This window comes from Pseudomonas sp. NPDC088444, from assembly GCF_044900175.1.
Classification (GTDB): Bacteria; Pseudomonadota; Gammaproteobacteria; order Pseudomonadales; family Pseudomonadaceae; genus Aquipseudomonas.
The window spans coordinates 1-112102 of record NZ_JBJDNK010000017.1; the positions used below are offsets into that span (position 1 = coordinate 1).

A 112102-nucleotide genomic window follows, 5' to 3' on the forward strand; every position below is an offset into this window, starting at 1 on the left:
GTTTTGCCGGTCACTGCGCCGTTGGTGAACTTCTCGACGTACTCTTCAGAAACGCGGGATGCGCGCTCCAGCAGACGGGAGTGGAGATAGAACACGTCACCTGGGTACGCTTCACGTCCTGGTGGACGACGCAGCAGCAGGGAGATCTGACGATACGCTACAGCTTGCTTGGAAAGATCGTCATAGACGATCAGTGCGTCTTCACCGCGGTCACGGAAGAATTCGCCCATGGTGCAACCGGCATACGGAGCCAGGAATTGCAGCGCAGGGGATTCGGAAGCACTGGCAGCCACGATGATGGTGTTGGCCAGAGCGCCGTTTTCTTCCAGCTTGCGAACGACGTTGGCGATGGTCGATTGCTTCTGACCTACTGCAACGTATACGCAGAAAATGCCGCTGTCTTTCTGGTTGATGATCGCGTCGATCGCCAGAGCGGTCTTACCGATCTGGCGGTCACCGATGATCAGCTCGCGCTGGCCACGGCCGACAGGGATCATGGCGTCAACAGCCTTGTAGCCAGTCTGTACAGGCTGGTCTACCGACTTACGCCAGATAACGCCCGGAGCAACTTTCTCGACCGCGTCGGTCTCGGTGTTGTTCAGAGGGCCTTTACCGTCGACTGGATTACCCAGTGCGTCGACAACGCGACCCAGCAGTTCCTTACCAACCGGAACTTCCAGGATGCGGCCGGTGCACTTGGCACTCATGCCTTCAGCCAGCGTGGTGTAAGCGCCCAGTACCACCGCACCTACGGAGTCTTGCTCCAGGTTCAGTGCCATACCGTAGACGCCGCCCGGGAACTCGATCATTTCGCCGTACATAGCGTCGGCCAGACCGTGGATCCGCACGATACCATCAGACACGCTGACAACGGTGCCTTCGTTACGGGCTTGAGAGGCTACATCGAGTTTCTCGATGCGACCCTTGATGATTTCACTAATTTCGGAAGGATTGAGTTGCTGCATTGCTCTGCTGCCCCTTCAAACTCAAGATTTCAATGCTTCGGCTAGTTGCGCGAGTTTGCCGCGAACTGAGCCATCGATAACCAGGTCGCCGGCGCGGATGATGACACCACCTATCAGGGCAGCATCCTCCGCAGCGTGCAGGCGCACTTCCCGGCCGAGCCGTGCACTGAGAACCTTGGCGAGTTTGTCTTGCTGTTCTTGGTTCAATGCAAAAGCACTGGTGACATCCACATCTACCGACTTTTCCTGCTCGGCCTTGTACAGCTCGAACAGTTCGGAGATCTCCGGCAGAAGCTGGAGACGGTCGTTTTCAGCAACGACGTGGATGAAATTCTGTGCCTGGGCATCGAACTTGTCGCCGCACACTTCAATGAAAGTGGCGGCCTTGTTTGCGCTCGTCAGTCGCGGGGCCTTGAGCAGGCGCTGCATCGTGTCGTCCTGCGACACAGCAGCAGCCAGGCCGAGCATGGCTGACCAATTGGCCAGTTGCTGGTGGGCCTGGGCATGCTCGAAGGCTGCCTTAGCGTAAGGTCGGGCCAACGTGGTCAGTTCTGCCATGATCGCCCTCGCTTAAATTTCTGCAGCCAGTTTGTTAACCAGCTCCGCGTGCGCGTTTTGATCGATTGTGGCACCCAGGATCTTCTCGGCACCGTTGACGGCCAGGCTGCCCAGTTGGGCGCGCAGAGCGTCTTTGACACCGTTCAGTTCCTGCTCGATCTCGGCCTGAGCCTGAGCCTTGATGCGGTCAGCATCGACACGAGCCTGTTCACGGGCTTCGTCGACGATCTGAGTACCGCGCTTCTTGGCTTGCTCAATGATTTCGGCTGCCTGAGCTTTCGCATCGCGCAGTTGCTGGGCCGCTTTATCTTGGGCCAGCTCCAGGTCGCGAGCTGCTCGGGTGGCAGCGTCCAGTCCATCCGCGATCTTCTTCTGACGTTCGTGCAAAGCCGCGATGACCGGAGGCCACACGAACTTCATGCAGAACAGCACAAAAATGAAGAACGCAACGGACTGGCCAATCAGGGTTGCATTAATGTTCACGCCAACACCTCGCTCGTTCGTTGTCCATCACACCAATCAACTCGAAAAATCGAGCGATTAGCCAGCGAGTTGACCAACGAAGGGATTCGCAAAGGTGAAGAACAGAGCGATACCAACACCGATCATGGTTACGGCGTCGAGCAGACCAGCCACGATGAACATCTTAACTTGCAGCATTGGAACCATTTCTGGTTGACGCGCAGCGCCTTCCAGGAACTTACCGCCCAGCAGGCCGAAACCGATTGCAGTACCCAGTGCGCCCAGGCCGATCAGCAGTGCAACAGCGATAGCAGTTAGACCAACTACAGTTTCCATCTTTCCTCCCGACTTTTACGTCGTATTGGTTAGGTTTTTTTAGTTTAAAGCGGTAAAGCAAAATCGTTTGTACATCAGCCCTTGCGGGCGCCCCTCACCGCAATGAGGGGATCATCAGACTCGCCAGGCGGGTCTTAATGGTTATCTTCGTGAGCCATCGACAGGTAGACGATGGTCAGCATCATGAAGATGAACGCTTGCAGGGTGATGATCAGGATGTGGAACACTGCCCACGCCCATTGCAGAACCACGCCCAGACCGCTCAGCCAGAGCAGGCCGCTGCCGAACATGACCGCGATCAGGATGAACACCAGTTCACCTGCATACATGTTGCCGAAAAGACGCAGTGCCAGAGAGATTGGCTTGGCGACCAGAGTCACGAATTCAAGCAGGAAGTTCACAGGAATCAACAGCGCCTGAACGAGAACGTTCTTGCTGCTGAACGGATGCAGGGTCAGTTCACCAATGAAGCCGCCAATGCCTTTGATCTTGATGCTGTAGAAGATGATCAGTGCAAATACGGACAGCGCCATACCCAACGTGGCGTTCGGGTCGGTGGTCGACACGGCGCGGAACGGGATGTGGTGGTCACCGGAAATCATGACAGCCAATTGCGGAATCCAGTCGACCGGGATCAGGTCGATGGCGTTCATCAGGAATACCCAGGCGAAGATAGTCAGCGCCAGAGGTGCGATGACGGCACTACGACCGTGGAAGCTGTCCTTCACGCTGCCGTCGACGAATTCGACCAGCACTTCAACGAAGTTCTGCAGGGCGCCTGGCTGACCGGACGTTGCCTTTTTAGCAGCCATGCGGAAAAACAGGACGAAAATCAGACCCAGAGCAACCGACCAGCCGAGAGTATCGAGGTGGAAAGCCCAAAAGCCCATTTCTTTTGCTTCTGCTGCGGAATGCGCGAAGCCCCAAGTGCCGTCAGGCAAATGACCGAAGGTCAAGTTCTGCAAGTGGTGCTGGATATAGCCCGAAGCTGTTTGCTCTGCCATGGTTGCCTCAAACGCCCTAAGGTCTCAAAAGTCTTGTTCTCATTAGCAGGGGTGCGAACCAGCTGACCAACTGGGTCAGCATGAACACGCCGAAAACCGCCAGCGGGGCCAGCGGCTTCACACCTGCAAAGGTCAGTGCAAACAGCACTGCCGTAAAAATCAGTTTGCCCGCCTCGCCGGCATAGAACGACCGAACGATGGCTTGCGCTGCCCGGGCTCCGGAAAACCGGAACGCCTTATGGGCAAAGTACAAATTGGGCAGCCACGCTATCAGGCCTCCGCAAAGACCTGAATATCCAGCTACGACTCCATGCCACTGCCAAAGCGTCACCGCTCCCAGTAGCAGGACAATCAATTGAGCCAGCAAAACCGGGAAAACAGCCAGACGATGGAGCGGCAAGCGGTTTGGCGTGCGTGTCTCCATCACATGGGCTCCTCGTATGCCAGCCGCCAAAATCAATAACTTGGCATAATTTGTGCCGACAAAATGCGCGCAGAGTATAGGGGCGGTTCAGCCCCTATTCAACTGCCGGCTAGTGATTTCCGACTACACGCTACGCACGATGTGTTTCAGCGGATGTGGGCGAGGACGCCTTGCAGCTCGTCCAGCGAGTTGTAACGGATCACCAACTGACCTTTTCCCTTTTGGCCATGGCGAATCTGCACCGTAGAGCCCAGCCGCTCGGCCAGACGCTGTTCAAGGCGGGCAATATCCGGGTCGGCTTTGACAGGTGCCGCAGGCTCCTGTTTGCCACTCAGCCACTGACGAACCAGTGCTTCGGTCTGGCGCACGGTCAGACCCCGTGCGACAACATGTCGCGCCCCCTCAACCTGCCGCTCTTCCGGCAAGCCAAGCAATGCGCGAGCGTGACCCATTTCGAGGTCCCCGTGGGACAGCATGGTCTTGATAACGTCCGGCAACGCAATCAAGCGCAGCAGGTTAGCCACGCTGACACGGGATTTACCCACAGCTTCGGCAACCTGCTGTTGCGTCAGCTGGAACTCGTTCTGCAAACGCTGCAGCGCGATGGCCTCTTCGATCGGATTGAGGTCTTCGCGCTGGATGTTCTCGATCAGCGCCATGGCAATGGCCGCTTCATCCGGCACATCGCGCACCATCGCCGGGATGGTATCGACGCCCGCTTGCTGACTGGCGCGCCAGCGACGCTCACCTGCGATGATCTCGTAACGATTGTCAGCGATCGGGCGCACGACGATCGGCTGCATGACGCCCTGTGCCTTGATCGAGTTGGCCAGCTCTTCCAGCGCCTGTGGGTCCATGTCCCGACGTGGCTGGTATTTGCCGCGCTGAATCAGGTCCAGCGGAATGTTTTGCAGTTCGCGCTGGTCGGCCTGAACGGCCTGTTCTTCCAGTGCGCTGACGGTGGGACTGCTCAGAAGTGCGTCCAGCCCACGTCCGAGTCCTCGTTTCTTGACGGCCATGGAGTTTCCTTAAGTGGGCTGAGCGGCAGCGCGAGAAGTTCGGCGCTGACGGCGAACCATCTCGCCAGCCAGTGCCAGGTACGCCAGTGCGCCGCGAGAAGTCTTGTCGTAGGCCAGTGCGGGCATCCCGAAACTCGGCGCCTCGGCCAAACGAATGTTGCGCGGAATTACCGTGTCGTAGAGCTGGTCACCGAAGTGTTCCTTGAGCTGCGCCGATACGTCGTTGATCAGACTCAGGCGCGGGTCGTACATGGTCCGCAGCAACCCTTCGATCTTCAGCTCCGGATTCAGCAGTTCGCCAATGCGTTTTATGTTATCCACAAGGTCGCTCAGACCTTCGAGCGCATAGTATTCGCACTGCATGGGGATAATGACGCCATCGGCAGCAACCAGCGCGTTAAGGGTCAGCATCGACAGCGACGGGGGGCAATCAATGAGGATGTAATCGTAATTCTCGCGAATCGGCGCCAGCGCTGTGCGCAAGCGTGCCTCTTTCATCTGCATTTCCAGCAAAACGACTTCGGCGGCTGTCAGGTCGCGGTTGGCCGGCAGCAGTTGATAACCGCCATGTTCGGAGAAGTGCATGGCCTGATTCAGGTCGCATTCGCCAATCAGCAAATCGTAAACGGAATGCTCCAGGGCATGTTTATCCACACCGCTACCCATGGTGGCGTTGCCCTGTGGATCGAGATCGATCAACAACACCCGCCGCTTGGTGGCGACCAGCGACGCTGCGAGGTTGATACAGGTGGTGGTTTTACCCACACCACCTTTTTGGTTCGCTATCGCGAATACCTTAGCCATTCTTGCGTGTGTTCCCTGTCATGCCGTGCGGCGCAGTATCAGCAGATGCCGTTGACCTTGGCAACCGGGTACGGCCAAGGCTTGCGCGCTTTCCAGATGAAAATCTGCGGGCAATGCTACCAGTTCGTCCGCAGGATGCAGACCCTTCATTGCCAACCAGCGCGTTTTCACGTCACCCATATGGCGGGTCCACTGTGTAAAGTCTTCCAGGCTACTGAACGCGCGGGAAATGATCCCGGTAAATGGCAACTCTGGCTGAAAGGCCTCCGCACGGCTGTGGATAACTGTGAGGTTGTCCAGTTTGAGTTCTAGTTTGACCTGAGTCAGAAAGCGGGTTTTCTTGCCATTGCTGTCCAACAGCGTGACTTTCATGTCTGGAAACATGATGGCCAACGGAATGCCGGGCATCCCGCCACCACTGCCAACGTCCAGTTGGCGCTCGCCATCGATGAATGGCACCACGCTTAAACTGTCGAGCAAGTGCCGCGAGACCATTTCATCCGGATCACGCACGGCAGTCAGGTTGTAGGCCTTGTTCCATTTGATGAGCAATTCCAGATAACCCAGCAACCGGGTGTGCTGGATTTCAGTCAGCTCGACGCCCAGCTCTCTGGCGCCAAGGGTCAATTCTTCTGCGTGCTGCGGGGTAACCAACGAACTCAAGCGCTTTGCTCCAACTGACGGCCCGCGCCGCGTTTTTTCAAGTGAATCATCAACAGCGAAATGGCTGCCGGAGTAACGCCGGGGATGCGTGAAGCCTGCCCTAGGGTGTCCGGACGAGTTGTCCCCAGCTTGCTTTGAATCTCTTTGGACAGGCCCGAAATGGTGGCGTAATCGATATCCACAGGCAGCTTGATGTCCTCACTCGCTCGCAGACGTGCAATTTCATCTTGCTGTCGATCGATATAACCGGCGTATTTGGTCTTGATTTCGACCTGCTCGGCCACCTGGGGATCGACGATCTGCTGACCCGTCAACGAAACCAGGCTGGCGTAGTCCACTTCAGGGCGGCTCAGCAGGTTGAGCAGGTTGTATTCGTGCGTCAGCGGCGTGCCGAAATGAGCAGACACAGCATCGCCCTGTTCGGTTCCTGGACGAATCCAGGTGGACTTCAGACGCTGCTCTTCCCGCTCGATGCCTTCGCGCTTGGCGCAGAAAGCAGCCCAGCGGGCATCATCGACCAGGCCCAACTCGCGACCTTTTTCGGTCAAGCGCAGATCAGCGTTGTCTTCGCGCAAAATCAGGCGGTATTCAGCACGGGATGTGAACATCCGGTACGGCTCTTGGGTACCGAGGGTGATCAAGTCATCCACAAGCACACCGATGTACGCTTCATCGCGACGTGGGCACCAGCTTTCTTTGCCTTGCGCACGCAATGCCGCGTTGGCGCCGGCCAGCAAACCTTGTGCTCCGGCCTCTTCGTAACCCGTCGTACCGTTGATCTGCCCTGCGAAGAACAGGCCGCCGATGACTTTGGTTTCCAGGCTGTATCTCAGGTCGCGCGGGTCGAAGTAGTCATATTCGATCGCGTAACCAGGGCGCACGATATGGGCGTTTTCCATGCCGCGAATAGAACGCACGATTTGCAATTGCACGTCGAACGGCAGCGAGGTCGAAATCCCGTTCGGGTAGAGTTCGTGCGTAGTCAGCCCTTCGGGTTCGATGAAGACCTGATGGCTTTCCTTGTCGGCAAAGCGATGAATCTTGTCTTCGATCGATGGGCAATAACGCGGGCCAACGCCCTCTATTTCGCCTGCTGCGGAATACATCGGCGAACGGTCGAGGTTCGACGCAATGATTTCGTGTGTGCGAGCGTTCGTGTGGGTAATCCAGCAACTGACCTGACGTGGGTGCTGTTCTTTGGAGCCCAGGAACGACATCACGGGAATCGGAGTGTCACCCGGTTGCTCGCTCATCACAGAGAAATCCACAGAGCGACCGTCAATACGTGGCGGTGTACCGGTTTTCAAGCGCCCGACACGCAGGGGCAGTTCACGCAGACGCCGTGCCAGCGCGATGGAAGGTGGATCGCCTGCACGTCCGCCCGAGTAATTCTGCAAACCAATGTGGATAAGTCCACCGAGGAATGTGCCCGTGGTCAGAACGACGGAGTCGGCCATGAAACGCAGACCCATCTGAGTCACGACGCCACGCACTTGATCCTGTTCGACGATCAGGTCGTCGCAGGATTGCTGAAATATCCACAGATTGGGTTGATTCTCAAGAATCTCGCGGATCGCCGCCTTATACAGAATGCGATCAGCCTGGGCGCGTGTTGCGCGTACCGCTGGGCCTTTGCGGCTGTTCAGTACACGGAACTGGATGCCGCCCAGATCAGTTGCAGTCGCCATGGCGCCGCCGAGTGCGTCGATCTCTTTGACCAGATGGCTTTTACCGATGCCACCGATGGCCGGGTTGCAACTCATTTGCCCGAGGGTTTCCACGTTGTGCGTCAGCAGCAGGGTTTTTGCACCCATGCGAGCGGACGCCAGTGCTGCCTCGGTACCGGCATGACCGCCGCCGATGACGATCACTTCAAAACGGGAAGGGAAATCCACCACGCACCTCGTGCCTGTTAAATGGGGGGAATAGGAAATTGGCGGCAAGTATAGGGACTTCGCCCCCTTGAAAGGAACCTTTTGCGCAAAATTTAACCAGCTGTGGATGAGTGGCGGTTAAAAAAGTAAAAAGGAGAGAAATTTATAAAATCCTTGTTTTTATGTTTATGTTTAGAGGGCCTCCTATCTGTGGATAGATGTACACAGGCCTTATATTCCAACGTGTAGAGAGAAATTAAAGTCTGTGATCAGGTGCGAATGAGCCCCTTGGATAAGCGCCTTGAGCCTGTGGGTAAAAATGATGGTTATCCACATGGCAGGTTTTCCTCAACCAGCATGGCCACTTATCTACCGAGCTGAATACGAGTTATGCACAGGTCTTATTTGGGAAGAGATGGACCGTAGAAAGGCCATTCCGGGGCGAGCGAATACGCCCGCCACGCTTCACGGGACTGGAAAAAGGAGGGAACGGGTGAGAAAGGCGACAGGCGGTCGTGTTGACCGCCTGAGCCAAGGGGGGAGTTATTTGCCGATGCAGAAGCTGGAGAAAATGCGACCGAGCAGGTCATCTGAACTGAACGCGCCTGTAATCTCTCCGAGGAATTGCTGGGCCAGGCGCAAATCCTCTGCCAATAGCTCACCCGCTCCCGCCAAGGTCAACTGAGAACGACCGTGTTCCAGCGAGGCGTTTGCCTTATGCAGTGACTCAAGGTGACGCCGACGCGCGCTGAAGCTGCTTTCGGCAGTCTGCTGATAACCCATGCAGGCTTTCAGGTGCTCACGTAGCAACTCAAGGCCTTCTCCACCCGCTTTCGCGCTAAGGCTGATCGTGACATAGCCATCGGCGCTTCGATCAAGTGTAATCGCGTCGCCGCTCAGGTCGGCTTTGTTACGGATCAGCGTGACGTTTGCAGGGTCTGGTCGCTGCTCAAGGAATTCCGGCCAGAGTGCAAAAGGGTCTACGGCTTCAGGAGCCGTTGCGTCGACCACCAACAGAATACGATCAGCATCGTTGATCGCCTTCAACGCGCGCTCGACGCCGATGCGTTCCACCTGATCTTCTGTGTCACGAAGACCTGCTGTGTCGACGATGTGAAGCGGCATTCCGTCGATGTGGATATGTTCGCGGAGAATATCTCGCGTGGTACCCGCGATGTCGGTGACGATGGCAGCCTCTCGGCCTGCCAGAGCGTTAAGCAAACTCGATTTACCCGCATTTGGTCGCCCGGCGATCACCACAGTCATCCCATCGCGCAACAGGGCGCCTTGATTGGCTTCCCGCAATACTGTGGATAACTGATCTCGCACCTCGTCCAGCATGTTGAGTACATGGCCATCGGCAAGGAAGTCGATTTCTTCTTCAGGGAAGTCGATAGCGGCCTCAACGTAGATACGCAGGCTGATCAGTTTCTCAGTGAGGCTGTGAACGCGCTGAGAGAATGCGCCTTGCAGCGAGCGCAGGGCGTTCCGGGCCGCCTGTGCAGAACTCGCCTCGATCAAGTCGGCAATGGCCTCCGCTTGCGCCAGATCGAGTTTGTCGTTGAGGAACGCACGCTCGCTGAACTCACCTGGCCTTGCGAGACGACTGCCGAGTTGTACACACCGCTGCAAGAGCATGTCCAGTACGACAGGGCCGCCATGGCCTTGCAGTTCGAGCACGTCTTCACCCGTGAACGAACTAGGCCCTGGAAAATACAGTGCAATTCCTTCGTCGATAATCTGTGCGTCAGCGTCCTGAAAAGGACCGTAATGGGCGTGGCGGGGCTGCAAATGCTTACCGGTGATGGCTTCTGCCACCTTGCCTGCCAATGGGCCGGACACGCGTACGATACCCACTCCACCCCGACCTTGAGCTGTGGCGATAGCGGCGATGGTTTCACGAGGGACGTTCATGTCCGCCTCCTGAATAAACTGACGGATAGCAAAACGCCCCACGAGGGGGCGTTTCGGGATTACTTATTCACAGGGTAGATCACGCTGTTGCTTTCTTGGCTTTGGCCTCGATGCTACGTGTGATGTACCACTGTTGAGCGATGGACAGGGTGTTGTTCACAACCCAGTACAGCACCAGACCTGCCGGGAACCACAGGAAGAAGAAGGTGAAGATGATTGGCATCAGCTTCATGACCTTGGCCTGCATCGGATCTGGCGGAGCCGGGTTCAAACGCTGCTGGATGAACATGGTCGCGCCCATGATGATCGGCAGGATGAAGAACGGGTCCTTGATCGAAAGGTCGGTTATCCACAGCAGCCAAGGCGCCTGGCGCATTTCAACGCTTTCTAGCAGCACCCAGTAAAGCGAGAGGAATACCGGCATTTGCACGAGAATTGGCAAGCAGCCACCCAGCGGGTTGATCTTCTCTTTCTTGTACAGCTCCATCATGGACTGCGAGAGCTTCTGACGGTCATCGCCATGCTGCTCTTTCAGTGCGGCCAGGCGTGGAGCAACGGCGCGCATACGCGCCATCGACTTGTAGCTGGCAGCGGACAGAGGGAAGAAAAGCCCTTTGATCAGCATGGTCAGGAAGATGATCGACCAGCCCCAGTTACCCACGATGCTGTGGATATGTTGCAGCAGCCAGAAGATTGGCTGAGCGATGAACCACAGAATGCCGTAGTCGACAGTCAATTCCAGGCCTGGGGACAACTCTTTCAGAACGGCCTGGCTCTTCGGACCTGCGTACAGTGTCGCGGTCGTCTCGGCTTTGGCGCCTGGCGCAACGGTCAGCGCAGGACCGGTGAAGCCGATGATGTAGTTACCCACACTGTCTTTACGAGTGGTGACGGTATTGCTGTCAGCCTTGCTCGGGATCCATGCAGTCACAAAATAATGTTGCAGCCAGGCAACCCAGCCACCTTGAACGGTATCTTTGAGCGAGCCTTTGTCGATGTCCTTCATGGAAACCTTTTTGTAAGGCTCCGAAGGTGTCCACATGGCGGCACCCAGATAGGTCGCGGTGCCGGTAGCCGTGGTCGACGATGGATCAGCGCTGGCGTCCCGTTTCAACTGGGCGAACAGGTTGCCGTTCCAGGCTTGAGCGCTCTGGTTGTCGATCAGGTAGGTCACGGTCAGATCATACAGACCGCGCTTGAACGTGAAACGCTTGATGTAGTTAACGCCTGCATCGCTGTACCTCAGGTCTACGACCAGATCGTTCTGACCATCCGCCAGTTGATAACTTTTCTGCGCAGTTGCGTATACAGGGCGACCACCGGCACGGGCATCCGGACCGTTGATGCCGGTCAGGCCGCTTTGTGCGAGAAAAGTACGCTCGCCGCCGTTGTCGAACAGCTGAAATGGAATCTCTGGATGGTCCTGACGACGCGGATACAGAGGCAGGCGCAGTTGCACCACATCACCGCCCACCGGGTCGATTTCCAGGTTCAATACGTCAGTTTTGACCTGAATCAGATCTTTGCTGGCGGCTACCGGCGTTTCGGCAGGCGCAGTCACTTCGCCCGTTGCACTTGGTACGTCCGCATTGGCGGAAGTGCCCTGTGCCGTATCGGGAAGCGCGGCGGTATTGGTGCTGGAGGCAACATTCTGAGTCGGCAAGGCAGCCTGACCATAGTCCTGGTTCCATTTCAGGACACCGACATAGGTCACGATTGCCAGGGCGACGATCAGGATTGTGCGTTTGATATCCATGATTACTCGGCCATCGAAGAGGAACGGGAGTTGGGAGCTGTTGGAACCGGGTCGAAACCACCGGGGTTCCACGGATGACAGCGACCTAAGCGACGCAAGGTCAGCCAGCCGCCGCGTACCAGGCCATAGGTTTCAATGGCTTCGTACGCATAGCAGGAGCAACTGGGGTAGAAACGACAATGACTGGCCATCAAGGGACTAATGGCGTAGCGGTAAAACTGGATCGGAACGAGCGCCAGTTTACGCATCAGGACTGTCTACCCCCGCAGTTTCGGTTGTTGCTTCCGAGGTCGGTCGGCTGCGCGCCAGACGTTTCCAGAGCTTGCCGAAATGCTGAATCAATTCGGGGTTTTCAATATCACCCAAGCCTTTGCGTGCAACGACCACGATATCCACGCCTGCCAGTTTGTCCTGGTGGAGACGAAAGGATTCGCGCATCAGACGCTTCAGCCGATTGCGTTCAACGGAGAGCTTGACGCTCTTTTTCCCGATCACCAACCCCAGTCGGGCGTGATCGAGATCGTTGTCGCGTACAAGGAGCAGGAGATTTTTCCCCGGAACCTTGCCGGTTGGGGAGTCAAAGACTGCCTTGAAGTGCCGGGGTGTCAGCAGACGTTTTTCCCGACTGAAGTCTCGACTCACCACCTTTGCCGACTGATCAAACTGTCAGACGCTTACGGCCTTTGGCGCGACGACGCGACAGAACCTGACGGCCGTTTTTGGTAGCCATGCGAGCACGGAAACCGTGGGTGCGGGCGCGCTTGATGGTGCTCGGTTGGAAAGTACGTTTCATGGTGTGTTACCTGGTTCGTCCACAACGGGCCGGAATGACCCCGTTTTAAGAGAGCGGGGATTCTAGAGAAAGCAAGCTCGCAGGTCAATTTCCAACCAACGTTTCCTGTGTGTCTCTCTTATATGGGCGTTTTCGCATTTTTCCTTTCTGACCAATGTGGGGTGTGGATCAAAAATAGAAATAGAGAAGGAAAGTATTAAAAGCTGTTCTGTAAAGCTTATAAGAGCTAGTAAGGCATCGATCTGTGGATAACTTATGATAGGCCTTGTTTTTCAAGGTATACAGAGAATCATAACCCTGTCAGAAAACCGTGCCGGGGCTGTGCTGGAGCTGCGGAAAGGCTGTGAATGGAAACTCTTTTTATCCACAGGCTGGTTATCCACACATTTTCGACCTGAGTTATGCAGAGACGTCATTTGGGCTTATCCACAGAGCTTATGCACACACCACCGGTCGGCTTTTTTCTCTATAAGGTCTTGATTTTGAGAAGCCCGTTAGCGACCTACGTGTGGATAAGTCCAGCGTGGGTGGGTACAATGGCCGCTTGTTTTTTTGCCTCACCGGCTTTCGATACTTAGGGGATCTCCGTGTCAGTGGAACTTTGGCAGCAGTGCGTGGAGCTTTTGCGCGATGAGCTGCCTGCCCAGCAATTCAACACCTGGATCCGTCCGCTACAGGTCGAAGCTGAAGGCGACGAGTTGCGTGTATACGCGCCCAACCGATTCGTGCTCGACTGGGTAAACGAAAAGTATTTGGGTCGCCTGCTCGAACTGCTGGGCGAGCACAGCCAAGGTGCTACCCCTGCTCTTTCCTTATTAATAGGAAGCAAACGTAGCTCTGCACCTCGCGCAGCGCCCACGGCACCATTGGCTGCCGCTGCCGTGGCCGCCTCACAAGCTGCTCAGAACATCGCTCAAACCATTGGCGTAGCTGCGGCTTCGAGTGAACCTGCTCAAGCGCCTGCTCCTGTCGAACAGGTTTCTCTGGATGTAGATGGCGAACCTTCGCGGGCGAGTTTCGATTCGATGTCGGCGGCAAGCGTTCAATCGACACCTGCCAAAACCGAACAACGTAGCGTTCAGGTAGAAGGTGCGCTGAAACACACCAGCTATTTGAATCGCACGTTTACCTTTGAGAATTTCGTCGAAGGTAAGTCCAACCAATTGGCTCGCGCTGCGGCGTGGCAGGTAGCAGACAACCCCAAGCACGGTTACAACCCGCTCTTCCTTTACGGTGGCGTAGGTTTGGGTAAAACGCACTTGATGCACGCTGTGGGTAACCATCTGCTCAAGAAGAATCCGAATGCGAAGGTGGTGTACCTGCATTCGGAGCGTTTCGTGGCCGACATGGTCAAGGCGCTTCAGTTGAACGCGATCAATGAATTCAAGCGCTTCTACCGCTCGGTTGACGCGTTGCTTATCGATGACATCCAGTTTTTCGCCCGCAAGGAGCGCTCGCAGGAAGAGTTTTTCCACACCTTCAACGCCCTGCTCGAAGGCGGCCAACAGGTCATTCTGACCAGTGACCGCTATCCGAAAGAGATCGAGGGGCTTGAAGAGCGTCTGAAGTCTAGGTTTGGCTGGGGTCTTACGGTGGCTGTCGAGCCGCCGGAGCTGGAAACTCGCGTGGCCATTCTCATGAAGAAGGCCGACCAGGCAAAGGTCGAACTTCCTCACGATGCCGCGTTCTTTATTGCCCAGCGCATTCGTTCCAACGTGCGTGAGCTGGAGGGTGCGCTCAAGCGCGTCATCGCTCACTCGCACTTCATGGGGCGTGACATCACCATCGAGCTGATTCGCGAATCGCTAAAAGACCTGCTGGCGTTGCAGGACAAACTGGTGAGTGTGGATAACATTCAGCGCACGGTTGCTGAATATTACAAGATCAAGATCTCCGACCTTTTGTCTAAACGTCGCTCAAGATCGGTTGCCCGGCCGCGCCAGGTGGCCATGGCGTTGTCCAAAGAGTTGACCAACCACAGCTTGCCGGAAATCGGCGATGTGTTTGGTGGGCGCGACCATACCACCGTGCTGCACGCTTGCCGCAAGATCAATGAACTTAAAGAATCCGACGCGGATATCCGCGAGGACTACAAGAACCTGCTGCGGACTTTGACAACGTGATGCCGTCGCAGCTTATCAAGGCAAGGGACTAGACCATGCATTTCACCATTCAACGCGAAGCCCTGTTGAAACCCCTGCAACTGGTCGCCGGCGTTGTCGAACGCCGCCAGACCTTGCCGGTTCTGTCGAACGTGCTGTTGGTCGTCGAAGGCCAGCAATTGTCGTTGACCGGTACCGATCTGGAAGTCGAACTGGTTGGACGCGTGCAACTGGAAGAGTCTGCAGAGCCGGGCGAAATCACCGTTCCTGCGCGCAAACTGATGGACATCTGCAAGAGTCTGCCCAACGACGCGCTGATCGATATCAAGGTTGACGAGCAAAAACTGGTCGTGAAGGCGGGCCGTAGCCGCTTCACATTGTCGACGCTGCCTGCCAATGATTTCCCGACTGTCGAAGAAGGCCCGGGATCGCTGACGTTTAATCTGGTGCAGAGCAAGCTGCGTCGACTGATTGAGCGCACCAGCTTTGCAATGGCGCAGCAGGACGTTCGTTATTACCTCAACGGCATGCTGATCGAAGTGCAATCGGGTGTCCTGCGTGCTGTTGCGACTGACGGCCACCGTTTGGCGATGTGCTCGATGGCTGCTGAAATCGAACAAGCTGATCGGCATCAAGTCATTGTGCCGCGCAAGGGTATCCTCGAATTGGCGCGTTTGCTTACGGAGCAAGATGGTTTGGTGAGCATCGTACTCGGCCAGCATCATATCCGTGCGACCACAGGTGAGTTTACCTTCACCTCCAAACTGGTCGATGGCAAATTCCCCGATTACGAGCGCGTTCTTCCGAAGGGCGGCGACAAACTGGTGGTCGGCGATCGCCAGGCGTTGCGCGAAGCGTTCAGTCGTACCGCGATTCTGTCGAACGAAAAATACCGGGGTATTCGTCTTCAACTGGCCAGCGGTCAGTTGAAGATTCAAGCGAACAACCCTGAGCAGGAAGAAGCGGAAGAAGAGATCAGCGTCGACTACAGTGGCGGTTCGTTGGAGATCGGCTTCAACGTCAGCTACCTGCTTGATGTTTTGGGGGTGATGACCACTGAACAGGTCCGTCTGATCCTGTCCGATTCCAACAGCAGCGCGCTGGTTCAGGAGTCCGGTAACGACGATTCGGCTTATGTTGTCATGCCGATGCGTCTGTAACCAGCGGGCATTCGATGTCTCTCAGTCGCATCTCGGTCACCGGGGTGCGCAATCTGCACCCGGTGACCTTCTCCCCCTCTCCTCGCATCAATATCCTTTATGGCGCCAATGGCAGTGGCAAGACGAGTGTCCTTGAAGCCATCCATTTATTGGGCCTCGCCCGTTCATTTCGCAGCACTCGACTCCAACCTGTCATTCAGTATGAACAGCCCGCTTGCACGGTTTTCGGTCAGGTGGAGCTCACGGAAGGAGGGCACAGCAATCTCGGTATTTCGCGAGACCGCCAAGGCGAGTTTCAGATTCGCATCGACGGCCAGAATGCCAAGAGTGCTGCGCAACTTGCGGAAACTTTGCCCCTGCAACTGATCAATCCGGACAGTTTCAGGCTTTTAGAGGGCGCTCCCAAAATCAGGAGGCAGTTTCTGGATTGGGGAGTGTTCCACGTGGAACCTCGATTCATGGCCTCTTGGCAGCGCTTGCAGAAGGCCCTGCGGCAGCGGAACTCGTGGCTGCGGCATGGTACACTTGACGCCGCTTCGCAGGCTGCCTGGGACCGGGAATTGTGCTCGGCCAGTGATGAAATTGATGAATATCGCAGGGCCTATATTAAAGCGCTTAAGCCCGTATTCGAACATACGTTGAGCGAGCTTGTTCAGCTTGAAGGATTGACCTTGAGTTACTTCCGCGGGTGGGACAAGGAAAAAGATCTGAGCGCTGTGCTCGCCTCTTCTCTTAATCGCGATCAACAGATAGGCCATACCCAGGCCGGTCCTCAGCGTGCTGACTTGCGACTTCGGCTCGGCGGCCATAACGCTGCCGATATTCTGTCCAGAGGACAACAGAAATTGGTTGTCTGCGCGTTGCGCATTGCCCAAGGACATTTGGTCAACCAGGCCCGCCGCGGCCAATGTATTTACCTCGTCGACGATTTGCCATCAGAGCTAGACGAGCATCATCGCAGCGCATTGTGTCGCTTGCTTGAAGAATTACGCTGCCAGGTTTTTATCACCTGTGTAGATCATGAATTGTTGAGGGAAGGCTGGCAGACGGAAACGCCAGTCGCTTTGTTCCACGTGGAACACGGCGGTATCACCCAGACCCACGACCATCGGGAGTGAATGCATGAGCGAAAATCAAACGTACGACTCGTCCAGCATCAAGGTGCTGAAAGGACTTGATGCCGTACGCAAGCGTCCCGGTATGTACATCGGCGATACAGACGATGGCAGCGGCCTTCACCACATGGTGTTCGAGGTGGTGGACAACTCGATCGACGAAGCCCTCGCCGGCTATTGCGATGACATCACTGTGATCATCCATCCAAACGAATCCATCACCGTGCGCGACAACGGTCGTGGCATTCCGGTTGACGTGCATAAAGAGGAAGGTGTCTCGGCGGCAGAAGTTATCATGACCGTCCTGCACGCAGGCGGTAAATTCGATGATAACTCTTACAAAGTCTCTGGCGGTCTGCACGGCGTGGGTGTATCCGTCGTTAACGCCTTGTCTGAAGAGTTGAATCTGACTGTTCGCCGCAGCGGCAAGGTATGGGAACAGACCTACGTTCACGGTGTGCCTAAAGAGCCGATGAAGATCGTCGGTGAAAGCGACACAACGGGCACCGAGATCCACTTCAAGCCGTCTGCAGAAACCTTCAAGAACATCCATTTCAGCTGGGACATTCTCGCCAAGCGGATTCGTGAACTGTCGTTCCTCAACTCTGGCGTGGGCATTGTCCTCAAGGACGAGCGCAGCGGTAAGGAAGAGCTGTTCAAGTACGAAGGTGGTCTGCGTGCGTTCGTTGAATACCTGAACACCAACAAGACAGCGGTGAACCAGGTTTTCCACTTCAGCGTCCAGCGTGACGATGGTGTTGGTGTAGAAATCGCATTGCAGTGGAACGACAGCTTCAACGAAAACCTGCTGTGCTTCACCAACAACATTCCTCAGCGCGACGGCGGTACTCACCTCGTGGGCTTCCGTTCGGCGCTGACGCGTAACCTCAACAACTATATCGAGCAGGAAGGCCTGGCTAAAAAGCACAAGGTCGCCACCACCGGTGACGACGCTCGCGAAGGCCTGACCGCCATTATCTCGGTGAAAGTTCCCGATCCGAAGTTCAGCTCGCAGACCAAAGACAAGCTGGTTTCGTCCGAAGTGAAAACCGCGGTCGAGCAAGAGATGGGTAAATACTTCTCTGACTTCCTGCTGGAAAACCCGAACGAAGCCAAGGCGGTTGTCGGCAAGATGATCGATGCGGCACGTGCTCGTGAAGCTGCACGTAAAGCCCGTGAGATGACTCGCCGTAAAGGTGCTCTGGATATCGCGGGTCTGCCGGGCAAGCTCGCGGATTGCCAGGAAAAAGATCCGGCGCTGTCCGAACTGTATCTGGTCGAGGGTGACTCCGCAGGCGGTTCCGCCAAGCAAGGTCGCAATCGGAAGACTCAGGCCATTCTGCCGCTCAAGGGCAAAATCCTGAACGTCGAGAAAGCCCGCTTCGACAAGATGATTTCCTCGCAGGAAGTCGGCACCTTGATCACCGCACTCGGCTGCGGCATCGGCCGCGAAGAGTACAACATCGACAAGTTGCGCTATCACAACATCATCATCATGACCGATGCTGACGTCGACGGTTCGCACATCCGTACCCTGCTGCTGACCTTCTTCTTCCGTCAGTTGCCGGAGCTGGTCGAGCGTGGCTACATCTATATTGCTCAGCCGCCCCTCTACAAAGTGAAGAAAGGCAAGCAAGAGCAGTACATCAAAGACGACGACGCCATGGAAGAGTACATGACTCAGTCGGCTCTGGAAGATGCAAGCCTGCACCTTAACGAGTCGGCCCCAGGTATTTCCGGCCCTGCGCTGGAAAAACTGGTCAACGATTTCCGTACCGTGATGAAGACGCTTAAACGTCTGTCGCGTATCTATCCGGAAGATCTGACTGAACACCTGGTGTATCTGCCGGCTGTCGCGATGGAACAGTTGTCCAACCACACCGCTATGCAGGGGTGGTTGAGCAAGTTCGATGCGCGCCTGCGTGCAGCCGAGAAGTCCGGGATTGTCTACAAGACCAGCCTGCGCGAAGACAAGGAGCGCAATGTCTGGTTGCCAGAAGTCGAAATGATCTCCCACGGTCTGTCCAGTTACGTCACGTTTAACCGCGATTTCTTCGCCAGCAACGACTACAAGACTGTCACCGCCTTAGGCGTGCAGATCGGATCGCTGCTTGAAGAGGGCGCTTATGTTCAACGTGGCGAGCGCAAGAAGACCGTCACCGAGTTCAAGGAAGCGCTCAACTGGCTGATGACTGAAAGCACCAAGCGTCACACCATTCAGCGATACAAAGGTCTGGGCGAGATGAACCCGGATCAGCTGTGGGAAACCACCATGGACCCAACAGTCCGCCGTATGCTGAAAGTCACCGTGGAAGACGCAATCGCTGCCGATCAGATCTTCAACACGCTGATGGGCGATGCTGTTGAACCTCGCCGCGACTTCATTGAAGCCAACGCACTGGCGGTGTCGAACCTGGACTTCTAAGGTTCCTTCACTGCAAACCAAAACCCCGGTCGATTTGTATCGACCGGGGTTTTTTCATGTTTCAGCCAGGACTTTTGGCAGAGCCAAGCGGTGATGTCCCCTGCCCTCTCGCTGCCCAACGCTTGCCCCACTGAATCCCTTTCTGTTCGATGAAGCGGTGGCTCAATGATGAAAGCCCCACGATCACGATCAGCAAAAACACCAACAGCAGGTTGTTGAGTAGCGCGCTGTTGAAAGACAGCAGAGGTCCAGGTCCTGTCTCTGGATAGATCACGAACCCATGCCCAATGATCTTCCCGACGAACAACATCGTGAGCGTGAACGCGAACAGGATCATCGCGTGGGTCATGTAGATCGAGTAGGACAGTGTGCCCAGTCGCTCGAATGGGCGCGCCTTGAGCATGTCTGAAAGTCGGCCTGCTTCGAACGAGAAGATCATGATGACTATGCAGAACAGCAGCATCAGAAGGATCTGCTTATGCGCGATATCCATCACCATCACAACGCCTACCAACAGTAGGCCGATCGCTTCCAACAGTGTGAACAGTTCACAGCTGGCGCTCAGTCCTTGAATGCGCTGATAGAGCCTGTAAGTGAGCACACCGGCAAAAAAGCAGGAAAGTCCTTCCAGAGCGGGTTCCATCATCGGCGCGAGTTGCAGTAACAGCAACAACGTCGCGACGAGCGAAATGCCGAGGAACAGCTTCTGCGACAGTCTCGGAATAAACAGCAGGATGGCAGCGAAGATCATGTAGAGGTAGTACTCGACACTGATGCTCCACGCGGGGTAGTTGAATGACTGGGCGTTGAAACCCGGCCACCAGGATTGCAGCAGGAACAGGTTGGGAAGGATTTCCCGCGGTGCGCGTTGGCCGGTGAAGCTACCTTGGTTGAACGCTACGCCTGCGTGTTCTGCGCCCCATTTCATGACTTCCAGGCCGATAGCCAATAGCAGAACGAAGACATGCAAGGGGTAGAGCCGAAACGTGCGGGTGATGAAGAACTGCCGGAATTGTCCTGATGAGGTAAGACGCTGGCCGTAAGTGTGGAACATCACGAAACCGCTGAGCACGAAGAAAAAGCTCACCAGATAGTGCGCATTGCGGAAGAACGCCCACTCGCCGAAGCTCTGCAAAATATGGACGTGATAGATCGCAACGCTGAGGGCGCAAAGGCCTCGGAAGCTGTCCAGTACGAGGAATCGTTTCATCGGCACCTTCCCTGTTTGAGCCTGCATTACGCGGCGCCCTTCCCGGTGCCCGGCCAGTAAGCCTTCAAACCCTCCACTCGTGCCGCAAGCTGTGCCGCGAAGATGTGTCGTCTGGACATCGCAGGCTTTTCAATGAAGTGCCAAGAGAGCATCGCCGCGATCAACACGACGGGAAATGCGAGGAGCATCATCATGACCGGGCTGATTCCCGAGATCTGATGGGCGAGTATTTCCTGCACCGGGAACGCGTAGATATAGACCCCGTAGGAGTAGTCGCCGAGTTGGTTGTAGCGGTCGATCCAAGGGTGAGTGGCGAAGCCCAGATAGAAAATCAGGTAGGTCCAGGCAAGCACGAAGCACTCGAAGAAAAACGGCTTCTGATAGGACCAGGCTGCCAGTGCCGCCAATGGTAAGAACCAGACGAACCGGTGTTGGATGTGTTGGCGGTAGCGGTAAAACGACATGCCCAATACGAATGGCAGGCTCCAATTGAAGAAAAACTGCATCCGGTGGAAATCGGCTAGCAACGTGGTGTTCGCCATCAGCAGTTTGAAGACGATATAAATCGCGGCGTAGATCACCAGAAACCCGGCGAAGCGCAAACCACGCTCGTAGAACGCAAACGCCCCTAGCCCTCCGACCAGCACATACAGCGTGACCTCGTAAAACAATGTCCACAGCGAGCCATTGATCCCCGGCCATGGGTTATTTTCGAATACACCGGGTAGCTGGAATTTCATGCTGAACAGCATCAGGTTGTTGCTGAGGTAACTGTAAGTCGCGCCCGCGCGGAAATAATCCAGCATGCCGAGTGTCGTAAAGATCGGGCCGACTACAAATACGCTCAGCAGCAGAACGAGTGTCAGTCCGGGATAGATGCGCAGAAAACGTGCCGAGAAAAAATCGAGATTGCTGGGCGCCCGGTCGCGGCTCAAGGAGATGAAAAAGCCGGAGACACAAAAAAACGTGACCACGGCCAGTTCGCCGAGCGAGAGGCCGATCCAGTTGGACAGCGGTTCCACCGCACTGCTGCCCAATGCCAGGGGATAACTGTGGGAGATCAGCACGGCGGTGGCAGCGAGCATTCTGATCAGGTTGAAGTTATTGTTTCGTCTGGACGCCAGATCACCCAATGTAGTCATACCGCCTCCGCCCGCGCGCTGGGCAACCACGTTTCGATCCATTCACCGCTGTGATGCTTCGCGTCTTCGAGGGACGCGTAATACCGAGGGGGGAGCCGGAATTGTGTTTCGACGTTGAAACGATACACCGCCGACAATAGTCGTCTAATTGCCATCCCTAATGGGGCGGTGAATAAGTCCATTGCCAATAATTTGACCAAAGACGTCGAGCGATAGATTTAACGGAACGAACGTCGGTTTCAGCCATTCGAATCGTCATTAATGGAAGCGACCATGCCTGCCGAACCTGCCCATCCGACACTGCAGCACACCACCGAAGGATTGCGTCTGGAGGGACACGACGCGGCGAGCTGGCGTGAGTGGGGGCCGTACGTCAGTGATCGACAATGGGGAACTGTGCGCGAGGACTACAGCGCTGATGGCAATGCCTGGGATTATTTCCCACACGATCACGCCCGCAGTCGTACATATCGTTGGGGCGAGGACGGTTTGGCCGGGTTCTCCGACAAGGCCCAACATTGGTGTCTGGGGCTGGCGTTATGGAACGAGCGTGATCCGATCATCAAAGAGCGCTTGTTCGGGCTGAACAACGCCGAGGGCAACCATGGCGAAGACGTGAAAGAGTTGTACTTTCACGTGGACGGTGTGCCGAGTCATGCCTACATGCGCATGCTCTACAAATACCCTCATGCGGCTTTCCCCTACGATGATCTGGTCGAAGAAAACGCTCGTCGAGGGCTGGAAGATCCTGAATACGAAGTGCTCGACACAGGCGTGTTCAATGACAACCATTACTTCGATGTGAGCATCGAATACGCCAAGCACACCGCTGACGACATCTTGATGCGGGTCACGGTCGTCAATCGCTCTGACCGCTCGGCTCGTTTGCATGTACTGCCACAACTCTGGGCGCGGGATGTCTGGAGCTGGGTGCCAGGCGTCGAGCGCCCTTCCCTCACCCTTGTGGATAACCGCGTTGCCGCCGTCCACCCGTTGCAACCTGAAAAGGTAGCCACAGCATGGGGACTGGACGAGTGTGAATGGCTGTTCTGTGAAAACCGCACGAATGCGCCCAAGTTGTTTGGTCGGCCGGAGCCTGGGCCGTTCAAGGATGGGATCAATGAATGGCTGGTGGGTGGTGGGCAAGATGCAATCCGCCGTGATGCGGGCACCAAGGTCGCGGCGCATTTTTTGGTGGAACTGGACGGCGGGGCGTCAACATCGGTGTACCTGCGCTTTGCGCCTGCCAATTCCGGGCATGTGAATGCGCGCGCCCTGTTCGAACAACGCCGATGTGAAGCGGATGAATACTACGCGGTATTGCAGCAGAATCTGACGGACCCGGATGCGCGCAATGTTCAACGTCAGGCGCTGGCGGGCTTGCTGTGGTCCAAGCAGCTTTACGACTTCGACGTCAAAGCCTGGCTGGAAGGCGATCCAGGTCTCCCTCCCCTGCCTCCCGAGCGTGCCCACATCCGCAACGACCAGTGGCGACACTTGTGTAACTTCGACATCGTCTCAATGCCGGACAAATGGGAATACCCCTGGTACGCCTCCTGGGACCTCGCGTTTCAGGCCGTGGCCTTCGCACTGATCGATATCGACTTCGCGAAAGATCAGTTGCTGTTGCTGGTCAAAGATCGCTTCATGCATCCCAACGGTCAGCTTCCAGCCTACGAGTGGCGTTTTGATGATGCGAATCCGCCCGTTCATGCGTGGGCTTCATGGCGTGTGTATCAGATGGAAAAGGCGCAGAAAGGCCAGGGCGATGTGGTCTTTCTTGAAAGGGTTTTCCATAAGCTGCTGCTGAATTTTTCCTGGTGGGTGAATCGCAAGGACGCTGAAGGCCACAACATTTTCCAGGGAGGCTTTCTCGGACTGGACAACATTGGCTTATTCGACCGCTCGGCCGCCCTTGCCCCCGGTTATCAGCTCGATCAGGCCGACGGCACAGCATGGGTGGCGGGCTATGCACTGGATCTGATGCGTATCGCGTTGGAGTTGGCGCAGCACAACGAAGTCTACGTCGATATCGCCGTGAAGTTTTTCGAGCATTTTTTGTACATCGCAGGCGCCATCAACGAGGTCGATAAAGAAGAAGTCGAAGGCTTGTGGAATGACGAGGATGGTTTTTTCTACGACGTACTGCATCGTCCTGATGGTCAGCGTGAGTCGGTCAAGTTGCGCTCGTTCGTGGGGCTGATTCCCCTCTTCGCGGTGCGAGTGCTGGAACAGCGTGAACATGAAGGTCTCAAGGGATTGCGTGAAAGGCTGCTGGGGTTTTTGCACCATCGGCCGGATCTGGCCGCCCTGATCTCGCGCTGGACTGAACCGGGTAAAGGAAATCGCCTGTTGCTGGCGCTGTTGCGGGGGCAGCGGACCAAAGACTTGATCAAGCGCATGCTCGATGAAAGTGAATTTCTGTCCCCTCACGGGGTGCGTTCGCTGTCTCGGTTGTATGGCGAAAATCCCTTCAGCATGCAGATCAACGGCAATACGCTGTCGGCGGATTACGAACCGGCGGAATCCAGCTCTCGGCTGTTCGGTGGGAATTCAAACTGGCGAGGTCCGGTCTGGATGCCGCTGAACTACATGCTGATCGAATCGTTGCGTGAGTTTCATCGCTATTACGGCGAAAATTTTTCCGTCGAATACCCCGGTGGCTCAGGGTATCTGGCGTCGCTTGAAGAAGTGGCTGACGGAATAAGCCAACGCTTAAACAGACTTTTCCTGCGCGATGACGAGGGCAACCGTCCCTCCATGGCGGGTTATTCACAGCTTGAAATAGACCCTCAGAGCCGGGATCTGGTGTTGTTCCACGAATACTTCCACGGTGAAAACGGCCGTGGTTTGGGGGCTTCACATCAGACGGGGTGGAGTGCATTGGTGGCCCTGTTGCTTCAGCCAAAAGGATAAACTGCGCGGCTGACTCACACGACGGGCCAAGGAGTTGTATCCCGGATGTCGTTTCGCAAATACCAGAAAGTACTGTCGATACCCCGGGTGCTACCCGCCACGTTGTTCATGTTTGTGGCGGGCATTCCGCTGACTGTCATGACCCTCACTCTGAGCCTGCATGTGCTCAATGAGATGGGACGAAGTTATTTCGATGCCGGGTTGGTGGGAACTGCCACTGCGCTAGGCTTCGCTGTCGGATCCCCGCTGTTGGGCCGCATGATCGATCGCCATGGTCTTCGTCCAGTGGTCGCCGTCAGTGGCGTGTTATCCACCCTCGCCTGGCTACTGCTGCCGGTGTTGACCTATCCGTTCTTTGTCCTGTTTGCGTTTCTCGCGGGCGCTTCTACCGTTCCAACCGGATCGCTCGCGCGGCAATTCGTGGCGAGCCTCGTGCCGCTCGACCAACGGCGCCCGGCCTACACGCTCAACATGATGCTGACCGAGCTTTCGTTCGTGATCAGTCCGGCAGTGGCAATCCTGTTGATAACCACCTATTCGGCGTCGGCCATTTTGATTGGTATCGGCGTGTGGCGGGCGCTGTCCTACATTGCGCTCTACATCCTGAATTGGCCTACACGCAGTTCCGAAGAACTCACTAGAGATCCCGATCCTGTACGACCCGGCATCAGGTCATGGATGACGCCTCAACTGATGAGTGTGTTGCTGGTCGCGGCCGGCGCGTTGTTCATGGTGTTTGGAACAGAGCTGGCGCTGATTGCTGTGCTGCGTACCAACGGAGAAGTCGCGTTCACCGGCTACGTGATCGCTGCAATGGCGCTGGCGTCGATCTGCGGCGGCTTCATTCACGGTGCCGTTCACAGATCCTGGTCACAGCTACGGCTGGCGTTGACCATGAGCCTGCTGTTGATGCCGGTGGTCTTTTTCGACGGCGTTTGGTGGTGGTTGATGTTGGCGCTGTTGCCGAACAACTTGCTGTGTACGCCAACATTGGCATCAGGTTCAGAAGCAGTCGCCAAGCTCGCGCCCGCCAATGTGCGAGGCGAAGTAATGGGGTTGCATGACTCGGCCAATCGGCTGGGTCAGACGCTGTCTACGCCGCTTGTAGGGCTTGCGATAGACCACCTCTCCCCGGCAATGGGATTCGTGGCAGCAGCCACCGGTGGATTGGTACTGGTGGGCATGGCAGCACTTTGCAATCTGTGGATATCCTCCAAGAAACCCATGGCGTAGAAACAAAAATCGGCCTTGGCCGGGGAGGCTCAAGACCGATATTTTCAACCGTGAAAAAGCGCTGTCAGAAAAAACTTATGCACGTTTTTGGTTCGATAATCGCAGTCAGAAATAAGTAATTAAATTAATGACTTAGCGATGGTTATCAGAAATCTCACACATTTGGTGCACAGGTTATCCACAATTCACGCGGGTGATTTTTCAGGGGTTGGCGCTGGTACGACAGGCGAGCCTAACGCTTTCTGGGTTTCCTCGTTCCAGGCAGCGACCCGATCATTTAGCGCGGCGATGGCACGGGGGCCAGTGCCCTCGGCGTACATCGGCTCACCAATCACCACTTCGATCGTGCCAGGTTTCTTGCCCCAGCCTTCTTTCGGCCAGTATTTACCTGCGTTGTGAGCAACCGGCAACACGGGCAATTCAGCGTTCACCGCCATCGCTGCACCGCTGCGCGAGAATTTTCCGATCTGGCCGTAAGGCACACGCGTCCCTTCCGGGAAGATCAGCACCCAAACGCCATCCTTGAGTAACTCGTCACCTTTCTTGGCTACGACTTTCAGCGCCGCCTTCGGGTTGTTACGGTCGATGGCGATGGGGCGCAGCATCGCCATCGCCCAACCAAAGAACGGCACGTAAAGCAGCTCGCGTTTGAGCACCTGGCTCAGCGGCTGGAAGTGCGCCGACAGGAAGAAGGTTTCCCACGTGCTCTGGTGGTTGGAGACGATCACGCAGGGCGTCTTGGGGACGTTTTCCTGGCCCGTAACCTTGACCTGAATGTTCAGGAACACCTTGGTCAGCCAGACCGCGCAGCGACACCAATAGACGTTGATGAAGCGATAACGCACAGGGAATGGCAGGAAAGGCGCGACGAAGAAACTCAGTGAGCACCACAGCAAGGCGCTGGTGCCCAGCAGCAGGTAAAAGATGAAGATCCTGATGGCCTGCACTATCGACATAGCTGCTTTTACCATTACGGGCATTGCCCGGATTGAGCGTGCCGTCGAACGACCGGTCAGCCGTTCGACGAAGCGCTGTTGTGAATAAGTTTTGCGGCAACCGCCGCCAGATCGTCAAACACCAACGTTCCAGCGGGTATCGGATTGCTCCGCGTCTTGTGACCTTTGCCCGTCATGACCAGAACAGGTTGAGAGTCGACGGCCACCGCCGCCTCCAGGTCACCCTTGCTGTCGCCCACAAACCAGATTCCGCTCAAATCAACGGAATAATGGCTGGCAATGGTGCGCAACATGCCAGGTTTGGGTTTGCGGCAATCGCACCCCGCATCCGGGCCATGAGGACAGTAAACGATCAACCCGACCTCTCCGCCCTGTTCCGCTACCAATTCACGCAGACGAGCGTGCATGGCGTCGAGGGTGGCGAGGTCGTAATAACCGCGAGCGATACCGGACTGGTTGGTGGCCACTGCCACCGTCCAGCCCGCTTTGCTCAGTTGCGCGATGGCCTCGATCGAGCCGGGGATCGGAATCCATTCCTGCACCGACTTGATGTACGCGTCGGAGTCTTCGTTGATCACTCCATCCCGATCGAGAATCAGCAGCTTCAAATCATGCGCTCCAGCGTCAGCCCAACAGGGAAATGTCGGCAACGCCGAGGAACAGATTGCGCAGACGTGCCAGCAACGCATAACGGTTGGCGCGCACGCTGGCGTCTTCGGCGTTGACCATCACGGCCTCGAAGAAGGCGTCCACCGGTTCACGCAGTGCTGCCAGACGGGCCAGCGCTTCGGTGTACTGACGGTCTGCGGACATCGGTGCCACTGCGTGGTCAGCCTGCTGAATCGCCGAGTACAGCGAGAACTCGTTAGCGTTGTCGAAATACTTCGGCTCCACGGTCTGGGCAATGCTGCCCTCGGCCTTGCTCAGCAGGTTCGACACGCGCTTGTTCACGGCGGCCAGTGCAGCGGCCTCCGGCAATTTGCGGAAGGCCTGAACCGCTTGGACGCGTTGGTCGAAGTCCAGCGCCGAACCCGGTTGCAGCGCACGCACCGACAGGTAAACCGACACGTCGACGCCTTCGTCTTCATAACGTGCACGCAGGCGGTCGAAGATGAACTCCAGCACTTGATCGGCCAGACCGGCTGGCTTGACCTTGGCGCCGAACTGAGTGACCGCGAATTGCACGGTCTTGATCAGGTCCAGGTCCAGCTTCTTCTCGATCAGAATCCGTAGGATGCCCAGCGCCGCGCGACGCAGTGCGTAGGGGTCTTTGCTGCCGGTTGGCAGCATGCCGATGCCGAAGATCCCGACCAGGGTGTCGAGCTTGTCAGCGATGGCGACTGCCGCACCGGTCAGGGTGCTTGGCAGTTCGGCGCCCGCACCACGTGGCATGTACTGCTCGTTCAGTGCCAGTGCAACGTCTTCCGGCTCGCCATCGGCCAGCGCGTAGTAGTAACCCGCCACGCCCTGCATTTCAGGGAATTCGCCGACCATCTCGGTGGCCAGGTCGCACTTGGACAAAATGCCCGCACGGCCTGCGCGCTGAGCATCGCCGCCAATACGCGGCGCGATGAACGCGGCCAGCTTGGAAACGCGCTCGGCTTTGTCGAACACGGTGCCCAGCTGCGCCTGGAACACGACGTTCTGCAGGCGTTGGTTGAAGGTTTCCAGGCTTTGCTTCTTGTCTTGCTTGAAGAAGAACTCGGCGTCGGTCAGACGTGGGCGAACGACTTTCTCGTTACCGAGAACAATCTGCGACGGGTCCTTGCTCTCGACGTTGGCGACCGTGATAAAGCGCGGCAGCAGCTTGCCGTCAGCATCCAGCAGGCAGAAATACTTCTGGTTGTCCTGCATGGTGGTGATCAGGGCTTCCTGAGGCACTTCCAGAAAGCGCTCTTCGAACGAGCACACCAGTGGAACGGGCCATTCGACCAGCGCGGTCACTTCGTCGAGCAACGCAGGCGGTACGATGGCGGTGCCCTCGTGGCGGGTTGCCAGTTCGTCGACACGTTTGCTGATCAGTGCACGGCGCTCGTTGAAGTCGGCCAGTACCTTGGCCGCGCGCAGATCGCTGGCGTAGTTGGCTGGCGAGGTGATACGCACGTTTTCCGGGTGATGGAAGCGGTGGCCACGGGATTCACGGCCAGCGGTCTGGGCGAGGATGGTGCAGTCGATCACCTGATCGCCGAACAGCATCACCAGCCACTGGGTCGGACGCACGAACTCTTCCTTGCGAGCACCCCAGCGCATGCGCTTCGGGATAGGCAGGTCGTTGAGCGAATCCTCGATGATGGTCGGCAGCAGGCTGGCCGTCGGTTTACCGGCGATGTTCTGGCTGTAACGCAGCTTCGGGCCGCTCTGATCGATTTCGCTCAGGTCGACGCCACATTTCTTGGCGAAGCCCAGTGCGGCTTGCGTCGGGTTGCCGTCGGCGTCGAACGCGGCCTGACGTGGCGGACCGTCCAGATTGACGCTGCGGTCTGGCTGTTGAGTGGCCAATTGGGTAATCAGTACGGCCAGACGACGCGGTGCGGCGTAAACCTGCTTGGCGCTGTAGGTCAGACCAGCGGTCTGCAGGCCTTTTTCGATACCGGCCAGAAAGGCGTCAGCCAGGGTGTTCAGGGCCTTGGGTGGCAGTTCTTCGGTGCCCAGTTCAACCAGGAAATCTTGAGCACTCATTGTGCAGCCTCCAGCTTAGCCAACACTTCATCGCGAATATCAGGGGCGGCCATCGGGAAGCCGAGCTTGGCCCGGGCCATCAGGTACGCCTGGGCCACGGAGCGGGCCAGGGTGCGTACGCGCAGAATGTATTGCTGACGCGCAGTCACGGAAATCGCGCGACGGGCATCCAGCAGGTTGAAGGTGTGCGAAGCCTTGAGGACCATTTCGTAGCTCGGCAATGGCAGTTCGGCTTCGATCAGGCGCATCGCTTCACTTTCGTAGAAGTCGAACAGCTCGAACAGTTTGTCGACATTGGCGTGTTCGAAGTTGTAGGTCGATTGCTCCACTTCGTTCTGGTGGAACACATCGCCGTAGGTCACTTTACCGAACGGGCCGTCGGTCCAGACCAGGTCGTACACGGAATCGACGCCTTGCAGGTACATCGCCAGACGCTCAAGGCCATAGGTGATTTCGCCGGTCACCGGGTAGCACTCGATGCCGCCCACTTGCTGGAAGTAGGTGAACTGCGACACTTCCATGCCGTTCAGCCAGATTTCCCAGCCCAGGCCCCAGGCGCCCAGGGTTGGCGACTCCCAGTTGTCTTCGACGAAGCGCACGTCGTGAACCAGCGGGTCCAGACCAACGTGTTTCAGCGAACCCAGGTACAGTTCCTGGAAGTTGTCCGGGTTCGGCTTCAGTACCACCTGGAACTGATAGTAGTGCTGCAGGCGGTTAGGGTTCTCGCCGTAACGGCCATCGGTAGGACGACGGCTCGGTTGTACGTAGGCTGCGTTCCAGGTCTCCGGGCCGACGGCGCGCAGAAACGTGGCGGTGTGGAAAGTACCGGCGCCCACTTCCATATCGTAGGGCTGAAGTACCACACAACCTTGCTCGGCCCAGTATTGCTGGAGGGCGAGGATCAAGTCTTGGAAGGTACGCACGGCTGGCGTAGGCTGGCTCACGAAATTCACCTGTACTGGGGGGCTGCGATTTAAAGAGCGGGAGTATACCCGATTCGGCAGCGCCTCCACCCTTGGGGGGGCCTATGCCACGCTGCTTTTGGTGCAACGAAGATCCACTTTATATGGACTACCACGATCAAGAGTGGGGTGTGCCGCTGCGCGACGCGCAGATGCTCTTCGAGTTTCTGTTGCTTGAAGGGTTCCAGGCGGGCCTGTCGTGGATCACGATTTTGAAGAAACGCGCTCGCTACCGTGAAGTGATGTTCAATTTTGACGTCCGACGCTTGGCCGCCATGACCGATGCCGAGATCGAAGAACTGATGCAGGAGCCGGGCATCGTTCGCAATCGCCTGAAGCTCAACGCCGCCCGTAAGAACGCTCAGGCGTGGTTGCGGCTGGAGGACCCAGTGGCATTCGTCTGGTCTTTCGTGGGCGGCAAGCCCAAGGTCAATCATTTCAAGGACCGCAGCGAAGTTCCGGCCATCACCCCCGAAGCCGAGGCGATGAGCAAGGCCCTGAAGAAAGCCGGTTTCACCTTTGTCGGCCCGACCATTTGTTATGCCTACATGCAGGCGACCGGGATGGTGATGGACCACACCACCGATTGTGATCGGTATGCGCAGTTGGTGAGTGCGTGAGATGAACCCCTGTGGGAGCCGGCTTGCTGGCGAAAGTGGTGTGTCAGTCGCCTTATGTGTAGCTGATGCATTGCATTCGCCAGCAAGCCGGTTCCCACAGGTCCGCGTTGACGGTCAGGAGTGGTTACAATGCCCGCCTCATCGATTCAGGAGTGATCTGTGGATAAGTTCAAAGGCGCCATGATGGTCGGGGCGTTGCGGTTGTTTGCTCTGCTTCCCTGGCGCGCCGTGCAGTGGGTCGGCACCGGCATTGGCTGGCTGATGTGGAAACTGCCTAACCGTTCCCGTGAGGTGGCGCGCATCAACCTTTCCAAATGCTTTCCCGAGCTGAACCCCGCAGAGCTTGAAGCCTTGGTGGGTCGCAGTTTGATGGACATCGGCAAGACGCTGACCGAGAGCGCCTGCGCCTGGATCTGGCCTGCGCAAAAATCGATCAATCTGGTACGCGAAGTCGAAGGCTTACACATCCTCAAGGACGCGCTGGCTTCCGGTAAAGGCGTGGTGGGTATCACCAGCCATCTGGGCAATTGGGAGGTGTTGAACCACTTTTATTGCAGCCAGTGCAAACCGATCATTTTCTACCGGCCGCCCAAGCTCAAGGCTGTGGATGAGTTGCTGCGCAAGCAGCGCGTTCAACTGGGTAATCGCGTGGCGGCATCGACCAAGGAAGGCATTCTCAGCGTCATCAAGGAAGTGCGCAAAGGCGGTTCGGTAGGCATTCCGGCGGACCCGGAGCCAGCTGAGTCTGCCGGTATTTTTGTTCCGTTCTGCGGCACCATGGCCCTGACCAGTAAATTCGTGCCGAACATGCTGGCCGGTGGCAAAGCCGTGGGCGTGTTCCTGCACGCGATGCGTCTGGAGGACGGCTCGGGCTACAAAGTAGTGCTGGAAGCGGCACCGGAAGAAATGTACAGCACCGACACCGAAGTCTCGGCGGCGGCGATGAGTAAAGTGGTGGAGAAGTATGTGCGGGCGTATCCGAGCCAGTACATGTGGACCATGAAGCGCTTCAAGAAGCGGCCTGAGGGCGAGAAGCGCTGGTATTGATTTTGAAGGCGTCGCCGGTTTTTGTGGGAGCCGCCTTGGTGGCGAAAGCGGTGCATACTGATTGTTCCCATGCTCCGCGTGGGAACACCTCCTGTGACGCTCCGCGTCACATGGGCGCCGAGCGCCCGAACCGCGTGCCCACGCGGAGCGTGGGTACGATCAATTTTTCAATGTCGGAATTGGCGGTGCTAGGCCCTTCGATCCAGCTTCTTGAGAAACACCGTCATTTCTTTCTCGGCCTGTTTGTCGCCATGAACGACTGCCGACTGAATGCCCTGTTCCCACGCCTGGCGTGCTTGTGCGGTATCTCCCGCCGCCAGCCACGCTTTACCTAACAACTTCCACGCCGCCGAATACTTGGGATCGAACTCAACGCAGCGCTGCAAATGCTCGACCGCCTTACCGTGATCCCCGGCATCCAGATAGCCCTTTCCCAAACCAAAGCGCAGCAAGGCGTTGTCCATGCCCTTGGCAAGCATCTTTTCCAGTGATTCCAGCACGCAACGCCTCCTTTAGAAAAAGCTCAAGCCCACCTGAAACAGCCGCTCCACGTCGCGAATGTGCTTTTTATCCACAAGGAACATGATCACGTGGTCGCCGGATTCGATGACCGTGCTGTCGTGGGCGATCAGCACCTGTTCATCCCGCGTGATTGCGCCGATGGTAGTGCCGGGCGGCAGGTTGATGTGCATGATCGCCTTGCCAATCACCTTGCTCGATTTGGCATCGCCGTGCGCCACGATCTCGATGGCTTCCGCCGCGCCCCGACGTAATGAGTGCACGCTGACGATATCGCCCCGCCGCACGTGAGCCAGCAGGGTGCCGATAGTCGCCAGTTGCGGGCTGACCGCGATGTCGATCTCGCCACCTTGTACCAGGTCCACATACGCCGGGTTGTTGATGATGGCCATGACCTTCTTGGCACCCAGCCGCTTGGCCAGCAGCGACGACATGATGTTGGCTTCGTCGTCGTTGGTCAGGGCCAGGAACAGATCGGCGTTGTCGATGTTCTCTTCCATCAACAGGTCGCGATCCGAGGCGCTGCCTTGCAGTATCACGGTGCTATCGAGGTTGTCGGACAGATACCGGCAACGCGCAGGATTCATCTCAACGATCTTTACCTGATAGCGACTTTCGATGGCCTCGGCCAACCGCTCACCAATTTGCCCGCCCCCGGCGATGACGATGCGTTTGTAGCTTTCGTCGAGACGGCGCATCTCGCCCATCACCGCGCGAATGTCCGCCTTGGCGGCAATGAAGAAGACTTCGTCGTCCGCTTCGATGACCGTATCGCCTTGCGGAATGATCGGACGATCACGCCGGAAAATGGCTGCAACCCGTGTGTCGACGTTCGGCATGTGCGCGCGTAACTGGCGAAGTTGCTGACCGACCAGCGGACCGCCGTAATAGGCCTTCACGGCGACCAGTTGCACCTTGCCCTCGGCAAAGTCGATCACCTGCAAGGCGCTCGGATACTCGATCAGGCGCTTGATGTAATTGGTGACAACTTGCTCGGGGCTGATCAGCACGTCGACTGGAATGGCCTCGTTGTCGAACAGACCGGCGCGGGTCAGGTACGCCGACTCGCGTACCCGGGCGATTTTGGTTGGGGTGTGGAACAAGGTGTACGCGACCTGGCAGGCGACCATGTTGGTTTCGTCGCTGCTGGTGACTGCGACCAGCATGTCGGCGTCGTCCGCGCCTGCCTGGCGCAACACGGTCGGGAACGAGCCACGGCCCTGAATCGTGCGGATGTCGAGGCGATCCCCGAGCGCACGCAAGCGATCGGCATCGGTGTCGACTACGGTGATGTCATTGGCTTCGCTGGCGAGGTGCTCCGCGAGCGTGCCGCCGACCTGCCCTGCACCGAGAATGATGATCTTCAATCAGTCTCTCCCTGAAATGATGTTCGTCGCCTCACGAAGCACTTTGTGGGAGCCGGCTTGCTGGCGAATGCGTCGGATCAGACAACACAACATTGAATGACACGCCGTATTCGCCAGCAAGCCGGCTCCCACAAGGGCAGATGTGATCATGCACCCGCAGAAATCTTGATGAGCTTGGCGTAATAGAACCCGTCATGCCCGCCTTCCTGTGCCAGCAACTGGCGGCCATGCGGCTGTTTGAGGCCCGGTGGCGGGTTGCCCTGTTGCCCGGCAATATCCAGTTCGCGAGCACCCGGCGTGCGGGCCAGGAATGCGTCGATCACCTCGGTGTTCTCGGTCGGCAACGTCGAGCAGGTGGCATACAGCAGCATGCCGCCCACTTGCAGCGTCGGCCATAGCGCATCGAGCAATTCGCCTTGTAGGGTCGCGAGGGCCGGAATGTCGTCGGCCTGGCGAGTCAGCTTGATGTCAGGGTGACGACGAATCACCCCGGTGGCCGAACACGGCGCGTCGAGCAGGATGCGTTGGAACGGCTTGCCGTCCCACCACTGATCAGTCGCGCGGGCGTCGGCGGCGATCAGTTCGGCGCTCAGGCCCAGGCGGTCGAGGTTTTCCTTCACCCGCACCATGCGCTTGGCTTCCAGGTCCACGGCCACGACGCCGGACAAGCCCGGTTGCACTTCCAGCAAATGACAGGTCTTGCCACCCGGCGCGCAGCAAGCATCGAGCACGCGCTGCCCCGGTGCCAGTTCCAGCAGGTCTGCGGCCAGTTGTGCCGCTTCGTCCTGAACGCTGATCCAGCCTTCGGCAAATCCCGGCAGCGAACGAACGTCGCCCGGCTCATTCAGGACAATGCCGTCCTGACTGAACGTGCTCGCCATGGCTGCGATACCGGCTTCTTGCAGTATCTGAAGGTATTGATCGCGGGTTTTGTGACGACGATTGACCCGCAGAATCATCGGCGGATGAGCGTTGTTTGCCGCGCAGATCGCTTCCCAGTGCTCGGGCCACGCGCCTTTCAGCGCTTTTTGCAGCCAGCGAGGGTGAGCTGTGCGCACCACCGGATCATGTTCCAACTCACTCAGCAGCGCTTCGCCTTCGCGCTGGGCACGGCGCAATACGGCGTTGAGTAGCGCCTTGGCCCAAGGTTTTTTCAGTTTGTCTGCGCAACCGACTGTCTCGCCGATGGCGGCGTGAGCGGGGATGCGCGAGTAGAACAACTGATAGAGGCCGACCAGCAGCAACGCTTGTACGTCGGTGTCGGCAGCCTTGAACGGCTTTTGCAGCAATTTGGCCGCCAGCGCTGACAAGCGAGGCTCCCAGCGCGCGGTGCCGAATGCCAGATCCTGAGTCAAACCGCGATCACGGTCATCGACCTTGTCCAGTTGAGCAGGCAGCGAGCTGTTCAGCGAAGCCTTGCCGCTGAGTACAGCAGCCAACGCCTTGGCGGCGGCGAGACGTGGATTCATTGGCCGTCTACCGGTTGGCCGAGCACGGCGCCGGTCGAGAACTTCTCACGGCGGCTGTTGAACAAGTCAGAAAAGCCCAACGGCTTGCCACCTGGCAATTGCAGGCGGGTGAGGCGCAGTGCGTTTTGTCCACTGGCCACGATCAGACCGTCTTTGCTGGCGCTGAGAATCGTACCCGGCTCGCCCTTGCCTTGAGTGACGTGTGCGGACAGCACTTTCAGCGCTTCGCCATTGAGTGTGCTGTGGCAGATCGGCCATGGGTTGAAGGCGCGCACCAGACGCTCCAGCTCATCGGCAGGACGGGTCCAGTCGATACGTGCTTCATCTTTGTTCAATTTGTGTGCGTAGGTTGCGAGGCTGTCGTCCTGCACCTCGCCGATCAGCGTGCCGTCTGCCAGACCGGCGATGGCCTGCACCACAGCAGGCGGGCCCAGTTCTGCCAGACGATCATGCAGCGTGCCGCCCGTGTCTTCGCCCGAAATTGGCGTGGTGACCTTGAGCAGCATCGGGCCGGTATCCAGACCCGCCTCCATGCGCATCACGGTCACACCGCTCTCTGCATCACCCGCCTCGACGGCGCGCTGAATCGGCGCCGCTCCACGCCAGCGCGGCAGCAGCGAGGCGTGACTGTTGATGCAACCCAGACGCGGGATGTCGAGCACCACTTGCGGCAGGATCAGGCCGTAAGCGACTACCACCATCAAGTCAGGCTTGAGCGCCGCGAGTTCAGCCTGAGCTTCCGAGGCGCGCAGGGTTGGCGGTTGCAGTACGGGAATGTCGTGTTGCAGGGCGAGTTGTTTGACCGGGCTGGGCATCAGCTTCTGGCCACGGCCCGCCGGACGATCCGGCTGGGTGTAGACCGCGATTACCTCATAAGGGCTGTCGAGCAGGGCTTTGAGGTGTTCAGCGGCAAATTCCGGGGTCCCGGCGAAGACGATGCGCAGTGGCTCAGTCATGGGCTTCTCTTGAGAGTTTGACTGTAGGAGCGCGCTTGCCCGCGAGGCGGTGGGTATGACGCATCAATTTGGCAGACTCACCGCAATTAGCGGTCAAGCGCACTCCTACGAATGAGGGAGGATCAAGCGTTCTGCTTGTGTTGCTTTTCCAGCTTTTTCTTGATCCGGTCACGCTTGAGCGTAGACAGGTAGTCGACGAACAGCTTGCCGTTGAGGTGATCGCACTCGTGCTGAATGCACACGGCGAGCAGGCCTTCGGCGATCAGTTCGTAAGGTTTGCCGTCGCGGTCCAGCGCCTTGACCTTGACCCGCTGCGGGCGGTCGACGTTCTCGTAGAAGCCAGGCACCGACAGGCAGCCTTCCTGGTACTGATCCATTTCGTCAGTCAGCGGCTCCAGCTCAGGGTTGATGAACACCCGTGGCTCGCTGCGATCTTCCGAGAGATCCATTACAACGACGCGCTTGTGTACGTTAACCTGCGTCGCAGCCAGACCGATGCCAGGTGCTTCGTACATGGTTTCAAACATGTCGTCGACCAACTGGCGAATGCCGTCGTCCACCTCAGCCACTGGCTTGGCGATGGTGCGCAGGCGCGAATCGGGAAATTCGAGAATGTTTAAAATGGCCATATACGTAAGAGCTGCACTAGTAGGGTAAAGTCAAAATCGGCTGCTAGGCTTGGGACGTTTCAAGCGAAGGCAGCCATAGAAGTCTCGCAGGACTCCATGTTTCACGCGAAGCCAACATGATAAAGGGATTCACCGCATGAGGAAATCACTACTCGCCCTGCTGCTGTTGGCCGCGACAGGCTTTGTTCAGGCGCAAGTACAACTCAGGGAAGGCCATCCAGAGACGTACACCGTCGTCGCCGGTGACACACTTTGGGACATTTCCGGGAAGTTTCTCGCTCAGCCCTGGAAGTGGCCACAGATCTGGCGGGCCAACCCTCAGGTGCACGACCCGGACCTGATCTACCCCGGCGACACCCTGAACCTCATCTATGTCGACGGCCAGCCGAGAATCGTGGTCAACCGGGGTGAGTCTCGCGGCACCATCAAATTGTCGCCCCGTGTGCGCAGCACGCCGATTGCCGAGGCTATTCCGACCATTCCGCTAGGCGCGATCAATGCGTTTCTGCTGAACAACCGCATCATGGACACGGCCAAGCAGTTCGATGATGCGCCTTACGTGGTGGCCGGCAATGGCGAGCGGGTGCTCAGTGGTGCTGGCGACCGTATTTACGCGCGGGGCCAATTCAGTCCGGAGCACGTGTCCTACGGCATCTTCCGCAAAGGCAAGACGTACTACGACCCTGACACCAATGCCGTGTTGGGCATCAACGCGGATGACATTGGCAGTGGTGAAATCGTCGCCAGTGAGGGCGACATCGGGACTGTCCAGATGCAGCGCTCCACGGAAGAAGTGCGTCTGGGGGACCGCTTGTTCGTCAGCGAAGAACGGGCGATCAATTCGACCTTTACCCCCAGTGAGCCAAAGCAAGACATCAACGGCGTGATTATTGATGTGCCCCGTGGCGTGACCCAGATTGGCGAGTTCGACGTGGTGACACTGGACCGGGGCAAGCTTGACGGTCTTGCGGAAGGCAACGTGCTGGCGATCTACAAGACGGGCGAGAAAGTGCGTGACCGGGTGACGGGCGAACAGATCAAGATTCCGGACGAGCGCTCCGGCTTGCTGATGGTGTTCCGCACGTATGATCGGTTGAGTTACGCCATGGTCTTGCACGCCACCCGATCTTTGGCGGTGAATGACAAGGTTCGCAATCCGTAATCCTATGTATCAGCTTTAAAACACATTTTCCCACCGGCATGCTTCACTTATCTAAACGTTGTTAACAGAGTTATCCACAGGTTTGCCCGCCCTTTGAGGCGGGCTCTGTTTTCAAGGAAGAACTCATGCCGTTGTTCGAAAATGCCGGGCAGTCGCCTGCCGAACTGGAGGCGCGTTTGCGTCTTCATCGACTGCCCGAGATCGGTCCCAAGCGTTTCAAAACTCTCATCGATGCCTTTGGCAGTGCGTCCGCTGCGCTCAGTGCTCCGGCCACAGCGTGGCGTTCACTACGCCTTCCCGCCGCCAGTGCGGATGCCCGTCGCGACCCAGCCGTGCGTGATGGTGCAAGCGCTGCATTGCGCTGGCTAGAGCACTCGGACCAGCATTTGCTGATGTGGGACGATCTTGATTACCCTGCTTTGCTGGCGGAAATTCCCGACCCGCCACCGCTGCTTTTCGTTGCGGGTGATCGCACGTTGCTGGAGCGACCGCAGCTTGGAATGGTCGGCAGTCGTCGCGCTTCGAAGCCTGGGCTGGATACGGCGGCAGCGTTTGCACGGAGTCTGGCCGGGGCCGGTTTTGTCATCACCAGCGGCCTGGCATTGGGCATTGACGGTGCTGCTCATCAGGGCGCACTGGATGCAAAAGGTGCCACGATCGGGGTGCTCGGCACGGGAATCGAAAAACTTTATCCACAGCGTCATCGTCAGTTGGCGACCACCATGGTGGCACAGGGTGGCGCGGTCGTTTCCGAGCTACCGCTGGATACCGTGCCCCAGGCGAGCAACTTTCCCAAACGCAATCGCATCATCAGCGGGTTATCACTTGGCGTGTTGGTGGTCGAGGCCAGCGTGCGCAGTGGTTCGCTGATCACGGCGCGTCTTGCGGCGGAACAGGGTCGGGAGGTGTATGCGATTCCGGGATCGATTCATCACCCCGCTGCGCGAGGTTGTCACCAACTGATCCGGGACGGGGCAACGTTGGTGGAAACCGTCGACCATATTCTGGAAGGTTTGCAAGGCTGGAAAAACCTGGCGCCTGCCAGCGGGCCTGTGGAAAATGTTGCGGCACCCGCTCATCCCCTTCTCAATCTGTTGCACGCGGCACCGCAGACCAGCGAAACTCTGGCGGCCAGCAGCGGATGGCCCTTGCCCAAAGTGCTGGCGGCGTTGACTGACCTTGAACTGGAAGGTGGCGTGGTGTGTGACGCCGGACGATGGTTTGCCCGGCCGCGCTGAGGTTAAACTGCCGGCCAGCGATAAATCGGAGAGCGAACGATGGTCAGCAGTTGGCGTGTGCAACAAGCCGCACAAGAGGTCCGGGCCGGGGCGGTGATTGCCTATCCAACGGAAGCGGTGTGGGGATTGGGGTGCGACCCGTGGAATGCCGAAGCGGTGTATCGCTTGCTGGCGATCAAGGAGCGGCCTGTGGAAAAAGGGCTGATCCTGATTGCCGACAATATTCGCCAGTTCGATTTTTTGTTCGAGGATTTCCCCGAATTGTGGATCGACCGCATGGCCAGCACCTGGCCGGGGCCGAACACATGGCTGGTGCCCCATCAAGGCATGCTGCCTGACTGGGTCACCGGTGGGCGTGACACGGTTGCGCTGCGCGTCAGCGATCATCCCCAAGTGCGTGAATTATGTGCGCTGACCGGCCCGCTGATCTCCACTTCAGCCAACCCGACAGGCCGCCCTGCGGCGCGTTCGCGCTTACGGATCGAGCAGTATTTCCATGGGCAACTGGATATGGTGCTGAATGGCGAGTTGGGCGGACGGCGTAACCCAAGCGTGATTCGCGATCTGGTGACCGCCGAGGTCGTGCGCGCGGGTTGAGGTGGTGCTTTGATCGTTCCCACGCGGAGCGTGAGAACGATCAGGCAAGGGAGGGGTACGCCGTTACGGCACCAGAATGATCGACCCCGTGGTGCGACGGCCCGACAGGTCCGTGTGCGCTTGGGCTGCGTCTTTCAGGGCGTATTTCTTTATGTCGTCGACCTTCACTTTGCCACTGCTGACCATCGCAAACACCTCGTCAGCCATGGCTTGCAAGGCTTCAGGGCTGTTGGCGTAGGAGCCTAATGTCGGGCGGGTGACGTAGAGCGAGCCTTTCGACGCCAGAACGCCCAGATTCACACCGGTGACCGCACCCGATGCGTTACCAAAGCTGACGAGCAGGCCGCGTAATTCCAGGCAATCCAGCGAGGTTTCCCACGTGTCTTTACCCACGCCGTCGTAAACCACCGGCACTTTCTTCCCATCGGTCAGCTCGAGCACGCGCTTGGCCACATCTTCCTTGCTGTAATCGATTACTTCCCAGGCGCCGTTGGCCTTGGCGTGAGCGGCTTTTTCCGCAGAGCTGACAGTGCCGATCAATTTCACGCCGACAGCTTTGGCCCACTGACAGGCAATCGAACCCACGCCACCGGCAGCGGCATGGAACAGGATGGTTTCTTCAGGACGAATTTCGTAGGTCTGGCGGAACAGGTACTGCACGGTCAGGCCCTTGAGCATGATCGCGGCGGCTTGTTCGAAGCTGATGTTATCCGGCAGCTTCACGATATTGGCAGCCGGTGTCAGGTGCAGTTCGGCATAGCTGCCCAGAGGACCTGTGCCGTAACCCACGCGATCACCGACCTTGACGTGAGTGACTTCGCTGCCAACGGCCTCGACTACGCCCGCGCCTTCGTTACCGAGGCCCGACGGCATCGCGGCAACAGGATACAGGCCGGTGCGGAAATAGGTTTCGATGAAGTTGACGCCAATCGCTTTGTTGCGCACGAGGACTTCTTTCGGGCCTGGTTTGGCCGGCTCGAAGTCGACGTATTCGAGCACTTCAGGGCCGCCGTGGGCGCGGAACTGGATACGCTTTGCCATTTGCTTTCTCCGTCATGGATCGAAACTGCTGGAACAAAACAGGAGCACTATAGAGCGTCGTAAAAGATCCTATCGGACTCCTTCGTTTGGCCGTCGTCAACTGCGAGGCCGGTCTGGCAGGTGTATGCTACGCGCCAATTTCGAAGCACCGTCATTTCAAGGTACTGCCATGTCCTTTCGCACCGACGCCGTCAAAGCCTATCTGCTGGATCTCCAAGACCGGATCTGCGCTGCTCTGGAGCAAGAGGACGGCAATACCCGTTTCGTCGAAGATGCCTGGGAGCGCCCAGCCGGTGGTGGCGGTCGTACCCGCGTGATCGAGAACGGCGATGTCTTCGAGAAAGGCGGCGTCAATTTCTCCCATGTCTTCGGTTCAGGTCTGCCCCCCTCTGCCAGTGCTCATCGCCCGGAGCTGGCGGGTCGTGGCTTTGAAGCGCTGGGCGTGTCGCTGGTGATGCATCCGCACAACCCACATGTTCCGACCTCTCACGCCAACGTGCGTTTCTTCATCGCGGAAAAAGAAGGCGAAGAGCCAGTGTGGTGGTTTGGGGGCGGCTTTGACCTGACGCCTTATTACGGCGTCGAGGAAGATTGCGTTCACTGGCACCGCGTAGCCGAGCAGGCCTGTGCACCGTTCGGCGCGGACGTCTATCCGCGTTACAAAGCCTGGTGCGACCGCTATTTCCACATCAAGCATCGCAACGAGCCGCGCGGTGTGGGTGGGTTGTTTTTCGATGACCTGAACGAGTGGGATTTCGACACCAGTTTCGCTTTCCTGCGCGCCATTGGTGACGCTTACGTCGAGGCGTATTTGCCCATCGTGCAGCGCCGCAAAGCCACGGCCTACACACCACAGCAGCGCGAATTTCAGGAATTCCGCCGTGGGCGTTACGTGGAATTCAACCTGGTCTATGACCGCGGCACGCTGTTCGGCCTGCAGTCGGGCGGGCGTACCGAATCGATCCTGATGTCGCTGCCCCCACAGGTTCGCTGGGGCTACGACTGGAAAGCCGCACCGGGCAGTGAGGAGGCGCGTCTGACCGAGTACTTCCTGCAAGACCGCGACTGGCTGGCCGAGGAGGTGAAGTGATGACCGATCAATACGTCGTTTTCGGCAACCCTATCGCACACAGCAAATCGCCGTTGATCCATCGCCTGTTCGCTGAGCAGACCGGTGAAACGCTGCAGTACCAGACCGCGCTGGCTCCTTTGGAGCGCTTCACGCCTTTTGCCAGGCACTTCTTCGAGACCGGCCGAGGCGCCAACGTCACGGTGCCATTCAAGGAAGAGGCCTATCGTATGGCCGATCAACTGACAGAGCGTGGTCGTCGTGCGGGGGCGGTGAACACGCTGGCGCGTCAGGCCGATGGCAGCCTGTTGGGGGATAACACCGACGGCGCCGGGTTGGTGCGGGATCTGAAGGTCAATTACGGCGTGACGCTGAAAGATAAACGCATCCTGCTGCTGGGCGCGGGTGGCGCAGTGCGTGGCGCGCTTGAGCCATTGCTGGCCGAAGAGCCATACGTGCTGGTGATCGCCAATCGTACCGTGGAGAAAGCCGAGCAGCTGGCTCAGGAGTTCATCGAGTTGGGACCGGTACTGCCTGCGGGTTATGACTGGTTGGAAGAGCCGTTCGACGTGATTATCAACGCTACGTCGGCCAGCTTGTCGGGCGAATTGCCGCCGATTGCGCCGAGCCTGATTCAGCCAGGTAAAACCTTCTGCTACGACATGATGTACGCCAAGGAGCCGACCGCCTTCTGCCGCTGGGCCACGGAACATCAAGCCGGGCAAGCGGTGGATGGATTGGGGATGTTGGTAGAACAGGCCGCCGAGGCGTTTTACCTGTGGCGCGGGGTGAGGCCGGAATCGGCGCCGGTTTTGGCAGAGTTGCGGCGGTTGATGGTCGAAGGTTGACGCTGCAACTCATGTGGGAGCCGGCTTGCTGGCGAAAGCGGTGGGTCAGTTACAGATGAATTGCCTGACACTGCGCATTCGCCAGCAAGCCGGCTCCCACAAGGATTGCATCGAATTAAAATATTTCGATCCACGCCCACCCTGTGGGAGCCGCCTTGGTGGCGAAGGCGGTGTGTCACGCGACAGATTAGTCATCGGCACAACGCCGTCGCGACTGGGTGTTAGAGCTTCGCCTTCACCGCAGCCAACGCATCCTTGTCATCGATGGTTTTCACCCCCTCCAGCCACTTATCCAGCACCGCCGGGTTGGCCTTGACCCAGGCTTTGACCGCGTCGGAGTTGCTGACCTTCTTCTCGACCACTTCCTGCATGATGCTGTTTTCCATGTCCTGAGTGAACGTCAGGTTGGAGAACAGTTTGGCCACGTTCGGGCAGGCATCGGCATAGCCTTTGCGGGTTACGGTGTACACGCTGCCGGTCTCACCGAAGTATTTCTCGCCACCCTTCAGGTACTTCATGCCCTTGATCTGAACGTTCATCGGGTGCGGAGTCCAGCCGAGGAAGACCACGAATTCTTTTTTCTTCACGTTGCGTTGTACTTCAGCCAACATCGCCTGTTCGCTGGATTCAACCAGCTTCCAGTCGGCCAGGTCGAACTCGTTCTTTTTGATGATCTCCTGAATCGACGCGTTGGCCGGAGCCCCCGAGCCGATGCCGTAGATCTTCTTGTGGAACTTGTCGGCGAACTTGTTCAGGTCGGCGAAGTTATGCACCCCCGCGTCGTAGACATAATCCGGGACGGCCAGGGTGAATTCGGTGCCCTCCAGGTTCTTCGCGTACTGCGTCACGTCCCCCGTGGCGATGAACTTGTCGTAAAAGCCCTGCTGTGCAGGCATCCAGTTGCCCAGAAAAACGTCCATTTGACCGTCTTTGAGACCACCATAGGCAATCGGCACTGCCAGCGTATCGACCTTGGTTTTGTAACCCATGCCGTCCAGCAGAAAGCCTGCCGTGGCGTTGGTCGCAGCGATGTCGCTCCAACCCGGATCGGCCATCTTCACCGTACTGCAGCTCGGTGCATCAGCGGCGTGTGCTACGACGCTGCCCAAACTCATCACCGCAACCGCCAGCGTTGTGAACAACTTCTTCATGGTGTGCCCCTTTTTGGTTTTTTAGGTGTTGGCAGGGTTCAAGGTTGTGGATAACGGGCCTTGCGCTCCAGATCGTCCAGATCGATATGGTTGCGCATGTATTGCTGACTGGCGTCTACCAGCGGCTGGTGATCCCAACTCTTCAGCTTGCCGAGGGTCAGCGATTCGGCAACGAAACGCCGACGACGCTGACTGGCGAGCACCTGGTGGTGTATCGCCGGAATGTCCCACTTGGCCCTTGCTTCAGCCAGGAACGCGTTGAACAGGTCGCGATGAGCATCAGACTGGCTTAGCTCTTCCTGTTCCTTCGGATCGTTATGCACGTCGTACAGCAGACATGGGTCCTGTTCCGAATAGATGAATTTGTAGGCGCCGCGACGAATCATCATCAGCGGGCTGGTGGTGCCTTCGGCCATGTATTCGCCGAATACTTCGTCGTGGCCGCCTTCGTTTTGCAAGTGCGGTAACAGCGAGCGGCCGTCCAGCGGAAGACCGCTTTCCAGCTCGCCCTGCGCCAGTGCAACGAAGGTCGGCAACAGGTCAGCGGTGGACACCGCAGCCTTCACGCGGCCTGCCTTGAACTGCCCCGGAGCGTACACCAGCAGTGGCACCCGAGCGGACATTTCGAACCAGTGCATTTTGTACCAGAGGCCACGCTCGCCGAGCATGTCGCCATGATCGCCCGAGAACACGATGATGGTCTCGTCGGCCAGGCCCGTGTCTTCGAGGGTCTTCAGCAATTTGCCGATGTTATCGTCGATGTAACTGCATGCGCCGAAATACGCGCGGCGGGCGTCGCGGATCTTGTTTTCCGGCAGCGGCTTGTCCCACAGGTCGTAGACCTTGAGCAGACGCTGGGAATGCGGGTCTTGATCGGCCTGAGCCGGTGGCGCAGGCGGCATCGGAATCTCGTCGTCGCTGTAGAGGTTCCAGTATTCCTTGGGAATGGTGTACGGGTCATGCGGATGGGTCATCGACACCGTGAGGCAGAACGGCTGGTCGCGGTCTTCACGCACGCGGTCGTAGAGGTACTGCTGAGCCTTGAACACCACTTCTTCGTCGAAATCGAGCTGGTTAGTGCGCACGCACGGGCCGGCTTGCAGCACCGACGACATGTTGTGATACCAGGTCGGACGTACGTCGGGTTCATCCCAATTCACGGCCCAGCCATAGTCGGCGGGATAAATGTCGCTGGTGAGGCGTTCTTCGTAACCGTGTAACTGGTCAGGGCCACAGAAGTGCATCTTGCCGGACAACGCAGTGTGGTAACCCAGGCGGCGCAGGTAGTGGGCGTAGGTCGGAACATCGGCCGCAAAATCGGCAGCGTTGTCGTAAGCGCCAATCTTGCTCGGAAGCTGGCCGCTGACCAGAGTAAAGCGCGAAGGTGCGCACAGCGGGCTGTTGCAATAAGCAGCGTCGAACACCACGCCGTCAGCGGCGAGGCGGCTCAAATTCGGCATCTTGATCGGGGACTGGGCGTAAATCGGCAACATCGGCGCGGCCATTTGATCGGCCATGATGAAAAGAATGTTCTTGCGCTTCATGTCTTCGCGGCATTCCATAGTGAATATTTATGCGAAATTGCTGCTCCAGAGAATGAAACCCATGGGGTCAGCGGTAAAGCCCATAAAACACAATGCCTAGGATAAGCCACGCTTATGTTTGAAGCCCTTGGTGATATGTCGTTGGACCTGCTGCGCGGTTTCGAAGCCGCTGCCCGTTTGCGCAGTTTTACGGCAGCGGCCATCGAACTTGGCACCACTCAACCCGCCATTAGTCAGCAAATCAAAAGGTTAGAAGAACAATTGGCCACGCGCCTGTTTGATCGCATCTACCGGGGCATCGAACTGACCGACGCTGGCGAGATTCTGTTCAACCATGTGCAGGCCGGGTTGCAGTCGATGGACGCCGGATTGAGCCTGATTACAGAGCAGCATCAACATGAGGTGTTGCAGGTGGCGACCGACTTCGCCTTCGCGGCGTACTGGCTGATGCCTCGTCTGCATCGCTTTCACCAGGCCAACCCCGACGTCGACGTCAGCCTGGTCACCAGCGAGCGCAGTCACAGCATGCTGCGCGCGGATATCGACGTGGCGGTGCTGTTCGGCGATGGCCGGTTCAAACAGGGAGAAAGCCATTGGCTGTTCAGCGAAGAAGTGTTCCCGGTGTGCAGCCCCAAATTGCTCGCTGGGCGTGAACTGCCGTTGCGGCCCGAGGCGTTGAAAGAGTTTCCCCTGCTGCACTTGCGTGGTGAAGGCGGCAATAACTGGTTCGATTGGGGCGGCGTGTTTCGCGCGTTGAACATCGCTCAGGCGCCTGCGCCGGGGCAATTGCGCTTCGACAATTACACGCTGTTGATTCAGGCAGCGATTGGCGGGCAAGGTGTGGCAATTGGCTGGCGGCATCTGGTGGATGATTTGCTGGATCAGGGGCTGCTGTGTCGTCCTATCGACGCTGCGGCGATTTCTGCTTACGGTTATTACATCGTGCTGCCCCAGCGCAAACGACGGGTGCAAATTGTACAGCGGTTTGTCGACTGGTTAAAAAGTGAACAGGCGCTAAGCGGTGACTTATTGATCGGCAAGCCACTGCCATCGATTGCCGTTTGAGGTTTGTCGCGTTCCCTGTAGCAGTACACATTTTGAGGACTGAGCATGTCATCCATCGAGGGCTACCATGCCCACGTTTATTTCGACGCGCAAACCCTCTCGCAGGCGCGGGCCTTGTGCGAGAGCGTTGCGGCGAAATTCGATATTCGTATGGGGCGCGTGCATGAACGCCCTGTGGGGCCGCATCCGGACTGGAGTTGCCAACTGGCGTTCAGCCATGAGCAGTTCGCCGATGTGATGCTTTACCTGGCGTTGAATCGTGGCGGGTTGGTGATCTTCACGCATCCGCTGACTGGCGATGATCTGGCGGATCACACTGAACACGCGATCTGGATGGGCGGAGTGCGGGAGCTGAATGTGGGGATGTTCAGGAAGTGATGGATCGTTGATCGTACCCACGCTCTGCGCGGGTATGCATTTAGCGACGCTCCGCGTCGCATGGGCCGCGGAGCAGCCCGACCGGTGTTCCCACGCAGAGCGTGGGAACAATCGACGGTGGAGCGCGCGGCTTAGTTCAGCACACCATCCAGAATTTCATAAACGATCCCGCTGCCAATCGCGACCAGCACGATGTCCGGGCCGAGGCGGCGCCATTCGTAGCCGTCGTAGCGTGGCAGGTATTCCAGCGAGCGGGCGTCCAGACGGCGGCCATAGCCATGGGGCAGCGGACGACCCTTCACGATGTGCACGTTCGGCGGCAGCGGCTGGCCGCGCCCGATGACTTCACGGTGTTCCTGAATCGTGCGGCGAACGTCGCCGAAATCAGCAGGAGGGCGTCCGCCACCGCCATGATTGTCAGGGCGATGATCATTGCCGCGATTATTCTGCGGGCCGCCTTGCGGGCCATGGTCCTGATGCTGGCCAGGGCCATGGTCGTCGTAGCCGCCACGCTGATCGGGCGGCGCGGCCTGTACCAGCGCGCTGGCGCTGACCAGCAACACACCGACTCCGGCGATCAAACGATTCGAGACTTTCATGCAACGTGCTCCTGAGCAAATTCGAGTCAGCAAAAAGGGGTTCAGACACAGGTCCTGAACCCCTTTGCTGTACTGCTTAGTCTGCTAACGAAGGCGGAGATTCCTCTGTATCAGGAACTTTACCTTCAGGATACGCGGGCCTTACGAACACCTTCCGACAGCTCCGAACACAGCTTCAATACGCCGCTGACTGCCTGATTCGCTGAAGGTGCATTGGCGATCTGATCGATCAGTGCCGAGCCCACCACCACGCCATCGGCAATCCGTGCGATGGCTGCCGCTTGTTCCGGAGTACGAATCCCGAAACCGACGCTGATCGGCAGGTCCGAATGACGACGCAGGCGCGCCACCGCTTCTTTGACGTGCTCGATGGTCGCCGAGCCCGCACCGGTTACACCGGCAACGGACACGTAGTAAACGAAGCCCGAGCTGCCGTTCAACACGGTTGGCAGGCGGTTGTCGTCAGTGGTCGGCGTGGTCAGGCGGATAAAGTCCAGACCAGCGTCCTGTGCAGGGTCACACAGCTCATTATTGTGCTCTGGTGGCACGTCGACCACGATCAGGCCATCAACGCCGGACTCGTGAGCCTCGGCGATGAAGCGCTCGACGCCGTAGTTGTGAATCGGGTTGTAGTAACCCATCAGCACCAGTGGCGTAGCGTTGTCTTCAGTGCGGAACTCGCGAACCATTTGCAGGGTTTTCGCCAGATTCTGCTTGGCGCCCAGTGCACGAATGTTCGCCAACTGGATCGCCGGGCCGTCAGCCATCGGATCGGTGAAGGGCATGCCCAGCTCGATCACGTCGGCACCGGCTTTAGGCAGTCCCTTGAGGATCGACAAGGAGGTGTCGTACGCCGGGTCGCCCGCGGTGATGAAGGTCACCAAAGCAGCGCGGTTTTGCTCTTTCAGCTCGGCAAAGCGGGTTTGCAGGCGGCTCATCAGTGTTTCTCCTGCTGGGACAGATCCAGATGGTGCATGACGGTTTGCATGTCCTTGTCGCCGCGACCGGACAGGTTGACCACCATCAGGTGATCTTTCGGCAGCGTCGGTGCGCGTTTGAACACTTCGGCAAGGGCGTGGGCGCTTTCCAGCGCCGGAATGATGCCTTCCAGACGGCAGCACTGGTGGAACGCGGCCAAGGCTTCATCGTCAGTGATCGAGGTGTATTCGACGCGGCCGATGTCGTGCAACCAAGCGTGCTCAGGGCCGATGCCTGGGTAATCCAGACCGGCAGAAATCGAGTGGGCGTCGATGATCTGGCCATCGTCGTCTTGCAGCAAGAAGGTGCGGTTGCCGTGCAGAACCCCCGGAACACCGCCGTTCAGGCTGGCCGCGTGCTTGCCGGTTTCGATGCCGTGACCGGCTGCTTCGACGCCGATGATGCGCACGGTGGTGTCATCCAGGAACGGGTGGAACAGGCCCATGGCGTTGGAACCGCCGCCGATGCAGGCGACCAGGCTGTCGGGCAGACGGCCTTCGTGTTCTTGCAACTGCTCACGGGTTTCCTTGCCGATCACGGCCTGGAAGTCGCGCACCATCGCGGGATAAGGGTGTGGACCGGCGACGGTGCCAATCAGGTAGAAGGTGCTGTCGACGTTGGTGACCCAGTCACGCAGCGCTTCGTTCATGGCGTCTTTCAGGGTGCCAGTGCCCGCAACAACCGGAATCACAGTGGCTCCCAGCAACTTCATGCGGAACACGTTTGCCTGCTGGCGCTCGATGTCGGTGGTGCCCATGTAGATCACGCATTCCAGGCCGAAACGCGCGGCCACGGTGGCGGTCGCCACACCGTGCATGCCTGCGCCGGTCTCGGCGATGATGCGTTTCTTGCCCATGCGGCGGGCCAGCAGGATCTGGCCGATGCAGTTGTTGATCTTGTGCGCGCCAGTGTGATTCAGCTCTTCGCGCTTGAGGTAGATCTTCGCGCCGCCGCAATGCTCGGTCAGGCGTTCAGCGAAATACAACGGACTTGGACGGCCCACATAGTCGCGCTGGAAGTAGGCCAGTTCTTTTTGGAATGCAGGATCGTTCTTCGCCGCTTCGTACTCGCGGTTCAGATCGAGGATCAGTGGCATCAGGGTTTCAGCGACGTAACGGCCGCCGAACGCGCCGAACATGCCGCGATCGTCGGGGCCATTGCGGTATTGGGTCTCAGTCTGGGACATCGGAACCTCCGAGTGACGAATCGAATGGGGTGAGCCGTTGAGGCAGTGAACACACTTTAACCAGCGCCATAGCGTGTGAAAACCGATAAGATCGCCGCAACCTGTCAGAAAAACTCACAGATACCATGAGCCGAGACCTGCCCCCTCTCAATGCATTGCGCGCCTTTGAGGCCACAGCCCGCCTGAACAGCGTCAGTCACGCGGCCGAGCAACTGCACGTCACCCATGGCGCGGTCAGTCGCCAGCTCAAGGTGCTGGAAGAGCACCTGGGCGTGAGTCTGTTCAGCAAGGACGGGCGCGGCCTTAAACTCACAGATGCAGGCGTGCGTCTGAGAGATGCCAGCGGTGAGGCATTCGACCGGCTGCGCAGTGTCTGCGCCGAGCTGAGCCAAGGTGGCGTCGATGCGCCGTTCGTACTGGGTTGCTCGGGGAGTCTGCTGGCCCGCTGGTTCATTCCGCGATTGGGGCGGTTGAACGCCGACCTGCCGGACCTGCGTTTGCACCTTTCTGCAGGCGAAGGCGATCTTGATCCTCGTCGCCCGGGCCTGGATGCCCTGCTGGTTTTCGCCGAGCCGCCGTGGCCCGCTGACATGCAGGTGTTCGAACTGGCCAGCGAGCGAATCGGCCCAGTGTTGAGTCCTCGCTTTGCGCGCTTCCAAGCCTTGCGCCATGCGCCTGCCAACGCGTTGTTGAACGAGCCGCTGTTGCAAACGACATCTCGACTACAGGCTTGGCCCAGTTGGGCGAAGCACAACGGTATCCATCCTGACGCGTTGAAATACGGTCAGGGCTTCGAGCATTTGTATTACCTGCTGGAGGCGGCCGTTTCTGGACTGGGTGTCGCTATCGCGCCCGAGCCGCTGGTGGCGGACGACTTGAAGGCCGGGCGCCTCGCTGCGCCGTGGGGTTTCAGCGAAACCCCGGCGCAACTGGCGCTGTGGGTGCCCAAACGCGCGGCTGACGGACGTGCCCGGCAACTGGCGGATTGGCTCAGGCAAGAGCTGGCACGCTCCGGTCAGGCCTGATCAGTTGCCGCGCTTGCACAGCAGGTAGGCGGCCAGCAGGCCGATTGCGCCTACTGCGACACCGGCGGTAGTCCATGGGTGTTCCTGCGCGTAGTCGCGGGTAGCAACGCTGGCTTCGCGGGTTTTCACTTTCGCGTCTTCATAGACGTCGCTCAGCAGGCTGCGCGAATGGCTCAGGGCGCTTTCGGCGTTGGCCTTGAGGGTCTTCAGGGTTTTGCGCGACTCGTCCGAAGCGTCCGACTTCAAGCTCTCCAGGGATTTGAGCAGACTCTCGATCTCAGCTTCCATACTTTGCAATGACGCTTTACGGGATGACGTGAATGCCATGATTGACTCTCCTGCAGTGATGAGTGGCGTGTGTTGTTTCCGACTACAGGGCTTTCAGAAAGTGCAGTGCGGTTTTGACGCGCCGTTTTTTGTGAACTTTTCGGGTTGTTCTCGCGCCAGACAGAGACAGCGATTTTTCACTGCTACGCTGCAATCGAGACCACTTTTGGAGAACTGCCATGTCTGATCATCACACCTACAAGATGCTTGAACTGGTCGGCTCGTCGACCATCGGCACCGACGACGCGATCCAGAATGCCATTGCCCAGGCCGCAAAATCCGTGAAGCACATGGAGTGGTTCGAAGTGCTGGAAACCCGGGGACACATCAGGGACGGCAAGGTCGCGCACTTTCAGGTAACCCTCAAAGTGGGCTTCCGCATCGATAATAGCTGATGAACTTTTGAACTGGCTGAATGCCACAACCTTCGCTATACATACCGCGCCGTTCGTGAATTCGGACGCGGGTTTCATGTATCAGGCCGCCTTGTTTGGCGGCCTCTTTCGCTTGAAAAGCGCCTGACGAAGGAGTGTGACCGATGAAGAAGTTTCTTTTGGCGGTAGGGCTGTTGAGTATCGCGGGCACCACCTTTGCGGCCGGTAAATCGTGCGATGACGTGAAAGCGGAGATCGACGCGAAGATCAAGGCCAAGGGCGTGGCGTCTTACACCCTTGAGGCTGTGGATAAAGGTAGCGCGGCAGACGGCAAGGTCGTCGGCACCTGCGAAGGCGGCAGCAAGGAGATTGTTTACAAGCGCGGCTAGTCCAGCCCGCTGCATTTCCCTTGTGGGAGCCGGCTTGCTGGCGAAAGCGTTGTGTCAGGCCCCATTGATGTACCTGATAGATCGCATTCGACAGCAAGCCGGCCCCCGCACCGTTTGGCCAAGCTTCGGGATCAGCCCCGTGCGACCTGCGCCAGAATCTCGTACGAGCGCAACCGGTCGGCGTGTTCGTACATGTCGCAGGTGAAGATCAGTTCATCGGCGTCGGTCTGTTCCAGCAGCACGTCCAGTTTGGCGCGGATCTTTTCAGGACCACCCACCATCGCCAGCCCCAGAAAATCCATCACCGCTTCGCGCTCATGAGGCAGCCACAGGCCGTTCATGGTGTCGACCGGAGGCTTCTGCATCAGGCTCTGTCCGCGCATCAGGTTGAGGATGCGTTGGTACACCGATGTCACCAGATAGTCCGCCTGCTCGTCGGTATCAGCGGCGGCCAACGGCACACCCAGCATGACATAAGGCTTGTCGAGCACGGCCGAAGGCTGGAAGTGATTGCGATACACACGAATCGCCTCGTGCATGTAGCGCGGCGCGAAGTGCGAGGCGAAGGCGTACGGCAAACCGCGCTGACCAGCCAATTGCGCGCTGAACAGACTCGACCCTAGCAGCCAGATCGGCACATTGGTGTTGGTGCCGGGAACAGCGATCACACGTTGATGCGGCTGGCGCGGCCCGAGGTAGCTCATCAGTTCGGCGACGTCATCCGGGAAATCATCGGCACTGCCAGAGCGTTCACGACGCAGGGCGCGTGCAGTCATCTGATCGGAGCCGGGTGCGCGGCCCAGGCCCAAGTCGATACGGCCGGGAAACAGACTGGCCAATGTGCCGAACTGCTCGGCAATTACCAGGGGAGCATGATTAGGCAGCATGACGCCGCCCGAGCCGACGCGAATGGTCGAGGTGCCTCCAGCCAGATAGGCCAGCAGCGTGGACGTGGCCGAGCTGGCGATGCCATCCATGTTGTGGTGTTCGGCTACCCAGAAACGATTGTAGCCCCATTTTTCGACGTGTTGCGCCAGATCCAGCGAGTTGCGCAATGAGACCGCCGGGCCTTTGTCTTCGCGCACCGGCACCAGGTCGAGGGTAGAAATCTTCACATCATTCAGACGTTTCATAGGCCGTGGTGAATCCTCTTGGGAGGCTGGGGCGGGCGCCGAAACGATAGCGGCACGAGCGCAGAGCCTGCGTTAAGCCTAAATATTAGCGTTAAGGCCATAGGATAAGGCCGGATTTTGAGGTTGCAATGGGTGGAAGGAAATTTCCTACTGATTTGGTCGGAATTGTTTCCATGAAATCCGGCAAATAAAGCACGCACGTCACAACCGTTGAACTAAGACCCGCCTACACTCCTCAGACTTTTGGTCCACGTGCGAGCCCTTCGCACTTTTCACATGAGGAGACACCATGAGCATCGTCAAGAAAGCATCCGCCCATTGGGAAGGTGATCTGAAGTCCGGCATCGGTAGCATCTCCACAGAAACCGGCGTATTGCGCGAAGCGCCCTACGGTTTCAAGGCCCGTTTCGAAGGCGGCAAAGGCACAAACCCTGAAGAGTTGATCGGCGCGGCCCACGCGGGCTGCTTCTCGATGGCCCTGTCGATGATCCTCGGCGGCGCGAATCTGAAAGCCGAAAGCATCGACACTCAGGCCGAAGTCACGCTGGATCAGGTCGATGGTGGTTTCTCGATCACTGCGGTGCACCTGATTCTCAAGGCCAAGGTGCCAGGCGCGACTCAGGCACAGTTCGACGAACTGACCAAAGCGGCCAAAGAAGGCTGCCCAGTGTCCAAGGTGCTGAACGCCAAGATCACGCTGGACGCCACGCTGCTGAGCTGATTCCGCGCTGGCGCTTCACTCGAATGGCCCGCTTTGGCGGGTCATTTGCGTTCCAGAACCCGGCATGGCCGTTGCGGTCTGATACAGGGCCGACGCACATCGCGCGGCGTCGAAGGAGTCGAACATGAAACGCATCGCCACCACCCTGCTTCTCAGCGCCCTGACCACCAGCGTGTTCGCCGCTCCCAAACCCTGTGAAGAGCTCAAGGCCGAGATCGAAGCCAAGATCCAGGCGCAGAACGTCAGTTCGTACACCCTGGAAATTGTCAGCAATGAAGAGGTTCACGATCAGAACATGGTCGTGGGTTCGTGCGACAACGGCACGAAGAAGATCATTTATCAGAAGAATGATCGGTAAAAGCAGGCGCGGGTTGAACCCTCTGTAGCCGTCCGGCTTGCCGGCGGTGGCGATTTCAAAGCCCCCACCGCCGGCAAGCCGGACTGCTACAGAGATTGGGTTTGATCATGGAATACAGAAAATCTCCCCCTCGTTCGCCAACACCTTGCGCTGCTCATCCCTCAATTGCGCGTCGATGCTGTTGGCGATATGGCGCACGTCCAGACGATAGCGGCGTCCTGCTTCAAAGTGGTCGTAGTTGATGGTCACGTAGCAGGTCAGCTCGTTGTAGATGTCCATCGACAACCCCAATCCGCCGGGCGCGTACTCGTAGTCATAGCGCACTACCAGCTTGTGTTTGCCAGGTGTCACCTGAAAAAAACGGCCATCTTCCGTGCGCTTGCCATCGACTTTGTCGGACATCAGCGTTTTGCCAGTGAAGGTGTGCAGATCAACCCAGGCCTGCTGCGGGTCGACGGCGGGCAACGGGCCTGCGCACCCGGCCAGCAGACTCAGGGCTATGAAGGACAAGGGCAGGCGCATGGCAGACTCCGCATTCAGGCAGATGGCGAGGTGGTTGCGTCAGAGGCCGACTCTGCGGCATAACGCTGGGCTTTATACCTTTCAAGTATTTCGACGTTAAGGCCGCTGCATGACTCGATCGAACATCTCGTGGTTCCGGCGCGGCGTGCCGATGCTGGCGATTTTACTCCTCAGCGGCTGTTCCAGTCTTTCCTATTACACGCAATTGGCCAGCGGGCAGTTGGCCCTGCTACGTGCCCGCGAACCGGTGGCTGATGTGGTGGCCGATCCTCAGCGCGACCCCAGACTCCGAGAGCACTTGCGTACCTCGCAACTGGCCCGTGAGTTCGCCAGCCAGCACTTGCACCTGCCCGATAACCAGAGCTATCGCTTGTACGCTGACATTCATCGCCGGTACGTGGTGTGGAACGTGTTCGCCACGGGCGAGTTTTCGTTAGACCCGGTGACGCACTGTTTCCCCATCGCAGGCTGTGTGGCCTATCGCGGTTACTACGATGAGAACGCGGCGCGAGGCGAAGCTGCGTTGCGCAAGCTGGAAGGCAAGGATGTTTACGTCAGCGGCGTGGAGGCGTACTCAACACTAGGCTGGTTCAACGACCCGATCATCAGTTCGATGATGAACTGGGGCGATGAGCGTCTGGCGACGCTGATCTTCCACGAACTGGCGCATCAGCGCTTTTATGTGAAGGACGACAGTGAGTTCAACGAATCCTACGCCACGTTCGTGGAAGAGGAAGGCACCCGCCAATGGCGCGCCGCTCGTGGGATGCCGCCTGAAACGGCGTCATCCGAAACCCGACGGCGTGATCAATTGACCCAATTGGTGCTCGCAACCCGGGATCGTTTGAAAGCCCTTTATGCCGAGCCGTTGAGCCCGCAGGTCATGCGTGAGCGCAAAGCGGCCGAGTTCGAGCGGTTGCGCGATGAGTATCGGCAAATGCGCGACAGCCAGTGGGGGGGTGACAAACGGTTCGACAGCTGGGTTTACGCGCCGATGAACAACGCCCGGTTACTCCCCATCGGACTGTATGACCAATGGACGCCTGCGTTTGGGGCGTTGTTCAGGCAGGTGAACGGCGATTGGCCTGCGTTTTTTGCAGCGGTCGAGAAGATGGGCGATCTGCCCGCAGACCAGCGCAAAGCGGCGCTGGAGCGGTTGATGAGGGCCGATTGAATGTGGTGCTGGTTTTGTGGGAGCCGGCTTGCTGGCGAAAGCGTTGTGTCAGGCCCCATTGATGTACCTGATAGATCGCATTCGACAGCAAGCCGGCTCCCACAGTGATACGTGTTGAGCCCTGAGTTTGTGATTGATGCTGATTCTGTGGGAGCCGCCCCTGGTGGCGAAAGCGATTGACCAGGCAACATAGAAGCTCCCACAGTTTTGATCAGTGCCGACCTCAGGATCTGAGAAACGCCTGATGCAAGTCTTTCAACGAGTCGAAGTGGTAGGTAGGCGCCTCAGCCTCCAGCTCTTCCCGGCTGCCAAACCCATACCCCACCGCCGCCACATCCAGCCCGTTACGCTTGCCGCCGATCAAGTCATGCTTGCGGTCGCCGATCATCAGGGTTTGCTTGGGGTCGAGCTTTTCTTCATCCAGCAAATGCCGGATCAGCTCAACTTTGTCGGTCCGCGTGCCGTCCAGTTCGCTGCCGTAGATCAATTTGAAATGCCGAGCAAAGTCGAAATGCCGGGCGATTTCGTGGGCGAATACCCAAGGCTTGGACGTCGCGATGAACAGCGTACGGCCCTGATCCGACAGCAGGTCGAGCAGTTCGAACATGCCATCGAACACCAGGTTTTCATACAGCCCGATCACCTTGAAACGCTCGCGATAGAAGCCCACCGCCTCCCACGCCTTGGCTTCGTCGAAGTCGTAAGCGCGCATGAACTGCTGCAACAGCGGCGGGCCGATGAAATGCTCAAGCTGTGTGATGTCCGGTTCGTCGATGCCCAGCTTGCTCAGGGCGAACTGGATCGAGCGGGTGATGCCTTCACGTGGATCGGTCAGGGTGCCGTCCAGGTCGAACAGAATATTCTGGTAGTGCATGTTGTCTCTCAAAGGCATGTAGAGAATGCTTTGTTGGTGTGCGCTCCCACGGGGTAATCCGTGCCCAAAGAACGCGTATTGCCGATCAGGGCTTGTCAAAGCCCTCGGCCAGATGCTGGTCTTTGAGCTTCACGTAATTGGTCGCGCTGTAGGGGAAGAAGGCGATTTCTTTCTCGGTCAGCGGACGAACCTGTTTCACCGGGCGGCCGACATACAGAAAGCCGCTTTCCAGACGTTTGCCCGGTGGCACCAGGCTGCCTGCACCGATGATCACTTCATCCTCGACCACTGCGCCGTCCATGATCGTGCTGCCCATGCCGATCAGGATGCGGCTGCCAATCGTGCAGCCATGGAGCATGACTTTGTGGCCGATGGTCACTTCATCGCCGATGATCAGCGGAAAACCGTCGGGGTTGAACGGGCCTGCGTGGGTGATGTGCAACACGCTGCCGTCCTGAACGCTGGTACGCGCCCCGATGCGGATGCGGTGCATGTCCCCGCGAATCACTGTCAGCGGCCACACCGAACTGTCGACGCCAATTTCGACATCGCCGATGACAACCGCCGAATGGTCGACAAAGGCCCGTTCGCCAAGGGCTGGCGTGTGATTCTGGAACGTGCGAATGGCCACAATAGGCTCCTTCTCTGATGCTGATAGCTGCGGTCAGCGCCGATTGTAATTAAGATGCTCGGGTGTTTCTTCCAGCCAAGGTGCCAAACCGTGAGCGCGAACAACCCTCTTTTGCAATCGTACGACCTGCCACCTTTCTCGGCGATCCGTGCCGAGCACGTAAAACCTGCCATTGACCAGATTCTTGCCGACAACCGCGCCGCGATTGCCGAGCTCCTCGCCAAGCAAGGTTCGCAGCCTACATGGGCTGGCCTGGTGCTGGCGATGGACGAGTTGAACGACCGCCTGGGCGCCGCCTGGAGCCCGGTCAGTCACCTGAACGCCGTGTGCAATAGCCCCGAACTGCGCGAAGCTTATGAGTCCTGCCTGCCTGCGTTGAGCGCCTATTCGACCGAGATGGGCCAGAACCGCGAACTGTTTCAGGCCTTCGAAGCCTTGGCCAACAGCCCGGAAGCCGCCGATTTCGACGTCGCCCAGAAGACCATTCTGGAGCACTCGTTGCGTGATTTCCGCCTGTCGGGCATCGACCTGCCGCCTGAGCAGCAGAAGCGTTACGCCGAAGTGCAGAGCAAGTTGTCGGAGCTGGGCAGCCAGTTCTCCAACCAGTTGCTCGACGCAACTCAAGCCTGGACCAAGCATGTCACCGACGAAGCCGCACTGGCTGGCCTCACCGACTCGGCCAAGGCTCAAATGGCTGCTGCGGCGAAGGCCAAAGACCTCGACGGCTACCTCATCACTCTGGAATTCCCCAGCTACTACGCAGTGATGACCTACGCCCAGGACCGTGCGTTGCGCGAGGAAGTCTACGCCGCGTATTGCACCCGCGCGTCGGACCAAGGCCCGAATGCGGGTAAGAACGACAACGGCCCGGTCATGGAACAGATCCTCGATCTGCGGCAGGAGCTGGCCAAACTGCTGGGTTTCGCCAGCTTCTCCGAGCTGAGTCTGGCGACCAAAATGGCCGAGTCCAGCGATCAGGTGCTGAGCTTCCTGCGCGATCTGGCCAAACGCAGCAAACCGTTTGCCGCTCAAGACCTGCAACAGCTCAAGGCTTATGCTGCCGAGCAGGGCTGCCCGGACCTGCAAAGCTGGGACAGCGGTTTCTACGGCGAAAAACTGCGCGAACAGCGCTACAGCGTTTCTCAGGAAGCCCTGCGCGCCTATTTCCCGATCGATAAGGTGCTGGGCGGCCTGTTCGCTATTGTGCAGAAGCTGTACGGCATCGAAATCACCGAGCTGAAAGACTTCGATACCTGGCACCCGGACGTTCGCCTGTTCGAAATCAAGGAAAACGGCCAGCACGTTGGCCGCTTCTTCTTCGACCTCTATGCTCGCGCCAACAAGCGTGGCGGTGCGTGGATGGACGGCGCCCGTGATCGCCGCCGTACTTCGGGCGGCTCGCTGCAAAGTCCGGTGGCCAACCTGGTGTGCAACTTCACTCCGGCAGATTCGGGCAAGCCTGCGCTGCTGACCCACGACGAAGTGACCACCCTGTTCCACGAGTTTGGTCATGGTCTGCATCACTTGCTGACTCGTGTCGAACACGCGGGCGCGTCGGGCATCAACGGCGTGGCGTGGGATGCGGTCGAGCTGCCAAGCCAGTTCATGGAAAACTGGTGCTGGGAGCCGGAAGGCCTGGCGCTGATCTCAGGGCACTATGAAACCGGTGAGCCGCTGCCACAGGACCTGCTGGAAAAAATGCTCGCCGCGAAGAATTTCCAGTCCGGCCTGATGATGGTCCGTCAACTGGAGTTCTCGCTGTTCGACTTCGAACTGCACGCCACCCATGGCGACGGTCGTAGCACGTTGCAAGTGCTGGAAGACGTACGCGACGAGGTGTCGGTCATGCGTCCACCCGCGTACAACCGCTTCCCGAACAGCTTTGCGCACATCTTCGCGGGCGGTTACGCGGCGGGTTACTACAGCTACAAATGGGCTGAAGTGCTCTCGGCTGACGCCTTCTCCAAATTCGAAGAAGACGGCGTGCTCAATGCCGAAACCGGTCGTGCCTTCCGCGAAGCGATTCTGGCCCGTGGCGGCTCGCAGGCGCCGATGGTGCTGTTCGTCGACTTCCGCGGACGCGAGCCTTCGATTGACGCACTCTTGCGCCATTCCGGCTTGAGCGAGGATGCGGCAGCATGACCGATACACCGCAGGTGATTACCAAGAAACGCTTCATCGCCGGGGCGGTCTGCCCGGCGTGCAGCGAGCCTGACAAGCTGATGATGTGGAGTGAAGACGACGTCCCGCACCGCGAATGCGTGCATTGCGGGTATTCGGACACGCTCAACGCTCAGGGTCAGTCGATCCCGAAAGAGTTGGGCACGCGGGTCAATCAGGAGAAGGCCAAACCGGCCAATCCGAAGGTGCAGGGGGTGCAGTTTTTCCCGAATCCGAAGCTGAAGAAGCCGGTTGATCCGAACTGACCGGCTCTTTCAACTCGCCTCACCCGCCTTGGGTGAAGCTGGGCAAGGGGGCGTATGTTTCGATCCCTTGCCCAGGCCCGGTGGCTTATTTAGCACCGCCGATATAGCCGAAGGAAATCTTTCCATCGACGCCTTCTTTATGGTTTGTCACTTGCACATCGGCGTCCTGATAAGAACGGTTGAAGCTTCCTATGACGACAGGCGATGTAATGTCGCGCCGGACGGTGACCACTGTCCTTCCTTGATTCAAATTCCCGTCGGGATGCCCGGTCAATGTGAATTCGGCGCCCTTTTTGGCTCTGAGGATCTTCGCTGAGCGTATTTCGTCATTGGAGCAGCCGTAGCTGTTGCTTTTCATTTTTATGTTGTAAACACGATCAAAGGGGATAGTACAGTCAAGATTTTGACTGGCGTTATTGCCTTCATACAGCGCGATGCTGGCGTCTGAGAAGTCTAAAGGCGTTTGCTTTATTTCAATGCGTGATACTTTTCCGTTCAGACCATTATTACGAATGTACGTTGCCTTGTAGGCATCCGTCGTCCGGTTTTGCTCAAACGAGCCCACCACCACTTTCTCACGAAGACCAATATCACGCGTCACATCAATGATCATGTGATCATCTTCACGGTTACCGTTGGCGCTGTCGTACAGAGAAATGCGGGTACCTTTGGCGATACCCGAGAGAGACAGGGATCTCGCTTCGTCATTCTCGCAACCGGCAGTTGGCAGGCTAAGTGTTCGGGAGCCCCGTGGGATCACGCAGACTGCATCCTGCTTGGCGTCTGCATTATTGCCTTCCCACAAATAGATGCCACCTTGGCTGAGTGCCTGAGTGTAGGCCAAGGTGTCTCCGTTGCGGTAGTTATCGATGGCAATGAAGTTTGGAGTTTTTCCGCAGTTATTAACGCGGCGGGTGAGATAGGTCAGGTTGTTGTCATACGCAGCGGAGTCGAAAATGGTTTTTGTCGCAGTATGAAACTGATTCATCAGAAACAGACGGCTCCAGGATTTACCCGTATTTGCGTGGACGCGAGACTCCGTGACGGGAGTGTCACCGTAGCGACTTGGACACGACCAGTTGTGTGCCGCTTCAATGTTTGAGGCGGCTGCACCCAGCGTGGACCAGTGGTTTTGCGCAACCCAGTCCTTGTCAAACAGTACCGTCACGGTCTTGCCGTTAACCGTATAGCTACCCGCCAGCGATCGTTTGTCAGTGAAAAGCATGAGTCGATTGTTTTGCGCGACCAACTGGCTCATGAGTGGCCAGTTGGTGGTGTTGAAGTTGGCAGGGTTGAACGTAACGTCTGCAATTTCAGGCACGGAGTTGAACAGCGTCTGCAGATGAGAGCGTTCAATGTAAGATTCCATAAAAATCGAAATGACTTCGTTACGGTTCTGCTTCAAAAAGGGAATGAATTCATTCGCCAACTGGTTCCTGAAGGGGCCGTAACAGAATGACTCTGTATGGCAAACCCGGATTTGCTCCTCTTCTCGGTAATTAGATTTGTGATACAGATCGATCATGAAGCTGCGCACGCCATCCCGCATCTGCTGTGGAAGTTCTTGCATGTTCTGATTGATCTTTTCGTACGAATTGTGGGTGTTGACCCAGGAGTATTCGTGGAAAGGCTTGTCTTGGTGGGCAAACGGATTGTTTGCCATTGCACTGCCGCCAGTCGTGATAGCGGCAATGGCGATGAGTATTTTTGAGTAATGCATTGCGAATTCCCTTTCGATTTCCAGCGCGTCCTGCGCTTTGGATGAGTGTCTGATTCAGACGCCTACACTCTTAACCCAGCACTAAGCGCTTTGAAATCGATAAGGCTTTGCAAATTGTGATACCCAGACAGATCCGAGCACGTTCAGATCTGTCTGGCGGTTATGGCAATCAGTCCTTCACCACTTCCATTTCAAGCCCCACACCCAACTGGCGCGACAGGCTCGGCCAGCGTTTCCACGCGGCTTCTGTATCGGGGCTGGCGAGCTTGTCGCGGTAGGCTTCGACCGACTCCAGCGAGAAGCTGTCTTCGTCCAGCAACTGGTCGATGGCGTGGTGGACCACCTCATCAAGCTGGTTCGCAAACGTTTCACCGATCAATTGATGAGCGATGACGCTGGCGACGGTGGTGTTCACCGGAATCAGCGGTTGGCGCAGGTGCGTGATGTACAGATCGTTCACTTCCTCCACCAGGCGGTGAGCCAGGTAGGCTTCGTCCAGCAGGCTGTCCAGCCCTTCGTGGCCTTGCATGATGGCAGGCGGTGCACTGAAGAACTGCTCGGCGATTTTGAGTACCGGTTTGATCTGGCTTTCGATACCGGCCTGAAGGGCTACTTCATGAGCGGCATCCAGCAAATCCGGGACCTGTTCGATATAGGCGATGACGAAACGCGCCAATACGCCTCGCGCATCGACATCGGGAAGATGGATGGCAGGGTGCAGATGGGGAAGTTGTAACTCGAGTTGACGCAGAAGCTGGCCGGTCTTTGTCTCGTGTTCCTGTGCTTGGGTGATCTGCTCGCGCAATGCGGCGGTGTTCATGAAGGCTCCATGGGCAATAAACTCAGGCTGTCATTATAGGGAAGTCATACGTTAGCTGGCTTATCAACGACACTCAGACGTAATTGTCATAACAGATTCATGGTTATGTGCATCAGCTATTAAAACGCCACTTTTTCCGCGTTTACCTCAAATTTTTCTCGCTAAGACGCGTGCGTATAGCTGGCTTTTGCAGATTCTCCACCCCGTGCGCGCAATGGCGCCGTGGCTATACTCGGATCTGTGATGAGTGTGCTTGATGAAATCGGAACGTGAAGCAGGCTTGGCCCCGGTCCACTGGCATCTTGAATTGACCGCTCCCTCGCCCGCACAGGCAACGTGAAACCTTGCGCTCGGCCATGGTTGTCACCCCGCCTGAAAAGACTGCTGGCAACAATAAGAAGAACATGAGGGGAACCCGCAATGATGCGACATCCACACGTCTGGATGGGCCTCCTGTTGTGGTCGGTATTCAGTCCGGTGCACGCTGCCTGGACCACGAATATGGCGCCTGGAGCGACTGAGGTCAGCCACAAGGTTTTCGACCTGCACATGACCATCTTCTGGATATGTGTGGTGATCGGGATCATCGTCTTCGGGGCGATGTTCTGGTCGATGATCATTCACCGATGCTCGACCGGGCAGGTGGCCGCCAAATTTCATGAAAGCACCACGGTGGAGATCCTCTGGACCATCGTGCCGCTGCTCATTCTCATCGTCATGGCGATCCCCGCCACCAAGACCCTGATCCAGATGTACGACAGTAGTGAGTCGGGGCTGGACATCCAGATCACTGGGTATCAATGGAAGTGGAACTACAAATATCTGGGGCAGGACGTCGAGTTCTTCAGCAACCTGGCCACGCCCCAGGATCAGATCCACAACAAGGAAGCCAAGGGCGAGCACTACTTGCTGGAGGTCGATCAGCCGCTGGTGGTGCCGGTGGGCGTGAAGATCCGGTTTCTGGTGACGTCGGCTGACGTTATCCATTCCTGGTGGGTGCCCGCCTTCGCCGTGAAGCGCGATGCCATTCCCGGTTTCGTCAACGAGGCGTGGACCAAGATCGAGAAGCCCGGCATCTACCGTGGCCAGTGCGCCGAACTGTGCGGCAAGGACCATGGCTTCATGCCCATCGTGGTCGAGGCCAAGACTCAGGCTGATTACGACACCTGGCTCGCCGAGCGCAAACAGGAAGTGGCCAAGCTCAAGGAGCTGACCAGCAAGGATTGGACGCTTGAGGAGTTGGTGGCGCAAGGCGACAAGGTTTATCACACCACCTGCGTGGCCTGTCATCAGGCGGAAGGTCAGGGCCTGCCGCCGATGTTCCCGGCGCTCAAGGGCTCGAAAACCGTCACCGGACCTAAAGAAGAGCACCTGAACACCGTGTTCAACGGACGGCCGGGCACGGCGATGGCGGCGTTTGGTAAGCAGTTGTCGGAAGTCGACATCGCCGCTGTCGTGACCTATGAGCGCAACGCGTGGGGCAATAACAAGGGTGACATGGTTACGCCCAAAGACGTGTTGGCCCTCAAGCAGGCGGCTGCGAAATGAACGTTCTAATACGCCACACAACCTGTAGGAGTGAGCTTGCTCGCGATGCGGTGGCTATCGCACAGACGTTGTGGCGAATGTACCGACTATTCGCGAGCAAGCTCACTCCTACAGGGGTAAGTGGCGGCGCCGAGATTTGTGTCTGGTGCGAAATTTCCGCAGGAGACAGGACATGAGTGCAGTGATTGACGACCATGGCCATGAAGGCCATGCCCACGGTCCCGCCAAAGGCCTGATGCGCTGGGTGTTGACCACCAACCACAAGGACATCGGCACGTTGTACCTGTGGTTCAGCTTCTGCATGTTCCTGCTCGGTGGCTCGTTCGCGATGGTGATCCGCGCCGAGCTGTTTCAACCCGGCCTGCAGATCGTCGAACCGGCCTTCTTCAACCAGATGACTACCATGCACGGCTTGGTGATGGTGTTCGGCGCAGTAATGCCCGCCTTCGTCGGCCTGGCCAACTGGATGATTCCGCTGATGATCGGCGCGCCGGACATGGCCCTGCCCCGCATGAACAACTTCAGTTTCTGGCTGCTGCCGGCTGCCTTCCTGTTACTGGTCTCGACCCTGTTCACCCCCGGTGGCGGGCCGAACTTCGGCTGGACCTTCTACGCCCCGCTGTCCACCACCTACGCGCCAGAAAGCGTCACCTACTTCATCTTCGCCATTCACCTGATGGGCATCAGTTCGATCATGGGCGCGATCAACGTCATCGCCACCATCCTCAACCTGCGCGCCCCCGGCATGACCCTGATGAAAATGCCGCTGTTCGTCTGGACATGGCTGATCACCGCGTTTCTGCTCATCGCCGTGATGCCGGTGCTGGCCGGGTGCGTGACGATGATGCTGATGGACATCCATTTCCACACCAGCTTCTTCAGCGCAGCGGGCGGGGGTGATCCGGTGCTATTCCAGCACGTGTTCTGGTTCTTCGGGCACCCCGAGGTGTACATCATGATCCTGCCTGCGTTCGGCGCGGTCAGTTCGATCATCCCGGCGTTCTCGCGCAAGCCGCTGTTTGGCTACACCTCGATGGTCTACGCCACGGCGAGCATTGCGTTTCTGTCGTTCATCGTCTGGGCGCACCACATGTTCGTGGTGGGCATTCCGTTGGTGGGCGAATTGTTCTTCATGTACGCGACCATGCTGATCGCCGTGCCCACCGGGGTGAAGGTGTTCAACTGGATCAGCACCATGTGGCAAGGCGAGCTGACCTTTGAGACACCCATGCTGTTCGCCGTGGCTTTCGTCATCCTGTTCACCATCGGCGGCTTTTCCGGGCTGATGCTGGCGATCGCGCCTGCGGACTTCCAATATCAGGACACCTATTTCGTCGTCGCGCATTTCCATTACGTGCTGGTGCCGGGGGCGATCTTCGGGATCTTCGCCTCTGCCTACTACTGGCTGCCGAAATGGACGGGCCACATGTACGACGAAACCTTGGGCAAGCTGCATTTCTGGCTGTCTTTTATTGGCATGAACATGGCCTTCTTTCCGATGCACTTCGTAGGGTTGGCCGGAATGCCGCGCCGAGTGCCGGACTACAACCTGCAATTCGCCGACTTCAACATGGTCTCGTCGATCGGCGCGTTCACCTTCGGTGCCACGCAAATCTTCTTCCTCTTTATCGTCATCAAGACCATTCGTGGTGGCCCCCCTGCCCCGGCCAAGCCCTGGGATGGCGCCGATGGCCTGGAGTGGACCGTGCCCTCGCCTGCGCCTTATCACACGTTCGTGACGCCGCCCGAAGTTAAATAAGAGATGAAATGATATGAGCACACAGCGCCCGAACTCGCGACTCGTCACCCGCCTGCTGATCCTGGTGGTGGCGATGTTCGCCTTTGGTTTTGCGCTGGTGCCGCTGTACGACGTGATGTGCAAGGCGCTGGGCATCAACGGCAAGACCGGCGATCAGTACACCCAGACCCAGCAAATCGATGAAAGCCGCCAGGTGCGGGTGCAGTTTCTAGCCACCAACAACGCGGACATGGTTTGGGGCTTCTACCCCGAGGCTCAGGAAATCGTCGTGCACCCCGGCGCGGTGAGCGAAATGCTGTTCGTGGCACAGAACCCGACTGATAAGGCGATGACCGCCCAGGCCATTCCCAGCATCGCACCCGGCGAGGCCGCGGCGTATTTCCACAAGACTGAATGCTTTTGCTTCACCCAACAAATGCTGCAACCGGGCGAGCGCATCGAAATGCCGGTGCGCTTCATCGTCGACCGCGACCTGCCCAGTGATGTGAAACACCTGACGCTCGCTTACACGCTGTTCGACATCACCGCCCGCATGCCGCCGGTGGTCCGCCCTGTTGCGGCCAATGGTGGCTAGGGCCGAGGAGATTCCAGATGGCAACCCATGAGCACTATTACGTCCCGGCGCAGAGCAAGTGGCCGATCATCGCCACGGTCGGCATGTTCGTCACCATGTACGGCCTGGGCACGTGGCTGGTGGGCCTGAAGGCCGGTCGCGACACCCATGGCGCGCTGATCTTCTGCGTGGGGCTGTTGATGGTGGCGTACATGATGTTCGGCTGGTTCGGCACCGTCGTGCGAGAGGGCCGGGCCGGGTTGTACAGCGCCCAGATGGATCGCTCTTTTCGCTGGGGCATGAGCTGGTTCATCTTTTCGGAGGTGATGTTCTTCGTGGCGTTCTTCGGCGCGCTGTTTTACGTGCGGCACATTACGTTGCCGGCGCTTGGGGGCGAGGGTCCCAAAGCCGTTGCCCACATGCTCTGGCCGGATTTCCAGAACATCTGGCCGCTGCTGCATACCCCCGATCCCAAACTGTTCCCGCCACCGAAAGAAGTGATTGACCCGTGGCATCTGCCGCTGATCAACACCATTTTGCTGGTCAGTTCCAGCGTGACCGTGACCATCGCCCACCACGCGTTGAAAAAGGGCCATCGCGGCGCGCTCAAGCTGTGGCTGGCGCTGACCATTCTGCTCGGCCTCGCCTTCCTCACACTGCAAGCCTTCGAATATCACGAGGCCTACACCGAGCTGGGGCTGACGCTGGGTTCGGGCATCTATGGCGCGACGTTTTTCATGCTCACTGGCTTTCACGGCGCCCACGTGACCATCGGCACGATCATTCTGTTCGTGATGCTGATGAGGATCGCGCGCGGGCATTTTGATGCCGAGCATCAGTTCGGTTTTGAAGCGGCGAGTTGGTATTGGCATTTCGTGGATGTGGTGTGGGTGGGGTTGTTCGTATTTGTGTATGTGCTTTGAGTTGGCCGAATCTTGCGACTGGACGCAGTTCTTGTGGGAGTTGGTTTGCTGGCGAAAGCGACCTGTCAGTCAGCGCATCTTTGACTGCCTCACCGCTTTCGCCAGCAAGCCGGCTCCCACAGGAGGCGCATTATCGACAGGTAGTGTTGCGTGGATCACCAAGGCGGATGCCACACCAACTGCCCGCTGAAATACCCAAAGGCTATCAACGCCAGCGTCACGGCGGCGCAGATCACCCGAACGGTCAGGGCCTTGAGCAAACGGGTGGATGACGCATCGTCCTTCACCAGAAAGAACAGGCCGCTGAACAGGCTCGCGACCGTGGCGAGCAGCATGAACACGATGGCCGCTTTGAGCATCGGATGACTCCGGGAGCGAACGCTATGCACAGGAGTATAGGTGGGCTGAACCAGTCGGTTGAGGAGACGTGATGAAGCGCTTTCAGCCCGGCATTGCCCCCACGCTGGTGGTCCTTGTACTGCTGCCGGTGCTGATTTCTCTGGGCTTCTGGCAACTGGGTCGCGGGGAAGAAAAACGCGTCATGCTCGCCCATTACGCCGAGCGTCGCGCTGCGCCAGCCATGTCGGCCGAGTTGCTGCCCAGTGCAGTCGACCCTGCTTATCGTCGAGTGCAGTTGCGCGGCACCTTCGACGCCGATCACAGCCTGTTGCTCGACAACAGCACCCGCCAAGGCAAAGCCGGCGTTGAGTTGATTCAGCCGTTTCATGACCAGCCCAGTGGCCTGTGGTTGATGATCAACCGCGGTTGGCTGCCTTGGCCGGACCGGCGCACACCACCCGTTTTCGACACGCCCTCTGAGCCGCTGAACCTCGATGCCTGGGTCTATGTAGCACCCGGCGCGACCTTCCAGTTGCACCCTGATGCGCAGAACGGCGCATGGCCAAAGCTGCTGACGGCCATCGATCCCGCCAAGGTCTGGCCTGAACTCGACCGCGAAGGCTTCGCCTACGAATTGCGTCTTGAAGCCGGGCCTGCGGCGTATCGCACCGACTGGCCGGTGGTCGCCATGGGACCTGAGAAACACGTGGGTTACGCCGTTCAGTGGTTTGCGATGGCGACGGCGCTGGTCGGGCTTTACCTGTACCTGAGTTTCAACCCTCCTCGCTCTACAAAGAATAAGAAGAAGGAACAAGCCCATGGGAACAACGATGAGTCCGGCCAGCACGTCTGACAGCCGCGCCCCGAAAAACCGGCGTCGCGGGCGTGTGCAATTGATTCTGGTCCTGCTGGTGGCGCTGGGGCCGATGATTCTTGCCACGGCCATGTACAAGCTGCAGTTCTGGGTGCCGGACAGTCGCAGCTATCACGGCGAACTGATCGGCAATGGCGAGAGCCGCACAGAACTTGGCGTGCAGTCCGACGAAAAGCGTTGGCAACTGCTGGTCACCGCGCCAGATCAGTGCGACGCCGACTGCCAGCAGTTGGTGTATCTCGCGCGGCAGATCCAGATTGGTCTGGGCCGGGACGCCTCCCGCGCCAGCCATGCGCTGACCACTGCGCAGCCGCTCAGCGCTGAATATGAGGCCACGCTGACCCGCGAATATCCGCAATTGCAACGCTATCCCCTCGACCTGAAGCGCTATCGGCAAATGGCGCCGGGCGTCGATCTGCCACAACTGTGGATCGTCGATCCGCACGGCAATCTGGTGCTGCGCTATGGCGCGGAGGTCAATGGCAAAGACCTGCTCAACGACCTGCGCCAACTGCTGAAACTGTCGAACATCGGCTAAAGGGGGGCATGATGACCAAACCCGGATTTCGTCTCGCCTTATGCGCAACCCTGCTGGCGCTGGTGGTCGTGTTGCTCGGGGCGTATACCCGACTGACCCACGCAGGCCTCGGCTGCCCGGACTGGCCCGGCTGTTACGGCTTCATCAGCGTGCCAAAGACCGAAGCGCAACTGGCCCACGCGCAATTGCATTACCCGGACTCCCCAGTGATCGAGCACAAAGGCCGTAACGAGATGGTGCATCGCTATTTTGCGGGCGGCCTGGCGCTGATCATCATGATGCTCGGCGTACAGGCCTGGCATCGGCGGCACATCGCCGAGCAACCCGTGGCGCTGCCGTTGCTGTTGGTCGGCGTGGTCTTCGCTCAGGCGGCGTTCGGTATGTGGACGGTGACGCTCAAGCTGTGGCCGCAAGTGGTTACGGCGCATTTGTTGGGTGGGATCACGACGCTGAGCCTGTTGTTTCTGCTGACAGCGCGTTTGAGTGGCCAGTTTGCGCCGATACCTCGGATCGGCCCGCGCTTGCGGCGGCTGGCAGCGGTCGGCCTGGTATTAGTTGGGATGCAGATTGCTTTGGGCGGGTGGGTCAGTTCCAACTATGCCGCCATGGCCTGCACGGATTTGCCGACCTGTCAGGGGCAATGGTGGCCCGAGGCGGATTTCGCCAACGGTTTTCACCTGACCCAGCACATCGGCCCCAACTATTTGGGCGGCAAACTCGACAGCACGGCACGCACGGCCATTCACCTGACCCATCGCGTCGGCGCGATGTTGGTGACCTTATCGCTGCTGGCGCTGGCGTGGCAGTTGTATCGTGCAGGGCTTCGAGGCATGGTGGGTTTGTTGGTTCTGGCGCTTGGCGTTCAGGTCGGATTGGGAATCAGCAATGTAGTGTTTCATCTGCCACTGGCGGTCGCGGTGGCCCACAACGCAGGCGGCGCTGCGCTGATGCTGACCATGACGTTGATCAACTACCGTGTCAGGCCGGTGTACGCGCCGTCCAAAAGGCACGCGCCGAGTTTCTGGCAACACGCTCATGTGTTGTTGCATCTGGGGCCGCATCGATGAAGGCACGAACCTGCTTCTGATTATGCGGATTGGGGCTGGCACGGACTTGCTTTAGATGCTGGCGGCAGAGGTCGACATGGACTTGCTGTTGATTCTGGCCGGAGGCCGTAGGAGCAAGCTGCGCTCCTACGCGTTTCAGGCAGAGGCAGATAGTGAGCAGAAGCAGATCGCGGGACGCGAGGATCTTTTCATGACACTCACGACCACCAAAACTCACCGCCAGGCCCTGTGGCGAGACTATCTGGAGCTCACCAAACCCAAGGTGCTGGTGTTGATGCTCATCACCTCGCTGGTGGGGATGTTTCTCGCTACCCGCGCGGGCGTGCCGTGGGCAGTGCTGTTGTTCGGCAATCTGGGGATCATGCTCTGTGCAGCGGGCGCGGCGGTGGTCAACCATGTGGTGGACCGTCGCATTGACGCCGTGATGGCCCGTACCCATAAACGCCCTGTCGCCGAAGGCCGTGTCACGCCCATGGCCGCCCTGGCCTTCGCCACCGTGCTGGCGGTTATCGGGCAGGCGCTGCTGCTGACCTTCACCAACCCGTTGTGCGCCTGGCTGACACTGGCCTCGCTGCTCGGCTACGCGGTGATCTACACCGGCTTTCTCAAGCGCGCGACGCCGCAGAACATCGTCATCGGCGGCCTGGCGGGCGCCGCGCCGCCGCTGCTCGGTTGGGTCGCGGTTACAGGCCACATCAGCGCCGAGCCTCTTCTGCTGGTGCTGATCATCTTCGCCTGGACGCCGCCGCATTTCTGGGCGCTGGCCATTCACCGCAAAGAAGATTACGCCAAGGCCGACATCCCGATGCTGCCCGTGACCCATGGCGAGCGCTACACCAAATTGCACATCGTGCTCTACACCGGGGTGTTGCTGGCGGCGAGCCTGATGCCGTTCGTGATCAAGATGAGCGGCCTGCTTTACCTGATCTGCGCCTGCGTGCTGGGGATTCGCTTTCTGCATTGGGTGCGGGTGTTGTACCTTGGCAGCCAGCCGCACGCCGCGATCAACACCTTCAAGTACTCGATCTGGTACCTGCTGTTGCTGTTCATCGCGCTGCTTGTAGATCACTACCTATTGTTGAATTTATGACCCGCACCCAAAAAACCGTCTTCATCCTCGTGGCCATCGTGGCGTTGATCCTGGGCCTGACTGTTAACCGCGTCCTGTCTGGCAAGGGGCCGGGTGATCAGACGGCGCTGATCGACGCCGGGATCATCCTGTTGCCGCAAAGCCGCAGCGTGCCGGACCTGAAACTGGTGGATCAGGACGGCCAGCCGGTGGCGCTGGATGCATTGAAAGATAAATGGACGCTGCTGTTCTTCGGCTACACCTTCTGCCCGGATATCTGCCCGACCACCCTCGCCCAACTGCGTCAGATCAAGAGTGAACTGCCCAAGGAGGCGGTGGAGAAATTGCGCGTGGTGCTGGTCAGCGTCGACCCGAACCGCGACACGCCGCAGCAGTTGAAAACGTACCTGGGCTATTTCGACAAACAGTTTCAGGGCCTGACTGCGCCGGTGGACACCATTCAGAAACTCGCCAATGCGGTGAGCATTCCGTTCATTCCGGCGGACACCAGCAAACCGAATTACACCGTGGACCACAGCGGCAACCTGGCGTTGCTGGGGCCGGATGGTACTCAGCGCGGGTTCATCCGTGCGCCGTTGAACAACCAGAAGCTGGTCGCGCAATTGCCGGGGTTGGTTGAGCGCAAGTAGTCGTCAGGATGACATTTGATCGTTCCCACGCTCCGCGTGGGAATGCCGACAAGGCCGCTCTGCGGCCAATGTGACGCAGAGCGTCACGGGATGCGCACCCACGCGGAGCGTGGGCACGATCATCACCTGAGGTGAATCAGAACGCCGGAACCACAGCACCCTTGTACTTGGTCTCGATGAACTGCTTGGTCTCCGGGCTGTGCAGCGCGGCGACCAGTTTCTGGATGGCCGGGTCATCCTTGTTGTCTTCGCGGGTCACCAGGATGTTCGCGTACGGCGATTCCTGACCTTCGATGATCAGCGCATCTTTAGTCGGATCAAGCTTGGCGGTCAGCGCGTAGTTGGTGTTGATCAGCGCCAGGTCCACTTGAGTCAGCACGCGTGGCAAGGTGGCCGCTTCCAGCTCACGGAATTTCAGCGCTTTCGGGTTTTGCAGCACGTCGCTTGGCTTGGCCGTGATGCTGGTTGGGTCTTTCAGAGTGATCAAGCCAGCCTTCACCAGCAGAAGAAACGCACGGCCTTCGTTGGTCGCATCGTTCGGCAGCGCCACAGTGGCGCCATCCGGCAGGTCCGCCAGGTTCTTGATCTTGTCCGAGTACGCGCCGAACGGCTCGACGTGAACTTTGGCCACGCTTACCAGATGCGTGCCCTTGCCCTTGTTGAACTCATCCAGATACGGCTGGTGCTGGAAGAAGTTGGCGTCCATGCGCTTCTGATCGACCTGCACGTTCGGCTGAATGTAGTCGTTGAAGACTTTCACGTTCAGCGTCACGCCTTCTTTGGCCAGCGCAGGCTTCACGAATTCGAGGATCTCGGCGTGAGGCACGGCGGTGGCCGCGACGGTCAGGGTTTCATCGGCGTGGGCGGACAGCGCGGTGACGGCTGCGAAAACGGCCAACAGTTTCTTCATCTCTTTTGCTCCTTGAAATGCGCGCCCCGTGGCGCGCACGTGCCAGCCCATGGCTGACCCCATTCGATTAACGGTGTGAAAAGTGCGCGACCAGCTTGTCGCCCACGGTTTGCAGAATCTGCACCAGCACCAGCAGCAATACGACCGTCACGAACATCACATCGTTCTGGAAGCGCTGGTAACCGTAGCGAATCGCCAAGTCGCCGAGACCGCCCGCGCCCACGGCACCGGCCATGGCAGTGAACGAGACCAGCGCAATCGCCGTGACCGTGATCGCCGCCAGAATGCCTGGACGCGCCTCCGGCAGCAGCGCCTTGACGATGATTTGCCGCGTAGTGGCCCCCATCGCCTGAATCGCTTCGATGATCCCGCGATCCACTTCACGCAGTGCGGTCTCCACCAGCCGTGCAAAGAACGGCGTGGCGCCCGCGATCAGTGGCGGCAGTGTGCCGAGAATCCCCAGCGAAGTGCCGGTGATGATTTCGGTCAGCGGCATCATCACGATCAACAGGATGATGAACGGCAGCGCCCGCAGCATGTTCACGACCAGGCCGATGGTGGCGTAGACCGGCTTGTTTTCGAGCAACTGCCGCGGCGAGGTGAGAAACATCAGCACGCCGAGGGGCAGGCCCAGCAGCACCGTAAACGCGAGAGAAATGCCGAGCATGATCAGAGTATCGCCGGTGGCGACCCAGATTTCGTACCAGTCGACGTTGGAAAACAGAGTGGCGAGAGTGTCCATCAACGCAGGATCTCCATGTGAACGTCAGCGGCGGTGAAGCGCGCGAACGCGGCTTCCATGTCGCCGCCGGTAATGGCCAGCGTCAATTGCCCGTAGGGCGTGTCCTTGATGCGGTCGATACGACCGGCCAGGATGCTGTAGTCCACGCCGGTTTCCCGGGCGACCGTACCCAGCAGTGGCGCGTAGGTCGCTTCACCCTGGAACGTCAGACGCACGATGCGGCCCTGAACGTGGGCGAAATCGGAGTTCCGATCGTTCTCGTCGACCTGCTCGTCTTCCTGTACGAAGCGGCGAGTGGTCGGGTGCTTGGGATGCAGGAACACATCGGCCACGGCGCCCTGCTCGACGATCACACCTGCGTCCATCACCGCCACCTGATCACAGACGCGACGGATCACGTCCATTTCGTGGGTGATCAACACGATGGTCAGCTTCAGCTCGCGGTTGATCTCCGCCAGCAATTGCAGCACCGACGCGGTGGTTTGAGGGTCGAGCGCGCTAGTGGCCTCGTCGCACAGCAGGATTTTCGGCTTGGTCGCCAATGCGCGAGCAATGCCGACGCGCTGCTTCTGGCCGCCGGACAATTGCGCCGGGTATTTCTTCGCGTGGTCGGACAGGCCCACCCGCGCCAGCAACTCGGCGACGCGCTGGTCGATCTGCGCACGGGTCATGTCCCCGGCCAGCGTTAGCGGCATCGCGACGTTATCGGCGACCGTCTTGGACGACAGCAGGTTGAAGTGCTGGAAGATCATCCCGACCTGTTGGCGGAAACTGCGCAGACCATCGGCGTCCAACGCCGTGACGTCGACGCCATCGACGATGATCTTGCCGCCGCTGGGAGCTTCCAGGCGGTTGATCAGGCGCAGCATGGTGCTTTTGCCTGCCCCGGAGTGGCCGATCAGGCCAAACACCTGGCCGTTTTCGATCTGCAGACTCGTGGGGTGCAGTGCGGGAATTTCCCTGTCGGCGACCCGATAGGTTTTATGGACGTATTGAAACTCGATCACGTAGCGAACCTTGTGGGGGCGCGTTGGAAGATCAGCTCGTTTGGGAGCTGCGTGGCGATGCCATTTCGGCCGTTTATCGCCTTGGCTGGATAAACCGGGCGCGCATTTTAGCCTGTCGGGTCGGGGTTAGGCCCGGAATTCTTAGCATTTATTTGGTGGGCGACCTGCCGAATGGTCATAAAAACGGCTGATGCAACGTTAGACCAAAGGTTGGAAAAAACACGGAACGGTCATTTTTCTCCTCAGTCACTTAGTAAGCGCCGGATTTCTCCTGCTTCTGTCAGGTAATTCCGGCTGACCGAGCTCATACCGACTTTCCCTTTCGGAAGCGCGAAAAAAGAGCCGCCTGAACCGAGGAGTTTTTGACTGATGGCCACCAAGAAACCCGCACCCGTAAGCAGTACCCCTAAAAGCGAACTGGCAGGCACTGACACGCTAGACCGGGGTAATACCAACACCAAACTCGACAGCCTTGAAGCGTTTCGTTCTGACGCGACCGGTCAGGCCCTGCGCACCAATCAGGGAGTGAAAGTTGCCGATAACCAGAACACGCTGAAGGCGGGCAGTCGTGGCCCTTCGCTGCTCGAAGACTTCATCATGCGTGAGAAGATCACGCACTTTGACCACGAGCGTATCCCGGAGCGCATCGTGCACGCGCGGGGGACGGCGGCCCACGGTTATTTCCAGAGTTACGAGAACCATTCCGCGCTGAGCAAGGCAGAATTCCTGCGCGATCCGGGAAAAAAGACCCCGGTGTTTGTGCGCTTTTCTACCGTTCAAGGCCCGCGTGGTTCGGGAGACACCGTTCGTGACGTGCGCGGTTTTGCGGTGAAGTTCTACACCGCCGAAGGCAACTACGATTTGGTCGGCAACAATATGCCGGTGTTTTTCATACAGGACGCCATCAAATTTCCGGACTTCGTGCACGCTGTAAAACCCGAGCCGCACAATGAGATTCCTACAGGGGGATCGGCTCACGATACGTTTTGGGATTTCGTTTCGTTGGTGCCAGAGTCCGCGCACATGGTGCTGTGGACCATGTCTGACCGTGCGATTCCAAAAAGCCTGCGGACCATGCAGGGCTTTGGCATCCACACCTTTCGCATGATCAATACCGAGGGGAAATCCTCGTTCGTAAAATTCCACTGGAAGCCCAAATATGGCACCTGCTCGTTGCTTTGGGACGAGGCGCAAAAGCTGGCCGGTAAGGACACGGATTACCACCGCCGCGACTTGTGGGAGTCAATTGAATCTGGCGACTATCCCGAGTGGGAGTTGGGCGTGCAGGTCGTTGCTGAAGAAGACGAGCATAAATTCGACTTCGACTTGCTCGACCCCACCAAGATCATTCCCGAGGAAATGGTGCCAGTGACGCCCTTGGGCAAGATGGTGCTCAATCGCAACCCTGACAATTATTTTGCTGAAACCGAGCAGGTCGCGTTTTGCCCTGGGCACATCGTACCGGGGATCGATTTCTCCAACGACCCGCTGCTACAGGGCCGCCTGTTTTCCTACACCGATACGCAGATCAGCCGACTTGGCGGCCCGAACTTTCACGAGATTCCGATCAACCGTCCTGTCTCGCCCAACCACAGCGGCCAGCGTGACGCGCAGCACCGCATGACCATCGACAAGGGGCGGGCTTCCTATGAGCCCAACTCCATCGATGGCGGCTGGCCAAAGGAAACCCCCGCAGGCCCCCAGGACGGCGGTTTCGAGAGTTATCAGGAGCGTATCGAAGCGCACAAGGTGCGCGAGCGCAGTCCGTCGTTTGCCGACCATTTCTCTCAGGCCACGCTCTTTTTCAACAGCATGAGTGAGCACGAGAAGGAGCACATCATCGCGGCCTACAGTTTTGAGCTGGGCAAGGTCGAGCGAGAGCACATCCGCGCGCGGCAGGTGAACGAGATCCTCGCCAACATCGACATGACTCTGGCGACACGCGTGGCTGCCAATCTGGGACTGCCGGCGCCAAAAGGCCCGACGGTCAAGGCTCAGAAAACCGGCAAACCGACCGTGGATAAGTCTCCTCTGCTGAGTCAGGCGAACCTTTTGTCCGGTGATATCGCGTCGCGCAAAGTCGCGATCATCGTGGCGGATGGCGTGGACGACAAAGCTGTCGCAGCGATGAAAGCGGCGCTTGAAGCCGAAGCGGCCCATGCCAAAATCCTCGGTCCTACCTCGGCCCCTGTCAAAACGGCGGGTGGCCAAACTCTACCGGTGGATGCGTCGATTGAAGGTTTGCCTTCGATTGCCTTCGATGCGGTATTCATCCCGGGCGGCGCGGCGTCGATCAAGGCGTTGAGCGGCAATGGTGTGGCGCTGCATTACGTTTTGGAAGCATACAAACACCTTAAGGCCATCTCCTACGCTGGCGAGGCCAAAGAGCTGATCGACTTGCTACATCTGGAAGCGGATGCGGGGCTGTTGGCGGTCTCGGACAGCACGTCGTTCAACGCTTTCTTTGAAGCGATCAAACAGCACCGGGTCTGGGCGCGGGAACCGAAGGCCAAAGCGATTCCGGCTTGAGATAAAAGCGCCGGAGGCCTGATTTACCCTTGTGGGAGCCGGCTCCCACAAGAGGTTGTGAGTTTTCATACAAAAAAGGCGTTGCTCGTGAGGGCAACGCCTTTTGTTTGATTAAAAACGATCAGAGCTTGGCGGGTTTCAGAATGATCTGCGCAGGCGCGGATTTTTCAATCTCGCGCTGGATCTGCAATTCGAAATCCGGGTTGATCTTGGTCACGCGCTTGCTCAGCAACGTGGCCAGCCATGGGTAGTCGTCAGTGCGTGGCACCTGCACGATCACTTCACAGTTGAACGCGGTGACATCCGAGGCGATATCGTTGAGTTGACGACGCAATTGCTTCGAATCAGTGATTTTCAGCGCGATGGTCGTGCTCTCGACGGTCGGGTCGATGATCTTGGCTGTGCGCTTGGCTTCCGCCGCTCGCAACTCGGCTTCAGCTTTCTCAAGCTCCGCCTTGCGCGCGTGGGCAATCGCGCCATTGACGCCGCTGGTCAGCGCTGGAGCCTTGGGCATCAGCGCTCGCGCGCGGCTCAATGCTGTGGCCGCAGCGTTGACGTCGCCTTTTTGCAAAACGATCTGGCTGCGGGTCAAGTAGGCCTCGGCCAGCTTGCGCTGGTATTGCTCAAGGCGCGGATCTTCCGGGTCCTTGCTCTGCAGCGCGGCCAACTGGTCTTCAGCGGTGGCCAATTCGCTGCTTGCGATGTTCTGGTCCAGTTGTTCATAGGCGTCGGGTGCTGCAGCCGGAGCTGGCGCCTCGACGGGTTTGCTCTGGCAGGCGCCCAACAGGACGGAAAATGCAGCAAGCAGCAGATAACGGGATGGGAACGGCTTCATTCCTGCGATTCTCTATTTGCGCAAAAAACGAGCAAGTCTACACATAAAGTGGCTTGCACCGAAAAAAACCGATCACGCACGGCGGCATGGGATCAAATCATTGCACATTGCCGCCATGTAATGATTGCCGAGTAAGACTCTACTTTCGGAACAAGGTTCTACCGCTTGGGCAACAGGAAACTGAGCAGGAACAAGGCTGCTGCACACACCACGATAGACGGGCCAGCGGGGGTGTCCTTGAACCACGATAGCGCCAGTCCCCCGCACACGGCGAGGATGCCGATCACACTGGCGCCCAAGGCCATTTGTTCGGGTGAGCGGGCGTGACGCTGTGCCGCAGCCGCCGGGATAATCAACAGCGAGGTGATCAGCAATACGCCGACGATTTTCATCGCCACGGCGATCACCACGGCAATCAGCAGCATCAGTGTCATGCGCAGCGTAGCCACCGGCAGACCCTCGACGGTTGCCAGTTCTTCGTGCACGGTGATGGCCAGCAATGGGCGCCAGAGCGCGCAGATCAAGACCAGTACCGCAGCGCTGCCGCCGAGAATCCAGGCCAGATCGGTCGGGCTGATCGCCAGCAGATCGCCGAACAGGTAGCCCATCAAGTCGATGCGCACCTCGCGCATGAAGCTCAGCACCACCAGCCCGAGAGACAGCGTGCTCGGCGCGAGAATCCCCAGCAGCGTGTCAGACGCCAGTGGTTGGCGCTGTTGCAGGGTCACCAGCAGAATCGCCAGCAGCAGACAGCCGACCGTCACCGCGATGGTCGGGCTGATGTCCAGCAAAAAGCCCAACGCGACGCCCAACAATGCGGCGTGAGACAGGGTATCGCCGAAATAGGCCATGCGGCGCCAGACTACAAAAGAGCCCAGCGGACCGGCAACAACGGCCAAAGCGAGGCCTGCGAGCAAGGCATAGAGTAGAAAATCAGCCATGCTTGCAGTTGTCCCCGTGGTCATGGTTGTGAGGGTGCGAATGCCCGTGATCGTGAGTGTGCGCTTGGCCGTGCGCGGCCTGGCAGACCTCGCCATGCAGGTCGTGAGCGTGGTCATGATGGTGGTGATAAATCGCCAGGCTCGGCGCGTTCTGGCCGAACAGCTCGACGAACGCCGGGTCGTTGCTGACCTGCTCTGGGTGGCCTGAGCAACAGACGTGGCGATTCAGGCACACCACTTGATCGGTGGTGCTCATGACCAGATGCAGATCGTGGGACACCATCAGCACACCGCATTGGTGGCGATTGCGCAATTGAGTGATCAGCGCGTACAGCTCGGCCTGCCCGGCCACGTCAACGCCCTGAACAGGTTCGTCGAGCACCAGCAGCTCGGGTTCGCGCAGTAATGCCCGGGCCAGCAGTACCCGCTGCATTTCGCCACCGGAAATACCTTGCAGCGGGCTGTCGATGACCTTCTCGGCACCGACTTCCACCAACGCGGCGAGCGCTGTTTCGCGATCGACACCCGGCACCAGGCGCAGGAAGCGCAGTACGGAAAGCGGCAGCGTGGCGTCGACGTGCAATTTTTGCGGCATGTAACCGACACGCAGTTTCGGCTTGCGCCAGACATTGCCCGAATCGGGCTTGAGCAGGCCGAGCACGGCGCGCACCAGCGTGGTTTTACCCGCGCCGTTGGGGCCGATCAGGGTCACAATCTCGCCCGGACTTACACTCAATTGAATGTTATCCAGTACGTTCTGACCTGAGCGGGTGACGCTCACACCTTCCAGACGGATCAGTGCGTCGCTCATCAGGCGGCCTTGCAGCCAGCACACACCCCGACGACTTCGACGGTCTGGGTTTCCACGGCAAAGCCGACTTCATTGGCTGCGCTGACGATGGCTGCGCTGATTGCACCGTGTTGCAGTTCGATGGCGGCGTGGCACTCGCGGCAAATCAGGAACTGACCCTGATGCGCATGGGTGGGATGGTTGCAGCCTGCAAAGGCGTTGAGCGAGGCAATGCGGTGCACCAGACCGTGTTCCAGCAGGAAGTCCAGCGCCCGGTAAACAGTCGGCGGCGCGGCGCGGCGGCCATCTTCTTCGCTCAGCACCGCCAGAATGTCGTAGGCGCCCAGCGGCTTGTGGCTTTGCCACACCAGTTCCAGCACGCGACGCCGCAACGCGGTCAGACGCAGGCCTTTTCCGGCGCACAGTGCATCGGCTTCAGCGAGGGCGCTGTGCACGCAATGGGAGTGATCGTGGGGGCGACTGGCCAGTGGTGTTTTAGACATGGGCGGCGACGGCTTCTGGTAGAGACGTTATTATGTTACCCGTTCCTGCCCCTATGAGTGGTCATCGTGTCCCGACTTTTTTTACTTTTTGTCGTTTTCATCACTGGTTTCTCCGCCATCGCCCCCGCCCAAGCCGACGTCCGTGTGCTCACCAGCATCAAGCCGCTGCAGTTGATCGCAGCGGCGGTGCAGGATGGTATTGCGGTGCCGGAAGTGCTACTGCCACCGGGCGCGTCGCCGCATAATTACGCGCTGCGCCCGTCCGACGTACGGCGTGTTCAGGAGGTCGATCTGCTCTACTGGATCGGGCCGGACATGGAAACCTTCCTGCCCCGCGTACTGACCAACCGCACCAAACCTTCGGTACCGGTGCAGTCGCTGCCAGGCATGCACCTGCGTACCTTCACTGCCAGCGCCGCGCATCATGACGATGATGGCGATGACGACGAGCATGATCACGATCACCGCCCCGGCAGCGTTGATGCACACCTGTGGCTGTCGACGGTCAACGCACGGGTCATCGCAGCGAAGATGGCGGCGGACCTGAGCGAAGCCGACCCGGCTAACGCCGCGCGATATCAGAGTAACGTCAAAGCGTTCGACGAACGGATGGATGCGCTGGACGCGAAGCTCAAGCAGCGTGTCGCGGGCATCGCGGACAAGAAATACTTTGTGTTCCATGAGGCGTTCGACTACTTCGAAGAGGCCTATGGGATTCAGCACGCTGGCGTGTTTGCCGTCAGCCACGACGTGCAGCCGGGCGCGCAGCATGTTGCTGCCATGCGTGCGCGGCTGGCCGAATACGGCAAGACCTGTGTGTTCAGCGAGCCGCCATTGCGCCCGAAACTGGCCGATACCCTCAGCGCGGGCTTGCCGGTGAAGCTGGCTGAGCTGGATGGTCTGGGCGGCTACACGCCTGCCTCTGCGCACGGTTATGAGCAGTTGCTGACCAAGCTGGCGGATGATCTGGCGGGGTGTCTGGAAAGCTTGTAACGCCTGAGCGTCCCATCGCGGGCAAGCGCGCTCCTACAGTCAAATGCGGTTCTCCTGTGGGAGCCGGCTTGCTGGCGAAGGCGTCGTGTCAGTCGCCCCATGTGGCACAGGCAGACCGCATTCGCCAGCGAGCCGGCTCCCACAGTTTGACGATTGCGGTGCTGATCTCTACAACGCAAACGGCAGCGGAATGTGGGTCTCCTGACGCTGTTCCAGGCGCTTTCGGAATTCCGATGGGTCATGGATCAACACGTCCTGACCGGCAAAACTCTCGGCGGCGATCAGACGCGACAGCCAGAATCGCACGCAACCCACACGCAGCATCGTCGCCCACAGCTCGGCTTCTGCGGCCGTAAAGGGGCGCAGCGCCGCATACGCCCCCAGCAACGCCCGCGCCCGAGGCGCATCGATACTGCCATCCTCAAACGAGCACCAGTCATTCACGGCAATGGCCACGTCATACAGCATCGGCGCCGAGCACGCGTTGTAGAAGTCGATCACGCCGGTCAGGTGCGTGCCTTCGAACAGCGTGTTGTCGCGGAACAGGTCGGCATGAACGTTGGCTCGTGGCAGCGCCATGATCTTCGTCTGCTCTCGGGCGATTTCTTCCACAGACGCCTTCAGCAGCGCGCCTTCGGCTTCGTCCAGATGAGAGATGAAGTTGCCGCCCTCTTTCAGCATCCACTCCAGGCCACGATCAGTCCGGCGTTCGATGGTCTTTTCGCGGGTAGCCAGATGCATGTGCGCCAGCAGCTCGCCGATCTGCGAACAGTGCTGTGTGTTGGGAGCTGTCGGGTGTTTGCCTGAGAGACGCGGTTGCAACAGGGCCGGTTTGCCTTTCAGCTCGCGAAGGGCTTGGCCGTCGGTGGTACGCAGCGCGTATGGCACCGGAAGGTCGGCCTCATGCAGTACGTCCAGCAGTTCGATGAAGAACGGCATTTCCTGCACGGGGCCGCGCTCGACCAGCGTCAGCACGAACTCGCCCTGTTCCATGCTGATGAAGTAGTTGGTGTTTTCACTTCCGGCTGCGATGCCCTGAAAATCACGCAGTTGGCCGAGCCCGTACGGGGCGAGAAAAGCTTCCAGCTCAGGCCGAGCCAGGGGAGTAAAAACGGACATATGAACACTGCCAGCAAAAAGTGAATGTTGGGGCTACCAGCTGAATAATACCCATTGGGGGATCAGCATGTCCGGTTGATCCGCACGAATGAATTGACCGCTGGTGCCATCGGCACGCACCAGATAATACGGTTTGCCGTATTTTGGCGTGATTTTCACTGCATAAACGAAGCCGTTCGCCTTGTATTCCTGAACGAAGTTGTCGCCGTCCTTTTTGATGGTGACGTCGGGTTCCGCGGAAGGCGCTTCATCTTCGGCGGCCACCGCAAACAGTGGGCACACCAGCAACAGAGCGACTAGTAACAAGCGATTTTGCGTACGCATGATAACCTTGCTCCTTTGTCGTCAACGGTCCTCGCATTTTAGCGCCGACCCCGCCGAAAAGGTTGATCCTTCACATGAGTCAAGCGCCTCTCGTCCTGGTGGACGGTTCTTCGTACCTGTACCGCGCCTTCCACGCGCTGCCGCCACTCACCACGTCCAAGGGCCTGCCTACCGGTGCGGTCAAAGGCGTGCTAAACATGCTCAAGAGCCTGCGCAAACAATATCCAGACAGCCCGTTTGCCGTGGTTTTCGACGCCAAAGGCGGTACGTTCCGCGATGAAATGTTCGTTGACTACAAGGCCAACCGTCCGAGCATGCCTGACGACATGCGCGTTCAGATCGACTACCTGCACAACTGTGTGCGCGGCCTGGGTTATCCGTTGCTGTGCGTCGAAGGCGTTGAAGCCGATGACGTGATCGGCACCTTGGCGCGCAGTAGTGCCGCAGCTGACCGTCCTGTGATCATTTCCACGGGCGACAAAGACATGGCGCAGTTGGTCGACGGTCATATCACTTTGGTCAACACCATGACCGGCAGCGTGCTGGACGTCGCTGGCGTGAAGGAGAAATTCGGCGTCGGTCCCGAGCACATCATCGATTACCTGGCCCTGATGGGCGACAAGGTCGACAACATTCCGGGGGTTCCCGGCGTTGGGGAAAAAACCGCAACGGGTCTGCTGGTCGGGATTGGTGGTGGCCTGAAAGAGTTATACGAAAACCTCGACAAAGTGCCTGCTCTGCCGATTCGTGGTGCCAAGTCTCTGCCTGCCAAGCTTGAAGAACATAAGGAAATGGCTTTCCTTTCGTACCAGTTGGCAACCATCAAGATTGATGTGCCTCTGGACATTGAGCTTGACGCCCTGCATTGCGGCGAGCCTGACCGTGAAGCGCTGCTGGCGCTGTACACGGAACTGGAGTTTAAAAGCTGGATTCCGGATTTACAGCGCGAAGCCAGGAAAGACGGCGTCGAAATCGCGCCTATTGAAGACGCCGCGCCGGTCATCGAGGCCCAGTACGAGTTGGTGCTTGAGCAGACCCAATTCGATGCCTGGCTGAAAAAACTGGAGGCCGCCAAGCTGTTTGCTTTTGTCGTGCAGAGTAATGGCACCGATGCGCAGCGCGCGCAAATCGTTGGTCTGTCCTTCGCGATCAAGACCCACGAAGCCTGCTACATCCCGCTGACCCACTCATACATGGGCGTGCCCCAGCAACTGGCTCGTGACGCGGTGCTCAAGGCGCTGAAGCCGGTTCTCGAAGACGCGAACAAGATCAAGGTCGGCCAACATGCAAAATTCGCGATCAATCTGCTGGCCAACTGCGCCATTGGTGGCGATCAAAATCAGGGCATCATTGTCGAAGGTGTCAAGTTCGACACCATGCTCGAATCCTATGTCCTCGACTCCACCGCCACCCGCCACGACCGCGACAGCCTGGTGGCGAAGTACCTGGACCACACGCCGGTCAACTTCCAGGACATTGCAGGCAAGGGCGCCAAACAACTGAGCTTCGATCAGATTGCACTGGAGCAAGCGGGCACTTACGCAGCAGAAGAAGCGGACCTGACCCTGCGCCTGCACGAAACACTGCAAGAAAAGCTGGGCAAGATCCCAACGCTGGCCCCTGTCCTGAACGACATCGAAATGCCGCTCATGCCGGTGCTGGCGCGCATCGAGCGCCAGGGCGCGCTGGTTGACGCCAAGCTGCTCGGCATCCAGAGCGTCGAGCTGGGCAACAAGATGACCGAGCTTGAGCGCGAGGCGTTCGGGATTGCCGGAGAAGAGTTCAACCTCGGCTCGCCCAAGCAGTTGGGGGTGATTCTCTACGAAAAGCTTGGCATGCCGATCATCAGCAAAACCGCCACCGGTCAGCCTTCCACCGCCGAAGCGGTGCTGGCTGAACTGGCCGAACAGGACTTCCCGCTGCCCAAGGTGCTGATGCAGTACCGCTCGATGAGCAAGCTGAAAAGCACCTACACCGACCGCCTGCCGGAGCAGATCAACCCGCGTACCGGGCGGATTCACACTTCGTACCATCAAGCCGTTGCAGTCACCGGACGCCTGTCGTCCAGCGATCCGAACCTGCAGAACATCCCGATTCGCACTGCCGAAGGCCGTCGGATTCGTCAGGCGTTCGTGGCGCCGAAGGGCTACAAACTATTGGCGGCGGACTATTCGCAGATCGAGCTGCGGATCATGGCGCATCTGGCCAAGGACGAAGGCTTGCTGCACGCCTTCCGCAATGATCTGGATGTGCACCGTGCGACGGCGGCGGAAGTCTTCGGCGTCGAGCTGGAAAACGTCACCAGCGACATGCGCCGCAGCGCCAAGGCGATCAACTTCGGCCTGATCTACGGCATGAGCGCCTTTGGTCTGGCCAAGCAGATCGGCGTGGATCGCAAGCAATCGCAGGCGTACGTCGACCGCTACTTTGCCCGTTACCCTGGTGTGCTCGACTACATGGAGCGCACTCGTACACAGGCTGCTGAACAAGGTTTCGTCGAAACGATCTTCGGGCGCCGCCTGTATCTGCCGGACATCAACGCCAAGAACCAGGCCCTGCGCAAAGGCGCTGAGCGCATGGCGATCAACGCGCCGATGCAAGGTACGGCGGCAGACATCATCAAGCGCGCGATGGTCGCGGTGAATGGCTGGCTGGAGAAGTCTGAGCTGGATGCCCGCGTGATTTTGCAGGTTCACGACGAACTGGTGCTGGAGGTACGTGAGGATCTGGTCGAGCAGATCAGCCAGGAAATCCGCGTCCACATGAGCAGCGCCGCGAAGCTGGACGTTCCGCTGCTGGTGGAAGTGGGTGTGGGCGATAACTGGGATGAGGCACATTGATCAATTTTTGATCATTGTCGCGAAATGTGGGAGTCGGCTTTCTGGCGAAAAGGCTGGCCAGCCACCATGGAATCTCCCACAGTCATCGAGAGCAATCGCGCCGCCAACATTAAATTTCCACAGATTTTGAACTTCCCCGGACAAACCCCGGTCAGAGTTCGGGAATGGCAGACGCTGCCATTCATGCTCCTATGTTGTGTTAAGTGTTGGCAGATATCCGGACCCTTCCCTGAAGGTTTGGACTTAGACCCCGAACTTCCCCTCCCCATATGAAGTCCGGGGTTTTTTTTGCCTGCGATTCAGGCCGCAGGCGCTTTGTCTTCCAGCTCCATCCAGTCGGCCAGAACGGTGTAGGCCTCTTCCAGCCCCAAGCGCTTGGGCGCCGAGAACAACTGGATGGTCACTGCGTCGCCCCAACCCTTGCGAATTTCCGACTGCACCTTGAGCAAGGTGTTCTTCGCTGCGCCGAAGGTCAGTTTGTCCGCCTTGGTCAGCAGAATGTGCATCGGCATGCCGCTGGCGATGGCCCAGTCGAGCATCAGGGTGTCGAAATCGGTCATCGGATGGCGGATGTCCATCATCAGAATCAGACCTTTGAGGCTTTCCCGGCTGCCCAGATAGGCTTCCAGGTGGCGCTGCCAGTGTTGCTTGAGCGGGATCGGCACTTTCGCGTAGCCATAACCCGGCAAGTCGACCAGGCGGCGATCGTCGTCCAGGCGAAAGAAGTTCAGCAACTGGGTGCGCCCCGGTGTCTTGGAGGTGCGGGCCAGGCTGGCGTGGGTCAGGGTGTTCAGCGCGCTGGATTTACCGGCATTCGAGCGCCCGGCGAAGGCCACTTCGTAACCTTCGTCATCCGGGCATTGGTCGACTTTGGCGGCGCTGAGCTGGAACTTGGCCTGTTGGCACAAGCCGAGGATCGGGTTTTTGAATTGCATGGGATGTCCGGTGAGGGCGTAACGGCTGACGCGCCGTTAGGGATGTCGATTCCGATTGATGGGCGCAAGTATATAGTGCCGCGAATTTTGTGTGTGCTTTGTCCCCTCGACGGGGTGACGTTCGCGTAACTGCGGCTACCATTAGACCTATAACAAATGCCGGGGGAGTGAATAGGCCCGCTATTCATGAGCACTCTGGCCGTACGGATTAGCCGATGAACAAACTACTGGTGAGTCTGCTGTTGGCGTTGGGCGTCTCTGGTACCACTCATGCCGCTGAGGTCGTCGTGGGCGATGCAGCCGCCGGTCAGGCGAAAACCGCCGTGTGTGGGGCCTGTCATGGCCCGGATGGCAACAGCATGGCCCCCAACTTTCCGAAACTGGCCGGACAAGGTCAGCGCTATTTGCTCAAGCAATTGCATGAAATCAAGGACGGCAAACGCGTCGTTCTGGAAATGACGGGCTTGCTGAACAACCTCAATGAGCAGGATCTGGCGGATATCGCCGCGTATTTCGCCAGCCAGAGAGGCAGTGTCGGCGCTGCCGATCCGAATCTCGTCGCCAAAGGCGAAGCGCTGTTTCGTGGCGGCAAGATCGATCAGGGCATGCCGGCCTGTACCGGATGCCACTCGCCGAACGGAGCAGGAAACGCCGCTGCGGGCTTTCCGCATTTGGGCGGCCAACACGCCGACTATGTGAAAAAGCAGCTCACAGCGTTCCGTGAGGGCGATCGCACCAACGACGGCGACACGATGGTCATGCGCACCATCGCCTCCAAGTTGAGCAACAAGGATATCGATGCCTTGGCGGCCTACATACAGGGGCTTCATTAAGTCTGGATTAAGGCTGGGGGCCTTATTCTTGACGAGTCGACAGCCGGGAATGGCGAATTGCATTTCTCTCTCCGACGGGCAAAAAAGGGTCGCAAACGGCTGCCCTTTTTTGTCCTCGCAGGCGTTACACTTGCGAACTCGTATCACCTCGCCCGGTCAAAACGCGGCCGTCGAGGTGACTTTTCATGCCCAGGAGTTAAGCATGCGTAATCTGATTCTCAGCGCCGCTCTGGTGTTCACCAGCCTGTTCGGTCTGACCGCTCAGGCGGCAGAGCCGATCGAAGCTGGCAAGCAATATGTCCAGCTGAGCAGCGCCGTTCCTGTTTCCGAACCCGGCAAGATCGAAGTCGTCGAGATGTTCTGGTACGGCTGCCCACACTGCTATGCCTTTGAGCCGACCATCAATCCATGGATTGAGAAGCTGCCGGCGGACGTTCACTTCGTCCGTATCCCTGCGATGTTCGGCGGTCCATGGGATGCCCACGGCCAACTGTTCATCACCCTCGACACCATGGGCGTGGAGAAGAAAGTCCACAGCGCGGTATTCGATGCCATCCAGAAAGGTGGCAAGCGCCTGACCGACAAAAACGATATGGCTGACTTCGTCGCTACCCAAGGCGTCGACAAGCAGAAGTTTCTGGAAACCTTCGATTCGTTCGCTGTGAAGGGCAAGATCGCCCAGTACAAGGAACTGGCCAAGAAGTATGAAATTACTGGCGTTCCAACCATGATCGTCAACGGTAAATACCGTTTCGACCTGAGCACCGCTGGTGGTCCGGAGCAGACGCTGCAAGTGGCGGATCAGTTGATCGCCAAAGAGCGCGCCGCGCTGACCAAGTAAGCAGCACGACATGATGCGCTGGGGTTCTGAACGCATCGTTGCCCGACGCACACCCAAGGTCAACGAGCGTCACCTGAAGGAAACCGGCCTGCCAGCCGATGGCAGGCTTCGGTTGCTCAGCTTCAATATTCAGGTGGGCATCAGCACCGAGCGCTACCGGCATTATCTGACTCGGGGTTGGCAGCATTTGCTGCCACACAACGGTCGTGCCGGGAATCTGCAAAAAATCGGCGATCTGCTGGGCGACTACGATCTGGTCGCCCTGCAGGAAGCTGATGGCGGCAGCCTTCGCTCAGGCTACGTCAATCAGGTGGAGCACCTGGCGCAGCTCGGTTCGTTTCCGTACTGGCATCAACAGCTCAATCGCAATCTTGGACGTTTCGCCCAGCACAGCAACGGGGTGCTGAGTCGTTTGCGCCCGTGGGATATCGAAGATCATCCGTTGCCAGGCCCTGCGGGCCGCGGCGCGATCCTTATTCGTTTCGGCGAGGGTGAGGACGCTCTGGTTGTGGTGGTCATGCACCTCGCGCTGGGGGCGCGAACACGGACGCGTCAACTGGCCTACATCCGTGAATTGATTGGCGGCTACAAGCATCAGGTGCTGATGGGCGACATGAACACCCACGCCGCTGACCTGCTGGAAACCTCGCCTTTGCGCGATCTGGGCCTGTTGGCGCCACAGATCGAAGCCACCTTTCCCAGTTGGCGCCCGCAGCGCTGCCTGGATCATATTCTGCTGAGTCCTTCCCTGACACTTGAGAAAGTGCAGGTACTGGCTCAGCCCATTTCCGATCATCTGCCGGTGGCGGTGGAGATTCGCTTGCCTGCCTCATTAATTGGCGATTCACTGCCGATAACAAGCAATCAATAACAAGCAAATCCCCTCGCGGACCCTCGGAATGAGCGACGAAGCCCAACGCTGGAAAGAAAAGTACCTGAAAAGTATCGAGCAGCAGGACAAGCTCGAAAAGCGCTGGAATGCCCGTCTGGACTTGCTGCGGCGTGGTCTGGTGCGAAGCAGTCTGGCGGCCGAGGGTGCCGACAAGGCCGTTGACCAGTGCATGAAGGAAATGCGTGAGATTGTGCGCAAGGACGACATGGACGCAGGGTTGGCAGCCTTGATCCCTCGACTTGAAAAGGCCGTACTCGATTCCGAACAGCGTCGCGAGCAGCGCGTCGAGCAAATGGGTACAGCGCTGACTGCGCTGGTGACGCAATTGCAATCACTGCCATTACCTCGTGAGGTGGCCAAACCGCTCAAGCGTTTCGCCAAGAACCTTGAGGATCGGGTGACGCAGGCCCGGGAAATGCCGCTGCTGTTGAGCGAGTTGAGTGGGTTGCAGGGCAAGGCACTGGCCGAACTGGAGCATCCGGAAGCGGCCGCGCGTCCCGGATTTCTGGAGCGCTTGTTCGGTGGCCGTGAGGCGACAGAAGACGTTCCTGGCGCAGCAGAGCCGCCAGCACCCCCTCCAGCGGCAAAGCCTGCTCCAGCTTCGGATCACCACGATGAGGAGCCCGACGAGGCTGAACCTGCTGTGAAGGCGCCGCCGACACAATGGATCAACGAAGCGCCGCCCACGATCGCTGATACGTCGGCTATGGCTCCAGTGGCTAGAGAGCCCATTGTGGCAGCCGTTGAAACACCTGTTATCGCTGAGCCAGTTCCGGCTTCAGTAGAAGAGGCCGAACCCGTTGCTGTCAGTGAGCCGGTCGCCACGGAGCCTGTTGACTCCGAGCCCGTTGAAGACGCGACGGCGGTGACACCGGTCGAAGAGATTGAGGCTGCATCGCTGCCTACCGAAGTCACCTCCTCAACGGACGAGCAGGCCGTCCAGCAGGCTGAAGCTGAGGCAGAGCAATCGCTTGCGCAGGAGCCCGTCGAAGACAATCCGAGTGATGAAGATGCCGTCGAAAACGACGATGAAGCTGACGAAGCCGAAAGTGCAGAAACCGATGAAGAGGGGCCGTACGCGCTGCCCTCGTCTCCAGAGCCCAGTTACAGCTCGGTCGCGGCCCACATCGAAGAGACCTTACTGGGCCTGCTCAACGACCTGACTTTGCCTGAACACCACCGGCCGCAGGCTGAAGCCATGCGCCTTCGGTTGGAGCACGGCCTTAACTGGTACGAGCTGCTGCCGATTCTCGACGACCTCGCCGTTTTGATGCTGGCGATCACCGACAGCGGGCAGCATGAGTTCGAGCGTTATCTCAAACAGCTCAACGAACGGCTGGAATCGTTCCAGGCCAACCTTCAAGCCGCGAGCGAAGACCACGCGGGTCAGCAATCCGCGTCGCGGGAGTTGAATGAGCAATTACGGGAGCATGTAGGCGATTTGCAAACCAGCGTGCAGGAAGCGGCCGATCTCGACAGTCTGAAAAACGTTCTGGAAAGCCGACTTGAAGGCCTGCTCGGGACCATGGACGAGCACCAGAAACAGCGTGATCAACGCGAACAGGAGGTTGCATCCCGCCTTCAATCGCTGGCCAGCCGCGTGGCCACGATGGAACAGGAAGCGTTGGGTTTCCGTGCGCACCTTGAAGAGCAGCGTCAAAAAGCGCTGATAGACACCCTCACCGGCCTGCCCAATCGCGCAGCGTGGAATGAGCGGCTGGATCAAGAGATCGAACAGCTACAAAAAGACCGCTCCAGCCTGTTGCTGGGGATTCTTGACCTTGACCACTTCAAGCGCATCAACGACGGCTACGGCCATCTAGCCGGTGACAAAGTATTGAAAATTGTCGCTACCCAGTTGCAAAAGAAACTGCGAGCGGCGGATTTCATGGCGCGCTTCGGTGGCGAAGAATTCGTTGTGCTGTTGCCTCGCACGCAAATGGCAGACGGCCTCGCCTTGCTGGAGCGCATGCGGCAGACGGTCGAACAATGCCCGTTTCATTTCAAAGGTGAGCCGGTCACGATCACTGTCTCGATGGGCGTTACCACGTTCCGTCCGGGTGAGCGCAGTGATCTGGTGCTCAAACGCGCCGACCAGGCGTTGTATCGGGCCAAGGATTCGGGCCGCAATCGCATTGAGCAGGGGTAACATGGCGCACCTTTAGCGCATGAGTGCCCACCGGTGGGGTTCACAGCGTTTTTGGGCGTTGCGCTGTCATTACGTTACACTGTTGCATTATTCGCCTCAGCGTCCTGCCTTTCTATGAAGTCTTTTTACCTCCTGTGCGCCGCGCTCGTGCTCACGGCCTGTTCCAGCGGCCCGAAGCTCGATACCAGCCACCCCTCCGTCAACTTCGATAGCCGGTCGCAGTTCGTGGTGGTGCATTACACCTCCGCATCGCTGGAGCGTTCGCTGGCGCTGCTGACCCATGGTGAAGTCAGCGCGCATTATTTGATTGGCGATGGTCCGGCCACGGTGTACAAGCTGGTCGATGAAAGTCAGCGCGCGTGGCATGCCGGTGAAAGCGAATGGGAAGGTCGGACCTGGCTGAACTCCAGCAGCATCGGAATTGAAATCGTCAATCCGGGATACCGTGACACGCCAACGGGTCGTCTCTGGTATCCGTACAGCGAGGCGCAGATTCAGGCGCTGATTGTGCTGCTCAAGGACATCGTCAAACGCAACAAGATCGAACCCCGTCATGTGATCGGCCACAGTGACATCGCGCCATTGCGCAAACTCGATCCTGGTCCACTGTTCCCCTGGAAGCGTCTGGCGCAGGAAGGCCTGGGCATCTGGCCGGATGAGCAACAGGTTGCGCGGCAGCAGACACAGATGATGGGCGTGGTGCCGAGCGCCATGTGGTTCCAGCAGCAACTGGCCTTGTTGGGGTATCCGACGCCGCAGACGGGTGAGTGGGACATTGCGACGCGCCATGTGCTGGCGGCGTTCCAGATGCATTACCGGCCGCAGAAGTTCGACGGTGAGCCAGATTTGCAAAGTGCAGCTATTCTTCAGGTGCTTAACCTCAGGCATTAAATTTCCCGTGGCATCGGTATTCGGCGGGCTATTTGCGCGCTTGTTGCTATACCTCATTGGTATTCATATGGATATCGGCCGATGTTCACGGCGTCAACGCAGCTGCGCTCAGTTCTTTATCGCCCTTCGTTCCTGGCACTGCTGGCCGCGTTGTTGAGTGCTGTTGTGCTGCTGGCAGGGAGTTTCGGGCTGGCGGTGCATCAGGCCCGCCAGGAAGAAAGTGCTCAAATGAATGCACAGGGCGAGCGCTTTCTGGTGCGTCTGGAGCAATTGTTCGGCCAGTTGCGAGCCGGGCTCGATCAGCTGGAGGCCCAGCCCCTGAGGGGGTGCAGCCCGGAAATGATCGAGCAATTGCGCCAGGTCAACTCGCGCTATCGCTTCATTTATGAAGTCGCTTATGTCGACGACATTCAGTTCTGCTCCAGTTGGACCCGCCAAAGCATGATCGGCAAGCCACGCGCGCCGGACATTCGCGGACCGACCTACGATTACTGGCTCAACACCTCTACCCAACCGGACGACAACCTTGCTTCGCTGATGTTGGGGCGTGGAGAGTTTCGCGTCTCCACTTCCCGTGGGCATCTGACCGATGTCGTCGACCTGCCTGCTGGCGGGAGCCTGGTGGTGGTGCTGGATCAGGGAGCCAAAGCAGTGCCTGTGCTGGGGCCTCCTCAGAGCTGGCCGCCTACGCCGGACTGGACGCCAACCTCTGTCGAAACGCTGATCACCACGCAAGACAAGCTGATCTATCGCATGCCCACTCAAAGCCCGGAGTATCAGTTGGTGCTGATCACCCCGCGCAATGGCTTGCAGCAGAAGGTGACGGGGGCTTGGTGGATGTTGGTGCCGACCAGCCTTCTCGTGTCGCTGTGTGTCGGGATTCTGGTCTTTCAACTGGTGCGGCAACGCCAGTCATTGGGTGGCGAATTGCATGGCGCGCTGCGTCGAGGCGAATTGAAGGTGTTGTACCAGCCCATTTTCGATCTCAACACGCGTCTGTGTGTCGGGGCTGAAGCGCTGGTGCGCTGGCGACGACCCGATGGCACGCTGACCAGCCCGGACCTGTTTATCCCCCTCGCTGAAAACACCGGGCAGATCCGGCAAATCACGGATTTCGTGTTGCAGCAATTGCTGGAGCAACTCGGCCAGTTGCTGCGCGCCAACCCTCATTTATATGTGTCGGTCAATCTTGCCGCGTGCGACGTCATGGCCCCACGCATTGGTCGGGTCACGGCGAAACTGCTGGCATTGCATCGCGTCGCACCTCGGCAAATCGCGTTTGAGGTGACCGAGCGAGGGTTGGTCGATGTCGTGGTCGCGCGCAATCATCTTCAGTCGCTGCGTGACCGAGGCCACCAAGTGCTGATCGATGATTTTGGTACGGGTTATTGCAGTCTCGCCTATCTGCAAACGCTGCCGGTGGATTGTTTGAAAATCGACAAGGCGTTTATTGACGCGCTCGGACATGATGCAGCCAGCAGCGGCGTAGCGCCCCACATCATTCGTATGGCCCACGCGCTGGATCTGCGGGTGATTGCCGAAGGGATCGAGTTCGAGTCCCAGGCTCTGTTGCTCAAGAGCGAGGGGGTCGTGTATGGGCAAGGCTGGCTGTTTGCGCGGCCTTTGAGCGCTGCCAAGTTTACTGAGCTGGTCACCGGCGGCAGACGCAATGCGCCACGTCGTGCGGATGATGTGGCGTGATGGTGCCGGTAATGGGCGCTATTGATGTGGGAGCCGCCTTGGTGGCGAAAGCGTCAGATCAGCCGATGACATTGTTTGCAGGCACACCGCTTCGCCAGCAAGCCGGCCCACGATGCGGGGTATCGATCACGGTGCGTTTGCCTGACATTGACGCCAAATGCGGAACATAGGTAGTTACAACGGCAACGCCATATAAAACTGTGTCCCCTGCCCGGGGCGTGAGTACACGCCCATCCGCCCGCCGTGCAACTGCACGATCTCCTTGCAGAGCGCCAGCCCAAGGCCCGCGCCGCCTTTCTTGCGTCCGACTTGCACAAACGGTTCGAAAATCCGGGCTTGCTGGCCGTAGGCGATACCTTCGCCGTTGTCTTCGACACTGATGATCAAGCGCTCGCCATGGCGTCTTGCCTGCAACCGAATCAGTCCGGATTGCGGTGTATGGCGCAGCGCGTTATCCAGCAGGTTATCCAGCACACGTTCCAGTTGCGACTTGTCCGCCTGTAAGCGTGGCAGCGGCTCTTGCATGTCCAGTTGCACCATCACGTCCTGTTCCAGCGCCGTATCCGCAAAGCGCTGGCGAGCCTCAGTGAGCAGCTCGCTGACATCACACGGCGCGAGCGTCAGTTTTTGCAGGCCGTTCTGGTAGCGCGAGAAGTTCAGCAAGTCGTTGATCAACTGCATCAAGCGCTGCATCTCTTCATTCACGGTGTCCAGCAGATCGGTTTCGCGAGAGTCCGGGGCAAAGTGCACGCGCTCCCGCAGCAAGCCGAATGCCATATGCATGCCGGTGACCGGTGTACGCAGCTCATGGGAGGCGCGCAGAACGAATTCGCTGCGTACGCGTTCAAAGGCGCGCTGCTCGGTCACATCATGCAACACCATGACTGCGCCGAGGATATGGCCTTTGGTGTGGCTGACCGGTGTGAGGCTATAGGTCAGCAGGCGGGTTTCACCATCTATTTCAATCGACAGGTCTTCCGGCGCCCGCTCCAGGGTGCCGCCGCGCAGGACCAAATACAGTTGCTCGTCCAGTTCCGGTCGTTGCAAAGCCTCGCCCAGACCTTGCCCTAGCCGCCCCTCTTCCCATCCCAGCTGCCTTTGCGCTACCGGGTTCAAGTGTTCCAGTCGCCCTTGCCGGTCAATCATCAACAGGCCGTCGTCAATACTGTCGAGCACCGCTTGTAGCCGTTGCTGCCCCGCCAGCAACTCGTCTACGTTGGTGACCTGATGCTGACGCAAAGCCTCAGCCATGATCCCGAACCGTCGAGTCAATTGGTTCATTTCCGCGGCCGACGATATAGGCAGCGTTACCTCGAAATTACCCTGCCCGATTTTGTCCGCTGCCGTGGCCAGCGCCTCGATGGGCGCGCCAAAGCGTCGTGCGATGCCATGGGCGGTGATGAAGCCGATGGCCAGCACCGCCAGACCCACCAACCCCAATAGCGCTGCCACCCACAATGCACGGGTGCGTGACGCACTTTCCGCTTGGCTGATATTTTCCAGCGCCTGCCGATGAGCATCGAGCAGCCCGTTGCGCAACGCATTGAAGGCGTCAGTGACGGCCTTGTCATCACTCATCGCGTTCTCGGCGTCATTGGCGTCTTGCAACGCTTTCAGAAACTGCGCGTAATCCTGGCGCGCCTTCTCGAAGCTGCTGTGGGCGTTCGTCTGCTGATCGTGGTCGATTCCCTGATCCAGCAGGACCTGAAACTGAGCCTGATATTGGTGCAGCAGGGCTTCGTCCGGCTTGTCCTTGAGCAGCATCACCAATTGGTCGCCCAGGTTCTGACGAAGTTTGAGGCCTATATCCAGCGTTAGGAAGTTTTGCCGAACCAGGTCTTCCTGAGACTTGGCCATCTGCATGACGCTGACCAAACCCAGCAAAAGCCCCAGCAACGCGACGGTGATCAGCGCAGAAATGCTGAGGAACAGTCGCGTGCGCAACTTCATCGTGAACTTCATGGGCGATCGGTCACAGATTGTACTGTTTGCGTTTGCGGTACAGCGTCGACGCGTCGATCCCCAGCGTTCGCGCGGCCTGATCCAGTGTATCGCTGGTCGCCAGCACGGCGCCGATGTGGGCTTTTTCCAGCTCGTCCAAGCTCAACGGCGCGCCAATCCGGGGTGCATTGTTGGTCGGCTGATCGCCCATGCCCAGGTGGCTGACTTCGACTTTTTCTTGCGGGCAGATAATGCTTGCCCGTTCGATCACGTTGCGCAGCTCGCGGATATTGCCTGGCCAGCGATAGTTGATCAGTGCACTGCGCGCATCGTCACTGAAGCCCCGCGCCGGGCGGCCATAATCCTTGACGAAGCGCGCCAGGAAACGATCAGCCAGTGTCAGGATGTCTTCACCCCGCTCGCGCAACGGCGGCAGGTGCAACGTGATGACGTTCAGGCGATACAGCAAGTCTTCACGGAAACGCCCTTCGCGCACCATGTCTTCCAGGTTCAGATTGGTGGCTGCCAGAATTCGCACGTCAGCGCGGCGGGTCACGGGATCGCCGACGCGCTCATACTCCTTGTCCTGAATGAAACGCAGCAGCTTGGGCTGCAAAGTCAGTGGGAAATCGCCGATTTCATCGAGGAACAATGTACCGCCGTCTGCCTGATTTACCCGGCCAAGAGTGCTCTCACTGGCCCCCGTGAACGCGCCACGGCTGTGGCCGAACAATTCGCTTTCCATCAGTTCGGCGGTCAACGACGGACAGTTGATGGTGACACAGGCCTTTTTCGCCCGTTTGCTCCAGCCGTGAATAGCACGAGCCAGCTCGCCCTTACCGGTCCCTGACTCGCCGAGGATCAGGATGTTGGCGTCGGTGTTGGCCACCTGACGGGCGGTTTCCAGAATCGCCATCATCGATGGACTGTGAGAGTCCAGACCGTCCTTCGGCTTGCGCACCTCACCTTCCAGCGCTTCGAGGCGGGCGGACAACTGACGCACTTCCAACTGTTTGGCGGTCGCCAAGCGCAATTGATCCGGGCTGCACGGCTTGACCAGATAATCCGCCGCACCGGCCTGAATCGCATCGACGGCGGTGTCCACGGCTGAGTGCGCGGTCACGATCACCACCCGCATCCAAGGCGCTTGAATGCGCATTTGCGCCAATACGTCGAGACCGTTGTCTTCGCCCAGACGCAGGTCCAGAAAGCACACGTCGAATACTTGACGTTGCAACAGCGCCTCAGCCTGCGCCGCGCTGTTGGCGGTGGCGACGCTGTAACCCTCATCTTCCAGACAATAGCGGAAGGTGCGAAGGATGGCGGATTCATCATCCACAAGCAGAATACGGCCCTGATTCTCAGTGGCTGCTTCCATTTTTCCTACGCTCCTAAGTGAATTGTCTTGGTTAGTCCCGGAAAGATCGGGCAAGTTGCATGGTTCATTCTGATTGATTCAGCGCGCTGGATGGTAGCGATCTGCCAAAAAATCAAACATTTCGCTGATCTACGGCCTTCTGCGTCGAAAAACTGTCTGGCGAATGAGACTGGAGCTGTCGTTTGCGATGCCGCAGGCCGATAGAACGTCTGGGAGAATGCCAAGTCTCTTCAGTAGTCACCTTTGTCACTGTCTGGAGATTCGTCATGCACCCGCTGAAGAACGTCGCGCTGATCATTGCCACCACCAGCCTGCTGGGAATGACCCCTGCCATTGCCCAGGCCGCTCAAGGCGACCTGCAAACGCAATTGGCTCAAGCGCGTCAGGAAGGCTCGATCTGGACGGCGTTTGCGCTCAACCGCCACCTCAGCCCATTCAACATCGGCGTGAACGTCGAACAGGGCACTGCGACCTTGACGGGCAAGGTGGAAAATCAGGTCGACAAGGACTTGGCCACGCAAATCGCAGGTGACACCCAAGGCATCAACAAGGTTGACAACCAGTTGCAGATTGACCCGCAGGTCGCCGCCGAGCCGGGTACCAAGGCCAACATGGCGCAGCGTTTCGATGACGCGACGCTGGTCGCGACGATCAAATCCAAGCTGTTGTGGAACAGCGTGACCGAGGGCTTGAACATCGAGGTTTCGGCGGCGCAAGGCGTTGTGACGCTCAAGGGACAGGCCAGGGACGCCGACGCCAAGCAGCTTGCAGGGAGCCTGGCGAGCAACACCGATGGTGTGACCGAAGTGAACAACCTGATCAGCCTCAGCGCACGCGACACCCAGACCATCAAGGAGCAGAGCGAGGCCCAGGCCAACAGCGTGCGTGAAGAGTTCAGCGACGCGTGGATTACCAGCAAGGTCAAATCCAGTCTTATTTATAGCCGTACCTTGGATGGTCTGAACATCAAGGTCGAGACCAAGGCTGGAGTGGTGAGTCTGGACGGTGTGGTGGCCAATTACGCCGAGAAAGAGCTGGCGGTGGAAATCGCTCGCAATATTCGTGGGGTCAAGGGTGTGGATGCGGACACCTTGCGCGTGACGGCGCGCAGTGCGGGGTAACCACTCCCAAATTCTATGTTGCAGGGTCGAGCGCTTTCGCCAGCAAGCCGGCTCCCACAGGTTTAGCGTTGAAGATGAGATTTCGATTCGGCGCGGTACTTGTGGGAGCCGGCTTGCTGGCGAATGCGGATGACAGGTCATGATCCAGGTCGTGCAATTCGCACGACGCCAAGTGTTCAATCGTGCAGCTTGCTTGTAAGACGCTTCCTGATAAATCATTCAAGTTATTGATTAATAAAGATTTTATTGATCAAAAAAAGCTGGCACACAGGCTGCAATATCTTCGGTAACTAAGGTCTTTATTACTGGCCGACAAGATTATCCGGAGCTCTTTGAATGAACACTCAACGTCTAGCCGCCCTGCGTATCTCCCCACTGCATTTGCAGCAGGGCCTGTTCGCCAGCCTGGCGTTGATGATCACCCTGATCGTTGTTCAACAGGTCGCGCACTGGACGCAAAAACAGGAAATGTCCTCGATCCATCCGATCTACATCCACAGCGCACCTTTGGCCAAGGCCAGTGCGCTCAAGGCCACGGATGTCGGGATGAACACGCAATCGGTTGAAGGCGCGGCGGCTGCCATCGAAGAAGCGCCGCGCCAGCAGAGTTGGGTTTTCTGACCCCAAAGGTGGCAGAAGCACAACCTACGTCGAGGGCCGAGCCGGACACCTCGCGGCAGTTAGAAATTAAAAACAGTAAGGAGAATCACCATGTTGAGCTGGGCTATCACATTTCTGATCATCGCCATCGTCGCAGCGGTACTGGGCTTCGGTGGTATCGCAGGCACCGCCACGGGTATCGCCAAGATTCTCTTTATTGTGTTCCTGGTGATGTTCGTCGTGTCGTTCTTCTTTGGCCGTCGCGGTCGGGGCTGACCATCATGGCTGGCAAGCATTTCCATGCACTGACGCTGGCGTTTTTGACAAGCGCCAGCGCCACAGCCATGGCCGCCAACGACGGGCAGGCGCGGGTTAATGAATTGCTAAGTTCAGACCCTGAATACCGTCAGACCTGGTCGGGCGTTGTGAAGAAAGAGGAACGTTTGCCCGATTGGGTGATCAATCTGTCCGGTACGTCGGATCAGATGAATGCGGTGACCGAGGACGGTGACAAATACCTGGTAGGGCCTCTCTGCGAAACCCAGGACACGTGCATCAATAAACGGCTCATCGTGGCGTTCAGTCTGGACAAGTCGCACGCCTACGCCATGTTGGTTGAGGTCCCTGCGGGGCTTCCCGCCGACAAGTCGCCGACACGGCACGCGGATTATCGTTTCCTTGGCAAGCCTGATGAGGGAATGCAAGGCCTGCTGAGGGAGCAGTTGAAGAAAGATCCGAACTGGTACTGATTCAGATGAAGGAAGACCGAAAGCGTGGGGTCTTCCCGAACGTCGCGCAACCCGAGGAAGGTCTGCGCGTGACCAAGGGGCCGGGACGTTATGACCAATGGAGTGGTCGCAGCGACCTAAGTGCACAGGGAGTGCTCTCATACGTGGGCCGGGTCAGGAAGCCGCAACGCAAGTCCATCGTTGGATGGCCACCAAGCTGTCATCTGATCGTGGGCTTGCGACGCGCAAAACTTGGCGACCGTATATCGCGAAAATTTTCCTTCCCCATGACGTTTCTGCCGTATGTGACTCATTTGTCACTTGCGTCATCTGAATGTCCCTTCACTGCGCTACAGGCGACGATTTAGCCACTTCCCAGCATAAATTTGCTCATCGCAACGGCCTCATTTTGAGGCGAAATTACCTAAGTCTTTGATTTGACTCATACCGATTCGGCATGAGGTAGGCATTTACGGCATTAGACGTTGGCAGTCTTGATGGGAATAGTTGCGCCCTTTTTCCGCCTGCCGAGAGCTTGGACGCTCGTTTGCAGAGACCTTCTGGACAGATCCAAGGGCACCCGCCCCTCGCTATTGCTTCACAAGAGCAATCGCTGAGTGCGTCGGTGAGAACTGTCCATGCCAACTACAACAAAGGTAATGACATGAAGAAGGCAAAACTGAGCCTCGCCTGGCAGATCCTGATCGGTTTGGTGCTGGGTATCACCCTGGGCGCCGTCCTCAACCACTTCAGCGCCGAGAAGGCCTGGTGGATCAGCAACATTCTGCAACCTGCGGGCGATATCTTCATTCGTCTGATCAAGATGATCGTCATCCCGATTGTGATCTCGTCGCTGGTCGTCGGTATTGCAGGTGTGGGGGATGCGAAGAAACTGGGCCGTATTGGCCTGAAGACCATCATCTACTTCGAAATCGTCACCACGATTGCCATCGTTGTCGGCCTGCTGCTGGCCAATGTGTTCCATCCGGGCACCGGCATCGACATGAGCACGCTGGGCACCGTGGACATCTCGCAATATGAGAAAACCACTGCCGAAGTGCAGCACGATCACGCGTTCATCGCGACGATCCTCAACCTGATTCCTTCGAACATCTTCGCAGCCGTTGCCCGTGGCGACATGCTGCCGATCATCTTCTTCTCGGTGTTTTTCGGTCTGGGCCTGTCCAGCCTGAACGCCGAAGTGCGTGAGCCGCTGGTCAAGGTGTTCCAGGGCGTATCGGAAACCATGTTCAAGGTCACCCACATAATCATGAACTACGCGCCGATTGGTGTTTTCGCGCTGATCGCCGTCACCGTCGCCAACTTCGGCTTCGCCTCGCTGCTGCCACTGGCCAAGCTGGTGATCCTGGTTTACGTCGCCATCGCCTTCTTTGCGTTCGTGGTGCTGGGCCTGGTGGCGCGCTTGTTCGGCTTCTCAGTCATCAAGCTGATGCGCATCTTCAAGGATGAGCTGGTGCTGGCCTACTCCACTGCCAGCTCCGAAACCGTGCTGCCGCGCGTGATCGAGAAGATGGAAGCCTACGGCGCGCCGAAAGCCATCAGCAGCTTCGTGGTGCCGACGGGCTACTCGTTCAACCTTGATGGTTCGACCCTGTACCAGAGCATCGCGGCGCTGTTCATCGCGCAGTTGTATGGCATCGATCTGTCCATCGGCCAGCAAGTGATGCTGGTGTTGACCCTGATGGTCACCTCCAAAGGCATCGCTGGTGTGCCGGGCGTTTCCTTCGTGGTACTGCTGGCGACATTGGGCAGCGTGGGCATTCCGCTGGAAGGCCTGGCGTTCATTGCCGGTGTCGATCGCATCATGGACATGGCGCGCACCGCCCTGAACGTGATCGGCAACGCCCTGGCCGTGCTGGTCATCGCCCGTTGGGAAGGCATGTACGACGAGGCCAAAGGCGAGCGTTACTGGAATTCGCTGCCGCACTGGCGCAGCAAGGAATCGGTGCCAGCGGTTCAATCGACGGTTGATTGATTGCGGCATCGCTTGAACACAAACCCCGGCCTGTCCGGGGTTTGTTGTTTTGGGAGAACTCAGGGTCTGCGCCATACCCCTGTGGGAGCCGGCTTGCTGGCGAAAGCAGTGTGTCAGCCATGGATAAGCTGACTGATCCACCGCATTCGCCAGCAAGCCGGCTCCCACAATGAGCAATCCATGCCCTCAGGGGCTTACCAATACAACCAAGGGTTTGTTGTTTCGCCCCCCGCCGCTATCATCCCCGCATCGTGTGAGGGGGTTTGCTGATGCTCAATGGCCTGTGGCTTGGTTTTTTCGTGGTCGCGGCGGTTTCCGCGCTGGCCCAGTGGCTGGTGGGTGGCAACGCCGGGATTTTCGCGGCCATGGTCGAGAGTATCTTTGCGATGGCCAAGCTGTCGGTGGAAGTGATGGTGCTGCTGTTCGGCACCCTGACCCTGTGGTTGGGCTTTCTGAACATCGCGGAAAAGGCCGGGATCGTCGATTGGCTCGGCAAAGTCCTCGCACCGCTGTTTCATCGCCTGATGCCGGAAGTCCCGCGCGGCCATCCGGCATTGGGGCTGATCACCCTCAACTTCGCCGCTAACGCCCTCGGTCTGGACAACGCCGCCACGCCCATCGGCCTGAAGGCCATGCGCTCGTTGCAAGAGTTGAACCCCAGCCAGACCGTTGCCAGTAACGCGCAGATCCTGTTTCTGGTGCTCAACGCCTCCTCGCTGACCCTGCTGCCGGTGACCATCTTCATGTACCGCGCCCAGCAAGGCGCGGTCGACCCGACCATGGTGTTCCTGCCGATCCTGTTGGCGACCAGCGCCTCGACCCTGGTGGGCCTTCTGTCGGTAGCGTTCATGCAGCGCCTGCGGTTGTGGGATCCGGTGGTGCTCGCTTACCTCGTTCCCGGCGCGCTGCTGCTGGGCGGCTTCATGGCGATGCTCGCCGGGCTGTCGGCCACTGCGCTGGCAAGCCTGTCCTCGGTGCTGGGCAACGTCACTCTGTTCGGCATCATCATGCTGTTTCTGATGGTGGGCGCGCTGCGTAAGGTCAAGGTGTACGAAACCTTCGTCGAAGGCGCGAAAGAAGGCTTCGACGTGGCGAAGAATCTGCTGCCGTATCTGGTGGCGATGCTTTGCGCGGTTGGCGTGTTGCGAGCTTCGGGGGCGCTGGATCTGCTTCTGGAAGGGATTCGCCACGCGATTCAGTGGATGGGGCTGGACACCCGTTTTGTCGATGCTCTGCCCACAGCGCTGGTCAAGCCGTTCTCTGGCAGTGCCGCCCGGGCAATGTTGATCGAAACGATGAAGACCCAAGGCGTCGACAGCTTCCCTGCCCTCGTGGCCGCGACGATTCAAGGCAGCACCGAAACCACTTTCTATGTGTTGGCGGTGTATTTCGGCGCCGTGGGCATTCAGCGCGCGCGCCATGCGGTGGGTTGCGCGCTGCTGGCTGAGTTGTCTGGTGTGATCGCCGCAATTTTTGTCTGCTACTGGTTCTTCGGCTCAGCGGTGTAATGCCGCTGGCCTTGCTCCAGCGTCCATTGCAGCACTTGGGCGGTCAGCGTGTCGCTGGCCTGCCCGAAGCTTCCTACAACCGCTGAGACCTGTTTATCAGCCACCGGCTGGTGGACTTCGAAACGACGGCTGGCGATGATCCGCTGACGTTCATCCGCCAGCCGTGCATCCAGGCGAATCACCACTTCAATGGCTTGCCCTTTGTATTCGCTCTGAAACGCCTGCAACTCCCCGCTCAGCTCGAAATCCGCCTGCAAATTGCTGTCATCGGTGCTGATGGACTGCACTCGACCATCACGATAGAACCCGTCTGTCAGCCGGTTGCGCAACAGCACGGGCGCCGGGTCGCTCCAGCGCGCGCCTTTATAACTGCTGATCACGTCACCCTGTGGGATGACCGCGATGCGCGAGCTGTCGAGGGTTTCACTGGCTTTGGGCCGCGCCACGCGCAGCGACCATGGCACAGGTGTCGCGGCCTTGGTGGCGGTCGAGGCCGTTGGCAGGCGGTAGACGTCCAGCGGCTCCGACTTGGGCAAAATCGAACAGGCCGCCATGGACGCCAGCGCGCCTGCCAGCAACAACCGAGTGAAGAAAAAACGGGCAAGCCTCATGGCTCGAACTCCTTGTTCTTGTCGCTACCGAGCAGGTAGCCGCTGGGGTTGGCGTTCAGGCTGCGGGAAATGGTCTTGAGCGAGGCCAGCGTTTCCCGCAATTCGCGGATCGCCGGGCCGAGTTCGTTCAGGCCTTGCAAGCCGCCATCGACCGATTCCTTATTGGCCTTGATCAGCCGGTTGATGGTGTCCGTGCTTTCTTGCAGCGACACCATCGCTGCCTGGCCAGTGGCGATGGCCTGCTTACCGTCGACCGTGAACAGCACGTTGGCGTTGCGCATCGCGGTGGAGGTTTGATCCAGTGTTGCACTGGCCTGTTTGCTCAGTGCCAGCAGGTTTTTGAGCGTCTGGCGGATGTCTTCGCGTTGATCGGTGATCACCGCCGTGGTTTGCTCCAGATGCGCCATGGTGTTGCTCAGCGCTTGCACGTTCTTGGACGACAACAGCTCGTTGGCGTTGTGCAGCAGCGTATTGATCCCGGTGAGCAGGTCGTTGCTGTCATTGAGCAAGCGCGAAATCGGTGAGGGCGAGGCAATGATCTCTGGCAGCTTGCCGTCATCACCCTTGAGGGGTTCGCTTTGAGGCGTGCCGCCACTGAGCTGAATGATCGAAGTGCCCGTGATCCCGGCCAGGGCGAGTTTGGCGAAGGTGTCGCGTTTGATCGGGGTTTCTCCGGCGACGCGAATCTGCGCCAGCACGCGGCGAGGGTCCTGCGGGTCGAGGCGCAGGTTGACCACGTCACCGACCTTGATGCCGTTGTACTGCACAGGGCTGCCACGGGACAGACCGGTCACGGCCTCGTTGAACACGACCTGATAATCCTTGAACGCGGTGTCGACGCTGGACTTGGCCAGCCATAAACCGAACAGCAGCGCGGCGGCGACCACGATCACCGTGAACAGGCCAATCAAGACGTGATGGGCGCGGGTTTCCATCATGAGACCTCGTGAGGGTGGGTGGCCGCAGCATAGGCCGAACGGCCTCGAGGGCCATGAAAGTATTCGTGAATCCAGTCGTCCTTGAAGGCCGACACCTTGTCGATGCTGTCGGCCACCAGCACGCGCTTTTGTGCGAGCACGGCGACCCGGTCAGTGATGGTGTAAAGGGTGTCCAGGTCGTGGGTGACCATGAACACGCTCAGGCCCAGCGCGTCGCGCAGGGTCAGGATCAACTGATCGAACGCGCCAGCGCCAATCGGGTCGAGGCCCGCTGTGGGTTCGTCGAGGAACAGAATGTCCGGGTCCAGCGCCAAAGCGCGAGCGAGGGCCGCCCGTTTGATCATGCCCCCCGACAGCGACGCCGGGTATTTGTGGGCGGCCGACAGCGGCAATCCGGACAGGGCCATTTTGATCCCGGCCAGATGCTCGGCCTCTTCGCGGCTCAACCCGGCGTGTTCGATCAGCGGCAGCGCGACGTTCTCGGTGATGGTCAGCGACGAAAACAACGCGCCTTTCTGAAACAGCACGCCGAAACGTCGTTCAACCTGCGAACGCTCTTTGTACGGCAGATTCAGCAAGTCCTTACCAAGCACCTGAACGTTACCTTCAGCGGGTTGCTGCAATCCGACAATGCTGCGCATCAACACTGACTTGCCGCTGCCCGAGCCGCCGACCACGGCGAGGATTTCCCCGCGATAAAGGTCCAGATCAAGGTTTTGATGCACCACCTGCGGGCCAAAGCGGTTGCACAGGCCTCGCACCTGAATCACCGCTTCGCTGGGATTAACGCAACGTCGGGTCACCAGCCCATCTCCATGAAGAACATCGCGGCCACTGCATCCAGCACAATGACCACGAAAATCGACTGCACCACGGCGGAGGTGGTGTGAGCGCCCACCGATTCGGCGCTGCCCTCCACCTTGAAGCCTTCCAGGCAACCGATCGCGGCAATAAAGAAGGCGAAGATCGGCGCTTTGACGATCCCCACCAGGAAATGCTGCACGCCGATGTCGGCCTGCATCAGCGACAGAAACATCGCAGGCGAGATGTCGAGCGACAGCGCGCAGACCACGCCCCCACCGACGATGCCGCAGAGCATGGCCAGAAACGTCAGCATCGGCAGTGAGATGAGCAGCGCCAGCACGCGGGGCAGCACCAGCATTTCGGTAGGACTCAGTCCCAATGTGCGCAGGGCATCGAGTTCTTCATTGGCTTTCATCGAGCCGATTTGCGCCGTGAAGGCGCTGGCAGTGCGGCCCGCGAGGAGGATTGCTGTCAGTAGTACGGCAAACTCGCGTAGAAACGAAAAGCCGATCAGATCGACCGTAAAGATCGTCGCGCCAAAGGCCTTGAGCACCGTGGCTCCGAGAAACGCCACAACCGCGCCGACCATGAAGGTCAGCAGCGCGACGATGGGCGCAGCGTCCAGTCCGATCTGTTCGATGTGAGCGATGACCGACGTAGTGCGCCAGCGCTTGGGGCGAACCATCGTGGTGACGAAGCTTTGCAGGATCAGCCCGATGAAACCCAGCAGCTGCAGGGTGTCTTTCCAGACCACTTCAACCGCCGATCCGATCCGAGCCAGCAACTGCGTGCCAACGGCGACTTCGGGATCTTTCATGGGCTGGCAGTAATCGCACAGCGCACTTTGAATGGTTTGCATCAGCGCGCGGCTGGATTCCGGCAGGTTGGGCGCCTGCACCGCCAACAATCTCAGGCGCTGAACGCCCAGCAGTTCAACCAACAATGAGGCCCCCGCAGTGTCCAGCGCACCCAGATCGCTCATGTCCACTTGCGTGGCCGGACTGAAGCCGTCGCTCAATGCATCGGTTTGGCGCTTGAGTTCGTGGTAGTGGGCGAGCGTCCAGTCTCCGGTAATCCACATCTGAGTGGGATTGGTCGAAGTGTCCAGTCGGACGCTGCCGCATGCCTTGGGCGATGGGTGGGCGAGGCTGATAGATGGGGTCATAGCGACGAGCTTAGTTGGTTTTAGCCGGGTCGGAATCGCTCGATGATGGCGTATCGTCATCGGCCTTGTCAGCACCTGAATCGGATGAGCCAAGATCGTCTGCCCCAGGCTTGAGACCGGCAGGCTTGATCTTCTTGCGAGTCACCGCAGGCTGGTCGGTATCCGTCACTTCAAAGCGCAATACGCCGATCATCTGGCCATCCTCTGTCAGCACCCGCACCTGCCAATTGCCGAGCACATCCGGCGGAAAGTTCTGTTTGTGTGTCCACGCGCGGTAGCCTTCCTTACGTCCGCCATGGATGTCTAGAGCAATTCGATCGACTTCTTCGCCGTTGTGGCGCCAAACGTGATAAATCCGCTCATCCAGGCCACGGGGGGCGTTGATCGAGGTGTAGGCGTACAGCCCGCTGCTGCGCAGTTGATTGACGCCGATCTCCTGAATGCTCTCGCCGGGGGTGCGGTTCTGGTTGTCGAACTGGGTGCTGACAGCGACCTCGGTCATCCACAGCGTCGCGGGCGGCACCCATGAACGTAGCAGCCACCCCGCGCCACCGATGGCGGCGACCAGGATCGCCAGCCCTACTCCGCGTTTAAAGCTGTTGATCGGGAAGCTGGATGCCAGACTTGGAATCGACAGCAGCATCGCGGTGCCCAGCGCCAGTTTGTAACTTTCAGCGGTGGTCAGGTGAAGGATGATCGGCAACGCCGTGAGCATGGCGGCAAACAGCGTCAACGTGTGCAACGCCAGGAACAGCCAACGGCGCGGCGCCAGCCATTTGTAGTACAGCGGATCGATGATCGAAATCAGCCCCGCCACCGCCAGCATGCCTGTGAAGGCCAGTTGTCCACTGTTCCAGGTGGTGGTGATCGAGAAGAACGGCAGCACGAAAAACAGACTTTCCTGATGGATCATCTGCGTGGCGTAGCGCAGTAGCGGATGCGGAATCTCGCGTTTGAAGAGCTTGGCGATGAGGGCAACAGCGCTGTTCTCGACCATCAGCCACAACCAACTGACCAGCAGTACTACCGCAATCCAGCTCGCAGGCCGGGCCTGACGGTCCACCAGAATGAAACTGGCCACCCCCGAGCAAAACCCGAACAGCGCGATCAGCCCCGGGTAGCGTTTCATGAACTCCAGCACGCGCTGGACGAGGGAGTTCTGGATGAGGGCGTTGAGGTCCGGCATTTCGGTGGTCACTTGGGCTGTAGGAAAAAACCTGCGCAGGATAGCAATACGGCTTTAGCAACGGTCGACAGTTTCAGATGCGACGCGACCATTGTGGGGGCCAGCAATTCGGCTCCCACAAAATCAAATACAACTCGCGTCAGGCTGGTCGTTTTTTGTACACCCGCCAGCGCCAGACGATCAGCAACACCATCAACGCACCCAACGCCAGACCGATCTCATACAGCTCGTCATAGCTGAGCAACGGTTCCTCAATCCGCAGATACCCGGGTTGGGTCAGCATCTGACGCAGCGCACGGTTCGCCAGATCCAGACTCACCGCCTTGGTACGCTTGCCCGGATCTTCAAACCGACCGTCCTCATAGTCGTTCAACGCGCCCCAGTAATAGTCGGCCAGCGCACTGTTGCCCTGCACCGCCCACGCCTGTTTGGCAATCGAGGCCTGCTGCAAACGAGCAAACGTCGCCGGGTCCATGCCCTCTTTGCGCAACTGCTCCAGCATGGCGCGAACAGAGCTGACAGCGCTTTCGACGTCATCACGGTCCAGATCGGCATTCAGGCTCATGAAACCGGTGTCGCCAAAGGCCTCGCGATCTACCCACGGGCCGTAGGAGTAACCTTTGTCCAGACGCAACTCGCTGTACAGCGCCCAATCCAGATAGGCCTTGACCAGATCCCAGGTTTCATCGTGTTGCTCACCCATGTCCGGCTCGGTGAAGAACAGGTGCAGCTTCGCGCCGTCCCCGAGCATCCCGCGTACCAGTGTGCGTTCCGGCTCGGCTTTCTCGCTGGCGGTGGCAAGAGGTGGATGCTCGGTAGGGTCAACGCCGTTGAGTTGGCCAAAGGTGCGCTCCAGGTAGGCAGGCAGCAGTTTGTCGAGATCGCCGACGATGATCAGCGTCATGTTGTTCGACGCGTACCAGTTGTCATGCAGGGTTTCGACCTGCTCCAGCGTCAGATGGTCAACCTCCGAACGTTCGGCGCATTTGAGACCCATCTCCACCGCCAGTTGGCTGCTGGCGCTGTGGCCAAGGTCACGTTTGTCGAGCCAACGCTGCAAGTGGGAGTAATGCCCGCCATCTTCACGTTCAACGATACGTTTGGCAGTGTCGAGATTGGCCTGATTGATTTGTGTGTGAGTCAGTACGTTGAGCAGCAGGTCCAGCACTTTGCGCTGGTTCTGCGCCGGGGCCTCGATCACGAACGTCGTGTCAGTGTTGCTGGTGAAGGCGTTCCATTCCCCGCCCAGCGCCTGCATCTGCTGCTCCAGCCCGCCTTCACCGGAGTCGTCGATGCCGCTGAACAGCAAATGCTCCAGCAGATGCGGCAGCTCCTTGTCCGCGCAGGGGAAGTCGTCGAAGCCGACGCCCACCACCAGGCGAATCGACACATGGCCTTTTTCTGCGGGCTTGAGCAGCAGCTGCAAGCCGTTGGGCAATACATAGCCCTCCACTTGAAAGCGGTCGAGGGCCATCGAGGAAAAGGAGGTCAAAAACAGAACAGCGAACAGCAGGCAACGCATAAAAACGGGCTTCCTTGCGGGCCGGTATGTGTAACAGACTGCTCCCCGGCCCGGGCGTTCACCCCGATTATTCTGGCTGGCTCTCGCTGGACAAGGCCCCGGTGTCAGAGGTTTCAAGAACGGCATAGGCGCTGCTGCAGAACAATGAATTCAGTCGTTTCATGTCGGCGATCAGCTCAAGGTGCAACGAACTGGTCTCGATACTCTGCACGATCTTACGTTGCAGTCTGCTGACATGGGCATGGGCCAGACGCCGCTCCTGTGCCCGGAAGCGACGTTTTTCACGCAACAACTGGCGTGCACTTTCCGGGTCGCCACTGAGGAACACTGAAAGCCCCAGGCGCAGGTTGGCCATCAGTTGCTCGTGCAGGCCGGAAAGCTCTTCCAGACCCACATCGGAAAACGACCGGCGTTGCGACGTCTTTTGCTGCTGGACCTTGCGCAGCATACGCTCGATCAGGCCGCTGGCCAGTTCCAGGTTGATCGACAGCTCGATGATTTCCGCCCAGCGCCGGTTGTCCTGATCGCTCAAGTCTTCGCGGGGCATCTGCGCCAGATACAGTTTGATGGCGTTATACAGCACCTCGATGTCATCGTTCAGGCGCCGGACTTCCTGCGTGACCGACGTCTGATTCCCGCGCAGCACTTCCTGCATCGCATTGAGCATGCTGTCGATCAGGTCCCCCATGCGCAGGGTTTCACGTACGGCGTTGGCCAGCGCCAGGCTTGGCGTCGACAGCGCTGCGAGGTCCAGATGGCGGGGTTTGGTCTGGCCATTGACCTCTGCCGCCTGAGGCAAAATCGAGGCACACAGCCGCCCCATCGGACCGACGGTGGGCAGCATGATCAGGCAGCGCAGCGAGTTGTAGATCACATGAAAACTGATCACCAGGCTCGACGGGCTGACGTTAAGGGTGTCCATCCAGTGCACCAGTGGGGTCAGCACCGGAATGATCAGCAGCAGGCCGATCAGTTTGTAGAGCAGGCTGCCCAGTGCGACCTGACGCCCGGCGACGTTCTGCATGCTGGTGCTGAGAAAGGCCAGCAGGCCGCTGCCGATGTTGGCGCCGATCACCAGGCCGATGGCCACTGGCAAACTGATGATCTCCGCACCCGCCAGCGTGGCGGTCAGCAGCACGGCGGCAAGGCTGGAGTAGGAAATCAGCGCGAACATCGCACCGACCAGGGCGTCGAGCAGGATATCGCCGGTCAGCGAGGCGAACAGTACTTTTACCCCGGCGGCTTGTGTGATCGGCGCAGCAGCGGTGACGATCAGTTGCAGCGCCAGAATGATCAGCCCGAGGCCGATCCCGACACGCCCCAATTGACCAACGCGAGTCTGTTTGCGCGACAGAAAGAAAATGACGCCGAGGAAGATCAGCAGCGGTGACAGCCACGACAGGTCGAACGTCAGAATCCGCGACATGACCGCCGTACCCACGTCGGCGCCGAGCATGATCGCCAGCGCCGGGGTGAGGCCCATCAGGTTCTGGCCGACGAACGAAGTCACCAGCATCGCGGTGGCGTTGCTGCTCTGCACCAGCGCGGTGACGAGAATCCCGGCGATGAACGCCAGCGGACGTTTGGACATGTTCTGGCTCAGCACGCGGCGTAGCTGCGAGCCGTAGACGCGCAAAATGCCGGTCCGAACGATGTGCGTGCCCCAGATCAACAGCGCGACGGCAGAAAGCAAATCGAGCAGGGTCAGCATACGGAAAGCCCCCTGTAGGTTGCCCAATGGGCAAAAAGTGAAAGTACAGCGTGTAGCGAGCGACAGCGCTTGGGCGGTGCCTTGATTAGCATGCTCAACTAAAGCTTTAGTCGGCCCGAGGCCTTATTGCCAGCATGGCACAGACGATTATTTCTTGAAACAAATCTGTAACAAATCAGCCATTTGGCTTAGGTGCCGGTTTCTCTGTAGCAGTCTGGCCTGCGGTGAGAGTTTCAGCATCGCTGCCCCCAGCAAGCCGGGCTGCATCGGGCCGCGAATAAAAAAACGGGGCATTTCACAATGCCCCGCTCTCATTCAGTCACACAGCATCGGAGCTTATTGACCCGGAACGTCCTTGCGAAGTTTCACCGGGTCCTTCAATGCCTTCTTCCTGGCGATGGCCGTGCGCATCTTGATGTTGATGGCTTCCACCGCCAGGGAGAATGCCATGGCGAAGTACACATAGCCTTTAGGCACATGCACGTCGAACGATTCAGCGATCAGCACTGTACCCACCACGATCAGAAACGACAGTGCGAGCATCTTCAGTGAGGGATGCTTGTCGATGAACTCACTGATCACGCCCGAGCACAGCATCATCACCAGCACCGCGACGATGATTGCTGCAACCATCACCGGCACATGGGACACCATGCCGACAGCGGTAATAACCGAATCCAGCGAGAACACGATGTCGATGATCGCGATCTGCACGATGGTGTACAGGAACTGGCCGCCCTTACCTTTTGGCTCTTCGAGTTCTTCTTCCTCGCCTTCCAGCCCGTGGTAGATCTCCTGAGAGCTTTTCCACAGCAGGAACAGGCCGCCGAAGAACAGGATCAGGTCACGCCCTGAAATGCCCTGGCCGAAGACGACGAACAGGTCGTCGGTCAGGCGCATGACCCAGGTGATCGACAGCAACAGCAGGATCCGTGTGACCATCGCCAGCGCCAGACCGAAGATCCGCGTGCGCGGTTGCATCGCCTTGGGCATGCGGCTGACCAGGATCGAGATCATGATGATGTTGTCGATGCCGAGCACGATTTCCAGTGCTGTCAGCGTGAAGAAAGCAACCCAGATCTCAGGGTTGGTCAGCCATTCCATTACAGATTCCTTTGTGCGTGTTATGCCCCCACTGAAGCGTGGGTATGAGCGGGGGCGTTATGTGTCGTTATAGACTGCTGAAGACCGGGAAGATCCCCATCAGCAGGGCAGCTATCAGGATGCAGACGCACACCAGCACGGCCCATTTCAGGGTAAAGCGCTGATGGTCGCCGAATTCGATACCAGCCAATGCCACCAACAGGTAGGTCGACGGGACCAATGGACTCAACAGGTGCACTGGCTGACCGACGATCGAGGCGCGGGC

At 58.5% G+C, this 112102-nt stretch carries 108 protein-coding genes (1 of these 108 cut by a window edge); 47 read left to right on the forward strand and 61 right to left on the reverse strand.

Annotation, left to right across the window (positions count from 1 at the left end; all coding sequences use genetic code 11):
- From atpA to rpmH, 15 genes are all read right to left on the reverse strand, one after another.
- Window positions 1-965, reverse strand: a 965-nt coding sequence (gene atpA, locus ACI2KB_RS25885) for a F0F1 ATP synthase subunit alpha (protein ID WP_404639365.1), incomplete at its 3' end; no start/stop codon positions are given.
- Window positions 966-986: 21 nt separating this feature from the next.
- Entirely contained in the window at window positions 987-1523 is a 537-nt protein-coding gene (locus tag ACI2KB_RS25890) for a F0F1 ATP synthase subunit delta (protein WP_404639367.1), read from the reverse strand.
- A gap of 12 nt (window positions 1524-1535) precedes the next feature.
- Entirely contained in the window at window positions 1536-2006 is a 471-nt protein-coding gene (locus tag ACI2KB_RS25895; RefSeq protein ID WP_404639369.1) for a F0F1 ATP synthase subunit B, read from the reverse strand.
- A 57-nt stretch (window positions 2007-2063) separates the two neighbouring features.
- A complete protein-coding gene (atpE, locus tag ACI2KB_RS25900; RefSeq protein ID WP_002555987.1) occupies window positions 2064-2321 on the reverse strand; it encodes a F0F1 ATP synthase subunit C in 258 nt (85 codons plus the stop codon).
- A gap of 134 nt (window positions 2322-2455) precedes the next feature.
- A complete protein-coding gene (gene atpB / locus ACI2KB_RS25905) occupies window positions 2456-3325 on the reverse strand; it encodes a F0F1 ATP synthase subunit A (RefSeq protein WP_404639371.1) in 870 nt (289 codons plus the stop codon).
- A gap of 16 nt (window positions 3326-3341) precedes the next feature.
- Entirely contained in the window at window positions 3342-3749 is a 408-nt protein-coding gene (locus ACI2KB_RS25910) for a F0F1 ATP synthase subunit I (RefSeq protein ID WP_404639372.1), read from the reverse strand.
- 146 nt (window positions 3750-3895) lie between these two features.
- Entirely contained in the window at window positions 3896-4768 is an 873-nt protein-coding gene (locus ACI2KB_RS25915) for a ParB/RepB/Spo0J family partition protein (RefSeq protein ID WP_404639374.1), read from the reverse strand.
- A gap of 9 nt (window positions 4769-4777) precedes the next feature.
- Window positions 4778-5572: a ParA family protein gene (locus tag ACI2KB_RS25920; RefSeq protein WP_404639376.1), complete on the reverse strand. Its 795-nt coding sequence runs from the start codon at window positions 5570-5572 to the stop codon at window positions 4778-4780.
- Between the two features lie 18 nt (window positions 5573-5590).
- Window positions 5591-6235, reverse strand: a complete 645-nt coding sequence (gene rsmG, locus ACI2KB_RS25925) for a 16S rRNA (guanine(527)-N(7))-methyltransferase RsmG (RefSeq protein WP_404639378.1) — start codon at window positions 6233-6235, stop codon at window positions 5591-5593.
- Entirely contained in the window at window positions 6232-8130 is a 1899-nt protein-coding gene (gene mnmG / locus ACI2KB_RS25930; RefSeq protein WP_404639380.1) for a tRNA uridine-5-carboxymethylaminomethyl(34) synthesis enzyme MnmG, read from the reverse strand. Before mnmG ends, rsmG begins: the two co-directional genes overlap by 4 nt.
- Window positions 8131-8652: 522 nt before the next feature.
- A complete protein-coding gene (mnmE, locus tag ACI2KB_RS25935; protein ID WP_404639382.1) occupies window positions 8653-10023 on the reverse strand; it encodes a tRNA uridine-5-carboxymethylaminomethyl(34) synthesis GTPase MnmE in 1371 nt (456 codons plus the stop codon).
- 79 nt (window positions 10024-10102) lie between these two features.
- Complete coding sequence (gene yidC / locus ACI2KB_RS25940) at window positions 10103-11779, reverse strand: membrane protein insertase YidC (RefSeq protein WP_404639384.1); 1677 nt, start codon at window positions 11777-11779, stop codon at window positions 10103-10105.
- 2 nt (window positions 11780-11781) lie between these two features.
- Entirely contained in the window at window positions 11782-12027 is a 246-nt protein-coding gene (gene yidD, locus ACI2KB_RS25945) for a membrane protein insertion efficiency factor YidD (RefSeq protein WP_404639386.1), read from the reverse strand.
- Window positions 12020-12421, reverse strand: coding sequence for a ribonuclease P protein component (rnpA, locus tag ACI2KB_RS25950; RefSeq protein WP_404639388.1), 402 nt, complete (start codon window positions 12419-12421; stop codon window positions 12020-12022). The genes yidD and rnpA overlap by 8 nt, the downstream gene beginning before the upstream one ends.
- 16 nt (window positions 12422-12437) lie before the next feature.
- Window positions 12438-12572, reverse strand: a complete 135-nt coding sequence (gene rpmH / locus ACI2KB_RS25955; protein WP_003290924.1) for a 50S ribosomal protein L34 — start codon at window positions 12570-12572, stop codon at window positions 12438-12440.
- A 587-nt stretch (window positions 12573-13159) separates the two neighbouring features.
- Here rpmH and dnaA point away from each other — a divergent pair.
- From dnaA to gyrB, 4 genes are read left to right on the forward strand one after another with little or no spacing between them, the layout of a single operon-like run.
- A complete protein-coding gene (dnaA, locus tag ACI2KB_RS25960) occupies window positions 13160-14695 on the forward strand; it encodes a chromosomal replication initiator protein DnaA (RefSeq protein ID WP_404639390.1) in 1536 nt (511 codons plus the stop codon).
- Between the two features lie 35 nt (window positions 14696-14730).
- Window positions 14731-15834: a DNA polymerase III subunit beta gene (dnaN, locus tag ACI2KB_RS25965; protein WP_404639392.1), complete on the forward strand. Its 1104-nt coding sequence runs from the start codon at window positions 14731-14733 to the stop codon at window positions 15832-15834.
- Window positions 15835-15848: 14 nt separating this feature from the next.
- Window positions 15849-16952: a DNA replication/repair protein RecF gene (gene recF, locus ACI2KB_RS25970; RefSeq protein ID WP_404639394.1), complete on the forward strand. Its 1104-nt coding sequence runs from the start codon at window positions 15849-15851 to the stop codon at window positions 16950-16952.
- A 4-nt stretch (window positions 16953-16956) separates the two neighbouring features.
- On the forward strand, window positions 16957-19374 hold the full coding sequence (gene gyrB, locus ACI2KB_RS25975; RefSeq protein WP_404639396.1) for a DNA topoisomerase (ATP-hydrolyzing) subunit B: 2418 nt from the start codon (window positions 16957-16959) through the stop codon (window positions 19372-19374).
- 61 nt (window positions 19375-19435) lie between these two features.
- Here gyrB and ACI2KB_RS25980 read toward each other — a convergent pair whose 3' ends face one another.
- Window positions 19436-20584: an acyltransferase family protein gene (locus ACI2KB_RS25980; RefSeq protein WP_404639398.1), complete on the reverse strand. Its 1149-nt coding sequence runs from the start codon at window positions 20582-20584 to the stop codon at window positions 19436-19438.
- A gap of 26 nt (window positions 20585-20610) precedes the next feature.
- Window positions 20611-21726 (reverse strand): acyltransferase family protein, encoded by a 1116-nt coding sequence (locus ACI2KB_RS25985; RefSeq protein ID WP_404639400.1) that lies wholly within the window; start codon window positions 21724-21726, stop codon window positions 20611-20613.
- 273 nt (window positions 21727-21999) lie between these two features.
- Here ACI2KB_RS25985 and ACI2KB_RS25990 point away from each other — a divergent pair, with 273 nt between their 5' ends.
- Both ACI2KB_RS25990 and ACI2KB_RS25995 read left to right on the forward strand, forming a co-directional pair.
- Window positions 22000-24642 (forward strand): MGH1-like glycoside hydrolase domain-containing protein, encoded by a 2643-nt coding sequence (locus ACI2KB_RS25990; protein ID WP_404639402.1) that lies wholly within the window; start codon window positions 22000-22002, stop codon window positions 24640-24642.
- A 108-nt stretch (window positions 24643-24750) separates the two neighbouring features.
- Window positions 24751-25875: an MFS transporter gene (locus ACI2KB_RS25995; RefSeq protein WP_404639591.1), complete on the forward strand. Its 1125-nt coding sequence runs from the start codon at window positions 24751-24753 to the stop codon at window positions 25873-25875.
- A gap of 185 nt (window positions 25876-26060) precedes the next feature.
- Here the strand turns inward: ACI2KB_RS25995 and ACI2KB_RS26000 are convergent, their stop codons facing one another.
- From ACI2KB_RS26000 to glyQ, 4 genes are read right to left on the reverse strand one after another with little or no spacing between them, the layout of a single operon-like run.
- A complete protein-coding gene (locus tag ACI2KB_RS26000) occupies window positions 26061-26831 on the reverse strand; it encodes a lysophospholipid acyltransferase family protein (protein ID WP_404639404.1) in 771 nt (256 codons plus the stop codon).
- Window positions 26832-26887: 56 nt separating this feature from the next.
- Complete coding sequence (gene gmhB, locus ACI2KB_RS26005) at window positions 26888-27439, reverse strand: D-glycero-beta-D-manno-heptose 1,7-bisphosphate 7-phosphatase (RefSeq protein ID WP_404639406.1); 552 nt, start codon at window positions 27437-27439, stop codon at window positions 26888-26890.
- 16 nt (window positions 27440-27455) lie between these two features.
- Window positions 27456-29510 carry a glycine--tRNA ligase subunit beta gene (gene glyS, locus ACI2KB_RS26010; protein WP_404639408.1) on the reverse strand — a complete coding sequence of 685 codons (2055 nt, stop codon included), beginning with the start codon at window positions 29508-29510 and terminating at the stop codon, window positions 27456-27458.
- On the reverse strand, window positions 29507-30454 hold the full coding sequence (gene glyQ / locus ACI2KB_RS26015; protein ID WP_166593916.1) for a glycine--tRNA ligase subunit alpha: 948 nt from the start codon (window positions 30452-30454) through the stop codon (window positions 29507-29509). The genes glyS and glyQ overlap by 4 nt, the downstream gene beginning before the upstream one ends.
- Before the next feature lie 83 nt (window positions 30455-30537).
- On the opposite strand from glyQ, the gene ACI2KB_RS26020 reads away from it, so the two are divergent.
- Both ACI2KB_RS26020 and ACI2KB_RS26025 read left to right on the forward strand, forming a co-directional pair.
- Window positions 30538-31092 carry a DNA-3-methyladenine glycosylase I gene (locus ACI2KB_RS26020; RefSeq protein WP_404639411.1) on the forward strand — a complete coding sequence of 185 codons (555 nt, stop codon included), beginning with the start codon at window positions 30538-30540 and terminating at the stop codon, window positions 31090-31092.
- Between the two features lie 159 nt (window positions 31093-31251).
- On the forward strand, window positions 31252-32139 hold the full coding sequence (locus ACI2KB_RS26025; protein WP_404639413.1) for a lysophospholipid acyltransferase: 888 nt from the start codon (window positions 31252-31254) through the stop codon (window positions 32137-32139).
- A gap of 188 nt (window positions 32140-32327) precedes the next feature.
- On the opposite strand, the gene ACI2KB_RS26030 is transcribed toward ACI2KB_RS26025, so the two are convergent.
- From ACI2KB_RS26030 to def, 5 genes are all read right to left on the reverse strand, one after another.
- A complete protein-coding gene (locus tag ACI2KB_RS26030; protein ID WP_404639593.1) occupies window positions 32328-32618 on the reverse strand; it encodes a tetratricopeptide repeat protein in 291 nt (96 codons plus the stop codon).
- Between the two features lie 33 nt (window positions 32619-32651).
- Entirely contained in the window at window positions 32652-34025 is a 1374-nt protein-coding gene (gene trkA, locus ACI2KB_RS26035) for a Trk system potassium transporter TrkA (RefSeq protein ID WP_404639415.1), read from the reverse strand.
- A gap of 146 nt (window positions 34026-34171) precedes the next feature.
- Window positions 34172-35494: a 16S rRNA (cytosine(967)-C(5))-methyltransferase RsmB gene (gene rsmB, locus ACI2KB_RS26040; RefSeq protein ID WP_404639417.1), complete on the reverse strand. Its 1323-nt coding sequence runs from the start codon at window positions 35492-35494 to the stop codon at window positions 34172-34174.
- On the reverse strand, window positions 35491-36450 hold the full coding sequence (fmt, locus tag ACI2KB_RS26045) for a methionyl-tRNA formyltransferase (RefSeq protein ID WP_404639419.1): 960 nt from the start codon (window positions 36448-36450) through the stop codon (window positions 35491-35493). The genes rsmB and fmt overlap by 4 nt, the downstream gene beginning before the upstream one ends.
- A gap of 122 nt (window positions 36451-36572) precedes the next feature.
- Entirely contained in the window at window positions 36573-37079 is a 507-nt protein-coding gene (def, locus tag ACI2KB_RS26050; protein WP_404639421.1) for a peptide deformylase, read from the reverse strand.
- Window positions 37080-37215: 136 nt separating this feature from the next.
- Between def and ACI2KB_RS26055 the strand changes: the two genes are divergently transcribed.
- The 3 genes from ACI2KB_RS26055 to ACI2KB_RS26065 all read left to right on the forward strand — a co-directional run bounded on the left by ACI2KB_RS26055 (window position 37216) and on the right by ACI2KB_RS26065 (window position 40076).
- Complete coding sequence (locus tag ACI2KB_RS26055) at window positions 37216-38241, forward strand: LysM peptidoglycan-binding domain-containing protein (RefSeq protein WP_404639423.1); 1026 nt, start codon at window positions 37216-37218, stop codon at window positions 38239-38241.
- A gap of 125 nt (window positions 38242-38366) precedes the next feature.
- Window positions 38367-39479 carry a DNA-processing protein DprA gene (gene dprA, locus ACI2KB_RS26060; protein WP_404639425.1) on the forward strand — a complete coding sequence of 371 codons (1113 nt, stop codon included), beginning with the start codon at window positions 38367-38369 and terminating at the stop codon, window positions 39477-39479.
- Between the two features lie 39 nt (window positions 39480-39518).
- Complete coding sequence (locus ACI2KB_RS26065; RefSeq protein ID WP_404639427.1) at window positions 39519-40076, forward strand: L-threonylcarbamoyladenylate synthase; 558 nt, start codon at window positions 39519-39521, stop codon at window positions 40074-40076.
- Window positions 40077-40139: 63 nt separating this feature from the next.
- On the opposite strand, the gene ACI2KB_RS26070 is transcribed toward ACI2KB_RS26065, so the two are convergent.
- Window positions 40140-41117 (reverse strand): NADPH:quinone reductase, encoded by a 978-nt coding sequence (locus ACI2KB_RS26070; RefSeq protein WP_404639429.1) that lies wholly within the window; start codon window positions 41115-41117, stop codon window positions 40140-40142.
- 169 nt (window positions 41118-41286) lie between these two features.
- On the opposite strand from ACI2KB_RS26070, the gene hemF reads away from it, so the two are divergent.
- Both hemF and aroE read left to right on the forward strand, forming a co-directional pair.
- Window positions 41287-42207, forward strand: a complete 921-nt coding sequence (gene hemF, locus ACI2KB_RS26075; RefSeq protein ID WP_404639431.1) for an oxygen-dependent coproporphyrinogen oxidase — start codon at window positions 41287-41289, stop codon at window positions 42205-42207.
- Window positions 42207-43034 carry a shikimate dehydrogenase gene (gene aroE, locus ACI2KB_RS26080; RefSeq protein ID WP_404639433.1) on the forward strand — a complete coding sequence of 276 codons (828 nt, stop codon included), beginning with the start codon at window positions 42207-42209 and terminating at the stop codon, window positions 43032-43034. The genes hemF and aroE overlap by 1 nt, the downstream gene beginning before the upstream one ends.
- Before the next feature lie 221 nt (window positions 43035-43255).
- On the opposite strand, the gene choX is transcribed toward aroE, so the two are convergent.
- Together choX and betC are read right to left on the reverse strand one after the other, a co-directional pair.
- On the reverse strand, window positions 43256-44185 hold the full coding sequence (gene choX / locus ACI2KB_RS26085; RefSeq protein WP_404639435.1) for a choline ABC transporter substrate-binding protein: 930 nt from the start codon (window positions 44183-44185) through the stop codon (window positions 43256-43258).
- Between the two features lie 38 nt (window positions 44186-44223).
- Complete coding sequence (gene betC / locus ACI2KB_RS26090; protein ID WP_404639437.1) at window positions 44224-45729, reverse strand: choline-sulfatase; 1506 nt, start codon at window positions 45727-45729, stop codon at window positions 44224-44226.
- 114 nt (window positions 45730-45843) lie between these two features.
- Here betC and ACI2KB_RS26095 point away from each other — a divergent pair, with 114 nt between their 5' ends.
- Both ACI2KB_RS26095 and ACI2KB_RS26100 read left to right on the forward strand, forming a co-directional pair.
- Window positions 45844-46794 (forward strand): choline sulfate utilization transcriptional regulator, encoded by a 951-nt coding sequence (locus tag ACI2KB_RS26095; protein WP_404639439.1) that lies wholly within the window; start codon window positions 45844-45846, stop codon window positions 46792-46794.
- A 45-nt stretch (window positions 46795-46839) separates the two neighbouring features.
- Window positions 46840-47172, forward strand: a complete 333-nt coding sequence (locus tag ACI2KB_RS26100) for a DOPA 4,5-dioxygenase family protein (RefSeq protein ID WP_404639441.1) — start codon at window positions 46840-46842, stop codon at window positions 47170-47172.
- A gap of 131 nt (window positions 47173-47303) precedes the next feature.
- Here the strand turns inward: ACI2KB_RS26100 and ACI2KB_RS26105 are convergent, their stop codons facing one another.
- The 3 genes from ACI2KB_RS26105 to trpB form a co-directional block, all read right to left on the reverse strand.
- Window positions 47304-47771, reverse strand: coding sequence for an anti-virulence regulator CigR family protein (locus ACI2KB_RS26105; RefSeq protein ID WP_404639443.1), 468 nt, complete (start codon window positions 47769-47771; stop codon window positions 47304-47306).
- 125 nt (window positions 47772-47896) lie between these two features.
- Window positions 47897-48709, reverse strand: coding sequence for a tryptophan synthase subunit alpha (gene trpA / locus ACI2KB_RS26110; RefSeq protein ID WP_404639445.1), 813 nt, complete (start codon window positions 48707-48709; stop codon window positions 47897-47899).
- Window positions 48709-49935 carry a tryptophan synthase subunit beta gene (gene trpB / locus ACI2KB_RS26115; protein ID WP_404639447.1) on the reverse strand — a complete coding sequence of 409 codons (1227 nt, stop codon included), beginning with the start codon at window positions 49933-49935 and terminating at the stop codon, window positions 48709-48711. The genes trpA and trpB overlap by 1 nt, the downstream gene beginning before the upstream one ends.
- A 125-nt stretch (window positions 49936-50060) precedes the next feature.
- Here trpB and ACI2KB_RS26120 point away from each other — a divergent pair, with 125 nt between their 5' ends.
- The gene (locus tag ACI2KB_RS26120; protein ID WP_404639449.1) at window positions 50061-50960 is read left to right on the forward strand and encodes a LysR family transcriptional regulator; all 900 of its coding nucleotides are present in this window, start codon (window positions 50061-50063) and stop codon (window positions 50958-50960) included.
- Here ACI2KB_RS26120 and ACI2KB_RS26125 read toward each other — a convergent pair whose 3' ends face one another.
- Window positions 50961-51287 (reverse strand): YqjD family protein, encoded by a 327-nt coding sequence (locus ACI2KB_RS26125; protein WP_404639451.1) that lies wholly within the window; start codon window positions 51285-51287, stop codon window positions 50961-50963. It lies immediately after the preceding gene.
- 179 nt (window positions 51288-51466) lie between these two features.
- On the opposite strand from ACI2KB_RS26125, the gene ACI2KB_RS26130 reads away from it, so the two are divergent.
- Both ACI2KB_RS26130 and ACI2KB_RS26135 read left to right on the forward strand, forming a co-directional pair.
- Window positions 51467-51682 carry a dodecin gene (locus ACI2KB_RS26130; RefSeq protein ID WP_404639453.1) on the forward strand — a complete coding sequence of 72 codons (216 nt, stop codon included), beginning with the start codon at window positions 51467-51469 and terminating at the stop codon, window positions 51680-51682.
- 143 nt (window positions 51683-51825) lie between these two features.
- On the forward strand, window positions 51826-52050 hold the full coding sequence (locus ACI2KB_RS26135; RefSeq protein ID WP_404639455.1) for a DUF1161 domain-containing protein: 225 nt from the start codon (window positions 51826-51828) through the stop codon (window positions 52048-52050).
- Between the two features lie 131 nt (window positions 52051-52181).
- Here ACI2KB_RS26135 and ACI2KB_RS26140 read toward each other — a convergent pair whose 3' ends face one another.
- Entirely contained in the window at window positions 52182-53183 is a 1002-nt protein-coding gene (locus tag ACI2KB_RS26140) for an LLM class flavin-dependent oxidoreductase (protein WP_404639457.1), read from the reverse strand.
- 289 nt (window positions 53184-53472) lie between these two features.
- Between ACI2KB_RS26140 and ACI2KB_RS26145 the strand changes: the two genes are divergently transcribed.
- On the forward strand, window positions 53473-53904 hold the full coding sequence (locus tag ACI2KB_RS26145) for an OsmC family protein (RefSeq protein ID WP_404639459.1): 432 nt from the start codon (window positions 53473-53475) through the stop codon (window positions 53902-53904).
- Between the two features lie 124 nt (window positions 53905-54028).
- Complete coding sequence (locus ACI2KB_RS26150; RefSeq protein WP_404639461.1) at window positions 54029-54262, forward strand: DUF1161 domain-containing protein; 234 nt, start codon at window positions 54029-54031, stop codon at window positions 54260-54262.
- 105 nt (window positions 54263-54367) lie between these two features.
- Here ACI2KB_RS26150 and ACI2KB_RS26155 read toward each other — a convergent pair whose 3' ends face one another.
- Complete coding sequence (locus ACI2KB_RS26155; RefSeq protein WP_404639463.1) at window positions 54368-54784, reverse strand: hypothetical protein; 417 nt, start codon at window positions 54782-54784, stop codon at window positions 54368-54370.
- 109 nt (window positions 54785-54893) lie between these two features.
- Here ACI2KB_RS26155 and ACI2KB_RS26160 point away from each other — a divergent pair, with 109 nt between their 5' ends.
- On the forward strand, window positions 54894-55958 hold the full coding sequence (locus ACI2KB_RS26160) for an aminopeptidase (protein WP_404639465.1): 1065 nt from the start codon (window positions 54894-54896) through the stop codon (window positions 55956-55958).
- Between the two features lie 223 nt (window positions 55959-56181).
- Here the strand turns inward: ACI2KB_RS26160 and ACI2KB_RS26165 are convergent, their stop codons facing one another.
- Window positions 56182-56832 (reverse strand): HAD family hydrolase, encoded by a 651-nt coding sequence (locus tag ACI2KB_RS26165; protein ID WP_404639467.1) that lies wholly within the window; start codon window positions 56830-56832, stop codon window positions 56182-56184.
- Between the two features lie 85 nt (window positions 56833-56917).
- Entirely contained in the window at window positions 56918-57463 is a 546-nt protein-coding gene (locus ACI2KB_RS26170) for a gamma carbonic anhydrase family protein (RefSeq protein WP_404639469.1), read from the reverse strand.
- A gap of 54 nt (window positions 57464-57517) precedes the next feature.
- Between ACI2KB_RS26170 and prlC the strand changes: the two genes are divergently transcribed.
- The gene (gene prlC, locus ACI2KB_RS26175) at window positions 57518-59605 is read left to right on the forward strand and encodes an oligopeptidase A (protein ID WP_404639471.1); all 2088 of its coding nucleotides are present in this window, start codon (window positions 57518-57520) and stop codon (window positions 59603-59605) included.
- On the forward strand, window positions 59602-59889 hold the full coding sequence (locus tag ACI2KB_RS26180; RefSeq protein ID WP_404639473.1) for a YheV family putative zinc ribbon protein: 288 nt from the start codon (window positions 59602-59604) through the stop codon (window positions 59887-59889). Before prlC ends, ACI2KB_RS26180 begins: the two co-directional genes overlap by 4 nt.
- Window positions 59890-59974: 85 nt before the next feature.
- Here ACI2KB_RS26180 and ACI2KB_RS26185 read toward each other — a convergent pair whose 3' ends face one another.
- Together ACI2KB_RS26185 and ACI2KB_RS26190 are read right to left on the reverse strand one after the other, a co-directional pair.
- The gene (locus ACI2KB_RS26185; RefSeq protein WP_404639475.1) at window positions 59975-61609 is read right to left on the reverse strand and encodes a hypothetical protein; all 1635 of its coding nucleotides are present in this window, start codon (window positions 61607-61609) and stop codon (window positions 59975-59977) included.
- A 169-nt stretch (window positions 61610-61778) separates the two neighbouring features.
- Window positions 61779-62429, reverse strand: a complete 651-nt coding sequence (locus ACI2KB_RS26190) for a hypothetical protein (protein WP_404639477.1) — start codon at window positions 62427-62429, stop codon at window positions 61779-61781.
- 420 nt (window positions 62430-62849) lie between these two features.
- Between ACI2KB_RS26190 and coxB the strand changes: the two genes are divergently transcribed.
- From coxB to ACI2KB_RS26210, 4 genes are all read left to right on the forward strand, one after another.
- Window positions 62850-63977, forward strand: coding sequence for a cytochrome c oxidase subunit II (gene coxB / locus ACI2KB_RS26195; protein WP_404639479.1), 1128 nt, complete (start codon window positions 62850-62852; stop codon window positions 63975-63977).
- Between the two features lie 172 nt (window positions 63978-64149).
- Complete coding sequence (gene ctaD / locus ACI2KB_RS26200; protein ID WP_404639481.1) at window positions 64150-65736, forward strand: cytochrome c oxidase subunit I; 1587 nt, start codon at window positions 64150-64152, stop codon at window positions 65734-65736.
- 13 nt (window positions 65737-65749) lie between these two features.
- The gene (locus ACI2KB_RS26205; RefSeq protein ID WP_404639483.1) at window positions 65750-66310 is read left to right on the forward strand and encodes a cytochrome c oxidase assembly protein; all 561 of its coding nucleotides are present in this window, start codon (window positions 65750-65752) and stop codon (window positions 66308-66310) included.
- Window positions 66311-66327: 17 nt separating this feature from the next.
- On the forward strand, window positions 66328-67212 hold the full coding sequence (locus tag ACI2KB_RS26210; RefSeq protein ID WP_404639485.1) for a cytochrome c oxidase subunit 3: 885 nt from the start codon (window positions 66328-66330) through the stop codon (window positions 67210-67212).
- 155 nt (window positions 67213-67367) lie between these two features.
- On the opposite strand, the gene ACI2KB_RS26215 is transcribed toward ACI2KB_RS26210, so the two are convergent.
- Window positions 67368-67571, reverse strand: coding sequence for a twin transmembrane helix small protein (locus ACI2KB_RS26215; RefSeq protein ID WP_404639487.1), 204 nt, complete (start codon window positions 67569-67571; stop codon window positions 67368-67370).
- A gap of 71 nt (window positions 67572-67642) precedes the next feature.
- Between ACI2KB_RS26215 and ACI2KB_RS26220 the strand changes: the two genes are divergently transcribed.
- The 5 genes from ACI2KB_RS26220 (at window position 67643) to ACI2KB_RS26240 (ending at window position 71749) form a co-directional block, all read left to right on the forward strand.
- Entirely contained in the window at window positions 67643-68404 is a 762-nt protein-coding gene (locus ACI2KB_RS26220; protein WP_404639489.1) for an SURF1 family protein, read from the forward strand.
- Window positions 68370-68963, forward strand: coding sequence for a hypothetical protein (locus tag ACI2KB_RS26225; protein WP_404639491.1), 594 nt, complete (start codon window positions 68370-68372; stop codon window positions 68961-68963). The genes ACI2KB_RS26220 and ACI2KB_RS26225 overlap by 35 nt, the downstream gene beginning before the upstream one ends.
- A gap of 11 nt (window positions 68964-68974) precedes the next feature.
- Entirely contained in the window at window positions 68975-70030 is a 1056-nt protein-coding gene (locus tag ACI2KB_RS26230) for a heme A synthase (RefSeq protein ID WP_404639493.1), read from the forward strand.
- Window positions 70031-70220: 190 nt separating this feature from the next.
- Window positions 70221-71120 (forward strand): heme o synthase, encoded by a 900-nt coding sequence (gene cyoE / locus ACI2KB_RS26235; RefSeq protein ID WP_404639595.1) that lies wholly within the window; start codon window positions 70221-70223, stop codon window positions 71118-71120.
- Window positions 71117-71749 carry an SCO family protein gene (locus tag ACI2KB_RS26240; RefSeq protein ID WP_404639495.1) on the forward strand — a complete coding sequence of 211 codons (633 nt, stop codon included), beginning with the start codon at window positions 71117-71119 and terminating at the stop codon, window positions 71747-71749. The genes cyoE and ACI2KB_RS26240 overlap by 4 nt, the downstream gene beginning before the upstream one ends.
- Before the next feature lie 136 nt (window positions 71750-71885).
- Here the strand turns inward: ACI2KB_RS26240 and ACI2KB_RS26245 are convergent, their stop codons facing one another.
- From ACI2KB_RS26245 to ACI2KB_RS26255, 3 genes are all read right to left on the reverse strand, one after another.
- Complete coding sequence (locus ACI2KB_RS26245) at window positions 71886-72659, reverse strand: MetQ/NlpA family ABC transporter substrate-binding protein (protein ID WP_404639497.1); 774 nt, start codon at window positions 72657-72659, stop codon at window positions 71886-71888.
- 67 nt (window positions 72660-72726) lie between these two features.
- The gene (locus ACI2KB_RS26250) at window positions 72727-73401 is read right to left on the reverse strand and encodes a methionine ABC transporter permease (RefSeq protein ID WP_404639499.1); all 675 of its coding nucleotides are present in this window, start codon (window positions 73399-73401) and stop codon (window positions 72727-72729) included.
- Window positions 73401-74408, reverse strand: coding sequence for a methionine ABC transporter ATP-binding protein (locus ACI2KB_RS26255; RefSeq protein ID WP_404639501.1), 1008 nt, complete (start codon window positions 74406-74408; stop codon window positions 73401-73403). The genes ACI2KB_RS26250 and ACI2KB_RS26255 overlap by 1 nt, the downstream gene beginning before the upstream one ends.
- Before the next feature lie 369 nt (window positions 74409-74777).
- Between ACI2KB_RS26255 and katE the strand changes: the two genes are divergently transcribed.
- Window positions 74778-76937: a catalase HPII gene (katE, locus tag ACI2KB_RS26260; protein WP_404639503.1), complete on the forward strand. Its 2160-nt coding sequence runs from the start codon at window positions 74778-74780 to the stop codon at window positions 76935-76937.
- Window positions 76938-77058: 121 nt separating this feature from the next.
- Here katE and ACI2KB_RS26265 read toward each other — a convergent pair whose 3' ends face one another.
- The 4 genes from ACI2KB_RS26265 to zur form a co-directional block, all read right to left on the reverse strand.
- Complete coding sequence (locus ACI2KB_RS26265; RefSeq protein ID WP_404639505.1) at window positions 77059-77772, reverse strand: PA5502 family lipoprotein; 714 nt, start codon at window positions 77770-77772, stop codon at window positions 77059-77061.
- A 158-nt stretch (window positions 77773-77930) separates the two neighbouring features.
- Window positions 77931-78713 carry a zinc ABC transporter permease subunit ZnuB gene (gene znuB / locus ACI2KB_RS26270; RefSeq protein ID WP_404639507.1) on the reverse strand — a complete coding sequence of 261 codons (783 nt, stop codon included), beginning with the start codon at window positions 78711-78713 and terminating at the stop codon, window positions 77931-77933.
- A complete protein-coding gene (znuC, locus tag ACI2KB_RS26275) occupies window positions 78706-79524 on the reverse strand; it encodes a zinc ABC transporter ATP-binding protein ZnuC (protein ID WP_404639509.1) in 819 nt (272 codons plus the stop codon). Before znuC ends, znuB begins: the two co-directional genes overlap by 8 nt.
- Window positions 79524-80006, reverse strand: a complete 483-nt coding sequence (zur, locus tag ACI2KB_RS26280) for a zinc uptake transcriptional repressor Zur (protein WP_404639511.1) — start codon at window positions 80004-80006, stop codon at window positions 79524-79526. The genes znuC and zur overlap by 1 nt, the downstream gene beginning before the upstream one ends.
- Window positions 80007-80072: 66 nt before the next feature.
- On the opposite strand from zur, the gene ACI2KB_RS26285 reads away from it, so the two are divergent.
- Entirely contained in the window at window positions 80073-80999 is a 927-nt protein-coding gene (locus ACI2KB_RS26285) for a zinc ABC transporter substrate-binding protein (RefSeq protein ID WP_404639513.1), read from the forward strand.
- A gap of 168 nt (window positions 81000-81167) precedes the next feature.
- Here the strand turns inward: ACI2KB_RS26285 and ACI2KB_RS26290 are convergent, their stop codons facing one another.
- Window positions 81168-82118, reverse strand: coding sequence for a homoserine kinase (locus tag ACI2KB_RS26290; protein ID WP_404639515.1), 951 nt, complete (start codon window positions 82116-82118; stop codon window positions 81168-81170).
- A 33-nt stretch (window positions 82119-82151) separates the two neighbouring features.
- The gene (locus ACI2KB_RS26295; RefSeq protein WP_404639517.1) at window positions 82152-82442 is read right to left on the reverse strand and encodes a DUF2782 domain-containing protein; all 291 of its coding nucleotides are present in this window, start codon (window positions 82440-82442) and stop codon (window positions 82152-82154) included.
- A 74-nt stretch (window positions 82443-82516) separates the two neighbouring features.
- Between ACI2KB_RS26295 and polA the strand changes: the two genes are divergently transcribed.
- The gene (polA, locus tag ACI2KB_RS26300; protein ID WP_404639519.1) at window positions 82517-85282 is read left to right on the forward strand and encodes a DNA polymerase I; all 2766 of its coding nucleotides are present in this window, start codon (window positions 82517-82519) and stop codon (window positions 85280-85282) included.
- Window positions 85283-85581: 299 nt separating this feature from the next.
- Here polA and yihA read toward each other — a convergent pair whose 3' ends face one another.
- Window positions 85582-86217 (reverse strand): ribosome biogenesis GTP-binding protein YihA/YsxC, encoded by a 636-nt coding sequence (gene yihA, locus ACI2KB_RS26305; protein ID WP_404639521.1) that lies wholly within the window; start codon window positions 86215-86217, stop codon window positions 85582-85584.
- Between the two features lie 215 nt (window positions 86218-86432).
- On the opposite strand from yihA, the gene ACI2KB_RS26310 reads away from it, so the two are divergent.
- The 6 genes from ACI2KB_RS26310 (at window position 86433) to ACI2KB_RS26335 (ending at window position 93524) form a co-directional block, all read left to right on the forward strand.
- On the forward strand, window positions 86433-87050 hold the full coding sequence (locus ACI2KB_RS26310; RefSeq protein ID WP_404639523.1) for a c-type cytochrome: 618 nt from the start codon (window positions 86433-86435) through the stop codon (window positions 87048-87050).
- 202 nt (window positions 87051-87252) lie between these two features.
- Window positions 87253-87891, forward strand: coding sequence for a thiol:disulfide interchange protein DsbA/DsbL (locus ACI2KB_RS26315; protein ID WP_404639525.1), 639 nt, complete (start codon window positions 87253-87255; stop codon window positions 87889-87891).
- A 10-nt stretch (window positions 87892-87901) separates the two neighbouring features.
- Window positions 87902-88762, forward strand: coding sequence for an endonuclease/exonuclease/phosphatase family protein (locus ACI2KB_RS26320; RefSeq protein WP_404639527.1), 861 nt, complete (start codon window positions 87902-87904; stop codon window positions 88760-88762).
- A gap of 28 nt (window positions 88763-88790) precedes the next feature.
- The gene (locus tag ACI2KB_RS26325) at window positions 88791-90932 is read left to right on the forward strand and encodes a diguanylate cyclase (RefSeq protein ID WP_404639529.1); all 2142 of its coding nucleotides are present in this window, start codon (window positions 88791-88793) and stop codon (window positions 90930-90932) included.
- Between the two features lie 114 nt (window positions 90933-91046).
- Window positions 91047-91823: an N-acetylmuramoyl-L-alanine amidase gene (locus ACI2KB_RS26330; RefSeq protein ID WP_404639531.1), complete on the forward strand. Its 777-nt coding sequence runs from the start codon at window positions 91047-91049 to the stop codon at window positions 91821-91823.
- Window positions 91824-91904: 81 nt separating this feature from the next.
- On the forward strand, window positions 91905-93524 hold the full coding sequence (locus tag ACI2KB_RS26335) for an EAL domain-containing protein (protein ID WP_404639533.1): 1620 nt from the start codon (window positions 91905-91907) through the stop codon (window positions 93522-93524).
- Between the two features lie 174 nt (window positions 93525-93698).
- Here ACI2KB_RS26335 and ACI2KB_RS26340 read toward each other — a convergent pair whose 3' ends face one another.
- The gene (locus ACI2KB_RS26340) at window positions 93699-95486 is read right to left on the reverse strand and encodes a KinB sensor domain-containing domain (RefSeq protein ID WP_404639535.1); all 1788 of its coding nucleotides are present in this window, start codon (window positions 95484-95486) and stop codon (window positions 93699-93701) included.
- Window positions 95487-95496: 10 nt separating this feature from the next.
- Complete coding sequence (algB, locus tag ACI2KB_RS26345; RefSeq protein ID WP_404639537.1) at window positions 95497-96843, reverse strand: sigma-54-dependent response regulator transcription factor AlgB; 1347 nt, start codon at window positions 96841-96843, stop codon at window positions 95497-95499.
- A 266-nt stretch (window positions 96844-97109) separates the two neighbouring features.
- Here algB and ACI2KB_RS26350 point away from each other — a divergent pair, with 266 nt between their 5' ends.
- The 6 genes from ACI2KB_RS26350 (at window position 97110) to ACI2KB_RS26375 (ending at window position 102796) form a co-directional block, all read left to right on the forward strand.
- Window positions 97110-97964 carry a BON domain-containing protein gene (locus ACI2KB_RS26350; RefSeq protein WP_404639539.1) on the forward strand — a complete coding sequence of 285 codons (855 nt, stop codon included), beginning with the start codon at window positions 97110-97112 and terminating at the stop codon, window positions 97962-97964.
- 336 nt (window positions 97965-98300) lie between these two features.
- Window positions 98301-98585 (forward strand): hypothetical protein, encoded by a 285-nt coding sequence (locus ACI2KB_RS26355; RefSeq protein ID WP_404639541.1) that lies wholly within the window; start codon window positions 98301-98303, stop codon window positions 98583-98585.
- Window positions 98586-98675: 90 nt separating this feature from the next.
- Window positions 98676-98840: a DUF1328 domain-containing protein gene (locus tag ACI2KB_RS26360; protein WP_025257796.1), complete on the forward strand. Its 165-nt coding sequence runs from the start codon at window positions 98676-98678 to the stop codon at window positions 98838-98840.
- A 5-nt stretch (window positions 98841-98845) separates the two neighbouring features.
- Window positions 98846-99313, forward strand: coding sequence for an inhibitor of vertebrate lysozyme family protein (locus tag ACI2KB_RS26365; RefSeq protein ID WP_404639543.1), 468 nt, complete (start codon window positions 98846-98848; stop codon window positions 99311-99313).
- Between the two features lie 643 nt (window positions 99314-99956).
- Window positions 99957-101288, forward strand: coding sequence for a glutamate/aspartate:proton symporter GltP (gene gltP, locus ACI2KB_RS26370; RefSeq protein ID WP_404639545.1), 1332 nt, complete (start codon window positions 99957-99959; stop codon window positions 101286-101288).
- A 269-nt stretch (window positions 101289-101557) separates the two neighbouring features.
- The gene (locus ACI2KB_RS26375; protein ID WP_404639547.1) at window positions 101558-102796 is read left to right on the forward strand and encodes a nucleoside recognition domain-containing protein; all 1239 of its coding nucleotides are present in this window, start codon (window positions 101558-101560) and stop codon (window positions 102794-102796) included.
- Here the strand turns inward: ACI2KB_RS26375 and ACI2KB_RS26380 are convergent.
- The 9 genes from ACI2KB_RS26380 to ACI2KB_RS26420 form a co-directional block, all read right to left on the reverse strand.
- Window positions 102769-103407 carry an ABC-type transport auxiliary lipoprotein family protein gene (locus ACI2KB_RS26380; protein WP_404639549.1) on the reverse strand — a complete coding sequence of 213 codons (639 nt, stop codon included), beginning with the start codon at window positions 103405-103407 and terminating at the stop codon, window positions 102769-102771. The genes ACI2KB_RS26375 and ACI2KB_RS26380 overlap by 28 nt on opposite strands.
- Window positions 103404-104342 carry an MlaD family protein gene (locus tag ACI2KB_RS26385; protein WP_404639597.1) on the reverse strand — a complete coding sequence of 313 codons (939 nt, stop codon included), beginning with the start codon at window positions 104340-104342 and terminating at the stop codon, window positions 103404-103406. Before ACI2KB_RS26385 ends, ACI2KB_RS26380 begins: the two co-directional genes overlap by 4 nt.
- The gene (locus ACI2KB_RS26390; protein WP_404639551.1) at window positions 104342-105148 is read right to left on the reverse strand and encodes an ABC transporter ATP-binding protein; all 807 of its coding nucleotides are present in this window, start codon (window positions 105146-105148) and stop codon (window positions 104342-104344) included. The genes ACI2KB_RS26385 and ACI2KB_RS26390 overlap by 1 nt, the downstream gene beginning before the upstream one ends.
- Window positions 105145-106314, reverse strand: a complete 1170-nt coding sequence (locus ACI2KB_RS26395) for an MlaE family lipid ABC transporter permease subunit (protein WP_404639553.1) — start codon at window positions 106312-106314, stop codon at window positions 105145-105147. Before ACI2KB_RS26395 ends, ACI2KB_RS26390 begins: the two co-directional genes overlap by 4 nt.
- Before the next feature lie 10 nt (window positions 106315-106324).
- Window positions 106325-107500, reverse strand: a complete 1176-nt coding sequence (locus ACI2KB_RS26400; protein WP_404639555.1) for a DUF5924 family protein — start codon at window positions 107498-107500, stop codon at window positions 106325-106327.
- A gap of 139 nt (window positions 107501-107639) precedes the next feature.
- Window positions 107640-109022 (reverse strand): M16 family metallopeptidase, encoded by a 1383-nt coding sequence (locus ACI2KB_RS26405; protein ID WP_404639557.1) that lies wholly within the window; start codon window positions 109020-109022, stop codon window positions 107640-107642.
- 67 nt (window positions 109023-109089) lie between these two features.
- Window positions 109090-110733, reverse strand: coding sequence for a Na/Pi cotransporter family protein (locus tag ACI2KB_RS26410; RefSeq protein WP_404639559.1), 1644 nt, complete (start codon window positions 110731-110733; stop codon window positions 109090-109092).
- A gap of 336 nt (window positions 110734-111069) precedes the next feature.
- Window positions 111070-111837 (reverse strand): TerC family protein, encoded by a 768-nt coding sequence (locus ACI2KB_RS26415; protein WP_404639561.1) that lies wholly within the window; start codon window positions 111835-111837, stop codon window positions 111070-111072.
- Between the two features lie 67 nt (window positions 111838-111904).
- A protein-coding gene (locus tag ACI2KB_RS26420; protein WP_404639563.1) for a CitMHS family transporter crosses the window boundary here: on the reverse strand, window positions 111905-112102 show its 3' portion. 1110 nt of this gene lie beyond the right edge of the window; 198 of the gene's 1308 nt are visible here — the last part of the coding sequence; its start codon lies beyond the right edge, outside the window; its stop codon occupies window positions 111905-111907.

What these genes read in the sequence shown, in the direction of transcription:
- ACI2KB_RS25890 (WP_404639367.1), bottom strand. Translation starts at nt 1,523, where the DNA reads ATGGCAGAACTGACCACGTTGGCCCGACCTTACGCTAAGGCAGCCTTC.
- atpE (WP_002555987.1), bottom strand. Translation starts at nt 2,321, where the DNA reads ATGGAAACTGTAGTTGGTCTAACTGCTATCGCTGTTGCACTGCTGATC.
- atpB (WP_404639371.1), bottom strand. Translation starts at nt 3,325, where the DNA reads ATGGCAGAGCAAACAGCTTCGGGCTATATCCAGCACCACTTGCAGAAC.
- ACI2KB_RS25910 (WP_404639372.1), bottom strand. Translation starts at nt 3,749, where the DNA reads ATGGAGACACGCACGCCAAACCGCTTGCCGCTCCATCGTCTGGCTGTT.
- ACI2KB_RS25915 (WP_404639374.1), bottom strand. Translation starts at nt 4,768, where the DNA reads ATGGCCGTCAAGAAACGAGGACTCGGACGTGGGCTGGACGCACTTCTG.
- ACI2KB_RS25920 (WP_404639376.1), bottom strand. Translation starts at nt 5,572, where the DNA reads ATGGCTAAGGTATTCGCGATAGCGAACCAAAAAGGTGGTGTGGGTAAA.
- mnmE (WP_404639382.1), bottom strand. Translation starts at nt 10,023, where the DNA reads ATGAACGTCCCTCGTGAAACCATCGCCGCTATCGCCACAGCTCAAGGT.
- yidC (WP_404639384.1), bottom strand. Translation starts at nt 11,779, where the DNA reads ATGGATATCAAACGCACAATCCTGATCGTCGCCCTGGCAATCGTGACC.
- yidD (WP_404639386.1), bottom strand. Translation starts at nt 12,027, where the DNA reads ATGCGTAAACTGGCGCTCGTTCCGATCCAGTTTTACCGCTACGCCATT.
- rpmH (WP_003290924.1), bottom strand. Translation starts at nt 12,572, where the DNA reads ATGAAACGTACTTTCCAACCGAGCACCATCAAGCGCGCCCGCACCCAC.
- dnaN (WP_404639392.1), top strand. Translation starts at nt 14,731, where the DNA reads ATGCATTTCACCATTCAACGCGAAGCCCTGTTGAAACCCCTGCAACTG.
- recF (WP_404639394.1), top strand. Translation starts at nt 15,849, where the DNA reads ATGTCTCTCAGTCGCATCTCGGTCACCGGGGTGCGCAATCTGCACCCG.
- gyrB (WP_404639396.1), top strand. Translation starts at nt 16,957, where the DNA reads ATGAGCGAAAATCAAACGTACGACTCGTCCAGCATCAAGGTGCTGAAA.
- ACI2KB_RS25980 (WP_404639398.1), bottom strand. Translation starts at nt 20,584, where the DNA reads ATGAAACGATTCCTCGTACTGGACAGCTTCCGAGGCCTTTGCGCCCTC.
- ACI2KB_RS25985 (WP_404639400.1), bottom strand. Translation starts at nt 21,726, where the DNA reads ATGACTACATTGGGTGATCTGGCGTCCAGACGAAACAATAACTTCAAC.
- ACI2KB_RS25990 (WP_404639402.1), top strand. Translation starts at nt 22,000, where the DNA reads ATGCCTGCCGAACCTGCCCATCCGACACTGCAGCACACCACCGAAGGA.
- ACI2KB_RS25995 (WP_404639591.1), top strand. Translation starts at nt 24,751, where the DNA reads ATGTTTGTGGCGGGCATTCCGCTGACTGTCATGACCCTCACTCTGAGC.
- ACI2KB_RS26000 (WP_404639404.1), bottom strand. Translation starts at nt 26,831, where the DNA reads ATGTCGATAGTGCAGGCCATCAGGATCTTCATCTTTTACCTGCTGCTG.
- glyS (WP_404639408.1), bottom strand. Translation starts at nt 29,510, where the DNA reads ATGAGTGCTCAAGATTTCCTGGTTGAACTGGGCACCGAAGAACTGCCA.
- ACI2KB_RS26020 (WP_404639411.1), top strand. Translation starts at nt 30,538, where the DNA reads ATGCCACGCTGCTTTTGGTGCAACGAAGATCCACTTTATATGGACTAC.
- ACI2KB_RS26030 (WP_404639593.1), bottom strand. Translation starts at nt 32,618, where the DNA reads ATGCTTGCCAAGGGCATGGACAACGCCTTGCTGCGCTTTGGTTTGGGA.
- rsmB (WP_404639417.1), bottom strand. Translation starts at nt 35,494, where the DNA reads ATGAATCCACGTCTCGCCGCCGCCAAGGCGTTGGCTGCTGTACTCAGC.
- fmt (WP_404639419.1), bottom strand. Translation starts at nt 36,450, where the DNA reads ATGACTGAGCCACTGCGCATCGTCTTCGCCGGGACCCCGGAATTTGCC.
- def (WP_404639421.1), bottom strand. Translation starts at nt 37,079, where the DNA reads ATGGCCATTTTAAACATTCTCGAATTTCCCGATTCGCGCCTGCGCACC.
- ACI2KB_RS26055 (WP_404639423.1), top strand. Translation starts at nt 37,216, where the DNA reads ATGAGGAAATCACTACTCGCCCTGCTGCTGTTGGCCGCGACAGGCTTT.
- dprA (WP_404639425.1), top strand. Translation starts at nt 38,367, where the DNA reads ATGCCGTTGTTCGAAAATGCCGGGCAGTCGCCTGCCGAACTGGAGGCG.
- ACI2KB_RS26065 (WP_404639427.1), top strand. Translation starts at nt 39,519, where the DNA reads ATGGTCAGCAGTTGGCGTGTGCAACAAGCCGCACAAGAGGTCCGGGCC.
- ACI2KB_RS26070 (WP_404639429.1), bottom strand. Translation starts at nt 41,117, where the DNA reads ATGGCAAAGCGTATCCAGTTCCGCGCCCACGGCGGCCCTGAAGTGCTC.
- hemF (WP_404639431.1), top strand. Translation starts at nt 41,287, where the DNA reads ATGTCCTTTCGCACCGACGCCGTCAAAGCCTATCTGCTGGATCTCCAA.
- aroE (WP_404639433.1), top strand. Translation starts at nt 42,207, where the DNA reads ATGACCGATCAATACGTCGTTTTCGGCAACCCTATCGCACACAGCAAA.
- choX (WP_404639435.1), bottom strand. Translation starts at nt 44,185, where the DNA reads ATGAAGAAGTTGTTCACAACGCTGGCGGTTGCGGTGATGAGTTTGGGC.
- betC (WP_404639437.1), bottom strand. Translation starts at nt 45,729, where the DNA reads ATGAAGCGCAAGAACATTCTTTTCATCATGGCCGATCAAATGGCCGCG.
- ACI2KB_RS26095 (WP_404639439.1), top strand. Translation starts at nt 45,844, where the DNA reads ATGTTTGAAGCCCTTGGTGATATGTCGTTGGACCTGCTGCGCGGTTTC.
- ACI2KB_RS26100 (WP_404639441.1), top strand. Translation starts at nt 46,840, where the DNA reads ATGTCATCCATCGAGGGCTACCATGCCCACGTTTATTTCGACGCGCAA.
- ACI2KB_RS26105 (WP_404639443.1), bottom strand. Translation starts at nt 47,771, where the DNA reads ATGAAAGTCTCGAATCGTTTGATCGCCGGAGTCGGTGTGTTGCTGGTC.
- trpA (WP_404639445.1), bottom strand. Translation starts at nt 48,709, where the DNA reads ATGAGCCGCCTGCAAACCCGCTTTGCCGAGCTGAAAGAGCAAAACCGC.
- trpB (WP_404639447.1), bottom strand. Translation starts at nt 49,935, where the DNA reads ATGTCCCAGACTGAGACCCAATACCGCAATGGCCCCGACGATCGCGGC.
- ACI2KB_RS26120 (WP_404639449.1), top strand. Translation starts at nt 50,061, where the DNA reads ATGAGCCGAGACCTGCCCCCTCTCAATGCATTGCGCGCCTTTGAGGCC.
- ACI2KB_RS26125 (WP_404639451.1), bottom strand. Translation starts at nt 51,287, where the DNA reads ATGGCATTCACGTCATCCCGTAAAGCGTCATTGCAAAGTATGGAAGCT.
- ACI2KB_RS26130 (WP_404639453.1), top strand. Translation starts at nt 51,467, where the DNA reads ATGTCTGATCATCACACCTACAAGATGCTTGAACTGGTCGGCTCGTCG.
- ACI2KB_RS26135 (WP_404639455.1), top strand. Translation starts at nt 51,826, where the DNA reads ATGAAGAAGTTTCTTTTGGCGGTAGGGCTGTTGAGTATCGCGGGCACC.
- ACI2KB_RS26140 (WP_404639457.1), bottom strand. Translation starts at nt 53,183, where the DNA reads ATGAAACGTCTGAATGATGTGAAGATTTCTACCCTCGACCTGGTGCCG.
- ACI2KB_RS26145 (WP_404639459.1), top strand. Translation starts at nt 53,473, where the DNA reads ATGAGCATCGTCAAGAAAGCATCCGCCCATTGGGAAGGTGATCTGAAG.
- ACI2KB_RS26150 (WP_404639461.1), top strand. Translation starts at nt 54,029, where the DNA reads ATGAAACGCATCGCCACCACCCTGCTTCTCAGCGCCCTGACCACCAGC.
- ACI2KB_RS26155 (WP_404639463.1), bottom strand. Translation starts at nt 54,784, where the DNA reads ATGCGCCTGCCCTTGTCCTTCATAGCCCTGAGTCTGCTGGCCGGGTGC.
- ACI2KB_RS26160 (WP_404639465.1), top strand. Translation starts at nt 54,894, where the DNA reads ATGACTCGATCGAACATCTCGTGGTTCCGGCGCGGCGTGCCGATGCTG.
- ACI2KB_RS26165 (WP_404639467.1), bottom strand. Translation starts at nt 56,832, where the DNA reads ATGCACTACCAGAATATTCTGTTCGACCTGGACGGCACCCTGACCGAT.
- prlC (WP_404639471.1), top strand. Translation starts at nt 57,518, where the DNA reads ATGCTCGGGTGTTTCTTCCAGCCAAGGTGCCAAACCGTGAGCGCGAAC.
- ACI2KB_RS26180 (WP_404639473.1), top strand. Translation starts at nt 59,602, where the DNA reads ATGACCGATACACCGCAGGTGATTACCAAGAAACGCTTCATCGCCGGG.
- ACI2KB_RS26185 (WP_404639475.1), bottom strand. Translation starts at nt 61,609, where the DNA reads ATGCATTACTCAAAAATACTCATCGCCATTGCCGCTATCACGACTGGC.
- ACI2KB_RS26190 (WP_404639477.1), bottom strand. Translation starts at nt 62,429, where the DNA reads ATGAACACCGCCGCATTGCGCGAGCAGATCACCCAAGCACAGGAACAC.
- coxB (WP_404639479.1), top strand. Translation starts at nt 62,850, where the DNA reads ATGATGCGACATCCACACGTCTGGATGGGCCTCCTGTTGTGGTCGGTA.
- ctaD (WP_404639481.1), top strand. Translation starts at nt 64,150, where the DNA reads ATGAGTGCAGTGATTGACGACCATGGCCATGAAGGCCATGCCCACGGT.
- ACI2KB_RS26205 (WP_404639483.1), top strand. Translation starts at nt 65,750, where the DNA reads ATGAGCACACAGCGCCCGAACTCGCGACTCGTCACCCGCCTGCTGATC.
- ACI2KB_RS26210 (WP_404639485.1), top strand. Translation starts at nt 66,328, where the DNA reads ATGGCAACCCATGAGCACTATTACGTCCCGGCGCAGAGCAAGTGGCCG.
- ACI2KB_RS26215 (WP_404639487.1), bottom strand. Translation starts at nt 67,571, where the DNA reads ATGCTCAAAGCGGCCATCGTGTTCATGCTGCTCGCCACGGTCGCGAGC.
- ACI2KB_RS26220 (WP_404639489.1), top strand. Translation starts at nt 67,643, where the DNA reads ATGAAGCGCTTTCAGCCCGGCATTGCCCCCACGCTGGTGGTCCTTGTA.
- ACI2KB_RS26225 (WP_404639491.1), top strand. Translation starts at nt 68,370, where the DNA reads ATGGGAACAACGATGAGTCCGGCCAGCACGTCTGACAGCCGCGCCCCG.
- ACI2KB_RS26230 (WP_404639493.1), top strand. Translation starts at nt 68,975, where the DNA reads ATGACCAAACCCGGATTTCGTCTCGCCTTATGCGCAACCCTGCTGGCG.
- cyoE (WP_404639595.1), top strand. Translation starts at nt 70,221, where the DNA reads ATGACACTCACGACCACCAAAACTCACCGCCAGGCCCTGTGGCGAGAC.
- ACI2KB_RS26240 (WP_404639495.1), top strand. Translation starts at nt 71,117, where the DNA reads ATGACCCGCACCCAAAAAACCGTCTTCATCCTCGTGGCCATCGTGGCG.
- ACI2KB_RS26245 (WP_404639497.1), bottom strand. Translation starts at nt 72,659, where the DNA reads ATGAAGAAACTGTTGGCCGTTTTCGCAGCCGTCACCGCGCTGTCCGCC.
- ACI2KB_RS26250 (WP_404639499.1), bottom strand. Translation starts at nt 73,401, where the DNA reads ATGGACACTCTCGCCACTCTGTTTTCCAACGTCGACTGGTACGAAATC.
- katE (WP_404639503.1), top strand. Translation starts at nt 74,778, where the DNA reads ATGGCCACCAAGAAACCCGCACCCGTAAGCAGTACCCCTAAAAGCGAA.
- ACI2KB_RS26265 (WP_404639505.1), bottom strand. Translation starts at nt 77,772, where the DNA reads ATGAAGCCGTTCCCATCCCGTTATCTGCTGCTTGCTGCATTTTCCGTC.
- znuB (WP_404639507.1), bottom strand. Translation starts at nt 78,713, where the DNA reads ATGGCTGATTTTCTACTCTATGCCTTGCTCGCAGGCCTCGCTTTGGCC.
- znuC (WP_404639509.1), bottom strand. Translation starts at nt 79,524, where the DNA reads ATGAGCGACGCACTGATCCGTCTGGAAGGTGTGAGCGTCACCCGCTCA.
- zur (WP_404639511.1), bottom strand. Translation starts at nt 80,006, where the DNA reads ATGTCTAAAACACCACTGGCCAGTCGCCCCCACGATCACTCCCATTGC.
- ACI2KB_RS26290 (WP_404639515.1), bottom strand. Translation starts at nt 82,118, where the DNA reads ATGTCCGTTTTTACTCCCCTGGCTCGGCCTGAGCTGGAAGCTTTTCTC.
- ACI2KB_RS26295 (WP_404639517.1), bottom strand. Translation starts at nt 82,442, where the DNA reads ATGCGTACGCAAAATCGCTTGTTACTAGTCGCTCTGTTGCTGGTGTGC.
- polA (WP_404639519.1), top strand. Translation starts at nt 82,517, where the DNA reads ATGAGTCAAGCGCCTCTCGTCCTGGTGGACGGTTCTTCGTACCTGTAC.
- yihA (WP_404639521.1), bottom strand. Translation starts at nt 86,217, where the DNA reads ATGCAATTCAAAAACCCGATCCTCGGCTTGTGCCAACAGGCCAAGTTC.
- ACI2KB_RS26310 (WP_404639523.1), top strand. Translation starts at nt 86,433, where the DNA reads ATGAACAAACTACTGGTGAGTCTGCTGTTGGCGTTGGGCGTCTCTGGT.
- ACI2KB_RS26315 (WP_404639525.1), top strand. Translation starts at nt 87,253, where the DNA reads ATGCGTAATCTGATTCTCAGCGCCGCTCTGGTGTTCACCAGCCTGTTC.
- ACI2KB_RS26320 (WP_404639527.1), top strand. Translation starts at nt 87,902, where the DNA reads ATGATGCGCTGGGGTTCTGAACGCATCGTTGCCCGACGCACACCCAAG.
- ACI2KB_RS26325 (WP_404639529.1), top strand. Translation starts at nt 88,791, where the DNA reads ATGAGCGACGAAGCCCAACGCTGGAAAGAAAAGTACCTGAAAAGTATC.
- ACI2KB_RS26330 (WP_404639531.1), top strand. Translation starts at nt 91,047, where the DNA reads ATGAAGTCTTTTTACCTCCTGTGCGCCGCGCTCGTGCTCACGGCCTGT.
- ACI2KB_RS26335 (WP_404639533.1), top strand. Translation starts at nt 91,905, where the DNA reads ATGTTCACGGCGTCAACGCAGCTGCGCTCAGTTCTTTATCGCCCTTCG.
- ACI2KB_RS26340 (WP_404639535.1), bottom strand. Translation starts at nt 95,486, where the DNA reads ATGAAGTTCACGATGAAGTTGCGCACGCGACTGTTCCTCAGCATTTCT.
- algB (WP_404639537.1), bottom strand. Translation starts at nt 96,843, where the DNA reads ATGGAAGCAGCCACTGAGAATCAGGGCCGTATTCTGCTTGTGGATGAT.
- ACI2KB_RS26350 (WP_404639539.1), top strand. Translation starts at nt 97,110, where the DNA reads ATGCACCCGCTGAAGAACGTCGCGCTGATCATTGCCACCACCAGCCTG.
- ACI2KB_RS26355 (WP_404639541.1), top strand. Translation starts at nt 98,301, where the DNA reads ATGAACACTCAACGTCTAGCCGCCCTGCGTATCTCCCCACTGCATTTG.
- ACI2KB_RS26360 (WP_025257796.1), top strand. Translation starts at nt 98,676, where the DNA reads ATGTTGAGCTGGGCTATCACATTTCTGATCATCGCCATCGTCGCAGCG.
- ACI2KB_RS26365 (WP_404639543.1), top strand. Translation starts at nt 98,846, where the DNA reads ATGGCTGGCAAGCATTTCCATGCACTGACGCTGGCGTTTTTGACAAGC.
- gltP (WP_404639545.1), top strand. Translation starts at nt 99,957, where the DNA reads ATGAAGAAGGCAAAACTGAGCCTCGCCTGGCAGATCCTGATCGGTTTG.
- ACI2KB_RS26375 (WP_404639547.1), top strand. Translation starts at nt 101,558, where the DNA reads ATGCTCAATGGCCTGTGGCTTGGTTTTTTCGTGGTCGCGGCGGTTTCC.
- ACI2KB_RS26380 (WP_404639549.1), bottom strand. Translation starts at nt 103,407, where the DNA reads ATGAGGCTTGCCCGTTTTTTCTTCACTCGGTTGTTGCTGGCAGGCGCG.
- ACI2KB_RS26385 (WP_404639597.1), bottom strand. Translation starts at nt 104,342, where the DNA reads ATGGAAACCCGCGCCCATCACGTCTTGATTGGCCTGTTCACGGTGATC.
- ACI2KB_RS26395 (WP_404639553.1), bottom strand. Translation starts at nt 106,314, where the DNA reads ATGACCCCATCTATCAGCCTCGCCCACCCATCGCCCAAGGCATGCGGC.
- ACI2KB_RS26400 (WP_404639555.1), bottom strand. Translation starts at nt 107,500, where the DNA reads ATGCCGGACCTCAACGCCCTCATCCAGAACTCCCTCGTCCAGCGCGTG.
- ACI2KB_RS26405 (WP_404639557.1), bottom strand. Translation starts at nt 109,022, where the DNA reads ATGCGTTGCCTGCTGTTCGCTGTTCTGTTTTTGACCTCCTTTTCCTCG.
- ACI2KB_RS26410 (WP_404639559.1), bottom strand. Translation starts at nt 110,733, where the DNA reads ATGCTGACCCTGCTCGATTTGCTTTCTGCCGTCGCGCTGTTGATCTGG.
- ACI2KB_RS26415 (WP_404639561.1), bottom strand. Translation starts at nt 111,837, where the DNA reads ATGGAATGGCTGACCAACCCTGAGATCTGGGTTGCTTTCTTCACGCTG.